The 115,343-nt window shown below is 70.9% G+C and carries 92 protein-coding genes, 2 tRNA genes and 4 pseudogenes (1 of these 98 running past the window's edge); 57 read left to right on the top strand and 41 right to left on the bottom strand.

Features of this window, described 5'->3' with window-relative positions; genetic code table 11:
* Window positions 1–235: 235 nt before the first annotated feature.
* A complete protein-coding gene (locus tag ABD932_RS20385; RefSeq protein WP_345014768.1) occupies window positions 236–2,158 on the bottom strand; it encodes an NAD-binding protein in 1,923 nt (640 codons plus the stop codon).
* A 182-nt stretch (window positions 2,159–2,340) separates the two neighbouring features.
* On the opposite strand from ABD932_RS20385, the gene ABD932_RS20380 reads away from it, so the two are divergent.
* Both ABD932_RS20380 and ABD932_RS20375 read left to right on the top strand, forming a co-directional pair.
* Window positions 2,341–3,399, top strand: a complete 1,059-nt coding sequence (locus ABD932_RS20380) for a permease (RefSeq protein WP_345014766.1) — start codon at window positions 2,341–2,343, stop codon at window positions 3,397–3,399.
* A complete protein-coding gene (locus ABD932_RS20375) occupies window positions 3,396–4,139 on the top strand; it encodes a TIGR03943 family putative permease subunit (protein ID WP_345015391.1) in 744 nt (247 codons plus the stop codon). Before ABD932_RS20380 ends, ABD932_RS20375 begins: the two co-directional genes overlap by 4 nt.
* Here the strand turns inward: ABD932_RS20375 and ABD932_RS20370 are convergent, their stop codons facing one another.
* Window positions 4,140–4,232, bottom strand: coding sequence for a WD40 repeat domain-containing protein (locus tag ABD932_RS20370; RefSeq protein ID WP_345015390.1), 93 nt, complete (start codon window positions 4,230–4,232; stop codon window positions 4,140–4,142).
* Between ABD932_RS20370 and ABD932_RS20365 the strand changes: the two genes are divergently transcribed.
* The 3 genes from ABD932_RS20365 (at window position 4,227) to ABD932_RS20355 (ending at window position 6,071) form a co-directional block, all read left to right on the top strand.
* On the top strand, window positions 4,227–4,445 hold the full coding sequence (locus ABD932_RS20365) for a hypothetical protein (RefSeq protein WP_345015413.1): 219 nt from the start codon (window positions 4,227–4,229) through the stop codon (window positions 4,443–4,445). The genes ABD932_RS20370 and ABD932_RS20365 overlap by 6 nt on opposite strands.
* 126 nt (window positions 4,446–4,571) lie before the next feature.
* Entirely contained in the window at window positions 4,572–5,786 is a 1,215-nt protein-coding gene (locus ABD932_RS20360) for an amidohydrolase family protein (protein WP_345014764.1), read from the top strand.
* 96 nt (window positions 5,787–5,882) lie between these two features.
* Entirely contained in the window at window positions 5,883–6,071 is a 189-nt protein-coding gene (locus ABD932_RS20355; protein ID WP_345014762.1) for a ferredoxin, read from the top strand.
* Window positions 6,072–6,099: 28 nt separating this feature from the next.
* Here ABD932_RS20355 and ABD932_RS20350 read toward each other — a convergent pair whose 3' ends face one another.
* From ABD932_RS20350 to ABD932_RS44185, 6 genes are all read right to left on the bottom strand, one after another.
* Complete coding sequence (locus ABD932_RS20350) at window positions 6,100–6,858, bottom strand: glycosyltransferase family 2 protein (RefSeq protein WP_345014760.1); 759 nt, start codon at window positions 6,856–6,858, stop codon at window positions 6,100–6,102.
* A 271-nt stretch (window positions 6,859–7,129) separates the two neighbouring features.
* Window positions 7,130–11,254, bottom strand: a complete 4,125-nt coding sequence (locus ABD932_RS20345; protein WP_345014758.1) for an nSTAND1 domain-containing NTPase — start codon at window positions 11,252–11,254, stop codon at window positions 7,130–7,132.
* A 570-nt stretch (window positions 11,255–11,824) separates the two neighbouring features.
* Window positions 11,825–13,270 carry an FG-GAP-like repeat-containing protein gene (locus ABD932_RS20340; protein ID WP_345014756.1) on the bottom strand — a complete coding sequence of 482 codons (1,446 nt, stop codon included), beginning with the start codon at window positions 13,268–13,270 and terminating at the stop codon, window positions 11,825–11,827.
* Window positions 13,271–13,735: 465 nt separating this feature from the next.
* The gene (locus ABD932_RS20335) at window positions 13,736–14,773 is read right to left on the bottom strand and encodes an exonuclease domain-containing protein (protein ID WP_345014754.1); all 1,038 of its coding nucleotides are present in this window, start codon (window positions 14,771–14,773) and stop codon (window positions 13,736–13,738) included.
* Between the two features lie 507 nt (window positions 14,774–15,280).
* Window positions 15,281–15,433 (bottom strand): hypothetical protein, encoded by a 153-nt coding sequence (locus ABD932_RS20330; protein ID WP_345014752.1) that lies wholly within the window; start codon window positions 15,431–15,433, stop codon window positions 15,281–15,283.
* Window positions 15,434–15,899: 466 nt separating this feature from the next.
* Window positions 15,900–16,196 carry a Sec-independent protein translocase subunit TatA/TatB gene (locus tag ABD932_RS44185; RefSeq protein WP_486389369.1) on the bottom strand — a complete coding sequence of 99 codons (297 nt, stop codon included), beginning with the start codon at window positions 16,194–16,196 and terminating at the stop codon, window positions 15,900–15,902.
* A gap of 83 nt (window positions 16,197–16,279) precedes the next feature.
* Here ABD932_RS44185 and ABD932_RS20325 point away from each other — a divergent pair.
* Window positions 16,280–16,450: pseudogene (locus ABD932_RS20325) on the top strand (CBS domain-containing protein); the annotation flags it as partial.
* A 135-nt stretch (window positions 16,451–16,585) separates the two neighbouring features.
* On the opposite strand, the gene ABD932_RS20320 reads toward ABD932_RS20325, so the two are convergent.
* Window positions 16,586–17,917, bottom strand: coding sequence for a hypothetical protein (locus ABD932_RS20320; RefSeq protein ID WP_345014750.1), 1,332 nt, complete (start codon window positions 17,915–17,917; stop codon window positions 16,586–16,588).
* 114 nt (window positions 17,918–18,031) lie between these two features.
* On the opposite strand from ABD932_RS20320, the gene ABD932_RS20315 reads away from it, so the two are divergent.
* Entirely contained in the window at window positions 18,032–19,273 is a 1,242-nt protein-coding gene (locus ABD932_RS20315; protein ID WP_345014748.1) for a molybdopterin-dependent oxidoreductase, read from the top strand.
* A gap of 316 nt (window positions 19,274–19,589) precedes the next feature.
* On the opposite strand, the gene ABD932_RS20310 is transcribed toward ABD932_RS20315, so the two are convergent.
* The 3 genes from ABD932_RS20310 to ABD932_RS20300 are packed head-to-tail and all read right to left on the bottom strand — an operon-like array spanning window position 19,590 to window position 21,651.
* Complete coding sequence (locus ABD932_RS20310) at window positions 19,590–20,342, bottom strand: class I SAM-dependent methyltransferase (protein ID WP_345014746.1); 753 nt, start codon at window positions 20,340–20,342, stop codon at window positions 19,590–19,592.
* Window positions 20,339–20,956 (bottom strand): TIGR04282 family arsenosugar biosynthesis glycosyltransferase, encoded by a 618-nt coding sequence (locus ABD932_RS20305; RefSeq protein WP_345014744.1) that lies wholly within the window; start codon window positions 20,954–20,956, stop codon window positions 20,339–20,341. Before ABD932_RS20305 ends, ABD932_RS20310 begins: the two co-directional genes overlap by 4 nt.
* Entirely contained in the window at window positions 20,953–21,651 is a 699-nt protein-coding gene (locus tag ABD932_RS20300) for a glycosyltransferase family 2 protein (protein ID WP_345014742.1), read from the bottom strand. The genes ABD932_RS20305 and ABD932_RS20300 overlap by 4 nt, the downstream gene beginning before the upstream one ends.
* A 114-nt stretch (window positions 21,652–21,765) precedes the next feature.
* Between ABD932_RS20300 and ABD932_RS20295 the strand changes: the two genes are divergently transcribed.
* Together ABD932_RS20295 and ABD932_RS20290 are read left to right on the top strand one after the other, a co-directional pair.
* Entirely contained in the window at window positions 21,766–22,491 is a 726-nt protein-coding gene (locus tag ABD932_RS20295) for a response regulator transcription factor (protein WP_345014740.1), read from the top strand.
* A gap of 2 nt (window positions 22,492–22,493) precedes the next feature.
* Window positions 22,494–23,606 carry a sensor histidine kinase gene (locus ABD932_RS20290; protein ID WP_345014738.1) on the top strand — a complete coding sequence of 371 codons (1,113 nt, stop codon included), beginning with the start codon at window positions 22,494–22,496 and terminating at the stop codon, window positions 23,604–23,606.
* Between the two features lie 24 nt (window positions 23,607–23,630).
* Here ABD932_RS20290 and ABD932_RS20285 read toward each other — a convergent pair whose 3' ends face one another.
* Window positions 23,631–24,617 carry an NAD-dependent epimerase/dehydratase family protein gene (locus ABD932_RS20285; protein WP_345014736.1) on the bottom strand — a complete coding sequence of 329 codons (987 nt, stop codon included), beginning with the start codon at window positions 24,615–24,617 and terminating at the stop codon, window positions 23,631–23,633.
* A 159-nt stretch (window positions 24,618–24,776) separates the two neighbouring features.
* Here ABD932_RS20285 and ABD932_RS20280 point away from each other — a divergent pair, with 159 nt between their 5' ends.
* Window positions 24,777–25,514 carry a flavodoxin family protein gene (locus ABD932_RS20280; protein WP_345014734.1) on the top strand — a complete coding sequence of 246 codons (738 nt, stop codon included), beginning with the start codon at window positions 24,777–24,779 and terminating at the stop codon, window positions 25,512–25,514.
* 215 nt (window positions 25,515–25,729) lie between these two features.
* Here the strand turns inward: ABD932_RS20280 and ABD932_RS20275 are convergent.
* The 4 genes and pseudogenes from ABD932_RS20275 to ABD932_RS20260 all read right to left on the bottom strand — a co-directional run bounded on the left by ABD932_RS20275 (window position 25,730) and on the right by ABD932_RS20260 (window position 29,008).
* Window positions 25,730–26,564, bottom strand: a pseudogene (locus tag ABD932_RS20275) (DUF2182 domain-containing protein).
* Between the two features lie 264 nt (window positions 26,565–26,828).
* A tRNA-Pro gene (locus ABD932_RS20270) sits at window positions 26,829–26,902 on the bottom strand.
* Window positions 26,903–26,935: 33 nt separating this feature from the next.
* A complete protein-coding gene (locus tag ABD932_RS20265) occupies window positions 26,936–27,745 on the bottom strand; it encodes a Pr6Pr family membrane protein (protein WP_345014732.1) in 810 nt (269 codons plus the stop codon).
* A gap of 336 nt (window positions 27,746–28,081) precedes the next feature.
* Window positions 28,082–29,008, bottom strand: a complete 927-nt coding sequence (locus ABD932_RS20260) for a metallophosphoesterase (RefSeq protein WP_345014730.1) — start codon at window positions 29,006–29,008, stop codon at window positions 28,082–28,084.
* 203 nt (window positions 29,009–29,211) lie between these two features.
* Between ABD932_RS20260 and ABD932_RS20255 the strand changes: the two genes are divergently transcribed.
* Window positions 29,212–29,676 carry a GatB/YqeY domain-containing protein gene (locus tag ABD932_RS20255; protein ID WP_345014728.1) on the top strand — a complete coding sequence of 155 codons (465 nt, stop codon included), beginning with the start codon at window positions 29,212–29,214 and terminating at the stop codon, window positions 29,674–29,676.
* A gap of 193 nt (window positions 29,677–29,869) precedes the next feature.
* On the opposite strand, the gene ABD932_RS20250 is transcribed toward ABD932_RS20255, so the two are convergent.
* Window positions 29,870–32,146 carry a transglycosylase domain-containing protein gene (locus ABD932_RS20250; RefSeq protein ID WP_345014726.1) on the bottom strand — a complete coding sequence of 759 codons (2,277 nt, stop codon included), beginning with the start codon at window positions 32,144–32,146 and terminating at the stop codon, window positions 29,870–29,872.
* Between the two features lie 500 nt (window positions 32,147–32,646).
* Between ABD932_RS20250 and wblA the strand changes: the two genes are divergently transcribed.
* Complete coding sequence (gene wblA, locus ABD932_RS20245; protein WP_062697668.1) at window positions 32,647–32,985, top strand: transcriptional regulator WblA; 339 nt, start codon at window positions 32,647–32,649, stop codon at window positions 32,983–32,985.
* Window positions 32,986–33,049: 64 nt separating this feature from the next.
* Here the strand turns inward: wblA and bagB are convergent, their stop codons facing one another.
* Both bagB and bagA read right to left on the bottom strand, forming a co-directional pair.
* Window positions 33,050–34,447 (bottom strand): ATPase BagB, encoded by a 1,398-nt coding sequence (gene bagB, locus ABD932_RS20240; protein WP_345014722.1) that lies wholly within the window; start codon window positions 34,445–34,447, stop codon window positions 33,050–33,052.
* 52 nt (window positions 34,448–34,499) lie between these two features.
* Window positions 34,500–35,477, bottom strand: coding sequence for an ATPase BagA (gene bagA, locus ABD932_RS20235; protein ID WP_345014720.1), 978 nt, complete (start codon window positions 35,475–35,477; stop codon window positions 34,500–34,502).
* A gap of 106 nt (window positions 35,478–35,583) precedes the next feature.
* On the opposite strand from bagA, the gene sp36 reads away from it, so the two are divergent.
* The 3 genes from sp36 (at window position 35,584) to ABD932_RS20220 (ending at window position 37,118) form a co-directional block, all read left to right on the top strand.
* The gene (sp36, locus tag ABD932_RS20230) at window positions 35,584–35,745 is read left to right on the top strand and encodes a Sp36 family protein (RefSeq protein WP_003975360.1); all 162 of its coding nucleotides are present in this window, start codon (window positions 35,584–35,586) and stop codon (window positions 35,743–35,745) included.
* On the top strand, window positions 35,742–36,209 hold the full coding sequence (locus ABD932_RS20225; RefSeq protein WP_093908654.1) for a RidA family protein: 468 nt from the start codon (window positions 35,742–35,744) through the stop codon (window positions 36,207–36,209). Before sp36 ends, ABD932_RS20225 begins: the two co-directional genes overlap by 4 nt.
* Before the next feature lie 81 nt (window positions 36,210–36,290).
* The gene (locus ABD932_RS20220; protein ID WP_345014716.1) at window positions 36,291–37,118 is read left to right on the top strand and encodes a nucleotidyltransferase domain-containing protein; all 828 of its coding nucleotides are present in this window, start codon (window positions 36,291–36,293) and stop codon (window positions 37,116–37,118) included.
* Window positions 37,119–37,125: 7 nt separating this feature from the next.
* On the opposite strand, the gene ABD932_RS20215 is transcribed toward ABD932_RS20220, so the two are convergent.
* The 3 genes from ABD932_RS20215 to ABD932_RS20205 all read right to left on the bottom strand — a co-directional run bounded on the left by ABD932_RS20215 (window position 37,126) and on the right by ABD932_RS20205 (window position 39,687).
* Window positions 37,126–37,956: an MBL fold metallo-hydrolase gene (locus ABD932_RS20215; protein ID WP_345014714.1), complete on the bottom strand. Its 831-nt coding sequence runs from the start codon at window positions 37,954–37,956 to the stop codon at window positions 37,126–37,128.
* 49 nt (window positions 37,957–38,005) lie between these two features.
* A complete protein-coding gene (locus ABD932_RS20210; RefSeq protein ID WP_345014712.1) occupies window positions 38,006–38,872 on the bottom strand; it encodes an NUDIX hydrolase in 867 nt (288 codons plus the stop codon).
* A gap of 140 nt (window positions 38,873–39,012) precedes the next feature.
* Window positions 39,013–39,687 carry a Crp/Fnr family transcriptional regulator gene (locus tag ABD932_RS20205; RefSeq protein WP_053750087.1) on the bottom strand — a complete coding sequence of 225 codons (675 nt, stop codon included), beginning with the start codon at window positions 39,685–39,687 and terminating at the stop codon, window positions 39,013–39,015.
* Between the two features lie 252 nt (window positions 39,688–39,939).
* On the opposite strand from ABD932_RS20205, the gene nth reads away from it, so the two are divergent.
* The 3 genes from nth (at window position 39,940) to ABD932_RS20190 (ending at window position 43,132) form a co-directional block, all read left to right on the top strand.
* Window positions 39,940–40,974, top strand: a complete 1,035-nt coding sequence (gene nth / locus ABD932_RS20200) for an endonuclease III (protein ID WP_345014710.1) — start codon at window positions 39,940–39,942, stop codon at window positions 40,972–40,974.
* A gap of 106 nt (window positions 40,975–41,080) precedes the next feature.
* The gene (locus ABD932_RS20195) at window positions 41,081–41,776 is read left to right on the top strand and encodes an NUDIX hydrolase (protein ID WP_126400025.1); all 696 of its coding nucleotides are present in this window, start codon (window positions 41,081–41,083) and stop codon (window positions 41,774–41,776) included.
* A gap of 156 nt (window positions 41,777–41,932) precedes the next feature.
* Window positions 41,933–43,132, top strand: coding sequence for a MarP family serine protease (locus ABD932_RS20190; RefSeq protein ID WP_345014708.1), 1,200 nt, complete (start codon window positions 41,933–41,935; stop codon window positions 43,130–43,132).
* 70 nt (window positions 43,133–43,202) lie between these two features.
* Here the strand turns inward: ABD932_RS20190 and ABD932_RS20185 are convergent, their stop codons facing one another.
* The 6 genes from ABD932_RS20185 to ABD932_RS20160 form a co-directional block, all read right to left on the bottom strand.
* Window positions 43,203–43,385 carry a hypothetical protein gene (locus ABD932_RS20185; RefSeq protein ID WP_345014706.1) on the bottom strand — a complete coding sequence of 61 codons (183 nt, stop codon included), beginning with the start codon at window positions 43,383–43,385 and terminating at the stop codon, window positions 43,203–43,205.
* A 261-nt stretch (window positions 43,386–43,646) separates the two neighbouring features.
* Complete coding sequence (locus tag ABD932_RS20180) at window positions 43,647–44,597, bottom strand: alpha/beta fold hydrolase (protein WP_345014704.1); 951 nt, start codon at window positions 44,595–44,597, stop codon at window positions 43,647–43,649.
* Complete coding sequence (locus ABD932_RS20175; protein ID WP_345014702.1) at window positions 44,594–45,091, bottom strand: phage holin family protein; 498 nt, start codon at window positions 45,089–45,091, stop codon at window positions 44,594–44,596. Before ABD932_RS20175 ends, ABD932_RS20180 begins: the two co-directional genes overlap by 4 nt.
* A 77-nt stretch (window positions 45,092–45,168) precedes the next feature.
* A complete protein-coding gene (nhaA, locus tag ABD932_RS20170; RefSeq protein WP_345014700.1) occupies window positions 45,169–46,608 on the bottom strand; it encodes a Na+/H+ antiporter NhaA in 1,440 nt (479 codons plus the stop codon).
* A gap of 247 nt (window positions 46,609–46,855) precedes the next feature.
* Window positions 46,856–48,814: an acetate--CoA ligase gene (acs, locus tag ABD932_RS20165; protein WP_345014698.1), complete on the bottom strand. Its 1,959-nt coding sequence runs from the start codon at window positions 48,812–48,814 to the stop codon at window positions 46,856–46,858.
* 359 nt (window positions 48,815–49,173) lie between these two features.
* On the bottom strand, window positions 49,174–51,789 hold the full coding sequence (locus ABD932_RS20160) for a bifunctional SulP family inorganic anion transporter/carbonic anhydrase (RefSeq protein ID WP_345014695.1): 2,616 nt from the start codon (window positions 51,787–51,789) through the stop codon (window positions 49,174–49,176).
* Between the two features lie 301 nt (window positions 51,790–52,090).
* Between ABD932_RS20160 and ABD932_RS20155 the strand changes: the two genes are divergently transcribed.
* Window positions 52,091–53,437, top strand: coding sequence for a polysaccharide deacetylase family protein (locus ABD932_RS20155; protein WP_345014693.1), 1,347 nt, complete (start codon window positions 52,091–52,093; stop codon window positions 53,435–53,437).
* Here ABD932_RS20155 and ABD932_RS20150 read toward each other — a convergent pair.
* Window positions 53,427–54,437, bottom strand: a complete 1,011-nt coding sequence (locus ABD932_RS20150; protein ID WP_345014691.1) for an ATP-binding protein — start codon at window positions 54,435–54,437, stop codon at window positions 53,427–53,429. The two genes, ABD932_RS20155 and ABD932_RS20150, sit on opposite strands and share 11 nt — an antisense overlap.
* A 147-nt stretch (window positions 54,438–54,584) precedes the next feature.
* Here ABD932_RS20150 and ABD932_RS20145 point away from each other — a divergent pair, with 147 nt between their 5' ends.
* Entirely contained in the window at window positions 54,585–55,409 is an 825-nt protein-coding gene (locus ABD932_RS20145; RefSeq protein ID WP_345014688.1) for a Fic family protein, read from the top strand.
* 404 nt (window positions 55,410–55,813) lie between these two features.
* Here the strand turns inward: ABD932_RS20145 and ABD932_RS20140 are convergent, their stop codons facing one another.
* The gene (locus ABD932_RS20140) at window positions 55,814–56,647 is read right to left on the bottom strand and encodes an HAD family hydrolase (protein WP_345014686.1); all 834 of its coding nucleotides are present in this window, start codon (window positions 56,645–56,647) and stop codon (window positions 55,814–55,816) included.
* Window positions 56,648–57,220: 573 nt separating this feature from the next.
* Here ABD932_RS20140 and ssd point away from each other — a divergent pair.
* The 7 genes and pseudogenes from ssd to ABD932_RS20105 all read left to right on the top strand — a co-directional run.
* The gene (gene ssd / locus ABD932_RS20135) at window positions 57,221–58,333 is read left to right on the top strand and encodes a septum site-determining protein Ssd (RefSeq protein ID WP_345014684.1); all 1,113 of its coding nucleotides are present in this window, start codon (window positions 57,221–57,223) and stop codon (window positions 58,331–58,333) included.
* A gap of 518 nt (window positions 58,334–58,851) precedes the next feature.
* Window positions 58,852–60,063, top strand: a complete 1,212-nt coding sequence (locus tag ABD932_RS20130; RefSeq protein WP_345014682.1) for a TadA family conjugal transfer-associated ATPase — start codon at window positions 58,852–58,854, stop codon at window positions 60,061–60,063.
* Window positions 60,056–60,916, top strand: coding sequence for a type II secretion system F family protein (locus ABD932_RS20125; protein WP_345014679.1), 861 nt, complete (start codon window positions 60,056–60,058; stop codon window positions 60,914–60,916). The genes ABD932_RS20130 and ABD932_RS20125 overlap by 8 nt, the downstream gene beginning before the upstream one ends.
* A gap of 58 nt (window positions 60,917–60,974) precedes the next feature.
* The gene (locus ABD932_RS20120) at window positions 60,975–61,763 is read left to right on the top strand and encodes a type II secretion system F family protein (RefSeq protein WP_345014677.1); all 789 of its coding nucleotides are present in this window, start codon (window positions 60,975–60,977) and stop codon (window positions 61,761–61,763) included.
* A 161-nt stretch (window positions 61,764–61,924) separates the two neighbouring features.
* A complete protein-coding gene (locus tag ABD932_RS20115) occupies window positions 61,925–62,134 on the top strand; it encodes a DUF4244 domain-containing protein (protein WP_345015389.1) in 210 nt (69 codons plus the stop codon).
* Window positions 62,135–62,243: 109 nt separating this feature from the next.
* Window positions 62,244–62,573, top strand: a complete 330-nt coding sequence (locus tag ABD932_RS20110; RefSeq protein WP_345014675.1) for a TadE family type IV pilus minor pilin — start codon at window positions 62,244–62,246, stop codon at window positions 62,571–62,573.
* 140 nt (window positions 62,574–62,713) lie between these two features.
* Window positions 62,714–63,100 (top strand): annotated as a pseudogene (locus tag ABD932_RS20105) (Rv3654c family TadE-like protein); the annotation flags it as partial.
* On the opposite strand, the gene ABD932_RS20100 reads toward ABD932_RS20105, so the two are convergent.
* The gene (locus tag ABD932_RS20100; protein ID WP_345014673.1) at window positions 63,045–65,681 is read right to left on the bottom strand and encodes a DEAD/DEAH box helicase; all 2,637 of its coding nucleotides are present in this window, start codon (window positions 65,679–65,681) and stop codon (window positions 63,045–63,047) included. The pseudogene ABD932_RS20105 and the gene ABD932_RS20100 sit on opposite strands and share 56 nt — an antisense overlap.
* An 82-nt stretch (window positions 65,682–65,763) precedes the next feature.
* Between ABD932_RS20100 and bldG the strand changes: the two genes are divergently transcribed.
* From bldG to ABD932_RS20020, 16 genes are all read left to right on the top strand, one after another.
* On the top strand, window positions 65,764–66,105 hold the full coding sequence (gene bldG, locus ABD932_RS20095; protein WP_003975386.1) for an anti-sigma factor antagonist BldG: 342 nt from the start codon (window positions 65,764–65,766) through the stop codon (window positions 66,103–66,105).
* A gap of 120 nt (window positions 66,106–66,225) precedes the next feature.
* Window positions 66,226–66,660 (top strand): ATP-binding protein, encoded by a 435-nt coding sequence (locus ABD932_RS20090; protein WP_345014671.1) that lies wholly within the window; start codon window positions 66,226–66,228, stop codon window positions 66,658–66,660.
* A gap of 315 nt (window positions 66,661–66,975) precedes the next feature.
* A complete protein-coding gene (locus ABD932_RS20085; RefSeq protein WP_345014668.1) occupies window positions 66,976–69,381 on the top strand; it encodes a sodium-translocating pyrophosphatase in 2,406 nt (801 codons plus the stop codon).
* A gap of 220 nt (window positions 69,382–69,601) precedes the next feature.
* Window positions 69,602–70,186 (top strand): small secreted protein, encoded by a 585-nt coding sequence (locus tag ABD932_RS20080; protein WP_345015388.1) that lies wholly within the window; start codon window positions 69,602–69,604, stop codon window positions 70,184–70,186.
* A gap of 114 nt (window positions 70,187–70,300) precedes the next feature.
* Entirely contained in the window at window positions 70,301–71,878 is a 1,578-nt protein-coding gene (locus ABD932_RS20075) for a DUF7059 domain-containing protein (protein ID WP_345014667.1), read from the top strand.
* Window positions 71,879–72,003: 125 nt separating this feature from the next.
* Window positions 72,004–73,008: an ArsR/SmtB family transcription factor gene (locus ABD932_RS20070; RefSeq protein WP_345014665.1), complete on the top strand. Its 1,005-nt coding sequence runs from the start codon at window positions 72,004–72,006 to the stop codon at window positions 73,006–73,008.
* 175 nt (window positions 73,009–73,183) lie between these two features.
* Entirely contained in the window at window positions 73,184–74,209 is a 1,026-nt protein-coding gene (locus ABD932_RS20065) for an ABC transporter ATP-binding protein (protein ID WP_345014663.1), read from the top strand.
* Window positions 74,206–75,078, top strand: coding sequence for an ABC transporter permease (locus ABD932_RS20060; RefSeq protein WP_345014660.1), 873 nt, complete (start codon window positions 74,206–74,208; stop codon window positions 75,076–75,078). Before ABD932_RS20065 ends, ABD932_RS20060 begins: the two co-directional genes overlap by 4 nt.
* A 35-nt stretch (window positions 75,079–75,113) precedes the next feature.
* Window positions 75,114–75,905: an ABC transporter permease gene (locus ABD932_RS20055; protein ID WP_345014658.1), complete on the top strand. Its 792-nt coding sequence runs from the start codon at window positions 75,114–75,116 to the stop codon at window positions 75,903–75,905.
* 185 nt (window positions 75,906–76,090) lie between these two features.
* Window positions 76,091–78,655, top strand: coding sequence for a serine/threonine-protein kinase (locus ABD932_RS20050; protein WP_345014656.1), 2,565 nt, complete (start codon window positions 76,091–76,093; stop codon window positions 78,653–78,655).
* A gap of 187 nt (window positions 78,656–78,842) precedes the next feature.
* On the top strand, window positions 78,843–79,040 hold the full coding sequence (locus ABD932_RS20045) for a hypothetical protein (protein WP_126393970.1): 198 nt from the start codon (window positions 78,843–78,845) through the stop codon (window positions 79,038–79,040).
* A gap of 250 nt (window positions 79,041–79,290) precedes the next feature.
* A complete protein-coding gene (gene topA, locus ABD932_RS20040) occupies window positions 79,291–82,113 on the top strand; it encodes a type I DNA topoisomerase (protein ID WP_345014654.1) in 2,823 nt (940 codons plus the stop codon).
* Window positions 82,114–82,344: 231 nt separating this feature from the next.
* The gene (gene tmk / locus ABD932_RS20035; protein ID WP_345014652.1) at window positions 82,345–85,566 is read left to right on the top strand and encodes a dTMP kinase; all 3,222 of its coding nucleotides are present in this window, start codon (window positions 82,345–82,347) and stop codon (window positions 85,564–85,566) included.
* A gap of 183 nt (window positions 85,567–85,749) precedes the next feature.
* Window positions 85,750–86,955: a DNA polymerase III subunit delta' gene (locus tag ABD932_RS20030; protein WP_345014651.1), complete on the top strand. Its 1,206-nt coding sequence runs from the start codon at window positions 85,750–85,752 to the stop codon at window positions 86,953–86,955.
* A 160-nt stretch (window positions 86,956–87,115) separates the two neighbouring features.
* A complete protein-coding gene (locus ABD932_RS20025) occupies window positions 87,116–88,798 on the top strand; it encodes an alpha/beta hydrolase (protein WP_345014649.1) in 1,683 nt (560 codons plus the stop codon).
* A gap of 211 nt (window positions 88,799–89,009) precedes the next feature.
* Window positions 89,010–89,083: transfer RNA gene (locus tag ABD932_RS20020), tRNA-Thr, on the top strand.
* Window positions 89,084–91,137: 2,054 nt separating this feature from the next.
* Here the strand turns inward: ABD932_RS20020 and ABD932_RS20015 are convergent.
* Complete coding sequence (locus ABD932_RS20015) at window positions 91,138–91,530, bottom strand: type II toxin-antitoxin system VapC family toxin (RefSeq protein WP_345014647.1); 393 nt, start codon at window positions 91,528–91,530, stop codon at window positions 91,138–91,140.
* Window positions 91,527–91,805, bottom strand: coding sequence for a hypothetical protein (locus tag ABD932_RS20010; RefSeq protein WP_345014645.1), 279 nt, complete (start codon window positions 91,803–91,805; stop codon window positions 91,527–91,529). The genes ABD932_RS20015 and ABD932_RS20010 overlap by 4 nt, the downstream gene beginning before the upstream one ends.
* 104 nt (window positions 91,806–91,909) lie before the next feature.
* Here ABD932_RS20010 and ABD932_RS20005 point away from each other — a divergent pair.
* A pseudogene (locus ABD932_RS20005) lies at window positions 91,910–92,123 on the top strand (hypothetical protein); the annotation flags it as partial.
* A gap of 499 nt (window positions 92,124–92,622) precedes the next feature.
* Here the strand turns inward: ABD932_RS20005 and ABD932_RS20000 are convergent.
* The gene (locus tag ABD932_RS20000; RefSeq protein WP_345014643.1) at window positions 92,623–93,345 is read right to left on the bottom strand and encodes an AlkZ-related protein; all 723 of its coding nucleotides are present in this window, start codon (window positions 93,343–93,345) and stop codon (window positions 92,623–92,625) included.
* Between the two features lie 181 nt (window positions 93,346–93,526).
* Between ABD932_RS20000 and ABD932_RS19995 the strand changes: the two genes are divergently transcribed.
* From ABD932_RS19995 to ABD932_RS19940, 12 genes are all read left to right on the top strand, one after another.
* Window positions 93,527–94,735: an ATP-grasp domain-containing protein gene (locus ABD932_RS19995; RefSeq protein WP_345014641.1), complete on the top strand. Its 1,209-nt coding sequence runs from the start codon at window positions 93,527–93,529 to the stop codon at window positions 94,733–94,735.
* A 47-nt stretch (window positions 94,736–94,782) separates the two neighbouring features.
* Window positions 94,783–95,955 carry an ATP-grasp domain-containing protein gene (locus ABD932_RS19990; RefSeq protein WP_345014639.1) on the top strand — a complete coding sequence of 391 codons (1,173 nt, stop codon included), beginning with the start codon at window positions 94,783–94,785 and terminating at the stop codon, window positions 95,953–95,955.
* Between the two features lie 8 nt (window positions 95,956–95,963).
* Entirely contained in the window at window positions 95,964–97,385 is a 1,422-nt protein-coding gene (locus ABD932_RS19985; protein ID WP_345014637.1) for a coproporphyrinogen-III oxidase family protein, read from the top strand.
* Complete coding sequence (locus ABD932_RS19980; RefSeq protein ID WP_345014635.1) at window positions 97,382–98,611, top strand: MFS transporter; 1,230 nt, start codon at window positions 97,382–97,384, stop codon at window positions 98,609–98,611. Before ABD932_RS19985 ends, ABD932_RS19980 begins: the two co-directional genes overlap by 4 nt.
* On the top strand, window positions 98,598–99,812 hold the full coding sequence (locus tag ABD932_RS19975) for an ATP-grasp domain-containing protein (protein ID WP_345014633.1): 1,215 nt from the start codon (window positions 98,598–98,600) through the stop codon (window positions 99,810–99,812). Before ABD932_RS19980 ends, ABD932_RS19975 begins: the two co-directional genes overlap by 14 nt.
* Entirely contained in the window at window positions 99,809–100,198 is a 390-nt protein-coding gene (gene speD / locus ABD932_RS19970) for an adenosylmethionine decarboxylase (RefSeq protein ID WP_283968021.1), read from the top strand. Before ABD932_RS19975 ends, speD begins: the two co-directional genes overlap by 4 nt.
* On the top strand, window positions 100,195–101,526 hold the full coding sequence (locus tag ABD932_RS19965; protein ID WP_345014629.1) for a tryptophan 2,3-dioxygenase: 1,332 nt from the start codon (window positions 100,195–100,197) through the stop codon (window positions 101,524–101,526). Before speD ends, ABD932_RS19965 begins: the two co-directional genes overlap by 4 nt.
* Window positions 101,523–102,536: a methyltransferase gene (locus ABD932_RS19960; protein ID WP_345014627.1), complete on the top strand. Its 1,014-nt coding sequence runs from the start codon at window positions 101,523–101,525 to the stop codon at window positions 102,534–102,536. The genes ABD932_RS19965 and ABD932_RS19960 overlap by 4 nt, the downstream gene beginning before the upstream one ends.
* 1 nt (window position 102,537) lies before the next feature.
* A complete protein-coding gene (locus ABD932_RS19955) occupies window positions 102,538–104,187 on the top strand; it encodes an amidohydrolase (RefSeq protein ID WP_345014625.1) in 1,650 nt (549 codons plus the stop codon).
* Between the two features lie 114 nt (window positions 104,188–104,301).
* Window positions 104,302–105,462, top strand: coding sequence for a hypothetical protein (locus ABD932_RS19950; protein ID WP_345014623.1), 1,161 nt, complete (start codon window positions 104,302–104,304; stop codon window positions 105,460–105,462).
* 398 nt (window positions 105,463–105,860) lie between these two features.
* Complete coding sequence (locus ABD932_RS19945) at window positions 105,861–107,270, top strand: Tat pathway signal sequence domain protein (protein WP_345014621.1); 1,410 nt, start codon at window positions 105,861–105,863, stop codon at window positions 107,268–107,270.
* Between the two features lie 140 nt (window positions 107,271–107,410).
* Complete coding sequence (locus ABD932_RS19940) at window positions 107,411–107,686, top strand: class III extradiol ring-cleavage dioxygenase family protein (RefSeq protein ID WP_345014619.1); 276 nt, start codon at window positions 107,411–107,413, stop codon at window positions 107,684–107,686.
* Here the strand turns inward: ABD932_RS19940 and ABD932_RS19935 are convergent.
* From ABD932_RS19935 to ABD932_RS19915, 5 genes are read right to left on the bottom strand one after another with little or no spacing between them, the layout of a single operon-like run.
* On the bottom strand, window positions 107,646–108,488 hold the full coding sequence (locus ABD932_RS19935) for a carbohydrate ABC transporter permease (RefSeq protein ID WP_345014616.1): 843 nt from the start codon (window positions 108,486–108,488) through the stop codon (window positions 107,646–107,648). The genes ABD932_RS19940 and ABD932_RS19935 overlap by 41 nt on opposite strands.
* Window positions 108,485–109,441, bottom strand: coding sequence for a carbohydrate ABC transporter permease (locus ABD932_RS19930; RefSeq protein WP_345014614.1), 957 nt, complete (start codon window positions 109,439–109,441; stop codon window positions 108,485–108,487). The genes ABD932_RS19935 and ABD932_RS19930 overlap by 4 nt, the downstream gene beginning before the upstream one ends.
* The gene (locus ABD932_RS19925) at window positions 109,438–110,511 is read right to left on the bottom strand and encodes a sugar ABC transporter substrate-binding protein (protein WP_345014612.1); all 1,074 of its coding nucleotides are present in this window, start codon (window positions 110,509–110,511) and stop codon (window positions 109,438–109,440) included. The genes ABD932_RS19930 and ABD932_RS19925 overlap by 4 nt, the downstream gene beginning before the upstream one ends.
* Window positions 110,508–111,761, bottom strand: a complete 1,254-nt coding sequence (locus ABD932_RS19920) for a LacI family DNA-binding transcriptional regulator (protein ID WP_345014610.1) — start codon at window positions 111,759–111,761, stop codon at window positions 110,508–110,510. The genes ABD932_RS19925 and ABD932_RS19920 overlap by 4 nt, the downstream gene beginning before the upstream one ends.
* A gap of 2 nt (window positions 111,762–111,763) precedes the next feature.
* Entirely contained in the window at window positions 111,764–114,139 is a 2,376-nt protein-coding gene (locus tag ABD932_RS19915; protein ID WP_345014608.1) for an ATP-binding SpoIIE family protein phosphatase, read from the bottom strand.
* 98 nt (window positions 114,140–114,237) lie between these two features.
* On the opposite strand from ABD932_RS19915, the gene ABD932_RS19910 reads away from it, so the two are divergent.
* The gene (locus tag ABD932_RS19910; protein ID WP_345014606.1) at window positions 114,238–114,639 is read left to right on the top strand and encodes a DUF3052 domain-containing protein; all 402 of its coding nucleotides are present in this window, start codon (window positions 114,238–114,240) and stop codon (window positions 114,637–114,639) included.
* A gap of 115 nt (window positions 114,640–114,754) precedes the next feature.
* Here ABD932_RS19910 and ABD932_RS19905 read toward each other — a convergent pair whose 3' ends face one another.
* Window positions 114,755–115,343, bottom strand: partial view of a hypothetical protein gene (locus ABD932_RS19905; protein ID WP_345014604.1) — the 3' portion only. 476 nt of this gene lie beyond the right edge of the window; 589 of the gene's 1,065 nt are visible here — the last part of the coding sequence; its start codon lies beyond the right edge, outside the window; the stop codon is at window positions 114,755–114,757.

Here is a 115,343-nt window from a genome sequence, read left to right as displayed (position 1 = left end):
CCAGCCCCCACCCACCCGCAGGGGGCGTGATCTGGACGGGGGCCACATCTCGGCGCCGGACCAGGCATTTCAGCCCGTCCGGCGTTTGAGGACGAGGCCCGTTCAGGGCCGAAGCGGGGGTCTGGGGGCGGCAGCCCCCAGAGAGGGCCCCGGGGTCGAAGGGGCGGAGCCCCTGGAGGACGGGACGGGTAGGGGCGGCGGGGGCGAGAGAACCCGGCGTCGCAGGGGCGGAGCCCTACGCCCCCGCCCGCTCCCGCGACCGCCTCCCCAGCAGCTCGGCCAACCCCCTCCGCGTGGCAGCCAGCACCACCCGGTCGTCCTTCTGGAGGACGTAGGAGTCGGGCAGGTCCCACACCCACCCCGACACGTCACCCGCCCGCGCAGCGTCCTCGTACGCCTCCTCGGCCGCCGGTTCCTCCCGGCGATCGTCCCGGCGTTCCTCCCGCGGAGTCCGGTCCAGGGCCAGCACCCGCCAGGCACCCGCCCGGAAGGCCTGGCCGACGGTCTTGTCCTCAAGCTGTGGATGACCGGCCACATCCACCTCCGCGAACAGCAGCACCCGCCGCTCGACAGGAATCGCCCCCAGGATCTGCCGCCCCATCATCGCCCCGGCGAACGCGGGCGCGGCCAGATGGGAAACGCTCCGGCTGCGCGTGGACGCGTGCGGGTGCGCGGCACGCAGGGTGCGGTACACGGCGGTGGCGAAGTCGTCGTCGTACAGGCGCAGGACCACCCGGAGGTCGGGGCGGACGGAGCGGGCGTACAGGGCCGCTTCGAGGTTCGTCGTGTCCGCGCTGGTCACCGCGAGCAGCGCATGCGCCCGATGGATCTTGGCCGCCTCCAGGACGCCCTCCTGGGTGACGTCCCCGAGCACCACCGGCACGCGCAGCCGCCGCGCCGTCGCCATCCCGCGCGCCTCGGGGTCGGCCTCGACGCACACCACGGGAATGTGCAGTTCCCGCAGCCGGGTCAGCACCCGGGTGCCGATCTTGCCCAGCCCGAGCAGCACCACATGGCTGCCCAGCCCACGCGGCGGTTTGCGCAGGGCCGAGGTGGAACGGAACGTGCCCAGCGCCTCCAGCACGGCCGCCAGCAGCACCGGAAGCAACAGCAGTCCCATCAGCCCGGACAGGAGTTGGAGGATCTGGCGGGCCATGGACTGGTGCAGCGCGGGTTCGTTGATGGCGAAGAGGTCGAGGAGGGTCATGTAGGTCGCGTACAGCGGGTGTTCGCCGGTGACCACCGTCAGCGCCACGGCGAGCGCCGCCACACACCCCACCAGTCCCGCCAGCGACCATCTCAACCGCCGCGAGAACAGGGAACCGAACGACGGTACGACCCCTCTGCCGGACGGCAGCGACGGTCCCGCGTACGACACCTGCTCCAGGACGACCCGCCCTCGCCCTGTGGCCTCCTGCACCTGCGCCGCGTCCGGCAGGAGCAGCGGACCGTGCTCCCCGTTACCGTCCGAACCGTCCGCTCCGGCCGGGTCGTTGCTGGACAGCACGGCCAGCGTGGCCAGCCCGGAAGGCGGGGCCTGCCCCGGCGGTAGCGGCGGGCGCTCCACCGCGCGCAGCAGCAGGCCGTTCGTCTGGACGACCTTGGTGGTGCCGGCGACGGCGGTGGCGGCCAGCGCGGGGGCGGCCGTATCGGCGTCGGACAGCACGGTCGTGGAGGCGTCGAGGCCGGCGTCGCCGATGCCCGTGGCCAACGCGGCGGCCTGGTCGAGGAGTTCCTCGATGTGCTGGCCCAACCGGCGGTTGTACAGGCGCAGGACGAGCCGGAGGCGGGGGTTGAGACGGCGGGCGGTGAGGGCGGCGCGGATGTTGGTCTCGTCGTCGTCATAGACGAGGGCGAGCGCGGCGGCCCGTTCCACGCCCGCCTCGGCGAGCTTCTCCTCGGTGGCCTCGGCGGCCTCCACCACCCGGATGCTCCCGGCCGGTTCGCCGCCACCGCCGGCTACGCCGCCCGCCCGGTTGACGGCCGCGTTCACCATCCGGTCGAACAACGCCGCCGACGCGGCCCGGGCCCGGCCCACGACCGGCGGCCGCACCGTCCGTTCGGAGGGCGGCACGACGAGCGTGACCTGTTCGCCGTACACCCCACGCAACTCGGCGGCCAGCCGATGCGCCAGCCCGTCGTCGCCGCACACCACCATGTGCGTGGCGGTGTCACTCGCTAAGCCCTGATTCGGAACGGTCCCCACAAGGGGAAAGAGTGCCTCAATGTTGCGGGTGGTTCCAGAAGCGATCAGTGGAACCCTGAACGCCCGCGCCCCTCCGCCCGTACTGAAGGGGAGGGAAACCAGCGCCCTTCCGCACCACCGGAGGTACCTCGCCCGTGGCGATCACCAAAGCGGTCCCGCAGGGGACCCAGGACCACGACGCCCACGAGGATCGCCACGATCGCGGTGCCCGCCGGACGCCGAGGGAACGGGCGGCAGAGGAAGGCAGGCACCTCAACTCCCCCCTCCTCCTCACCATGCTCATGCTCGTGCTGGTGCTCCTCCAGAGCCCGATCCGCCGCGCCCTCTCCGCACCGGTGATGCAGAGCTGGACGACGGTGTTCGTCGCGGTGATGGTGCAGGCGCTGCCCTTCCTGGTCCTCGGCGTACTGCTCTCGGCGGCCATCGCGGTGTTCGTCCCGCCGTCCTTCTTCGCCCGCGCCCTGCCCCGCCGTCCCGCCCTCGCCGTCCCGGTCGCCGGAGCGGCGGGCGCGGTGCTGCCCGGCTGCGAGTGCGCGTCCGTGCCGGTGGCCGGGGCGCTGGTCCGACGGGGCGTCACCCCGGCCGCGGCCCTCGCCTTCCTGCTGTCCGCCCCGGCGATCAACCCGATCGTGCTGACGGCGACGGCGGTCGCCTTCCCCGGCAACCCGGAGATGGTGGCGGCCCGCCTGGTCGCGAGCCTGATCGTGGCCTGTGCGATGGGCTGGCTGTGGCTGCGTCTGGGCCGTACCGACTGGCTGAAGCCGCCGTCCCGTCCGTCCCACGACGCCCAGAGCAAGGGCGAGGCCTTCTGGGGCTCGGTCCGGCACGACGTGATGCACGCGGGCGGCTTCCTGGTGGTCGGCGCGATGGCGGCGGCGACCCTCAAGGCGGTGGCCCCGGAGAGCTGGCTGCGCGCGGCGGCCGACAACCCGGTGCTGGCGGTCCTCGCCCTCGCGGTCCTCGCCGTGGTGCTGTCGATCTGCTCGGAGGCGGACGCGTTCGTGGCGGCGTCGCTGTCGCAGTTCTCGCTCACGGCCCGGCTCACCTTCCTCGTCGTGGGCCCGATGATCGACCTGAAGCTCTTCGCGATGCAGGCGGGCACTTTCGGCCGCGCCTTCGCCCTGCGCTTCGCACCGGCCACCTTCGCGCTGGCCGTGACCGTGTCGGTGCTGACCGGATGGGTGATCCTGTGAACCGCCAGGCCCAGTCGGCCGTCCTGTTCCTGCTCGGCGCGTCCCTGCTGCACGCGGGCACCACCGACCTCTACCTGCGCTACGTCAAGCAGGGCCTGCGCCCGCTGGTGCTGGTGGCCGGGGCGGTACTGATCGCGGCGGCGGTGGCGACCGTCTGGTACGAGCGCAAGCGGGCCCGGCGACAGAAGCACCACGAGGACGAGGAAACCCGCACGGACGAGCCCCACACTCACCACGAACCCCGCATCTCCTGGCTCCTCGTCCTCCCCCTCCTCGCCCTGATCCTGGTCGCCCCACCCGCCCTCGGCTCCTACAGCGCCACCCGCACCGGCACCGCCCTGCAGGAACCCCTCGCCTACCCCGCCCTCCCGGCCGCCGACCCCCTGCCCCTCAGCGTCGTCGACTACGCGGGCCGCGCCGTCTACGACCACGGCCGCACCCTGCACGACCGCCGCGTCCGGCTCACCGGCTTCCTGGCCCTCGACCCCGACGGCACCCCCTACCTCGTCCGCATGACCCTCAACTGCTGCGCCGCCGACGCCCAGCCGGTCAAGGTCGCCCTGACCGGCCAGGTCCCCCCGGTCCTCCAGCCGGACACCTGGCTCCAGGTCACCGGCACCTACACCCCGCGCCGCACCGAGGACCCGGTCAACGGCGGCCCGATCCCGTACCTCGAGGTCACGGAGGCGACGCCGGTGGCGGCGCCGAAGGATCCGTACGACGAGAGCTGGAACACGTGATCAGGACGGTCGGCCGTCCCAGATGCGTACAGTGCCGTCGGCGCCGCCTGAGGCGAGCCACCTGCCGTCCCGGCTGAAGTCCAGGGAGTGCACGGAGTCGTTGTGGCCGGTGAGGAGGCGCTCCTTCCGCGGACAGCCTGTTCCGCGAGTGCGCCAGAGCCGGACGCCACCGCGGATCAGATCGTCGTGCTCGACGGCACGGCACGGCACGACGACCGGCTGTTCCCGGACCGGATCCAGGAGGAGACGGGCAACCGGACCGGACGGCAGAGCCGGGCCGGCGGTTTCCCAACAGCCCCAGCGTGAACAGGACCGCCACTCGACGGCCACCTGGCCGCTCCGTGACGCCTCCCCTTGTGGCCCGAGGGCATACGCCATAACGTGAATCTGACGACTCGTCAGATTACCCGTGGGGTAGTGAGAGGTGACGGCATGGTCAGCAGGGACGGCGACACGAGAGAACTCCCCAAAGTCATCAGCGTGGACGACCACGTGATCGAGCCCGCCCACCTCTTCGAGACCTGGCTCCCGGCCAAGTACCGGGACCGGGGCCCCAAGCCCCTCACCGCCGGGATCGGCGAGCTCGAGTACATCGGCGGGAAGTACCGGTTCACCACCGACCCGGACGGCCAGATCACCGACTGGTGGGAGTACGAGGGCGACCTCTTCCCGTACAAGCGGATCATCGCGGCCGTCGGCTTCTCCCGGGACGAGATGACCCTCGACGGCATCACGCGCGAGCAGATGCGGCGCGGCTGCTGGGACCCCAAGGCCCGGCTCGCGGACATGGACATCAACCATGTCGAGGCCTCGCTCTGCTTCCCGACCTTCCCGCGGTTCTGCGGCCAGACCTTCGCGGAGGCCAAGGACAAGGAGGTCGGGCTGGCCTGTGTGCGGGCCTACAACGACTGGATGGTGGAGGAGTGGTGCGGCGACAGCGGCGGCCGGCTGATCCCGCTCTGCCTGATCCCGCTGTGGGACATCGACCTCGCCGTCGCGGAGATCCACCGCAACGCGGCACGCGGGGTGCGTGCGGTGACGTTCAGCGAGATCCCGACGTATCTCGGGCTGCCGTCCATCCACTGCGGCTACTGGGACCCGTTCTTCGCGGCCTGCGAGGAGACCGGCACGGTCGTCAACATGCACATCGGCAGCAGCTCCCAGATGCCGGCCGCCTCCCCGGACGCCCCACCCGCCGTCCAGGCGTCCCTGTCCTTCAACAACGCCATGGCGTCGATGATGGACTTCCTCTTCTCCGGGGTCCTGGTGAAGTTCCCGCGGCTCAAACTCGCGTACAGCGAGGGCCAGATGGGCTGGATCCCGTACGCCCTGGAGCGCGCGGACGACGTCTGGGAGGAGCACCGGGCCTGGGGCGGCGTGAAGGACCTGATCCCGGAGCCGCCGTCGACGTACTACTACCGCCAGATCTTCTGCTGCTTCTTCCGGGACAAGCACGGCATCGAGGCGATCGAGACGGTCGGCGTCGACAACGCGACCTTCGAGACGGACTATCCGCACGTCGACTCGACCTGGCCGGAGACGAAGCGGGTGGCCGAGGAGCATGTCGGCGGGCTCCCCGCCGAGGTGGCCTACAAGCTGCTGCGCGGAAACGCGATCCGGATGCTCGAACTCCCCTTTGATCAGTAGGACTTGGCGGAAGGGCGCCGAGGATTAAGGGGGCTCACCGGCTGGGCAGTCCAGTCATGAAGGTTCATGGCGGGAGTGCGTACGACGGGAGCGCGGATGAAGGTCTCCATCGACCCGAACCTCTGTTACGGCTCTGGCGAGTGCGTGCACCGCGCCCCGTCGGTCTTCGAGTTCGTGGACGAGTACGGCGTCGTGCGATCGGGGCGGGCGGACAGCGGGGACGATCCGCGGGTCCAGGAGGCGGCCGAGAAGTGCCCGTCCCAGGCCATCCTCCTCACCGAGTAGCGTCATCGACCGGGCGGGTACCGCCACGTCATCGACCGGTCGGATACCGCCAGCCGAACGTACCCAGCGCCCGCGCCCTGGCCTCCACCACCGCCATGCGCGCCGCCCGCTCCGCCGGGTCCACGTGGGTTGGCTGACCCGTCATCTGGCCGTCCCACTTCCGGTAGAGCAGCCCCACGTCCGCCGAGAACCAGCCCCGGCTCACGGAGTTGAGCGCGAGCAGCAGGCCGGTGTCCTCCGACGCCGGCAGCGCCATCCAGCCGCCGAGGCCGAGCAGCAGGTCGCGGCGTACGCAGAGGGTCGCCGGGTGGACCTGGGCGCGGAAGTCGTGCGCCCTCCAGTAGTCGAGCACGGCGCCCGGCTCGATCGGCCCGTCGTCGGGGTCGTCCGGGAAACCGGCCGTCGAGCCGTCCGGCAGCAGGTCCAGGACGCGCGAGGTCGTCCAGCCGACCGAGCCGTCGGCCTCCAGGGCGGCCACGTCACGGGCCAGCGTCCCCGGCGTCAGCCGGTCGTCGGCGTCCAGGATCTTCACGTACTCGCCCTCGGCGTGCGCGAGTGCGATGGTGCGGGCCACGCCGGGGCCCCCCGGTCGGCCCTGGCGGAAAGTCACGCGGGGGTCGGCGGGGACGTGCCGGCGGACCTCGTCCGTCCTGCCGTCCTCCTGGATCACCCAGTGCCATTCCCAGCCCGCCGGCAGCTCCTGTGCGTCCAGCGAGGCGTGGGCCTGAGGCAGGAACGCCGCCGACGGGCCGTGCACAGCGGTGACGACGATGACGCGTCGGGTCATCGCGGCGCTCACCACCTTTCCGGCTGCGGACATGCAAAGGCCCGATCGCTGGCGACGGGGGATGCACCAGCGATCGGGCTGTCCCCAACAGTAACAAGGCTGCCTGTCCGGCGGGAGTCGACTGATCCGCTACATGGAGGGGTTGTGACGGGGATCACGGAAACCGCTGTCCGGCGAACCCTCGTCATGTCACATGCGTTTCTGCTCCATCACTGAGCGCACGGACGTGCTCCACGCGGCGCACGGACTTGCTCCCACGCGGCGCACGGACCTACTTCGCGCACGGCGGCTCGTACGACAACCGAGGCAGATATTCGTCCCACTTGTCCCGCGTCAGCACGCCCTGCGTGGTCGAGCAGACGCGGCGGATCGCCTGGTCCACGTCCAGGTTCCACAGCCGTACGGTGTCGGTGCCGCTGGAGACGCCGAGCATGTGGCTCGTCGGGCTGAACGACAGGAAGTTGCCCGTCTTGGCGTTGGGGCTCATCGCCTGGCCGATGGCAGAGGCGTCGGACGGCACGGAGACGTTCCACAGCCGGACCGTGTTGTCGTTGCCGCCGCTGGCCAGATAGCGCCCGCCCTTGCTGAACGTCAGGGACACGACCGCCTCGGTGTGGCCGGTGAGGGGCGAGCCCAGCGAGGCCGCCTCGCCCGGGTCGGTGACGTCCCACAGCCGCACGGTGTCGTCGTCGCTGCCGCTGGCCAGCGTATGGCCGTCGGGGCTGTACTCGAGCGCGTTGACCGGCCCGGTGTGCCCGGTGAGCGGCGCGCCGAACAGGCTGGGCCGGCGGGGGTCGGTCACCTTCCACAGACGGATCGTGCTGTCCGCGCTGCCGCTGGCCAGCGTGCGGCCGTCCGGGCTGAAGGCGAGGGAGTTGATGTAGCCGGTGTGTCCGGTGACCGGCGTGCCGAGCGGCACGACATGGCCGGGGTCGCTGACGTCCCACAGCCGGATGGTGCGGTCGTCGTAGGCGGTGGCCAGGATGCGCCCGTCCGGGCTGTACGCCAGCGCGTCGGGGCCCATGAACCGCGTGCGCAGGGTCAGGGGGGACCCCAGGGAGACCGGCCGGGCCGGGTCGCCGACGTCCCACAGATGCACCGCCCGACTGCCGGTCAGCACCGCGAGGGTGCGCCCGTCGGGGGAGAACACCAGGGAGCGCTGGCCGCCGTCGCCGGGCATGAAGGGCTTGTTCAGCAGCACGGGCCGGGCGGGCCGGGCCACGTTCCACAGCCGGACGCTGCCGTCGCGCGCGGCGGTGGCGAGCACCCGCCCGTCCGGCCGGAACGCCCCGCCGCGGCCGATCATGTCCGCCGTCGGGATCGACCACAGGCGGACCTTGCTGTCGCCGCTGCCGGTGGCGAGCGTACGGCCGTCGGGGCTGAACCCGAGCGCGTACATCTCCCCGCTGGCGCCCGCGAGCGGCTCGCCGACCTGGGAGGGATACGCCGGGTCGGTGACGTTCCACAGGCTCGCGGTGCTGTCCGCGCTGGCGGCGGCGAGCATGGTGCCGGCCGGGTTGAAGGCCAGCGACCAGATGGGGCCGGTGTGCCCGGTGAGCGGTGCGCCGAGCTGGGTGCCGTGGCGCGGGTCGGAGACGTCCCAGAGCCGGATGGTGTCGTCCGCGCTGCCGCTGGCCAGGGTGCGGCCGTCCGGGCTGAAAGCGACGGAGTGCACCAGGTCGGTGTGCCCGGTCAGCGTGGAAAGCGCCTTCGGGCGGCCCGGTTCGGCCACGTCCCACAGCCGGATCCGGTCGTCGTCGCCCCCGGCCGCGAGCGTGCGGCCGTCCGGGCTGAACGCCACGGACCGCACGGCGGCGTCGGCACCGGTCAGCGTGGCGAGCGCCGCGGGCCGCGCCGGGTCGGCCACGTCCCACAGCCGTACGGTGCGGTCCTCGCTGACGGAGGCGAGCGTACGGCCGTCCGGGCTGAAGGCGACCAGGTAGATCGTGCCCTCGTGGCCGGTCAGGGGCGCACCGAGCGGACGCGGCCGGCTCGGGTCGCGTACGTCCCACAGCCGGATCGTGCCGTCGTCCGCGGCGCTGGCCAGGGTTCGGCCGTCCGGGCTGAAGACCGCGCTGCTCACCCAGCTCTCGTGCCCGGTCAGGGGCTTGCCCAGGGGCTCGGGCCGGGTCCTGTCGGAGACGTCCCACAGGCGTACCGTCCGGTCGTAGCTGGCCGTGGCCAGGAGCCGTCCGTTCGGGCTGAAGGTGGTGAGGTAGACGGCACCGGTGTGGCCGCGCAGCGGTGTGGCCAGCGGGGCGTTCACGATCGAGATCAGCCGGCTGCTCGTGTCCTCGTCGTCCGGCCGCAGCCGGTGTGCGACCAGATCGAGCTGGGCGGACAGCGACGGGTCCGTGTACTGGAAGCGGTCGGCCTCGGCGAGTACCTGTGCGAACACGGCGTCGTCCCGCTGCTGCCAGGCGACCACCGCCGAGCCGACGGCCAGCATCGCCAGCGCGACCAGCGCCGCGACCGCGCCCCGCATGATCCACACCGTGCGCCTGCGCAGCCGGACCGAGGCGGCCAGGAACTCCACCGCGCTCCGGGTCAGGAAGGTGTCCCCGGCGGACCGGGCCCAGCTGTGGGCCTGCCCCAGCCGGGAGCCCCGGTACAACAGGGAGGAATCCCTGTCGGACTCCTCCCAGGCCCGGCCGTCCTCCTCCAGTCGCTGGCGCAGCAGATTGCCCTGCCGGTCGTCGTCGATCCACTCCCGCAGCCGTGGCCAGGCATGGAGCAGCGCCTCGTGCGTGATCTCCACGGTCTCCGCGTCCAGCGTCACCAGCCGGGCCTGGACCAGCGCCTCCAGCGACTCCTCGGTCTTGCCCGGATCCGTCGACTCCGCCGCCAGCTGCCGCCGGGTCCCGCGCCGCCGGGTCGCCTGGGTGTCCTCGCCGAGCCGGACCAGCCGGAGCAGCAGCAGCCGTGCGGCGGTACGTGCGGCCGGATCGAGGCCGGACCAGGCACGCTCGGCGGTGGCGGCCACGGCACCCTGGATCCCGCCGGCCGCCCGGTACCCGGCCAGCGTCAGCCGCCCCGCCTTGCGCCGCTGCCAGGTGGCGAGCAGCGCGTGCGAGAGCAGCGGCAACACCCCCGCGTGATGCGTCCCACGCGGCCCGTCCGCACTCACCTCCCGCACGATCAGCTCCGCCAGCCCCGGCTCCAACTCCAGCCCCACGGCCTTGGCGGGCCCGGTCACGGCCTCCCGCAACTCCGAGGTCGTGAGCGGTCCGAGCACCATGTGCCGGTGCTGCAGCGCGTCGGCCACCTCGGGGTGGGCCAGGCACTGCTCGTAGAAGTCGGCACGGATGCCGAGGACGACGAGCACGGGGGCAGAGTCGTCCGCTTCGGCGGGCGTACAGGCGGCGTGGAGGACCTGGACGAAGGTACGACGGTCCGCCTCGTCGGGGCAGAGGGTGAAGGTCTCCTCGAACTGGTCGACGATGAGAACGGCAGGAGCAGCCGAGGAGGCCTCGCGCTTGGCCCAGGTGCGCACGGCGGCGCGGGTGGCCTGCACGAAGTCGGCGGAGAGCTCGGTTCCGCCGCCGTCCTCGGCGCCGTCCGGGCGGCCGGGGCCGGCCAGGTCCGCCGAGGGGCGTGCGGCTGAGGGTTGCGCGGCTAAGGGTTGTGTGGCTGAGCAGTGTGCGGAGGAGGGCGCTTCCCCCTGGCCGTCGGGCCGGCGGTCGCGCGCTGCCGAGGAGCCGACGACGTCCGCGAGTTCCGGTATACGGCGGACCAGTTCGGCGAGCGGATCATTGCCCGGCACGAGCTGCACGACGGTGCTCGCCGGGCCGCCCTCACCGCTCAGGGCGCCGTTGCGGAGGGCGGGCACCAGACCGGCGTTCAACAGGGAGGACTTCCCGGCCCCGGAGGCGCCGACGAGCATGACCAGACCGCCGCCGGTCTTCTCCACGGTGCGCAACTGGGCGACCAGGGCGTCCGTACTCCGCTCCCGGCCGAAGAACCAGTCGGCGTCCTGCTGCCGGTACGAGGCCAGTCCCCGATACGGACACACCGCGGCGGAAACGGCAGGGGCCTCGACCGGAGCCTGCTCCTCCTCTTCCCCGGAGGTCGCCCGCTCCCACAGCCGCTGCCACTGGCCCAGGTCGTACAGTCCGGCGGACACGGGGGTGGGGCGGGCGCGCCGCGCCTGGGGAATCAGGACATGGAGTACGGCCACCAGTGCGGCGAACTGCGCGGGCACGTTCTTGGCCCGCCGCCAGTCGCTGATCCGCTGAGCGGACACCCGTACGGGCCGCCCTCGCTCGTCCACCCGCTGCAGCCGGACGACCGCCTCGGCCACACTCTTGAGCGGAGGGTTGCCGGCCTCCTTGTACAGCAGCGCGAGCCGTTCCGCGAAGGCCGTGCGTGCCCCGGAGTCGAAACTCAAAGCCTCCACGCCTCACTTCCGCCGTGCCTGGTCATCCGGACCGGAAAACTCACTTTATACGGCTGACCTGCGGTTAAGACGTCCTCCGGAGACCGGAACCTCCTCCTTGGCACGCTCGAATGGCAGGATCACGACGCAAGTGCACAGCTCTCGCGCGTCGCCCGGACAGGCCACCAGCCCAGAGGCCGGAGAGACCACTCATGGCGCCGCATGTTCTCGGTCACTTTCCACTCGGCCTCGATCGACACCCACTCGGTCCTCACCCACTCGATCCTCACTGACCCGCCACCCGACGCCCACGGCCGGTCACTCTGCGGATCGACACGACTCCGCCGTCCGGCACCGGTCCCCACGAGGGGAGGGACCGGTGTCGGACGACGCGGTTCCGTGAGCGTGGGGCAGGCGCCCACGGGGCAGCCGTGGGATGGGCGCGCACGAGGCAGCCGTGGGACGGGCGCCCACAACGCAGCCGAACGCATCAGGCCCGGTCTCCGTCTCCGAAGACCGGGCCTGATGCGTGGTGACTGCGTGGTGACTGCGTTGTGACCGACTGCCGGGGGTGCGGTGCGGTGCGGGAGCTCAGGAGCCCAGCAGGGTCGTGCCGAACCTCGGGGAGCCCGAGAGGGAGATTCCCACGGACTTGGGGCCGAAGCTCACCGCGCCGGTGGCGCTGACGCCCGTGGACGAGCCGCGCAGCACCCACACGGCGCCGTCGGACGTGTTCTCGCCGCCCGCACCGACGGCCAGGTCGGCTCGGCGGTCCTTGTTGAAATCGGAGATGTGAACGGCGCCGCCGAAGCAGTCCGACGACTCGTTGGAGCCCGGGACGCCGGGGGTGTCCTGGCTGATGGTCTGAGCGCCGGACGTGGTCAGGCCGGAGGCCCCGCCGCGCAGCACCACGACGTTGCCGGTGTGCGTGGCCGAGCCGATGGACTCGAAGACGACGCCGACGGCAAGATCCGGGTAGCCGTCTCCGGTGATGTCGCCGGCGGCCACCGAATCACCGAAGCTGTCGTTCGACTCGTCGGCCCCCGGCACGCCCTCGGTGTCCTGGTGGAACTGGCGGTCACGTGCGGTGTCGATGCCCTGCGCGGCGCCGTAGTGCACGGTGACGTAGCTGTCGGCGGGGGACGGATCGAGGATGTCGGGTTGGTCGTTGCCGACGACAAGGTCGTCGTGGCCGTCGCGGTCGAAGTCGGCCACGGTGGCGGACGTGCCGTCGGCCACCTCGGTCTGCAGCAGCGTGGGGCCGCCGGAAGAGCCCCGGTACACCAGGTTGCCCTGGGCGGACAGCACCACCAGGTCGGACACCTGGTCGTTGTCGAAGTCTCCCGCGGCCAGCTGGTGGGCGCCGTTGGGGTACGTCCCGGACTTGATCCGGGCGTCGAAACGCAGCTTGCCGGCCGCGCCCGAGGACTTGCTGAAGCCACCCTTGAAGATCCACACGTCCGTGCCGGTCGAGCCGACCGCCAGATCGGTCTTTCCGTCGCCGGTGAAGTCGCCGACCGCGAGGGACTGGCCGAAGAGGTCGTGGCCGGAGGCGTTCGGGTCGCTGACCGCGGTGCCGCCGGAGAGGCCGGAGGAACTGCCCCACAGCACGGTCACCGCGCCACCGTCGGCGTCACCACCGACGTCCTCGAAGGGCGTGCCCACGACGAGATCGCCGTAGCCGTCGCCGTTGAGGTCGCCGTACGCCAGCTCGGCGCCGAAGTTGTCGGACGCCTCCGCGTCGCCCGGCACACCGGAGGAGTTCTGGGTGACGGTCTTGTGCCGCGAGCCGCTGATGCCGCTGGACGACCCGTAGTTGACCGCCACGGCACCCGCCTTGGCCGCGCCACCGACGACGGCGTCCGGGGCGACGGTCGCCAGATCACGGTAGCCGTCCCCGTTGAAGTCGTCGGCGAGCCCCGAAGGTGCAGCGCTCGCGCCACCGGGCAGCACGACGAGCAGACCGACGGCCAGCGCGGCCGCACTGGCGGTGGCGCCGAGGACGAGGGGGCGCCGGGAGCGCTTGTGGCGCGACATGGGTTCCTTTCGCCAGAGGTGCGAAGCGGGTGAGCCCGGTCCGGTTCGGCACGCCGGGTGCGCGTGGAATCGGGCTGAGTGGAGACCTCGGGGGGCGTCGAAAGGTTGTACGTAGCGGAGAGGTTTTTGGGGACGTGAATCAGGAGCGCCTCAGCCAGGAGCGCCTCAACCGGAAGTCGTTCCCCAGGAGTTATGACGGCCACGCGTCCGAACGACGCAGCACGCCGGCCGAGGTGGTGCCGGTCCGGGCGTCCCAACCGGATGCAGGTGCGATGGAGAACGAGATCTCAGACGCCGTCGCTACGGCCTCCTGTACCTCGTCCTCCTCGAAGTTACGACCTACATGATGGGCTTCGGAGCGATTGTGGAACTCATCGGCGGCAAGGTGGCGTAGTACCTCCTTCTGCGGGTGGAGCGAACGAGCCGCCACTTGCGACCGCCCACACGGCCAGTAGCGATGACGGATCAGTGCTGCAGCGAGGGATGCGCCTTCTCAAGCGCCCTTCTCTCCAGTACGAGTTGATCGAACTCCGCATCGCTGATCATCGGCGCGTCCTTGACGTAGTAGCGGAACCGGTGTTCATCGATCTCCACGCTGAGGCTTGCGTGCTGGGTGGCTGCCTCCGTGAGAGACAGCGCTTGTGCCTGACGCAGAGCCTCCACGCTCACCGGGGTGGCGGCGGACAGGGAAAGCAGCTCCAGAAATTCGGTCTCGGAAATAACCTCGATCTCATGCCCGGAGTCCAGGAGTTCCTTCGCTTTCCGGTGCTTCCCGCTGAGCGTCATGCCAGGTGCGAAGCGCGTGGGGTCGGCGGTGCCGACGACCAGGATGTCGGTCTTGCGGCTCACCCCGGCTGTCGCTTGCGCGCCGACGTCTGCCAGTTGGTGTTGGGCCTCGGCGCGGGACAGGGAGTTCAACGTGCCGGTGATGCAGACGTGTTGCCCATACAGGGGGCCCTCGGGGTCCGCGTCCGGATTCGCGGTCGGGATGGGCGGGCGCTTCTCCTGGACGCGTCGGCGGCAGTTCGACCACGAAACGGAATCCGAATAAAGCTGGCCGTAACGGATCTGGAGTTTCCCCAGCAGATCGTCGAGTTTGTCTGTCCCATGCACGGCCATGGCGGCGAGCATGACGCGAGCGGCCGTGTCGGCGTCTGCTTGAGCATCGTGATGGGGGCCTGCCATGGATACGCCGGCGGCCTCGGCCACGAACGGAAGGCGATAGGCGAGCAGCCTCCAGGTCTGACGAGCGACAACCAGTGAGCAGGCGTACCGGACCTCCGGCCATTCCACCGCCGTCTCCGTGCAGGCTTCGCGCAATGCTCTGAAGTCAAAGGCAGCGTTGTGCGCGACCAGTGGGCGGCCGTCGGCGAAGTTGAGGATCTGCTCCAGAACCGCTGGCCAGGCAGGCGCACCATCGACCATCTGTGCGGTGATGCCGTGGATCGAGGTGTTGTACGCCGCGAAGCCGCCGTCACCGCGGCTGGAAGCGGTTATGCGCACGCGGCCAGGACGCTTGCGTCATCCTCGGCCGTTGGTCATGCGGCCTCCGCCTCTGCTTCGGCGTCAGAGAGGGGCGGAGAGGGATGCGTGTGGAGGACTTGGTCGGCGAGGCCGCACGCTTGGGCTGCACGTACCACCCGGACTTGATCGCTTTCCTGGTCTTCTCTGAGACCCAGGTGCATTGGTCCGCTGCCCGGTCGCTTGTGTAGACCAGCGCCAGGTGCTCCATCAGGTTCTCGGCCTTGTTGACGTACCTGTCGGGTTGCTCGGAGATGTGGGCCGCGCCGCGAAATGCTTCCTGGGAATCCACGTCCTTGGAAGGGCACTCTGAACCGAGGGCGCCGGCGATCTGCGCGGTGGCCCACCGAGTGATGTACAGGTCGACATCGGAGACCGGAAGGCCGAGCCACCGTGCCACGGTCGGCCGCTCGACTTCGCAACTCATTGCGTATGTCGTCAGAAGCGCGCGCAGGGTCTCGATCGAGAAGTGAAGGCTGTCGAGCCTGCTCAGAAGGATGCGTACCCACTCGCCGCTGTGAGCGCCGGTCTGTCCGCGGGCGTCAAAGCGCTGGAGAGGCCACCCCCGAGCCCGTCCAGCTCGACGCAGATGAGTGCCTCGATGCCGGGGTGGATGCGTGAGGCGTCGTCGTCTTGAGACATGACCCGCCCTGTTCTTTCGGCGTGCTGGTGTTGGAGCCTGTCCAACGGCATCAGCTCTTGGTGGCTTCGGGGGACTTGCCTCATTCCGCCAAACGGGTGGCCGCGTCTTGTGGCGTGACATGTTTCGGGCGGGGGGGAGAGAGGGGGCTCCGGGGCGGACGGCAGTGTGGCACCGCTCCGCCGTTGCCCTCGCTCCAGATTCGGGAACGCGCAGCACAGGGCAGTCGACAGTGACGTGTCGCGCGCGGCAGTGACCGACTCCGCTTGGGAGAAGCCGACCAAGATCTTCTCCAGGATTTCTCCCAAACGATCTCCAGAAACCCGTCAGGGGCCCGATCCGCTAAGCGGATCAGGCCCCTGACCTGGTACTTCACTGTCGGGGTGGCGGGATTTGAACCCACGACCTCGTCGTCCCGAACGAAGGGCACACACAGGCTGTAGCTGCCAGGATCGGCGTCTGTACAGGTCAGGGGAGTGGTCTCCGTTGGTGTGGGATGGTCTTCGAGGGGCTCTGGGAGAAGATCTTCTCCCAGATTTCTCCCGCGGGCACCGGCATGCCGCAATGGCAGCACCAGACACGCCGCCTTGCTTGGGCGAATTTGCGGTCTGCTCCAAGTCGTCCTGGCGGGGGCGCACCACATCGAGGGCGTACCGGTTTGCCGATGGGGCGAGTGGCGGAACGGACCAGGTCAGGAAGTCTCTTGGCCCCGAGGAGGAGTATGGCGCCGATGAGGGTGATCGCGAGTTCCCTCAGTCCGAACATGGGGATCATGTACCTCCTTGACCCGGGCTGGGCGCGGCCGAATGTATCGGTGCGACGGGGACAGCGATATCGCCGTCTCGGTCCCGGTCACCCAGGTCCGCATCGACACCCCGCTGGACGGCACCCTCACCGCCCTCCGTGCCGACGGCAGCCACCTGGCCGCCGTCATGGGCGGGACGGGCGCCGTTCTCGGATTCGTGACCATGGAAGACGTCCTGTCCGAACTGGTCGGCCCGGCTCCGGCCACCGCCTGACGACTTCCCGATTGCGTGTGCCGGCTACGTGGGTCGTGTCCGGGCGTACGCTGCCGGCCAGGCCCCGCCGCAATCCCCCATGCGGCAGGGCCGTCCGCTCCGCGGCCGTGGTCAGACCGGACTCCCTCCCGAGCGTCACCATCCGGTGCGCAGCAGATGGTTGAGAAGCAGCGCGAGTACCGCCTGGGCGGCAAGCCAGGCGCGGGGTCGGGTGAGGAACGCGCAGGCCGGCAGTAGCCACACCGCGAAGGGGAGCCAGATGCGTTCGGTCTCGGCTTTGCTCATGCCGGACAGGTCGGCGGCCAGGAGGGCGAGGAGGGCCGCGGACACGAGAAGGGCGAGGCGGACGTGCCCGGGGGGTTCGGTGCGCCGCCGGAGCAGCACGGCACCCGTCCGCCGTAGCCCCGGTGCCGTCGCCAGGCCCGTGATCAGGACCGCGCAGGCAAGGTTCGCCCATACCCAGTAGCCGTACGGGCGGATGCCACCCACGCCCTGGTAGTAGCGCGTGACCAGGAGGCGGTACGCCTCCCACCAGTCGAACCCGGCGAGGGTGAAGGCCGTTGGCACGACGGCCAGACCGGCGAGCAGCGCCGCGAGCAGCATGGGCCGCTCCCGGACGTGCCGTCGGCCGAGCAGCAGCACCGCCGCGCCGATGAGGGCGACGAGTGTGAGGCCGTACGAGAGGTAGCAGGTGAGCCCGAAGAGGAGTCCGGCTGCTGCCGCCCACCACAACGACCGACCGGTGACCGCGAGTGCCAGCAGCGCCACGGCCCATGCCGCGACCGCCGCGAAGTACGCGTCGGCCGAGGTGCCCATCCACACCGCGGCCGGGGCCAGGACCAGGAAGGGCGCCGCTCGTCGCGCGAGGTTCTCACCGGCCAGTGCCCGTACCGCGATCAGTACGGCGACGCATGCCGTGGCGCCGACGGCGATGCACCACACCCCGGCCCAGCCGCCGCCCCGCAGGCCGATCCGGTCGAGGAGGACGAAGGTGAGCGTTGCCGCCGGGGGGTGCCCGGCGACATGGGCGGGCCAGTTGTCGGGGGACTCCAGAAGGATGTGGTGGGTGAAGTCCCGCAGGGTGGCCGGGATGTCGTCGAAGCGGTCGATGACCTGGAGGTATTCGTGGGGGGTGGTGAGCCGGCCCGCGATGCCGCGCTGCCAGCCGTCGATCAGGGCGAGGGAGGCGATCCAGGCCGTTGCCGTCGCCCAGGCCGTCACGAGCAAGGCCCGCCAGGGCAGTCGGGCGGCGAGGGCGGGGCCGTATGCGACCACGGCCGCCGCCACGAGGAGGGCGGCCGGGGCGCCGGGTCCGACGTGTGGGTCCCAAGCGGCGAGCAACGGTGGCCAGTTGACGAACAGGGTGTGGTGGGAGTGCTGGATGTGCCGTCCGACCAGTACGGCCGCCGTGACGAGGAGGGCGGCGGCCAGGGCGGCGTACAGATCGCGGAGGAGGGGGCGGGTCACATCCGCACGCTAGGCCGGGCGATGGGTTGAAGTACCTCCGTCCGGGCCGGACGTCAGCGTTTCGTCATGGGTCGCGGAGCCGTTCCGGGGGTGTGTCGGACCTACGGTCGAGCCATGACACGGTCTCCTTCCTCGCCGGGTTTCTGGCGCAGCCCCCTGCGCGGCCCGTGGCTGACCTCGGTGCTGGGCGTCGTCCTGCTCGGCGGGATCACGGTGCTGTTCGTGACGGGGCTGGTGTCCTACGCCGCCTACAACCCGAACCTGGCTCCGGTGAACGACAAGACCCCGGACAAGGGGATCCTCGGCTTCTACCTCTTCTCCTGGCCCACCGACCCGCACTGGCTGTACCGGCTCAACCAGGGCGTCCACGTCACGCTCGGCGTCACCCTGATCCCGGTGCTGCTGGCCAAGCTGTGGTCGGTGATCCCGAGGCTGTTCGCGCTGCCGCCGGCCCGCTCGCTCGCGCACGCGCTGGAGCGGATCTCGCTGCTGTTGCTGGTCGGCGGCGCGCTGTTCGAATTCGTGACGGGCGTGCTCAACATCCAGCTGGACTACATCTTCCCGGGCTCCTTCTACACCCTGCACTTCTACGGGGCCTGGGTGTTCTTCGCCGCGTTCGTCGCCCACGCCGTTCTGAAGACCCCCGCGGTTCTACGGAACCTGCGCCGGCTCGGGGAGGACGACTCATCCGATCCGGTCCCGTCCGATCTGGTCTCCCCGCGCCCGGGTCCGCCGACCGTCTCCCGGCGTGGTGCCTTGTGGTTCGTCGGGGGCGGCTCGCTGCTGCTGTTCGCGACCACGGTCGGGCAGAGCTTCGACGGGCTGCTGCGGCGCACCGCCCTGCTGGCCCCGCACGGCGGAGCCGAACCGGGCAGCGGCCCGAACGGCTTCCAGATCAACAAGACGGCCCGGTACGCAGGAATCGACGCGGCGGAGACGAACGAGGACGCCTGGCACCTCGTCGTGACCGGACGTACCGGCACCGTCCGCCTGAGCCGTGCCGAGCTGGCCCGACTTCCCCTGCACAGTGCGGCGTTGCCCATTGCCTGTGTCGAGGGCTGGTCGACGTCCGACCAGTGGTGGCGCGGGGTGCGGCTGCGTGATCTCGCCGCGCTCGTCGGGTACGACGACGATCCGCCGGACGTGCTCGTCGAGTCCCTCCAGCGGCGCGGCGCCTTCCGCCGCGCCGCGCTGCGAGCCAATCAGGTCGCCGACCCGCGCTCCCTGCTCGCGCTGTACGTCAACGGCGAGGACCTGTCCCCCGACCATGGCTTCCCGGCGCGGATCATCGTGCCCGCGGCGCCCGGCGTGCTGAACACCAAGTGGGTGGCCCGTATGACCTTCGGAGACCTCTGATGCGCCGACCGCTGATCCCTGTCGGAAGTCCGTTCCAGCTTCTGCTGCTCGCCGCCTCGTTCGCACTCGCTGGCTACGCCGGGGTTCGCCTCCTCGCCGACGACTGGTTCGCGGTGGCGGTGTGGTTCGTGGGGGCGGCGCTGCTGCACGACCTCGTCCTGCTGCCGCTGTACGCGGTGGCGGACCGGGCCGTCGTACGGGGGCTCGATGCGGCAGGACGACGGGAGTGGGCGATGTACGTCCGTGTCCCGGCAGCGCTGTCCGGCCTGCTCCTGCTTGTGTGGTTCCCGCTGATCAGCGGGAGGGTGGACCGCCGTTACCGCCTGGGCACCGGCCTGTCTCCGGACGGCTTCCTCGCCCGTTGGCTACTGATCACCGCCGTGCTCTTCGGCGCCTCGGCGTTGCTGCTGGCGCTGCGGTTGCGCAGGGCGACGAAGCAGCGCTCCCCGGCCGTCCACTGACCGACAGCCCTCCACCCGGCCCTGCGGGCGTGCCGCAGCAGGGCCGGGGTGCCTAGCCGCGCCCAGGGGAACGCACCGTCCGGTCCACAGTTGTGGATGACGTCGACGACCTGCACCTCGACGCGCTCGTCGATGTCCACCGGCGCGGTCTCTGCGATCAACAGACCGCCGGGGGAGAGGAGTCCGGCCACCCGGTCCAGCAGGGCGCGCGGATCGCCGCCGATGCCGACGTTGCCGTCCATGAGCAGGACGGTGCCCCAGCGGCCCTCGCCGGGCAGGGAGTCGAAGACCGAGCGCCGCAGTGCCTGGCCACCTAGCCGTACGGCGTGGTGGACGGCGGTCTCGCTGACGTCGATGCCGAGGACGGTCCGGCCACGGGCGGCGAGTTCCGCGACCAGCCGCCCGGGGCCGCAGCCGACGTCCAGCACGGCGCCCTCGCACCGGTCCAGTACGTCGAGGTCGACCGGGTCGGCGTGCGTGCACCAGCGTTCGACGTCGAGCGGCAGCAGCCAGCCGTCGGCGCGGCGCAGGAAGAGCGGGCCACGACCGGCGTCCAGGGCGGTGGCGTAGGGGTCGGCGGCGGCCCAGGCGGCAGGCGTCGTGGTCATGGGCGCGTCGCCGCCCGGCACCGGGCCAGCCGTGCAGCGAACTTCCCGCGCGGGGCGATCGCGGCGACGGCGTGGGCATCTGCGGCAGTGTCGACGTCCCGCAACCGGGGCAGGTCCCGCACGCGCAGCCCCGCGCGCACGAGCCGCTCCCGTTGTACGGCGCCGGTGACCGGCGTCGACATGGGCACGCCCCGGAGCAGGGTGGGGTCGGGCTCGGCCAGCCCGAGGGCCCAGAAGCCACCGTCCTCGGCCGGACCGAAGTACGCGTCGCAGTCCGCGAAGTCGACGGTGAGCAACTCCGGCGTCACCTGCGGGGTGTCCATGCCGATCAGCAGCGCGGGGCCGTCGCACCCGGCGAAAGCGGCCGCGAGCCGTTCGTCGAGACCGCCCGCGCACTGCCGTACGACATCGAAGCCGGGCGGGAGCCAGGGACCGGCAGTGCCGTCCAGCACGAGGACGCGGCGGGCGGCGGGCGTGGCGGCCACGGCCCGCAGAGTGTCGGCGAGCGCGGCCTCCGCGAGCGCCGCCGCCTCCGACGGCGTGAACGGCGGGGTGAGCCGAGTCTTGACCCGGCCCGGCACAGGCTCCTTGGCGATGACGAGGAGGGTGGTCACCGGGCCGTCCCCTCGCGTACGGGTGCTTCGTTCAGCACGCGGCTCATGTCCCGCACCGCCTGCCAGGTGCCGCGCCAGGTGCCCGTCACCTTCGAGGTGCCGGCGCGGGTCAGGTAGGGCACGTCGTGCTCGGCGATGCGCCAGCCCGCGTCGGCGGCGCGCACCACCATCTGGAGCGGGTAGCCGCTGCGCCGGTCGGTGAGGTCGAGGGCGAGCAGGGGCTCGCGGCGGGCGGCGCGCAGGGGGCCGAGGTCGTGCAGGCGCAGACCGGTGCGGCGGCGCAGCAGCCGGGCGAGCGCGAGGTTGCCGGCTCTCGCGTGCGCCGGCCATGCGCCGCGCCCCTGCGGTCGCCTGCGGCCGAGCACCAGGTCGGCCGCGCCGGAGCGGACCTCACGAACGAAGGGTTCCAGCTGGGCCGGGTCGAGGGAGGCGTCGCAGTCACAGAAGCACACGAACTCGGCGGTGGCCGCGGTCAGGCCCGCGTGGCAGGCCGCGCCGAAACCCCGCCGGGGCTCGTGCACGACGGTCGCCCCGAGCGATCGGGCGACATCCGCCGATCCGTCCGTGGAGCCGTTGTCCACGACCAGGGCCCGCCAGCCGGCCGGAACCCGGGCCAGGACCCAGGGAAGGGCCTCGGCCTCATTCAGGCAGGGGAGCACGACATCTACATCCGCGTCGGTGGTCACGGCTCTCACCCTACGAACGGGATTCGGACATATCGGTCCTTCGCTCCTTACGAAACGCGGACGTCGGAGCCCCGGGAGCCGACCGAAGCCGCACAGAGGCGGGCCCGGTGCGAGGCTGGGGGCATGCAGCAGTCGTACGAGGTGGACGGAGCGGACGCCCGCGCCCGGGTCCTGGTCGTCGACGACGACCCCACGGTCGCGGAGGTCGTCGCCGGTTACCTGGACCGGGCCGGGTACGTCGTCGACCGGGCCGACGACGGTCCGGCGGCCCTGACCCGGGCCGCCGCCCACTGGCCGGACCTGGTGGTGTTGGACCTGATGCTGCCGGGCATGGACGGGCTGGAGGTCTGCCGCCGGATGCGCGGCCACGGGCCCGTACCGGTCATCATGCTCACCGCGCGCGGTGACGAGGACGACCGCATCCTCGGTCTGGAGGTCGGCGCCGACGACTACGTCACCAAGCCGTTCAGCCCCCGCGAACTCGTCCTCAGGGTGGAGTCGGTGCTGCGCCGCGCACGGCCCGGCGCGGGGACGCGTGTGCTGAGCGCGGCCGGCCTGACCGTCGACCCGGCCGCCCGCCGCGCCACCAAGAACGGCACCGAACTCGCCCTCACCCTCCGGGAGTTCGACCTCCTCGCCTTCTTCCTGCGCAATCAGGGACGGGCGTACGGCCGCGAGGACCTGATGCGCGAGGTGTGGGGCTGGGACTTCGGCGACCTGTCCACGGTCACCGTCCACGTCCGCCGGCTGCGCGGCAAGGTCGAGGACGACCCGGCCCGGCCCCGGCTCATCCAGACGGTGTGGGGCGTGGGCTACCGCTTCGAACCCGGCGGCAGGGACGAGGACTGACCGTGCGCGACACCCTCCTCATCGCCCTGTACGCCTTCGCCGGCGCCGCCGTCACCGGCCTGGCCGGAGCCGGTGCGCTGCGCCTGCTGCGCCGCCGCTCGCTCACCGCGTCGCTCACCGTGGTCGCCGCGGTCGGAGTGGTCGCCATGCTCGCGGGCACGCTCGCCGTCGCCTGGGCGATGTTCCTGTCGCCGCACGACCTCACCGTGGTGACGACCGTGGTCGCGATGGCGGCCGTGGTCTCACTCGCCACCGCGCTGCTTCTGGGCCGCTGGGTCGTCGCCCGCAGTCGCGAACTCGCCCTCGCCGCCCGCTCGTTCGGCGACGGCGGCGACTTCTCCGCGCCCGACGGCCCGGCCACCGCCGAACTGGAGTCACTCAGCCGGGAGCTGGCGGCCACCAGCGCGAAGCTCGCCGAATCCCGCGACCGTGAACGCGCGCTGGAGACCTCCCGACGCGAACTGGTCGCCTGGATCTCCCACGACCTGCGCACCCCGCTGGCCGGCCTGCGTGCCATGTCCGAGGCGCTGGAGGACGGAGTCGCCGCCGACCCCGACCGCTACCTGAGGCAGATCCGCACCGAGGTCGAACGCCTCAACGGCATGGTCGGCGACCTCTTCGAACTCTCCCGCATCCACGCCGGAACCCTGCCCCTGAACCCCGCCAGGATCTCCCTGTACGACCTGATCGGCGACGCCCTCGCGGGCGCGGACCCGCTCGCCCGCGAACACGGCGTAAAGCTGGTCGGCGACGACGTGGACGCCGTCCCGGTCGAGGTCGACGGCAAGGAGATGAGCCGCGTCCTGGGCAACCTCCTGGTCAACGCCATTCGCCGCACCCCCGCCGACGGCACGGTCGCGGTCGCCGCCGAGCGCTCGCACGACGGTGTGGTCGTGTCCGTCACGGACGGCTGCGGGGGCATCCCCGAGGAGGACCTGCCCCGGGTCTTCGACACCGGCTGGCGCGGCACGCACGCCCGGACCCCACCGGCAGGCGCGGGGCTGGGTCTGGCCATCGTCCGCGGGATCGTGGAGGCCCACCACGGGCGGGCCACCGTACGCAACATCCCCGGCGGCTGCCGCTTCGAGGTGACGCTGCCAGCGGCCCACGGGTGAGGTCGGTCCGGGGCACAGGTGGGGTCACTCGCGGGCGAACTCTCGCATGCCCTCCGCGAACCCGACCTGCGGCTTCCAGCCCAGCTCGGCCCGCAGCCGTGCGGAGTCCGCGGTGATGTGCCGGACGTCTCCCAGCCGGTACTCGCCGGTCACGACGGGCTCGGGTCCCCCGCACGCCGAGGCCAGCGCATGGGCCATCTCGCCCACGGTGTGCGGCTCACCGCTGCCGGTGTTGTACGCAGTCAGGACACCGTCCGGTGCCTCTGCCTCCAGCGCGGCCACGTTGGCGGCGGCCACGTCCCGCACATGCACGAAGTCCCGTCGCTGACGGCCGTCCTCGAAGACCCGCGGCGCCTCGCCCCGGGCGAGTGCGGACCGGAAGAAGGAGGCGACCCCGGCGTACGGGGTGTCGCGGGGCATCCGGGGCCCGTACACGTTGTGGTAGCGCAGCGACACCGCCGAGCAGCCCCTCGACCGGGCCCACGCGGCGGCCAGGTGCTCCTGCGCGAGCTTGGTCGTGGCGTACACGTTCCGAGGATCGACCGGCGCGTCCTCCCCGACCAGCCCAGGAGCCAGTGCCTCCCCGCACACCGGGCACGGCGGCTCGAACCGCCCCACGTCCAGATCGGCGACGTCCCGCGGCCCCGGCCGCACCACCCCGTGCCGCAGGCACTCGTAGCGCCCCTCCCCGTACACGACCATCGACCCGGCCAGCACGAGACGCCGTACCGCCGCGTCGGCCATCGCGGCGAGCAGCACGGCGGTGCCCAGGTCGTTGCGCGAGACGTACTCCGCCGCGTCGGCGACCCCGTTGCCGAGCCCGACCATCGCCGCCTGATGGCAGACGGCGTCGACACCGGCCAGCGCGCGGGCGACCGCCGCCGGGTCCCGCACATCGGCGCCGGGATCCGCCCGGACGTCGTACACGACCGGCTCGTGCCCGTGGGCCGTGAGCGCCTCGACGACATGGGACCCGATGAACCCGGCACCGCCGGTGACCAGTACTCGCATACGGCCACGCTAGGTCCGTGTCGGTGCCGCGCCCCCGTGACGGGCCCGGCACGTCATCACTCCGTAAGACGTCCAAGGCGCGTCGGAAGGGAACAAAACGGTACCTCCGCGAGACGCTGCCGTACGCGCCCCCCCCACTCGCCGCCCAGGGAGACCGCCATGGCAACGTCGCCTTCCCCGTCCGCGAACGACTCCTACCGCTTCGACGACCTCACCGCCCTGTTCATCAACTGCACGCTCAAGCCGTCCCCGCAGCTCAGCCACACCCAGGGACTGATCGACAAGAGCGCGGCGGTCATGATGGAGCGCGGGGTCACCACATCCGAGATCCGGGCCGTCGATCACGACATCGCCCCCGGCGTATATCCGGACATGACCGAGCACGGCTTCGCGGTCGACGAGTGGCCCGCACTGTACGAGCAGGTGATGGCCGCCGACATCCTGGTGCTCGCCGGCCCGATCTGGCTCGGCGACAACAGCTCCGTCACCAAGAAGGTCATCGAGCGGCTCTACGCCTGCTCCTCACTGCTCAACTCCCAGGGCCAGTACGCCTACTACGGCCGCGTCGGAGGCTGTCTGATCACCGGAAACGAGGACGGCGTCAAGCACTGCGCGATGAACGTCCTCTACAGCCTCCAGCACCTCGGCTACACGATCCCGCCCCAGGCCGACGCCGGCTGGATCGGCGCGGCCGGCCCCGGACCGTCGTACCTCGACCCGGACTCGGGCGGCCCGGACAACGACTTCACCAACCGCAACACCGCCTTCATGACCTGGAACCTCATGCACCTGGCAGCCCTGCTCAAGCGCGCGGGCGGCGTCCCCGCCCACGGCAACCAGCGCTCCGAATGGGACGCCGGCTGCCGCGCCGACGCGGCCAACCCCGAACACCGCTGAGGCGCTCACGCCCGAGGCGTACGACTTGCGTCATCCGTCCCGCGCAGGTTGTGCGGCCTCCCCTCAAGCTTCCACCTCACGTCCCGGTCGGGAAACCGGCCCACGTCGGCAATCGCCCCTGTGGCGGGCAGCGGCGGCGAGCCGCTCATCGAGCGGACCCACAGCTGACGAGTCGGCGGGAGCGCCAGGGAGTGACCTGGCACATATGGGGGTGATCACATGCCGTCCATTGACGGCATCGAGCCCTGCAGCCCCGGCAGCAGCCAGTCCTGAAACGGGACGAGCAGGGCCAGGACGAGGAAGCGACGCCCACGACGCTGGTGAGGAGCAAGCCCCAGGACCACAGCTTCTCCATGAAGATCACCAAGGCCAGTCCGGTCATCGCCGCCACGTTCATCACGCCGACCGGAATGAGGACGGCCATCGGTCCGGCGCAGCAGCCGACACAGTAGGCGCCGTGGTGGACGCCCACCCGCAGGTCGCGGGCCGGTCGCCGGAAGCCGGCGTAGCGCACCAGATGGCTCAGCGGGTCGCGGCAGTGCCGTAGGCAGACGTGCTTGAGGGGACCGAGTTGGTACAGGCCGGCCAGCAGGAAGGCGATCGAGCCGATCCAGCGTCCGGCGGTCGGATGGCCGTCCACCAAGCCGCCAGTGAAGGCCAGGGCCGCGTAGGCGAGCAGCCCGAAGGCCGTCCACACCAACAGATATCCACCCACGAACTCGATGGATCGGGCGGCCCGGGTCCAGCCCGAGGACTGCCGTCCGATGCCCGCACCCAGGTGAGGGCCACCGGTGCCATGGACGGCAGCATCATGGCCGCCATCATCGTCACCCAGAGCAGCAGGAACAGGGGCAGCGCCATCCCCATGGTGCCGGGCTCGACCCCCATGTCCCGGGCCTGTCCGATCGTCAGAGCCCAGGCGGGCACCGCGATCAGGACGACGAGGATCCAGGCGGCCGCGAGATCCCGCGTGGGCAGCAACCCCCCGCCCGCTCCGGTGGGGGCGGGCGACCGGGTGGGTACGAAGGCGGAAGTCCGGCTGCGACGCATCGGTGTTGCCTCCTGCGGCTGCTTCCAGAACAGCACACGTGCACCTGCGACGCGACCTGGCCCAGGCGGTCCTTACGGCCAGTCAGATTCGCGAACGCGCAGGCCCGAGCCACTTGAGTCGACCTGCCTCGGTCGGCTCAGGCAGTGACCCCTTGGGAGAAGCCGACCAAGATCTTCTCCCAGATTTCTCCCAAACGATCTCCAGAGACGCAGGAAGGGCCTGATCCTCAGCGAGGATCAGGCCCTTGACCTGGTGTTTCTCTGTCGGGGTGGCGGGATTTGAACCCACGACCTCTTCGTCCCGAACGAAGCGCGCTGCCAAGCTGCGCTACACCCCGATGTCGCTGCTTGTCGCGGCGACGACGTTTACTTTAGCCCACTGGTGGCTGGAGACGAAATCCGGTTTTGGCGCGGTGATGGACGCGGCGGCGGATCGGGTTGGGGCGGGTGTGGTCGAGGGCCACGAGGACGATGGCCAGGGCGTACATGGCCAGGCCGAGGAGGAGGGCGTTGCCGAGAACGCTCTTGTAGCCGTGCCGGTCCACGTCGAGGAAGGGATAGAGGTAGCGGCCGGGGGCGCCGGGGGCCAGGAGCCCGCCTCGGACGAGGGCGAACGCCAGGTACGTGAGGGGGTAGAGCATCCAGGTCGCTGCCCGGCGTAGGCGTAGTTGGCCGGGGGCCGTCAGGAGCAGCCAGTCCAGTACGGCCGCGATCGGCGTCGCCGTGTGCAGGACCTGGTTGGTGATCGCGTGCCAGCCCGTCGGGGCGGTGGCCGTGCCCGTGAGGACGCCGGGAAATACGTAGGCGCTCGCCTCGCTCGCCAGCAGCAGGTGGTAGACGAGGCCCGTGACCACGGCGTACAGCAGTGTGGCGCCTGTCAGGGCCGACGGCAGAGGGCGGCGGGCGGTCCAGGCGCGGCGGGCCGCGAGGGCGAAGACCAAGGCCAGCAGAATGTTGCTCTGGATCGCGAAGTGGCTCAGGGAGCGTAGGGGGCTGCCGAGGGTCATCTCGACGGCCACCGCCGCGGCTGCGGCCAGTGCGACCAACAGGCGGTACGCGGCGGCCAGGGGCCGGCAGGCGGGGGTCATCACCGCCGTGGCGGGCACATGGGAAGGCATGAGCACGGGGATGCCCGGTATCGGGGGGAGATCCGGTATGTCCCTGGGTATCGGGGCGGTCATGCCCTCACGCTAAGCAGGGTGGGCGAATCGGGCGATTCGGGTAATCCGTGCGGGTTACCCGACCAGCCTCTTTGTTCCGGCTCCTCTGTTGCCTGCTCCGGCCTCGTTTACTACTCCGGCACTACTCCGGGCGGCTGCCCCGGCTGGGTTTCCCGGCCGCTGTCCCGGCCCGCTCCGGCCGGTCTACCCCCGGCCTGCGCTCCCGGCCCTGCCTCGACCTCCGGCCCTGCACCGGCCCTAGCCGGACCAGCCAACCCGGCCCCCCGGGTCCTACCCCGACCAGCCAACCCGGCCCCCGGCCCAGCCAAGCCCCGGCCCAGCCCCGAGCCATCCCCGCTACTCCCGCCCCACCAACGTCAGCAACGTAGCCTCCGGCGGGCAAGCGAAGCGGAACGGTGTGTAGCGGTTCGTGCCGCAGCCCGCCGAGACGTGGAGGTAGGACGTACGGCCCTCCGCCGTGTGCGTGGACAGGCCCTTCGCGCGGTCCGTGTCCAGGTCGCAGTTGGTGACCAGGGCGCCGTAGAAGGGGACGCGGAGCTGGCCGCCGTGGGTGTGGCCGGCCAGGATCAGGGGGTAGTCGTCGGCCGTGTACGCGTCCAGGACGCGCAGGTACGGCGCGTGCACCACGCCCATCGCGAAGTCGGCGGCGCCCGACGGACCGCCGGCCACCTGCGCGTAGCGGTCCCTCTTGATGTGCGGGTCGTCCAGGCCGGTGAGCTCCACCGACACGCCCTCGATCTTCAGCGTCCCCCGCGTGTTCGTGAGGTTGAGCCAGCCCGCGGCGTCGAAGCCGGCGCGCAGGTCCTCCCAGGGGTTGTGGATCACGCCGACGGCGGGGGCGTTGCCGTTCAGGCCGTGCCGGCCCTGGGCCTTCTCCAGCAGGTAGAGGGCGGGGTTGCGCAGCTTCGGGCCGTAGTAGTCGTTCGAGCCGAAGACGTACGCGCCCGGGAACTCCATCAGCGGACCCAGCGAGTCCAGTACCTCCGGCACGCCCTCCGTGTCGGAGAGGTTGTCGCCGGTGTTGATCACGAAGTCGGGGCGCAGGCCCGCCAGCGACTGCAGCCAGCGCTGCTTCTTGCGCTGGCCGCTCACCATGTGGATGTCGGAGACCTGGAGCACCCGCAGCGGGCGCATGCCGGCGGGCAGGACGGGAATCGTCACCCTTCGCAGACGGAAGGAACGGGCCTCGAAACCCGCCGAATACAGCAGACCGGCGGCCCCAACCGCCGTGATGCCCAGGGGTACTCGGTATCGCGCGTGCATACAACCCATCGTGTCAGACCGCGAAAGTGCCCCGCGCATCGTGTCAGACCGCGAAATGGCCCCTCGCCCGGCCGCTCTCGGCTGCCTCTGGTCGCCCCTGGCTGTCCCTGGCCGTCCGCCGCCTTTGCCGGTACGGCGCCCCTCGCGCGGGTCCCTTGAAATCTACGGGCGTTCCGCTCCCCACACCTGCGACAATCGACCCCATGACCACGCTCAAGTCGAAGCTGCAGGAAGACCTCAACGCCGCGATCAAGGAGCGCGACGAGCTCCGCTCCTCGACGCTCCGGCTGACGCTCGCCGCGATCACCAAGGAGGAGGTCGCGGGCAAGGAGAAGCGCGAGCTCTCCGACGACGAGGTGCAGAAGGTGATCACCCGCGAGGCGAAGAAGCGTCGCGAGGCGGCCGATGCCTTCGCGCAGGGTGGTCGGGCCGAGCAGGCGGAGCGGGAGAAGGCCGAGGGCGTGGTCCTCGCCGCGTACCTGCCGAAGCAGCTCAGCGACGACGAGCTGAACCAGATCGTCGCCCAGGCCGTCGAGGAGGCCAAGGCGGCCGGTGCCGAGGGCCCGCGCGCCATGGGTGCCGTCATGAAGATCGTGAACCCGAAGGTGGCCGGCCAGGCGGAGGGCGGCCGGGTCGCGGCCGCGGTGAAGAAGCTGCTCGCCGGCTGAGACCGCCGGTGCAGGCGGGCCCACAGGCCCCGTCGCCTGATCAAGTCCTGTTACACCGCACGATTGAGGGGCCCGGCTTCTGCCGGGCCCCTCAATCACTGCACGATCACTACCCGTGCTCTGCACGGATGACTACACGCGCCCCGCACCATCACGGTCATCTCCATCGGCCCGAGTCACGCGATCAGGCGCCTCAGTCACGGCCCCCGTTGCCGTTCCCGTTGGAAGTGCCCTGCCACCAGCCCTCCGGGATCGAGAAGGACGGTGTCGGGAAGGTGCCGCCGTCCGAGCCGCCGGTGTTGCCGCCGCCGACGAGGTTGTCGCCGTTGTCCCCGTCGTTGCCGCCGTTCTGGTTCCCGTTCTCGTCGCCCTCGTCGTCCTCGTCCCGGTCGCGTTCCTTGGCCTTCGGGATGTCGACGAGGTTGAAGTTCTCGACGGGCCGGTTCGCCAGGGCGCCGGTCATGGCGTCCTTCCAGATCGGGCCGGGGACCTCACCACCGAAGACCAGCGGGTGGTACCGGCCGCCGATGGTGATGTTGCGCATCTTGACCTCCTGGGTGGCGCTGCCGACCCAGACGGCACCCGAGAGGTTCGGCGTGTAGCCGACGAACCAGGCGTTGCGGCGTTCGTCCGTCGTACCCGTCTTACCGGCGCTCTCGCGATCGCCGAGACCGGCCTGCCTACCCGTACCGGAGTCGACCACACCGCGCAGCAGGGTGTTGATGGTGTCCGCGGTCTTCTCGGACATCGCCCGGGAGCACGTCGACTTCGGCACCTCCAGCGACTTCTGCTGTCCGCCCGCCTTCTGCGTGATCGACTCGATGGCGATCGGCGTGCAGTACATGCCGCGGGCCGCGAAGCCGGCGTACGCGCTCGCCATGGTGAGCGGGGAGATACCGGTCGAGCCGAGCGTCATCGACGACGGCACCTCGGGGATGCTCTTGCCGTTGCCCTGGCGCACATGCAGCTTGTCGGTCATGTTGACGACCGGGCACATGCCGATGTCCTCGATCATCTGCACGAAGTAGGTGTTGACCGACTTGGCCATGGCGTCCTCGAGCCGGTAGGGGCCGACCTCGGACTCGTTCTCGTTCTCCAGCTTGTAGTTGCCGTCGTTGACCCACGGCTTCTCGCAGCCGCGCACCGTCTGCGGGTACGGCATCTGGTACGGAGCGGGGTACGCCTGCGTCGCGGGCCGTCCCTCCTCCAGCGCGGCCGCCGCCACGAACGGCTTGAACGTCGAACCGGTCGGGAAGCCGAAGTTGGAGCCGCCGTAGGCCGCGTCGACCGAGTAGTTGAGCTCGGTCTCGTTCTTGCCGGAGCCGTACGGCTTCGACTGGCCCATGCCGAGGATCTTGCCGGTGCCGGGTTCGACCAGGGTGGTCGCGGCCTCGACCTTGTCCTTCTGGTAGACGTGCTCCTTGAGCGAGTCCTGGACCGAGTCCTGGGCCTGCGGGTCGAGGGTCGTCGTGATGGTCAGTCCGCCCTGGTTCCAGATCTTGGCGCGGGCCTCGCGGTCCTTGCCGAAGACCGGGTCGCTGAGGATGATCTTCTCGACGTACTTGCAGAAGAAACTGGCGCCCTTGACCGCGGTGATGCAGCCGTTCTTGGGCTTGCTGACCTTCAGGCCCAGCGGCGTGTCCTTGGCCTTGTCGGCGTCCGCCTGGGAGATGTCGCCGACGTCGGCCATGCGCTGCAGGACGATGTTGCGCCGCTTGGTGGCCTCGGCCTCGTCGTTGATCGGGTCGTACCGGCTGGGCGACTGGACGATGCCGGCGAGCAGGGCCGCTTCCTGGACCTTGAGGTTCTTGGCGGACTTGGAGAAGTAGCGCTCGGCGGCGGCCTCGACGCCGTACGCCTGCTGACCGAAGAACGTGATGTTCAGGTAGTTCTCGAGGATCTTCTTCTTGCCGAGCTCCTCCTCCACCTGGATCGCGTACTTCAGCTCCTTGATCTTGCGGCCGATGGTCTGCTGGGTGGCCTGCGCGACCTTCGTCGGGTCGTCACCGGCCTCCTCGACGAAGACGTTCTTGACGTACTGCTGCGTGAGCGTGGACGCGCCCTCGCTGACGCCGCCGCTCTGGGCGTTGCGGTTGAGGGCACGCAGGACGCCCTTCAGGTCGACCGCGCCGTGCTGGTAGAAGCGGGCGTCCTCGATCGCGACGATCGCCTTCTGCATGTACGGCGAGATGTCCTTGAGGTCGACCACCGTGCGGTCACGCGAGTAGACCGTGGCGATCTGACCGCCCTTGGCGTCCAGGATCGTGGTGCGCTGGCTCAGCGGCGGGGTCTTGAGGTTGGCCGGGAGTTCGTCGAAACTCTCGACCGAACCCTTGGCCGCGAGTCCCAGCGCGCCGACGGCCGGCAGGGCGATACCCGCCAGCACGGCTCCCGCGAGCACACTGACACCGAGGAACTTGGCGGCCTGCTGCGTTGGCGACAGACCTCCGCCCGAGCGCTTCTTTGGCATGAGCGAAGCCTAAACCGTAGACATGAGCGAACCGAGGGCCGACCGGTGCGTGAGCACGGTCGGGCGAGGTGACGTCTGCCATGGCACGGCAAAGTCAGCCGTTGCCTTCTCATTTCCCGGACAGGCGCACAGGCCTTGGCCTAAGCTGCTCCCAACTGTCACAGCAGTGCGGCCACGTATCAATACGTCCGGCGACCCCGAATCGTTCCGGAGGTTCCCCAACTTTTTTGTTGGGCGCGTGTCCGAATCCGCCTTGTGTGTCACCCGGCGTCCGTTGTGACTCAACAGAACTGCCCCGGTTTGCCGGGAAGGTCACGCATGTCGCCAGCTCACTCCCCCGGGTGATCTGCCGCTTACGCATAGTCCGTTCGGGCCATTCAAGATTGGGCCCGAAGGGGGTGTTGCGCTGTGCCCACCTTCCGTAACGTCCTCAACTGGCGGCGGTGAATATGCCGCTGCCGCCGTGGGGGAGCCTCGATTCGGGAGAGGACGGCGCCGGTATGGGCTGGGTAGTCGACTGGAGTGCGCAGGCGGCCTGCCGCACTACCGATCCGGATGAACTGTTCGTTCAGGGAGCAGCGCAGAACAGGGCCAAGGCGGTGTGCACCGGATGCCCGGTGCGCACGGAGTGCCTGGCCGACGCGCTCGACAATCGCGTCGAGTTCGGCGTGTGGGGAGGAATGACGGAGCGGGAGCGCCGCGCACTGCTGCGCAGGCGGCCCACCGTGACTTCTTGGCGCCGGCTCCTGGAGACCGCGCGTACGGAGTACGAGCGAGGGGCGGGCATCCTGCCGCTCGACGACGACGAGGTGTACGAGAACTACGCGGCGGTGAGCTGAGGGGACCAAGGGGTCTCCACCAAGGCGGATCCAAGGGCCCTTTCACGTGGGCCCACGGAACCCCTCAGGCGTCGACCGCGGGATCAGGCAGCTCCGGCCGATGGGCCGCGAGCCGGTTTCCGATGTCCCGCAGTCCAGCGAGGTCATGCACATCGCCGGGCAGCGCGGCGACTTCGGCCACCGCCACCTCGGGGTGGAGCGCGGTGAAGCGATCACGCGTGCGCTGCTCGCGGGAGAGCAGCTGCATACGCTCGGAGTGCAGCCTCAGCAGGCCTGCGGTGAGCTGGTCGACGGACCGCTCCACATGAGGGTCTGCGGACCGAGGTTCGTCCGTGGTCGCGGTTCGCTCCGTGTCCGTGGCGGCGGGGGAGCCTTCGTCAGGAGCCGGAGCTTCGGAGGCAGGCAAGTCTGAACTGTCGTACGTGTCGGGGGAGTTACGAAGTCCAGCTTTCCCGCCCTCCTGATCCACAATGCGGGGCTCTTCAAGATTTTCCGCGGCGGCGAGCGCCCGCTCGGCCGACAGCCGGTCGGCGCCGCTGCCGTGGACCCGGTTGAGCACCAGACCGGCGAACGGCATGTCCTCGGCGGCCAGCCGCTCCACGAAGTACGCGGCCTCCCGCAGCGCGTCCCGCTCCGGCGCCGCCACCACCAGGAACGCCGTCCCGGGCGCCTGGAGCAGCTTGTACGTCGCGTCCGCGCGCGTGCGGAAGCCGCCGAACATCGAGTCCATCGCGGCCACGAACGTCTGCACGTCCTTCAGCAGCTGTCCGCCGAGCAGCTTGCCCAGCGCGCCCGTCATCATCGACATGCCGACGTTCAGGAACTTCATCCCCGCGCGTCCGCCGACCTTCGCCGGGGCCAGCAGTACGCGGATCAGCTTGCCGTCCAGGAACGAGCCGAGCCGCTTGGGCGCGTCCAGGAAGTCCAGCGCCGAACGGGACGGGGGCGTGTCGACGACGATGAGGTCCCACTCGTCCTTGGCCCGCAGCTGGCCCAGCTTCTCCATCGCCATGTACTCCTGCGTGCCCGCGAAGCCCGCCGAGAGCGACTGGTAGAAGGGATTGCCCAGGATCGCGGCCGCCCGCTCGGGGTCCGCGTGCGCCTCGACGATCTCGTCGAAGGTGCGCTTCATGTCCAGCATCATCGCGTGCAGCTCGCCGTCACCCTCGACGCCCTTCACCCGGCGCGGGGTGTTGTCGAGGGAGTCGATGCCCATGGACTGGGCGAGTCGGCGGGCCGGGTCGATGGTGAGCACGACCACTTTCCGGCCCCGCTCGGCGGCCCGCAGCCCGAGTGCCGCCGCGGTGGTGGTCTTGCCGACGCCGCCCGAGCCGCAGCACACCACGATGCGGGTCTTCGGGTCGTCGAGCAGCGGGTCGAGGTCGAGCACGCGCGTGGGGGTGAGATGCGGGGGATGGTGGCGTGCGGCGTCGTGTGCGTGGGTCGGTTCCGGACGACTCATGACATCCCCTGCTTCCGACGTACCGCGTACGGCTCCCGACTTGTGAACGAACTCACGACAGAACCTGTTCCCGAAGCTCGCCGGCGAGCTCGTACAGCCCCGCCAGGTCCATGCCCTCGGCCAGCAGGGGCAGTTCGTGCACCGGCAGCCCCAGCCCGCCGAGGACCGCCCGCTGCTCTTGCTCCAGCGCGTGCCGCTCGGCGTACTCGTCGGCCTGCGCCAGCAGCGGGTCCACCAGCCGCTCGGCGTTCCCGCCGCGTCGTGCCCCGCCGAGCCCGGCCGAGGACAGCGCCTTGGCCACGGCGGCGCGCGGAACGCTCCGTACGAGTTCCAGGTCGGCCGCGTCCAACACCTCGGGCCGCACCATGTTCACGATGATCCGCCCCACCGGCAGCCGTGCCGCGCGCAGCTCGGCGATGCCGTCCACGGTCTCCTGGACGGGCATCTCCTCCAGCAGCGACACCAGATGCACGGCCGTCTCCGCCGACTTCAGCACCCGCATCACGGCCTGCGCCTGGTTGTGTATCGGCCCGATCCTGGCGAGCCCCGCCACCTCGTCGTTGACGTTCAGGAAGCGGGTGATGCGCCCGGTGGGGGGTGCGTCCATCACCACGTAGTCGTAGGCGAACCGCCCGCTCTTGTCCTTGCGCCGCACGGCCTCGCACGCCTTGCCGGTCAGCAGGACGTCTCTGAGACCGGGTGCGACGGTGGTGGCGAAGTCGATGGCGCCGAGCTTCTTCAGGGCCCGGCCGGCGCCGCCCATCTTGTAGAACATCTGGAGGTAGTCCAGAAGGGCCAGTTCGGGGTCGATGGCGAGGGCGTACACCTCCCCGCCCCCTGGAGCGACGGCGATCTTCCGCTCCTCGTAGGGCAGCGCCTCTGTCTCGAAGAGCTGCGCGATGCCCTGCCTGCCCTCGACCTCGACGAGAAGCGTCCGCTTCCCCTCGGTGGCGAGAGCGAGCGCGAGCGCGGCGGCGACCGTGGTCTTTCCGGTCCCGCCCTTGCCGCTGACGACCTGGAGCCTGCTCACGCCTTCGAGCCTAACCAGTCCGTCCGCCGACTACGCGACAGCCTGTGGACAACGTGACCGCGGTCGGCCGCTCGGCCCCCGCCGGGCAACGGATAAAGTCGGCCACATGACCAAGTGGGAATACGCAACCGTGCCGCTGCTCGTCCACGCCACGAAGCAGATTCTGGACACCTGGGGCGAGGACGGCTGGGAGCTCGTCCAGGTCGTGCCCGGGCCGAACAACCCCGAGCAGCTCGTCGCCTATCTGAAGCGGGAGAAGCAGGCATGAGCGCCGTCGAGGCGAAGCTCGCCGAGCTGGGCCTGACGCTTCCGGAGGTCGTGCCTCCGCTCGCCGCGTACCAGCCGGCGGTCCAGTCGGGCGTGTACGTCTACACCGCGGGCCAGCTCCCCATGGTGGAGGGCAAGCTCCCGGTCACCGGCAAGGTGGGCGCGGAGGTCACCCCCGAGGAGGCCAAGGAACTCGCCCGCACCTGCGCCCTGAACGCCCTCGCGGCCGTCAAGTCGGTGGCGGGCGACCTGGACCGCATCGCGCGCGTGGTGAAGGTCGTCGGCTTCGTGGCCTCGGCCTCGGACTTCACCGGCCAGCCCGCCGTCCTCAACGGCGCGAGCGAACTCCTGGGACAGGTTCTCGGCGACAAGGGCGTCCATGCGCGCAGCGCGGTCGGCGTGGCCGTGCTTCCGCTGGACGCGCCGGTCGAGGTCGAGGTCCAGGTGGAGCTGACGGGGGCGTAGGCCTTCGGTGGTGGGGGCGGCGTATGACGGCCGCAAAAAAATGGGCCGCCCCCCAACCGCCCTGCAGGGCACAGTGTCCCCATGGCCGAAACCGCTCGCCGCAGGGGGCTCGACGCTCAGGGGTACATCGCGCGCGAAGGCTCCCTCGCGCGCGTTCCCGACGCCTTCCGGCCGGTCGTCGCCGCCGCGCGCGACCGTCTGCCGGCCGTGTTCGGGGCACGGATGCACAGCGCCTACCTCTACGGGTCGATTCCGCGCGGCACCGCGCGCGTGGGGCGCAGCGACCTCGATCTGCTGGTCGCCCTGCACGAGGAGCCGACCGAGACGGACCGGACGGACGCGCGCGTGCTCGACGAGGCGCTGGACAAGGAGTTCGCGCAGATCGACGGGGCCGGGACGCTGCTGGACAGCCGCAGGCGGCTGCTGAGCGACCTGGAGACGCACGACCTCGGGTGGTTCGTCGCCTGCCTCTGTACGCCGCTGCTGGGGGAGGACCTCGCCGAGCATCTGCCGCGCTACCGCCCCGACACGCTGCTCGCGCGCGAGACCAACGGCGATCTCGGCCTCCTGCTGCCCCGGTGGCGGGAGCGGATCGCCGGCGCCGACGACAGCGCGGACGCGCGGCGGCCGCTCGTGCGGTTCATGTCGCGGCGTCTCGTGCGGACCGGGTTCACGCTGGTCATGCCCCGCTGGGGCGGGTGGACCAGCGATCTGGGGGAGATGGCGGAAGCCTTCGCGGCGTACTACCCGGCGCGGGCCGAGCAGATGAGGGTGGCGGCCGCGCTCGGGTACGAGCCGACGGGCGACGCGGGCGTCCTCCGGTCGTACGTGGAGGACCTCGGGCCGTGGCTCGTGGACGAGTACGCGCGCGTGCACGGGGTCAAAGCGCCGCGGCCCCAGGAGGCGTAGGCAGGGCCTAGATGAGGCCGTGCTCCTCCAGGTAGTCCAACTGCGCCCGCACCGACAGCTCGGCCGCCGGCCACAGGGAGCGGTCCACGTCCGCGTACACATGGGCGACGACCTCGGCCGGGGTGCCGTAGCCGTCCTCGACGGCCGTCTCGACCTGGGCGAGGCGGTGGGCGCGGTGGGCGAGGTAGAACTCGACGGCGCCCTGGGCGTCCTCCAGGACGGGGCCGTGGCCGGGGAGGACGGTGTGCACGCCGTCGTCGACCGTGAGGGACCTGAGCCGACGCAGCGAGTCCAGGTAGTCGCCGAGCCGGCCGTCGGGGTGCGCCACCACGGTCGTGCCGCGGCCCAGGATCGTGTCACCGGTCAGGACGGCGCGGTCGGCCGGGAGGTGGAAGGAGAGGGAGTCGGCGGTGTGCCCGGGCGTCGGTACGACGCGCAACTCCAGTCCGCCGACGGTGACCACGTTCCCCGCCCCGAGCCCCTCGTCGCCGAGCCGCAACGCCGGGTCGAGGGCACGCACGCGCGTGCCGGTCAGCTCGGCGAAGCGTGCGGCGCCCTCGGCGTGGTCCGGGTGGCCGTGCGTGAGGAGGGTCAGGGCGATGCGCTTGCCGGACTTCTCGGCCATGGCGACGACGTTGCGCAGGTGACCGTCGTCCAGCGGGCCCGGGTCGACGACGACGGCCAGGTCCGAGTCCGGCTCGGCGAGGATCCAGGTGTTGGTGCCGTCCAGGGTCATCGCGGAGGGGTTGGGCGCGAGGACGTTGACGGCGCGGGGGGTGGCGGGGCCGGTGAGGACCCCGCCTCGCGGCTGGCCGGGGAGGGCTGCTGCGTCCGTCATACGAGGGGGCCTTCCAGGGCTGCGGGCACTGCGGGCATGGGCGGCACGGTCATGCGGGGGCTCCGCCCGTCGGGATGTGCTTGGTGAACTCGTCGTGGCCGGGCCAGGAGAGCACGATCTCGCCGTCGTCGAGCCGGGCCTGCGCGAGGACGGCGGTGAGGTCGCGGCCGGGGGCGGCGGCGAGGGCCTCGGCGGCGCTGCCGTGGCCGGTCAGCTGGCGCAGGGTCGCGATCGTGGGCGGCATCATCAGCAGCTCGCCCTTGTCGTACGAGGCGGCCGCGTCCACGGGCCGGATCCACACCGTACGGTCCGCCTCCGTGGAGGCGTTGCGGGTGCGCTGGCCCTGCGGGAGGGCGGCGACGAAGAACCACGTGTCGTAGCGGCGGGGTTCGAACTCCGGGGTGATCCAGCGGGTCCAGGCGCCCAGGAGATCCGAACGCAGGGCCAGTCCCCGGCGGTCCAGGAACTCGGCGAACGACAGGTCCCGGGCGACCAGGGCCGCGCGGTCGGCCTCCCAGTCCTCGCCGGTCGTATCCCCCACGACGGAGTCGTCGGTGGGCCCGGCGAGCAGGACACCCGCCTCCTCGTACGTCTCCCGTACGGCCGCGCAGACGATGGCCTGTGCCGCCGCCTCGTCGACCCCGAGCCTTCGCGCCCACCACGCGCGCGTGGGGCCCGCCCAGCGCACCGGATGCTCGTCGCGCGGATCGACGCCGCCGCCCGGATAGGCGTACGCCCCACCGGCGAAGGCCATGGAGGCACGGCGCCGCAGCATGTGCACGGCGGGCCCGGCCTCGGTGTCCCTGAGCAACATGACGGTGGCCGCCCGCTTCGGAGCGACGGGGGTCAGGCTTCCGTCCGCGAGCGCACGGATACGTTCCGGCCACTCCGGTGGGTACCACTGCCCGTTTGCCATGGGCGGAGGCTATCTCTTGGTGCGCGGATGTTCGAGGGGGGCCAACGGCGACGGGGTTCGAGGGGTGGCCGACGACGTCGGGGCCCCGCCTCACAGTGAGACAGGACCCCGGCGTCGTACGACTTGGCGTGTGTACCGCTCTACCGCGACCGCTTGGCCAGTCGCTCCACGTCGAGCAGGATCACCGCACGCGCCTCCAGGCGCAGCCACCCGCGCCCCGCGAAGTCGGCCAGCGCCTTGTTGACCGTCTCGCGCGACGCGCCGACGAGCTGTGCGAGCTCCTCCTGCGTCAGATCGTGGACGACGTGGATGCCCTCTTCGGACTGCACGCCGAACCGGCGGGAGAGGTCGAGGAGCGCGCGGGCGACACGGCCCGGGACGTCCGAGAAGACCAGGTCGGACATCGCGTCGTTGGTGCGGCGCAGCCGGCGGGCGACGGCGCGCAGCAGCGCGGTGGCCACCTCGGGGCGGGCGTTCAGCCAGGGCTGGAGGTCGCCGTGGCCCAGGCCCAGCAGCTTGACCTCGGTCAGCGCGGTGGCGGTCGCCGTGCGCGGGCCCGGGTCGAAGAGGGACAGCTCGCCGATGAGCTCGCCGGGGCCGACGACGGCGAGCATGTTCTCGCGGCCGTCGGGCGAGGTGCGGTGGAGCTTGACCTTGCCCTCGGTGACTACGTACAGCCGGTCACCGGGGTCGCCCTCGTGGAACAGGGAGTCACCGCGTGCGAGGGTCACCTCACTCATGGAGGCGCGGAGCTCCGCGGACTGCTCGTCATCGAGCGCCGCGAAGAGCGGGTTGCGCCGCAGAACGTCGTCCACGAGTTCTCTCCTTGTCGACCTGCTCAGGGGATCTTGCTCCCCCTTGGTACCAGGGGACCGTGCTCCCCATTTTGCCGGACGGTCCAAACAGTGTGATCTGTCACAAGGATGCCGCACAGGTGTGCCGAGGTAAGCGGCAGGGGTCCAATTGGGGGCCGATCTTCGAGGTCCGGGGCGGATGTCGGTGCCGGGCTTTAGGCTGGCCGGGTGTCCAAATCGCCGGTGAGAGCACAGGCCAAGGGGGCTGGGCGGGTGGTTGTACGTCGCGATTCCGCTGTGGGCGAACAGGACCCTGGTGGCGGAAGGAAAACGGCAAAGGCGACGAATGGTGCGCCGAGTGAGGCGGCTGTGGTTGGCGGGAAGGCAGCGGTGAAGACGTCGGCGGCGGCCGGGAAGAAAGCCGCGCCTGCGAAGAAACCGGCGCCTGCGAGGAATGCGGCGCCTGCCAAGGAGTCCGCGCCGGCCAAGAAGACCACGTCGGCCACCAAGACGGCACCGGCCAAGAAGGCTCCCGCCGAATCCCGCACCGCCCTCGTCCGCCGAGCCCGCCGTATCAACCGCGAGCTCGCCGAGGTCTACCCGTACGCCCACCCCGAGCTGGACTTCGACAACCCCTTCCAGCTCGTGGTCGCCACCGTGCTGTCCGCCCAGACCACCGACCTGCGCGTCAACCAGACGACCCCCGCCCTCTTCGCCAAGTACCCGACCCCCGACGACCTGGCAGCCGCCAACCCGGAGGAGGTCGAGGAGATCCTCCGCCCGTGCGGGTTCTTCCGGGCCAAGACCAAGTCGGTCATGGGCCTGTCCAAGGCGCTGGTGGAGAACCACGGCGGCGAGGTCCCGGGCCGGCTCGAGGACCTGGTCAAGCTCCCCGGCGTCGGTCGCAAGACGGCCTTCGTCGTGCTCGGCAACGCCTTCGGCCGCCCCGGCATCACCGTGGACACGCACTTCCAGCGGCTGGTGCGGCGCTGGCAGTGGACCGAGCAGACCGACCCCGACAAGATCGAGGCCGAGATCGGCGCGCTGTTCCCCAAGAGCGACTGGACCGACCTCTCGCATCACGTGATCTGGCACGGCCGCCGTATCTGCCACGCCCGCAAGCCCGCGTGCGGGGCCTGTCCCGTGGCGCCGCTCTGCCCGGCGTACGGCGAGGGCGAGACGGATCCGGAGAAGGCGAAGAAGCTCCTCAAGTACGAGAAGGGCGGCTTCCCGGGACAGCGGCTCAATCCGCCGCAGGCCTATCTGGACGCGGGCGGCAAGGCTGCCCCGCCGCTGGGGGCCGGATGACGGGGCGAGCCGGACGGAGCCGGGCACTGTCCCGCCTCTCTGCCGTCGGACCGGAACGATCTAGGTGCCCTCGGGCGTTGGACTGGGCAGGACGACGGGGGTGGCGATGACTCGGGCGAGCGGTACGCAGGACGGTCCGGTGGTGCTCAGCAAGGAGGGACTGCCCGCCTGGCTGGATCCGGTGGTGCGGGTGGTGGAGACGGTCGAGCCGCTGCAGCTGAGCCGGTTCCTGCCACCGGAGAACGGTGCGGGGCGCCAGTCCGCCGTACTGATCCTCTTCGGTGAAGGCGAGCGAGGGCCCGAGCTGCTGCTCATGGAGCGGGCCAGTTCCCTGCGGTCGCACGCCGGACAGCCGTCCTTCCCCGGTGGCGCCCTCGACCCCGAGGACGGCGACCCGCAGGCCGACGGGCCGCTGCGGGCCGCTCTCCGCGAGGCCGAGGAGGAGACCGGGCTCGATCCGGGCGGCGTCCAGCTCTTCGGTGTGCTGCCCAAGCTGTACATCCCGGTCAGTGGCTTCGTGGTCACGTCGGTGCTGGGCTGGTGGCGCGAGCCGAGCCCGGTCGACGTCGTCGATCCGAACGAGACGGCCCGCGTCTTCACCGTCCCCGTGGCGGATCTCACGAACCCGGACAACCGCGCCACGACCGTTCACCCCAGCGGCCACCGAGGTCCGGCATTTCTGGTCGAATCGGCTCTGGTCTGGGGTTTCACGGCCGGAATCATCGACCGCCTGCTGCATTTCTCGGGCTGGGAGCAGCCCTGGGACCGGGGCAAGCAGGTCCCGCTCGACTGGCGGTCATGACAGGGTGTCTGCCGTGCTGTGTCATCCCGGGGGCCGCTGTGTCCGAATTTCGCTGAGCGGCGGGTTTCTGCTGTGCGGCGGGTTTCCGCCGCCCGGCGGGCCGGGCTCGCGGCCGACCCGTGGTGAGCGAAAAGTGATGAGGCGAGGCTAGAACCGGTGAACGTGCTGGACATCCTGCTGCTGGTCGCCGCCGTGTGGTTCGCGATCGTGGGCTACCGCCAGGGCTTCGTGGTCGGCATCCTGTCGGTGATCGGCTTCCTCGGCGGCGGTCTCGTGGCCGTGTACCTGCTCCCGGTCATCTGGGACGCGCTGACCGACAACGCCGAGGTGAGCACGACCGCCGCCGTCGTCGCCGTCGTCGTCGTGATCGTCTGCGCCTCCGTCGGTCAGGCCCTGACCACCCACCTCGGCAACAAGCTGCGCCGTTACATCACCTGGTCCCCGGCCCGCGCCCTCGACGCGACCGGCGGCGCCCTCGTCAACGTCGTCGCGATGCTGCTCGTCGCCTGGTTGATCGGTTCCGCCCTCGCCGGGACGACGCTGCCGACGCTCGGCAAGGAGGTCCGTAACTCCAAGGTGCTGCTCGGGGTGGCACGGGCGCTGCCCGACCAGGCGGACACCTGGTTCGCGGACTTCTCCTCCGTCCTCGCGCAGAACGGCTTCCCACAGGTCTTCAGCCCGTTCGCGAACGAGCCGATCAACGACGTCCGGCCGCCCGACCCGGCCCTCGCCAACAGCCCGGTGGCCGCCCGCGCACAGCGCTCCATCGTCAAGGTCATGGGCACGGCGACGAGTTGCGGCAAGGTCCTGGAGGGCACCGGCTTCGTCTTCGCCGACCGCCGCGTCATGACCAACGCGCATGTCGTCGGAGGCGTCGACGAACCCACCGTCCAGATAGGCGGAGAGGGCAGGAAGTACGACGCGACGGTCGTCCTCTACGACTGGGAGCGCGACATCGCCGTACTCGACGTGCCGGACATGAAGGCGCCCGTGCTGCAGTTCTCCACCACCGACGCCCAGAGCGGCGACGGCGCGATCATCGCGGGCTTCCCGGAGAACGGCGCGTACGACGTGCGTGCCGCACGCGTGCGTGGGCGCCTCCCGGCCAACGGCCCGGACATCTACCATCGCGGCACCGTGCGCCGTGACGTCTACTCGCTGTTCGCGACCGTCCGCCAGGGCAACTCCGGCGGCCCGCTGCTCACGCCCGAAGGCAAGGTGTACGGCGTGGTCTTCGCGAAGTCCCTCGACGACGCCAACACCGGCTACGCGCTCACCGTGGACGAGATCCAGGAGGACATCGTCAAGGGCCGTACCGCCAACCAGCAGGTGGACAGCGACAGCTGCGCGCTGTAGGTCCGTGGGTCCGGTCGGGGCGGTGCCCGTCGGGTGAGGGCTGAGCCCGGTCGTGGAAGGGCGCGGCCGGTCAGCCGCGCGGGTGGCGCAGGCGTACCGAGACCCAGCGGGCCCGGCGGCGCAGAATGCGCGGAATGCCCACCCGGAGGTCGGAACCCGGCATCTGCGGGGCGCCGCCTCGTTGGTGGGAGCTCAGCCCACCGGCCGAGCGGCGAGTGCGTGCTGCGTCACTGTAGTCGTGCGTCCAGCCCATACCCCGACGTCTGCCCCTGCCCCAAGGTCGATAACCGCCTCCGGGGCCCCCAATTGGCCTATGCGCCAGGCAATTGGCTGTTCGTAGGACAGGTGTTCAGTTCCGGATACCGGGCGCATCGGCGCGGTCACCGATCGGGTTCGGGGTCTTTCAGCCAGTTGATCAGTTCGGCCGAGAACGCGACGGGGTCCTCCTCGTGCGGGCTGCGCTTTCCCGGGGGGCGACCCCCGGACCCCCAGCAGGAGCCGGAGCAGCGGTGACTCACCGGTCGGGTTCCGGATCCTTGAGCCAGTTGATGAGCTCTGCGGAGAACGCGACCGGGTCCTCCTCGTGCGGGAAGTGCCCCAGCCCGTCGAACAGCCGCCAGCGGTACGGTGCTTCGACGTACTCGCCCGAGCCGGCCGCACTGCGCGTGCGCATCACGGGGTCGAGGGAGCCGTGCAGATGCAGCGTCGGCACACGGACCGGCCGCTTCATGCGGCGGTTGAACTGGATGCCGTCGGGGCGGGCCAGCGAGCGCACCATCCAGCGGTACGGCTCGATGGAGCAGTGCGCCGTCGACGGGATGCAGATCGCGCGGCGGTACGTCTCCACCGCGTCGTCGTCCGGCAGGCGCGGCCCCGACCAGTCCCGGATCAGCCGGGCGACCAGTGCCCCGTCGTCGGCCGTCAGCTGACGCTCGGGGATCCAGGGCCGCTGAAACCCCCAGATGTAGGAACTCGCACTCGTCTGCTTGACGTCCGAGAGCATGGCCGAGCGCCAGCGCCGGGGGTGCGGCATGGACGCGACCGCGAGCCGTCGTACGAGCTTGGGGCGCATCACGGCCGCCGTCCACGCCAGATAGCCGCCCAGGTCGTGCCCGACCAGCGCGGCGTCCGGCTCGCCGAGGGAGCGGATCACGCCGGTGACGTCGAGGGCGAGGTTGGCCGGGTCGTAACCGCGCGGCGTACGGTCGCTGCCGCCGACGCCCCTGAGGTCCATCGCCACCGCCCTGAAACCCGCGTCGGCGAGGGCGACCAGCTGGTGCCGCCAGGTCCACCAGAACTGCGGGAAGCCGTGCAGCAGCAGCACCAGTGGGCCGTCGCCCATCTCCGCGATATGGAAACGCGCACCATTGGCGGCTACGTCCCGGTGTGTCACCTCTTTCCCGCCGGGGACGTCCAGTCGTACGACCGAGGCAGGTTGAGCCGAAGGGGTGGCGGGATCCGTCATGACGACGAGCGTGCCACAGCCTCGATGGCCGCCGGCGCCCGGTCCTCCAGCTCCGGCGCGGGGGCGGGACGTGGATGCGGCTTGGCCTTCTGCAGGACGCCCGCCGTCTCCTTCACCGAGGCGGCGACCTTCTGCGGGCCCTTGCTCTTCTTGGCCTTCTTCGCGAACACGACGCCGATCAGGACGAGGACGAGCGCGACGACGACGTTCGCCGCGAACGACAGCAGGAAGCAGATCGCGAGGTTCCAGTCGGTCCAGGTCCGAATCCCGTACGCGAGGGCGAAGTTCAGCATCGGCAGGGAGAACACCAGCACCGCGCCGGCCAGCGAGAACGCGCCGCCGCTCGTCGCGCCGCGCTTGACGTCCTGCTTCAGCTGCGCCTTGGCCAGCGCGATCTCGTCGTGCACCAGCGCCGACATTTCGGTCGTCGCCGAGGCGAACAGCTGGCCGATGCTGCGTTCGGCGCCGACCGGGCTGCCGTCGGGTGCGCTCATCGCGGTCTCCCTCGTGGTTACGGTTCCGTCTTCTGCCTGACTGAGTACGGTTCCGTCTTTTGTACCGTCCCGTCAGATCATGCCCGACGCTGCTCCTCCTCGCCTGCCCCGCCCGCCACTTCGGCAAGCGCGTGGCGTGCGGCGGCCTTCTCCAGAGCGATACGGCGGTGCTCGGCGGCCTTGCGCTCGTAGAGGGCGGCCAGCCGCAGGTGGTACTCCGGCTCGTCCTCCTCGTAGATGTCCGGAATGCCGTCCGCGTCCTCGTCGCGCTCCTCGTGCTCGACCATGCGGCGGTACTTGGCGTTACGTATCTTCAGCAGCACGGTCGCCAGCGTCGCCGCGGCGAGGGACCCGAGCAGTACGGCGGCCTTGACCTCGTCGGTCAACTCGGCGTCACCCGCGAAGGCGAGTTCGCCGATGAGCAGGGAGACGGTGAAGCCGATGCCGGCGAGGGTGGCCACCGCGAACACGTCGGCCCACTCCAGGTCGTCGCTGAGCGTGGCCCTGGTGAATCGTGCCGTCAGCCAGGTCCCGCCGAAGATGCCGAGCGTCTTGCCGATGACCAGGCCGAGAACGACCCCGAGCGTCTCCGGCTGGGTGAACACATCGCCGAGCGCGCTTCCGGAGATGGCCACACCGGCGCTGAACAGCGCGAACAGCGGGACGGCGAGGCCCGCCGACAGGGGGCGCACGAGATGCTCGATGTGCTCGCCGGGGGAGTGCGCCTCGCCGTCACGCCTCGTGCAGCGCAGCATCAGACCCATCGCGACGCCCGCGATGGTGGCGTGGATGCCGCTGTTGTACATCAGCCCCCAGATGACGAGGGCCAGCGGGACATGGACGTACCACCCGCGTACTCCCTTCCTCAGCAGCAGCCAGAAGACGACCAGTCCGACGACGGCACCCGCGAGCGCGGCGAAGTTGATCCGGTCGGTGAAGAAGATCGCGATGATCAGGATCGCGAAGAGGTCGTCGACGACGGCGAGTGTGAGCAGGAAGGCGCGCAGGGCGCTCGGCAGGGAGGTGCCGATGACGGCGAGCACGGCGAGCGCGAAGGCGATGTCCGTGGCGGTCGGGACCGCCCAGCCCGCCATCGAGCCGCCCCCGGTGGCATTGGTGAGCGTGTAGACGAGCGCGGGCACCGCCATTCCGCACAGCGCGGCGACGACCGGCAGTACGGCCGCTTTGGGGTTCCTGAGGTCGCCGGCCACCAGTTCGCGCTTGAGCTCGATCCCGGCGACGAAGAAGAAGATCGCGAGAAGCCCGTCGGCGGCCCAGTGCTCGACGGACAGGTTCAGCCCGAGGGCCTCGGGGCCGAAGTGGAGGTGGCCGACAGCCTCGTAGCTGTCGTGCAGTGCGGGCACGTTCGCCCAGATCAGTGCGGTGATAGCGGCGATGAGCAGCAGCACCCCACCGACGGTCTCGGTGCGCAGCGCGTCCGCGACGAACGTTCGCTCGGGGAGCGACAGCCGTCCGAGGATCTTGCGGACGGGGGCGGTGGTGCGGGGCGCGGGCACGGGGGAGACCTCCGGTCGGTGGGCAGGGCTGAGCGCATGCCGACCAGACTTCCCGGCGCACCTGAGGCTGACGTTTTTTTATTAGCTTACCTAAGGTGCCTTTGTTTAGTTTGCCTAAGGGGCGGCGGGAGGTGTCCGGTACGTCTCACGTTAGGCAGAAAAGGGCCGCCCGGCGCGCGATGCGCGAGGCGGCCCTTCAGGGTTTTGCGGAGATCAGCCGTTCGCGGAGATCAGGGGGCGCGGAGACTCAGTCCTCGCTCGGCGCCGCCGGGAGCTTCGCCTGGATGAGATCCATGACGGTCGAGTCGGTCAGCGTCGTCACATCGCCGAGCTGACGGTTCTCGGCGACGTCCCGCAGCAGCCGGCGCATGATCTTGCCGGAACGGGTCTTCGGCAGCTCGGCAACCGGCAGGATCCGCTTGGGCTTGGCGATCGGGCCGAGGGTGGCGCCGACGTGGTTGCGCAGATCGTTGACGAGACTCTCGTCCTCGGCGTTCGCCGTGCCGCGCAGGATCACGAAGGCGACGATGGCCTGCCCGGTGGTCTCGTCGGCGGCACCGACGACGGCCGCCTCGGCGACGGACGGGTGGGAGACCAGGGCCGACTCGACCTCCGTGGTGGAGATGTTGTGCCCCGACACCAGCATGACGTCGTCGACGCGCCCGAGGAGCCAGATGTCCCCGTCGTCGTCCTTCTTCGCCCCGTCACCGGCGAAGTACTTGCCCTCGAACCGCGACCAGTACGTGTCGAGGAACCGCTGGTCGTCGCCCCAGATGGTGCGCAGCATCGACGGCCACGGCTCGGTCAGCACCAGGTAGCCGCCACCGCCGTTGGGCACCTCGTTCGCCTCGTCGTCGACGACGGTCGCGGAGATGCCGGGCAGCGGCGTCTGCGCCGAACCGGGCTTGGTCTCGGTGACGCCCGGCAGCGGCGAGATCATCATCGCGCCCGTCTCGGTCTGCCACCAGGTGTCCACGATCGGCGTCCGGTCGCCACCGATGTGCTTGCGGTACCAGATCCACGCCTCGGGGTTGATCGGCTCACCCACGGAACCCAGCACCCGCAGGCTGCTGAGGTCGAACTTCGCGGGGATGTCGTCGCCCCACTTCATGAACGTACGGATGGCGGTGGGCGCCGTGTACAGGATGGTCACCCCGTACTTCTGCACGATCTCCCAGAAGCGGCCCTGGTGCGGGGTGTCCGGCGTGCCCTCGTACATCACCTGCGTCACGCCGTTCGCCAGCGGCCCGTACACGATGTACGAGTGCCCGGTGACCCAGCCGACGTCGGCGGTGCACCAGTACACGTCCGTCTCCGGCTTGAGGTCGAAGACGGCGTGGTGGGTGTACGACGCCTGGGTGAGGTAGCCGCCGGAGGTGTGCAGGATGCCCTTCGGCTTACCCGTCGTACCGGACGTGTACAGGATGAACAGCGGGTGCTCCGCCTCGAACGCCTCCGGCGTGTGCTCGGCGCTCTGCCGCTCGACGATCTCGTGCCACCACACGTCGCGGCTGTCGTCCCAGGCGACGTCCTGGCCGGTACGGCGGACCACGAGGACGTGCTCGACGTTGTCGACCTTGGAGATCGCCTCGTCCACGGCCGGCTTGAGCGCGGACGGCTTCCCGCGCCGGTAACCGCCGTCGGAGGTGATGACCACCTTGGCGTCCGCGTCCTGGATACGAGTGGCCAGCGCGTCCGCCGAGAAGCCGCCGAAGACCACGGAGTGTGCGGCGCCGATCCGGGCGCAGGCCAGCATCGCGACCGCCGTCTCCGGGATCATCGGCATGTAGACCGCGACCCGGTCGCCCTTCTGGACGCCGAGTTCCAGCAGGGCGTTGGCGGCCTTGGAGACCTCGTCCTTGAGCTCGGCGTAGGTGATGGCGCGGCTGTCGCCGGGCTCGCCCTCGAAGTGGATGGCGACCCGGTCGCCGTGCCCGGCCTCGACATGCCGGTCCACGCAGTTGTACGCGACGTTGAGCTCGCCGTCCTTGAACCACTTCGCGAACGGCGGGTTCGACCAGTCCAGCGTCTCCGTCGGCTCCTTGGCCCAGGTCAGCCGACGGGCCTGCTCGGCCCAGAAGCCGAGCCTGTCAGCCTTGGCCTGTTCATACGCCTCCGCCGTGACATTGGCGTTGGCGGCCAGGTCGGCGGGGGGTGCGAACCTGCGCTCTTCCTTGAGCAGGTTGGCCAGGCTTTCGTTGCTCACGACATCTCCCTTTCCCAGGGTGTCCGTTGTGTCCCAGGCCACAGCTCATCAGACCCGAGGGGCCGATGACAAGGGTCGACGGAAAATTGGTTTAGACCTGTCGGCGTGGGTGGGTACGGAGGCGCTTTTCCACGCCGGGGTCATCCGTTCCCACGGACGCCGGACGGACCCGGTTCAGGTCTGTAATCCCTTTCACATTCCGCCCCTGCGCAGGTGAGACACCACCCTCAGGCGAAGCGTCGCCACCCGGGTGGCAGCGTCACGCCGCATCGCGCCCGCATGTGATGCGCGGCCCCGCGCCGACCGGGGCCGCACACACTCCCCGCCCCGCGCCGAGGGGCCGCGCGTTCCTCCCTGCCTCACGCCGACAGATCCGCCACCCCCACGTCGTCGAACACCTCGTCCCCGTCCCCCTCGGTGAGCAGGTACGCCTGCGCCTCGCCCACGTGGAAGTACATCCCGTGCAGTTCCAGCGCCCCGGCCCGCAGCGCCCGGGCCACCGACTCGTGCGCCCGTAGGTGCTCCAACTGCTGGACCACGTTGGTCAGACAGAGCTGCTCCACCGTGTCGGCCGGTGCCCGCCCGGCGAGCCTGGCCCACGGCCGGCTCTCGTCGGACACCCGCTCCAGGCTCGGCAGTCCGTGCCGCAGCCACCGCCTGAGCGGGGTCTGCGGACCGCCGGGCTCGGAATTGAGCAGCGCTTGCATGGCCCCGCACCCGGAGTGCCCGCACACCGTGATCGACCGCACCTGCAGCACGTCCACGGCGTACTCGATCGCCGCCGCCACCGAGTCGTCCCCGCTCTCCTGGCCGGGCAGCGGAACGAGGTTGCCCACGTTGCGCACCACGAACAGGTCGCCGGGACCACTGGAGGTGATCATCGACGTGACCAGCCGCGAGTCCGCGCAGGTGAGGAACAGCTGCGAGGGCTGCTGCCCCTCTCGCGCCAGCCGCGCCAGCTCGCCCCGCACCAGGGGTGCGGTGTTGCGCTGGAACGCGCTGATGCCACGGGCCAGTTGATGCGTGTTCGGTCGGCTTCCGTCAGCTCCGCCGGACCCGTCTGCCCGGCTCGCACCGGGGCGTGCGGATCCGGTGGGTCCGTCGGCATCGCCGGGCCCGGCTACGGCGCCGCTCGCCCCCGACCCGTCGGCCGTACCGGACTCGCCCAGGGTGTTGGCGGCGTCGGTGGTGAGGGGGGTGCCAGACGCGTCGGTGTCGCCCGTCCGGCGTCCGGACGACCTCGCCGCCCCCGCGGCTGCCTGCGCTTCCTCGGTGCGCCCGTCGCGTCCGCTGTGGGACGGGACGGACTCCGGGATCTCGCACTGGTGGTTGCGCCAGGGCGTCCAGGGGTGGCAACGGCAGTCGGCCGACTCGGCCGCGGCCTGCCCGGCGTCGAGATGGAGACCGACCGGTGTCGTCGGTTCACCGATCCGGACCCCGGCTCTGCGGCCGACCAGCTCGACGGAGCCGCCGTGCGCGGAGTGGGTGTTCTGCCAGTCCTGCAGTGACTCGTACGCCGCGTGGTCCATGAACGACCCGTCCAACTCCACGACGGCGTGGGCGCCTTGGGGTACGAGATGCAGGGCCCGGCTGAGCCGTGGCACCGCGAGGAACGTCAACTGGCCTCGTACGTGTACGTGATGGACTCCTTCCTTCTCGTCATGCGTGATCCGGGTACGGGTGAGGCGGTGCAGGGCGACGGCGACGGCCATGGCGATCCCCAGGGTGACGCCCTCCAGGACGCCGAAGCACACCACGCCGAGGGTGGTGACGGCGTACACCAGCACCTCTCGGTGGCGGGTCACCGTGCGGATGTGGTGCAGGGACACCATCTGGATGCCGACGGCCATCACCAGGGCGGCGAGCGAGGCGAGCGGGATGAGCTCCAGGATCGGGACCATCAGCAGCGCGGCAACTACTACGAGAACGCCGTGCAGCATCGTGGAGTTCCGGCTGACGGCACCGGCTTGCACGTTCGCCGAACTCCGCACGGCCACGCCGGCGACGGGCAGCCCGCCGAGGGTGCCGGAGACGATGTTGGCGGCGCCCTGTCCGAGCAGTTCACGGTCCAGGTGGGAGCGTCCGACGCGGGCGGGCAGGCCGGGACGTGAGGCCACCATCTTGTCCACGGCGACCGCGCCGAGCAGCGACTGCACGCTGCACACCAGCGTGGTGGTCAGCACTGCCGCGATCAGGCCCAGCACCGGGCCCTCCGGCAGCCCGGCCAGGGCGTGGCTGCTCCAGGACGGCAGGTCGACCTTGGGCAGGACCAGGCCGGCGAGCGAGGCGGCCGAGGTGGCACCGGCGACAGCCACGAGCGCGGCCGGGATCTTGCGCAGGAGACGTCCGGGCCGGCCCGGGATCCGGGGCCAGAGCAGCAGCAGGGCCAGGGTCAGCACGCTCACCGACACGGCGGCGGGCCGCAGCTCGGCCAACTGGGCGGGCAGCGCGCGGAGGTTGTCGAGGACGGAGCTCTGTGGGGTGCCGCCGACGACGATGTGCAGCTGGGCGACGGCGATGGTGACGCCGATGCCGGCGAGCATGCCGTGCACGATGGCGGGGCTCACGGCGAGCGCGCCGCGCGCCACGCGCACGGAGCCCAGGCCCAGTTGGGCGATCCCGGCGAGGACGGTGATGGCACAGGTCGTCCGCCAGCCGTACTGATGGATGAGGTCGGCGGTGACCACGGTGAGGCCGGCGGCGGGGCCGCTGACCTGGAGCGGGGAACCGCCGAGCCATCCGGCGACGAGTCCTCCTACGGCGGCGGCCACGAGGCCTGCCTGGAGGGGTGCGCCAGTGGCGAGGGCGATGCCCAGGGACAGGGGGAGTGCGATCAGGAAGACCGCGATCGATGCCGACAGATCGGCGCCCGCGATGCGATGGCGGCGAGGGCCGGTCGGCGGTGGGCTGTGGGGCTCGTGGGTGCGTTCCGCTCGACTCGGGTCGTCGGCGCGGGTGGGGACGCAGGCGGACATGTTTCCCGTCTTCCTCCGGGGCAGCGCGGTCGCGGATCTGGTGGTCCCCCGCTCATGGGCGAGGGGTCGGGTCGCGGCCGTGTGGTCACGGCGTGCAGCGGCGGGATCAAACAACAGTCGGTAAACGGATCGTAATGCAGAGTAAAGGGCTGGAATAGCTTTTCCGAGCAAATGGACTAATAAATCCCCCTGAAGGATGAAGTGGCTAATTAATCGGCTTGTCGTACTAATTCCTTCTCGGTCCCGTGCGACTTTGGCGGCGCCGTCGGCCCCCCGAGAGAAGGAAGAAGGTGGACGGAACATGGCCGCCACCCGCAGGATTGCTGCCTCCCGCAGGACTGCAGCCCCCCGCAGGACTGCCGCGACGCACAGGGTCGTCGGGACGCACAGGATCACGGCGGGCACCGCGATCGCCGCGGTCTGCGCCGCGTCACTCGCCGGTTGCGCGACCGGCGCCGGCACGACCCGGCAGGGAGTGCCCGGACCCGAGAAGGCGAAGCCGGCGGCACCCGCTCCCAAGAGCGTGGTCCGTCTGATCGGTGACGGGTCCACCGCGTACACCGGCGCCCAGCCGCACCTGCTCAGACCCGAGCGGCTCAAGCCCGGTCAGAAGCCCCCGCAGTTCGTGGTGTTCTCCTGGGACGGCGCCGGTGAGGACAGCCAGAAGCTGTTCTCCCACTTCCGCAAGGTCGCCAGGGCGAACAACACCACGATGACGTACTTCCTCAGCGGCGTGTACATGCTGCCGGACCACAAACGCGACCTGTACCGCCCGCCGCAGCACTCCCCGGGCCGCTCCGACATCGGCTTCAACGACGAGGAGGGCATCGCCGCCACCGCGAGGCAACTGCGCCTGGCCTGGCTGGAGGGCAACGAGATCGGCACCCATTTCAACGGCCACTTCTGCGGCAGCAGCGGCGGAGTCGGCGAATGGTCGGTGGAGGATTGGAAGGACGAGATCGTCCAGGCGAAGAGGTTCGTGAAGTCCTGGAAGACCAACGCGGGCATGGCGACCGCGGCGCCCCTGCCCTTCGACTACGACAAGGAGCTCATCGGCGCCCGCACGCCCTGCCTGGAGGGCCGGAAGAACTTCGTCAGGGCCGCCCGTGAGATGGGCTTCCGTTACGACTCCAGCGGCGTCAACAACCAGATCTGGCCCGAGAAGAAGGGGGGCCTGTGGGACCTGTCGATGCAACTCGTGCCGTTCCCCGGGCACTCCTACGAGCAGCTCACCATGGACTACAACTTCATGGTCAACCAGTCGGGCACCACGAGCCAGGGCGACCCCGCCAAGCACGACTTCTGGGGCGACCAGATGCGGGACGGCCTGCTCAAGGGCTTCCATCGGGCCTACTTCGGCAACCGCGCGCCCCTGATCATCGGCAACCACTTCGAGTCCTGGAACGGCGGCACCTACATGCGCGCCGTCGAGGAGGTCATCGAGGCGGTCTGCAACAAGCCCGACGTGCGCTGCGTCTCCTTCCGGCAGCTCGCCGACTGGCTGGACGCCCAGGACTCGGCGACCCTGAAGAAGCTGCGCACGCTCGGGGTCGGCGAAGCCCCGAAGCAGGGCTGGGCGTCCTTCCTTTCGGGGCGTCCGGCCCCGGCCCCGAAGGGGGTGCCCGGGGCGCCGGCGGTCAAACAGTAGGCGTCAGCCGGAAGTTGCTTGCCGCCAGTGCGGTGAGGCTCTCGCCGAGTACGAATCCGGGGTCGATCTGCGCCGCCAGGTCGGCCCCGGTGCGCTCGTTCCCCCAGGACTGGGCGTTCTTCAGATGGAAGTGCACCATCTGGCGCGTGTAGCGCTCCCAGTCCCGCAGCTCGTACGTCGCGTCCGCGGCGGTGTGCAGCCGGCGCAGGGCGAGACGGTTGACGTCCTCCAGGAGTTCGAACCGGGGCGGTCGGCCCTTCTCCATGGAGCGCACCCAGTCCGAGTGCCCGACGGTCACCAGCAGGTCGTCCCCGACCTCGGCGCGGAGGAAGTCGAGGTCGTCCTGGCCCTGCACCTTGTTGCCGACGACCTTCAGGACGACTCCGAAGTCGTGGGCGTACTCCTTGTACTGGCGATAGACGGAGACCCCCTTCCGGGTCGGCTCGGCGACGAGGAACGTGATGTCGAATCGGGTGAACATGCCGGAGGCGAAGGAGTCCGAGCCCGCTGTCATGTCGACCACGACGTACTCGCTGGGGCCGTCCACCAGGTGGTTCAGGAACAGCTCCACCGCCCCTGTCTTGGAGTGGTAGCAGGCGACCCCCAGATCGGAGTCCGTGAAGGGGCCGGTGACCATCAAACGGACGGCGCCGCCGTCGAGTTCCACCGGGCGGGCGCAGGCGTCGTACACCGGATTGTGCTCGGACACCCGCAGCAGCCGTGAACCCTCGCCGGGCGGCGTCGTCTTGATCATCGTCTCGACAGAGGCGATCCGCGGATTGGAACCGCGTAGATAGTCCTTGATCAGCGGCAACCGCTCGCCCATCGCGGGCAGTGCGGCGGAGTCCGCCTCGTCGAGGCCGAGCGCGGCTCCCAGGTGCTGGTTGATGTCGGCGTCCACGGCGACGACCGGCGCTCCGGTCGCGGCGAGCTGGCGGATGAACAGGGAGGACAGGGTCGTCTTGCCGCTGCCGCCCTTCCCGACGAAAGCAATTTTCATGTTCACGAAGAGTAGTGGTGCGGTAGCTGTATGTGGCAGGCGTGTGCGGAGAAGGCCACTCGATCGTGGGGTGCGGGGCGTCGGCGAGGGTGAGGCCCGATGGGGGTCGCGATGTCGGGTGGCGGGTGGGCGCGTAGTGTCGTACTCATGAGTACGACAGGCGCGACCGCCGATCCGCTCGCGACCCTCGGGTCACTGCCCGGCGTGCCCGAGTCCGTGGAGGCCGTACGCAAGGCCGTTGACCGGGTCTACGGGCACCGCATCATGCGGCGTCGCAGCAACGAGATCACCTCCGAGGCGGCCCTGCGTGGAGCCCGTGGCTCCGCCGCGCTGTCCGGTGCCGACTGGGCGCTCGAAGAGGTCCGCCGGCGTACCGACTTCAGTGGCGACGACGAGGCTCGCGTCGTGGGCGGGGCCCTGCGGCTGACCGCCGAGGCGGGCCAACTGCTGTCCATCTGGAGGCAGTCGCCGCTGCGGGTACTGGCCCGGCTGCACCTGGTGGCGGCGGCGAGCAACGACGACACGGTCGGGCGCCCGCGCCAGGAGGGCGAGCCGGTCGACGAGCCGCTGATCGAGCTGCCGCCGCCGAGTGCGGCAGAGGTGCATGGTCGCCTGGAAGGCCTGTCCGAGCTGATCATTGCCGGGGGCTCGGCGCCCGCCCTGGTGACGGCTGCCGTCGTGCACGGCGAGCTGCTCGCGCTGCGGCCCTTCACCTCCCACAACGGCCTGGTCGCGCGGGCGGCCGAGCGCATCGTCCTCGTCGGCAGCGGCCTCGACCCGAAGTCCGTCTGCCCGGCCGAGGTCGGCCACGCCGAACTGGGCCGCGCGGCCTATCTGGCAGCCCTCGACGGCTACGTCTCCGGTACGCCCGAGGGTATGGCCGCCTGGATCGCCCACTGTGGCAAGGCGATCGAGCTCGGCGCACGTGAGTCGACGGCGGTGTGCGAGGCGCTGCAGCGCGGGGCGGCGTAGGGCACGCGCGCGTGGGGCGTGAAGAAAGCCCCGCGCGGGGGCCCATGAGAGTTGCGGCGGTACGAGAACTCGTACCGCCGCTGGCATGTTCACCGGGTTACCAAGCGTCCTCGATATGTTGCCCATCAGGTCGGGAACTTTGCCCGTCACCTGGTGCGGCTGGCCCGTAATCGACGGGTCGACGTCGCGTGGGTGCCCAATGTTCATGCTCGGTCCGTGGGGCCAAATGCGTATTAAAGGTGATCCTCTCGGATGTCCTTGGTCTCGCGGGCCGTTGAGTCCTTTGTACTCCAGGACCCAACCAAGCGGAAGTCCTGGCTGCAGTTCTTTACTTTTGCTCCCAAAGCTGCGTCAAACGGGCGTCGATACGCCGAACAGGGCACCCGGGACCCGGGATGTGCAGGTCAGGCGAGCGCCGTGCGGCGTCGACTCGTGTACCAGACCAGGCCCGCGGTGGCCGCGGCGGCCCCTACGGCGGCGACCGCGAGAAGGGCCGGACGCGGCGGCACCGAGAAGGAGGGAATGCGCTGCTTGAGCCGAACGGGGCGGTGGAAGTCGAGAATCGGCCACCCGCGCGCGAGTGCCTCGCGACGCAGCGCGCGGTCGGGGTTCACGGCATGCGGATGGCCGACGCACTGAAGCATCGGCAGATCGGTGGCCGAGTCGCTGTATGCGTAGCAGCGGGAGAGGTCGTAGCCCTCGGACTCGGCCAGCTCCTTGATCGCCTCGGCCTTCGTCGGGCCGTATGCGTAGTACTTCACCTCCCCGGTGAAGCAGCCGTCGTCGCCCACCACCATGCGCGTGGCCACCACGCGGTCCGCGCCGAGCAACTCGCCGATCGGCTCGACCACCTCGGCGCCCGACGTGGACACGATCACCACGTCGCGGCCGGCCGTGTGGTGCTCCTCGATGAGGGAGGCGGCCTCGTCGTAGATGATCGGGTCGATCAGGTCGTGCAGCGTCTCGGCGACGATCTCCTTGACCTGCTGGACGTTCCAGCCGCGGACGAGCGCGGAGAGGTACTCGCGCGTGCGCTCCATCTGGTCATGGTCCATACCGCCGACGCGGAAGACGAACTGGGCATATGCGGTCCGCAAGGCGGCCCTGCGGTTGATCAGGCCGCCTTGGTAGAACGACTTGCTGAACGTGAGCGTGCTCGACTTCGCAATGACCGTCTTGTCCAGGTCAAAGAAGGCGGCTGTGCGGGGCAAGGAGTGGTTTTCCACGACCCTGAGCATAGGCGCAGCCCATTCGGCGTAAGGTGGGCGCGTGGGTTTGCCTGAGAGGGCTCTCGGGTACACCATGGAAGTCACGGATCGTTCGCGACCGTGCTAACCCGGTCCGACTCCTCCCCCCCCGAGTCGGCCGTGGAGACGACCCCCGCTCTCCCCCCCGGCGGGGGTCGTCGCATGTCCGGGTGGGTTTTTCATTTTTGAGTGCGGCCGAGGGGCCGTGTCGAGGCGGCTGCGGCCGCCTCATCGGCGTGCCCATGATCCGTGACCCTGTGTAGTCGTCGTGCTGCTCTGCGGAAGTCGCACAGGGGTCGGTCCGAGGGTCACCGGTATGGGTGACGGCGATATTCACAACCGCCGAGTTGTCCACAGTTATCGACCAAGATCCACACGATTTCCGGGATCGCTGCACCGTGATTCCAGCGCGCCCCGCTCGGACCGACTTCATGGCTGGTTCCGGTTAGTCGGGCGTGTTTGGCCGGTTCGTATCGGCCGTTCATATGGAGGCCGCTTGCCGGTTCTTCACATGTTTGGGATTCGCGGGGCCGCAGGGCTGCGCGAGTGATGCAGCGAAGGGGGATGGAAATCGTGGCCGCAGCCGTCACACACGATCCGCCGCCCACCGCCTCCGGGCGGCCGGGCAAGCCGTTGATCGTCACGGAAGACGACGAACTGCTCGACGACCTGCTGCGCCTGTGCGCGGCAGCCGGCGCCACACCCGAGGTCCACTACGGGGTGCCCGAGCCGAGAGGCAGCTGGGAGGCCGCACCGCTCGTCCTGGTCGGCGACGACGCCGCACGCCGCGTGCGCGGGGCGGGACGCCGACGCGGAGTGGTCCTGGTCGGCCGGGACCAGGACGACTCCGGGGTCTGGCGTAGGGCCGTGGAGATCGGCGCCGATCACGTCCTGATGCTGCCGGACGGCGAGCAGTGGCTGGTCGACCGCATCGCCGACGTCGCCGAGGGCGTCGGCCGGCCCGCCCTCACCGTCGGGGTCATCGGCGGGCGCGGAGGGGCCGGAGCGTCCACACTCGCGTGCGCCCTCGCCGTCACCGCCGCGAGTGAGGGGCTACGCACCCTGCTCGTCGACGCCGATCCGCTGGGTGGCGGACTCGACGTCCTGCTCGGCGGCGAGGCGACCGAGGGCCTGCGCTGGCCCGCGTTCGCCGGCTCACGCGGGAGGCTCGGCAGCGGGGCGCTGGAGGAGTCCCTGCCGAAACTCCATTCCCTGCGGGTCCTGAGCTGGGATCGCGGCGACTGCCTCGCGGTGCCTTCGCAGGCGATGCGCGCGGTGCTCGCCGCGGCCCGGCGCCGGGGCGGCGCGGTCGTCGTCGATCTGCCCCGTCGTATCGACGACGGGGTCGCGGAGGCCCTCGCCCAACTCGACGTCGGGATCCTCGTGGTCCCCGCCGAACTGCGCGCCGTCGCCGCGGCCCGGCAGGTGGCCGCCGCGGTCGGGATGGTCCTGCGGGATCTGCGGGTGGCCGTACGTGGGCCGTACGCGCCCGGGCTGGACGACCGCGAGGTGGCCCGCCTGCTGGAACTCCCCCTGGTGGGCGAGGTGCCCATCGAGTCGGGCCTGCTGCGCCCGCATGAGAGCAAGGCACCGCCGGGCGCGGTGGGGCGGGGGCCGCTGGCACGGTTCTGCCGGGAGTTCTGGGAGCGGGCGTTGCTGGAGGCGAGGGCGGCATGAGTGCGAAGCGCGGCACTGGAGTGGGTGGCGGCACGCGTGTGGATGGCGGCACGCGTGTGGATTCGGGGCTCGAATGGGTGAACGGCAGCGCGGGCGGTTCGGTGCGGGCGGCTCCTGAGCGGTGGCGGTCGGGCAGGACGATGGCGGGCAGGGGGCGTAGGGCCACGCCGCGGTGGGCGTTGGACGGTGGGGCGAGTGACGCCGTCGCGCGGCGGGTGCCGGACCGCGTGGCCGGTACGGATGGTGTGGGGCGGGAGTCTGGCCGTGCGGTGGGTGCGGCCACTGTGTGGTCGGAGACCGACCGCTCGGTGAGTGCGGCTTCTGTGCGGCAGGAATCTGGTCGCTCGGTGGGTGCGGACGCTGGGCGGCGGGCGTCGGTGGATCGGGCTGGTTCGTCGGTTGCGCGGTGGGCGTCGGTGGGTCGGGCTGGTTCGTCGGCTGTGCAGCGGGGCTCTGCCGATGGGGCTGGTCTGTCGGCTGCTCGGCGGGCGTCGGGCGGGACGGCAGCCGGGGCGGAGATGCCGGCGGGGTTGCTCGACGGTGTGCGGCAGTGGCTGGCCGAGAGTGGGGCCGAGCCGACGCCCGCGCGCGTGGCGCAGGCACTCCGGGAGCAGGGCAGGGTGCTGGGGGACGCCGAAGTCCTCGGGGCGGCCGAGCAGTTGCGGTCCGAGCTGGTCGGGAGCGGGCCGCTGGAGCCACTGCTCGCCGATCCGTCGGTGACGGACGTGCTGGTGTCGGCGCCGGACCGGGTCTGGGTGGACCGGGGTGGCGGCCTGGAGCTGACCTCGGTGTCCTTCCCCGACGCGGCCGCCGTACGACGTCTGGCGCAACGTCTGGCCGCGGTGGCCGGGCGGCGGCTGGACGACGCGCGGCCCTGGGTGGACGCCCGGCTGCCCGACGGGACTCGGCTGCACGCGGTGCTGCCACCGGTCGCCGTCGGCTGCGCCTGCCTGGCGCTGCGGGTCGTACGGCCCCGGGCCTTCACGCTCGAGGAGTTGGTCGCGGCGGGCACGGTGCCGCCGGGCGGGGACCGGGTGCTGCGGGCGCTGGTCGACGCGCGGCTGTCCTTCGTCGTCAGCGGTGGAACCGGCAGCGGCAAGACGACTCTGCTGAGCGCGTTGCTCGGGCTGGTCGGGCCGGGTGAGCGGATCGTGCTCGCGGAGGACTCGGCGGAGCTCAGGCCGGAACATCCGCATGTCGTACGGCTGGAGAGCAGACCCGCCAACCAGGAGGGCGCCGGGCTCGTGACCCTCGAGGACCTGGTGCGGCAGGCGCTGCGGATGCGGCCGGACCGGCTGGTCGTGGGCGAGGTGCGCGGTCCCGAAGTGGTCCATCTGCTGGCCGCGTTGAACACCGGCCACGAGGGAGGCTGCGGGACCGTCCACGCGAATGCGGCGGCCGACGTGCCGGCCCGGCTGGAGGCGCTCGGTACGGCGGCCGGGCTCGACAGGGCCGCGTTGCACAGCCAGTTGGCGGCCGCGCTGTCGGTCGTACTCCACCTGGTGCGTGATCGGACGGGTCGGCGGCGGATCGCCGAGGTCCATGTGCTGGAGCGGGATCCGTCGGGGCTGGTGCGGACGGTGCCGGCGCTGCGGTGGGGCACTGAGGCGTTCGCGTACGAGCGGGGCTGGGAGCGGCTGCGAGGGCTGCTTCGGGGTGAGAGCGGTGAGGGGGAGGGCGGCGTGGCGGGACGCGCTGATCTCGAGGGGTTCGGTGGGCTGCATGGGTGAGATGTCGCTGGGCGCGGCCGTGGTGTGTCTCGGGGCCGCGGTTTGGATGCTGGGCGGCCCGAACTCCGGGGTGCGACGCGCGCAGTTGCTGCTTGCGGGCGGTGGGGTGGCGGGAGCCGGGCCTCCGAACTGGCGGCAGTTGGCCGGGGAACTGCGGCGGCTGCGAGGGCGGTTGCGGGCCGAGTGGTGGGCGCCGGTCGTCGGGCTGGTGCTGGGCGTGCTGGGGTCGTCGGTGCTGCCGGTCGTCGCGGGGGCGGCCGGGGTGCCGTTGCTGAGGAAGGCGCGGCTGGCCCGGGAGGCGCGGCGGGCACGGGAGCGTCGCGGGGACGCGGTGATCGCGCTGTGCGCGTCGATTGCCGGGGAGGTACGGGCCGGACGGCAGCCGGGTGAGGCGTTGCTGCGTGCGGCGTGGGATTCCGGTGGGCTGGGGGAAGCACAGGCCGCGGTACTGGCGGCGGCGCGGTTCGGCGGGGATGTGCCGGGCGCGCTCGCCTCCGCGGCACGGCAGCCGGGTGCCGAGGGCCTGTCGGGGTTGGCGGCGTGCTGGCGGGTGGCCGTGGATCAGGGCGCCGGGCTCGCGGCCGGACTCGAACGACTGGAAGGGGCGTTGCGGGCCCAGCGGGATCAACGCGCCGATCTGCGCGCCCAGTTGGCGGGAGCTCGGTCGACGGTGGTGATGCTCGCCGGGTTGCCGGTCCTGGGGCTGCTGCTCGGTGCCGTCATGGGGGCCGATCCGCTGCATGTGCTGCTGCATACCGGGGCGGGCCTCGCCTGCCTGGTGGTCGGCGGGGTGTTGGAGGGGCTGGGGATGTGGTGGGCGCTGTGGATCGTGCGGCGGGCGGAGGCGGTGTGAGCACTCGTGCGGGTCGGGGTCCGGGGCTGGGTCGGGGGCGCGAGACGGAGGTGATGGTGTGAGTGCGGAACTTTTCCACAGGCTGGGGGTGGCCGTGGGGACCGCGCTGGTCGTCGGGTGGCTTTTGGGGTGGCCTGTGGCGGTGCGGCAGGAGAGGAGGGTCCGGCGCCGGCTGGCCGCGTTGATGACGGCCACCGACCTGGCGTCGAAACGTCGACGGTTCGACGCCCGGCAGGGCCTGCGGCAAGGGCTGCCCATGGCGGCGGTCATGGGCGCCGGTTGGGTCCTGGTCGGTGGGGTCGCCGGGTTCGCGGCGGGCTTGGTCCTCGCGGCCGGGATGGGGCTGTGGCGGCGTCGGCAGGGAGCCGTCGGTGCCGAGGAAGAGATCGATGCCTCCGAGGTGGCCCGGCAACTTCCGCTTGCTGCCGATCTGTTGGCGGCCTGTGTCGCCGCGGGAGCCGGTCCGGTGATCGCGGCGCAGGCCGTGGGGGAGGCCCTGGGCGGCCCTGTCGGGGACGGGCTGACACGGGGCGCCGCGGAGGTGCGGCTCGGTGGGGAACCGGGCGCGGCGTGGCAGCGGCTGGCCTCGCTGCCGAGGGCCGGCAAGTTGGCACGGTTGCTGGAGCGGGCCGATGTGTCGGGGCTGCCGGCGGCCGGACCGGTCGCGCGACTCGCCGCGGAGGCTCGCGCCGACGGGGCGCGCACCGCGACGGAACGGGCCAGGCGGGCGGCCGTCATGGTCTCCGCGCCGGTGGGGCTGTGCTTTCTGCCCGCGTTCATCGCGGTCGGCGTCGCGCCGGTGGTGATCGGGCTTGCGGGTGGGGTGCTGGGAGGGGGTGGCGGATGACGGGGTGAGGGGCGGTGACGGCGACCACCGACGTTCAGCAGCAGTCGGTCGACCACCGACGTTCAGCAGCAGTCGGTCGACCACCGACGTTCAACAGCAGTCGGTCGACCACCGACGTTCAACAGATGGTTTCAACAGGACTGAGCCTTACGGGGGTTGAGATGTACAAGGCGGTACGGGCGCGGATGCGCGGGCTGGTGTGCAGGATGCGCGGGGCGCGGAGTGACGCGGGGATGGTCACGTCCGAGTACGCGATGGGGATCGTCGCGGCGGTGGCGTTCGCCGTGGTGCTCTACAAGGTTGTGACCAGCGGGCAGGTCAGCGAGGAACTGCAGGCCATCGTGAAGCAGGCGCTCGATGCGCGGATGTGAGCGGGAGAGGGAGGGGGAGCGAGGGCAGGGCCAGGGGCCTGGCCCGTGGGGCCAGGGATCTGGCCGGGGGCCGGATCGGGCTAAGGCCTGGGCGTCGGACCAGGGGTTCGTGACGGCGGAGTCGGCTGTCGTCCTGCCCGTGCTGGTGATGTTCGCGATGGCGTTGGTGTGGGGGCTGCTCGTGGTGGCCGCGCAGATCCAGTGCGTGGACGCGGCCCGGACGGGCGCCCGCGCGGCAGCCCGGCAGGATCCGGCCGACGCGGTCATCGAGGTGACCCGCGAGGCGGCACCGCGCGGCGCGACGGTCACGGTCGGCCGGAAGGGGGACGAGGTCCGCGTGGTCGTCGTGGCCAAGCCTCCGTTGCTGCGCGGGCTCCCCTTCGAGGTGCGGGAGGAGGCCGTGGCGTTGGCGGAGGAGACGGTGGGGGTGGGGACATGAGAGGGGTTTGCGCAATGGGTCGTGGGTCTGTCCAAGGGCTTCTCACCGGCCGACGCTCTGGCCGAAGGCCCGTCAACCGCGGCGCAGGAGGCGGACGAACCGTCACCGACCGGCCTACGGTCCGGGGATCCGCCCACGACCTGCCCGTAGTCCGGAAGCTCGCCGCCGACCTGCGCTCCGACCGCGGTTCCGCCACCGTCTGGAGCGTCGGTGCCATCGCTGTGCTCTGCGTTGTCTTCGGCGTCGTACTCGCCCTGGGCCAGGCCGTCGTGTCCCGGCACCAAGCGGCAGGCGGCGCGGATCTGGCGGCGCTGGCGGCGGCGGACCATTGGGCGGAGGGCGGTACGGCGGCCTGTGCCCGTGCGGAGCGGGTGGCTCGGGCGCAGGGCGTGCGGCTCGTGCGGTGCGAGGTGGTGGGCGAGGTCTCGGACGTGACGGCGGCGTCGGGCCGGGGGCCGTTCGCCGCGGAGGTCAGGGCGCGGGCGGGACCTGCGAACCCGTCCCCGCTGACGGAACCGCCCCCTCCGAGGGGCCAGTCGCTGCCGACGGAGCCTTCGGCCCTGCCTCCGCCCTTGCCTCCGCCGTCCGGCCCTGCGGCGAGGGACCGGCCGACTCCAGCGCCCTGACCGACTCCCCACCCGGCCCAGCCTCTCCCTTCTCCTCCGGCGCCCCCCGCAACAGCACGGTCAGCAACCGCACCGCCCCCCTCTTGTGCAGCGGATCGTTCCCGTTGCCGCACTTGGGGGACTGGATGCAGGACGGGCAGCCGGCGTCGCACTCGCAGGAGGCGATGGCCTGGCGGGTGGCGGTGAGCCAGGAGCGGGCCGTGTGGAAGGCGCGCTCGGCGAAGCCCGCGCCGCCGGGGTGGCCGTCGTAGACGAAGACCGTGGGGAGGAGCGTGTCGGGGTGGAGCGGGATCGAGACGCCGCCGATGTCCCAGCGGTCGCAGGTCGCGAAGAGGGGGAGCAGGCCGATCGAGGCGTGCTCGGCGGCGTGCAGGGCGCCGCCGAGGATCTCCGGGTTGATCCGGGCCTCGTCCAACTGGTCCTCGGTGACCGTCCACCACACCGCGCGCGTGCGCAGCGTACGAGGAGGGAGGTCGAGTTTCGTCTCGCCCAGTACTTCGCCGGTGATCAGCCGGCGGCGCAGGAAGGAGACCACCTGGTTGGTGACCTCGACGGAGCCGTAGCACAGGCGGCCGTCGCCCCAGGGGACCTCGACGTCCGTCTCCAGCACGGAGATCGACGTGGTGTCGCGGGCGACCGTCGAATACGGCGGGGAGGCCTCCTCGACCAGGGCGACCGAGTCCTCCAGGTCGAGGGTGCGGACGAGATACGTGCGGCCCTGGTGCAGGTGGACCGCGCCCTCGTGCACCGTCGTGTGCGCGGCGCCCGCGTCGACCGTGCCGAGCAGCCGTCCTGTCCCGGCCTCGACGATCTGGATGGGGCGCCCGCCCCCGCCGCGGATGTCGGTGAGGTCGGCGGCCCGCTCCCGGCGCGTCCAGTGCCAGGCCTTCGTACGGCGGCGCAGCAGTTTCGCGGCCTCCAGTTGCGGCAGCAGCCCCTCGGTCTCCGGGCCGAACAGCGCCAGGTCCTCGTCGGTGAGCGGGATCTCCGCGGCGGCCGCGCACAGGTGCGGGGCCAGGACGTACGGGTTGTCGGGGTCGAGGACGGTCGACTCCACCGGCCGGTCGAAGAGGGCCTCGGGGTGGTGGACGAGGAAGGTGTCCAGCGGGTCGTCGCGGGCGACCAGGACGGCCAGCGCGCCCTGCCCGGAGCGGCCTGCCCGTCCCGCCTGCTGCCACAGGGAGGCACGCGTGCCCGGGTAGCCGGCGATCAGAACGGCGTCCAGGCCGGAGACGTCGATGCCGAGTTCGAGGGCGGTGGTGGCGGCGAGGCCGAGGAGTTCGCCGGAGTGGAGGGCCTGTTCCAGGGCGCGCCGCTCCTCGGGGAGGTAGCCGCCGCGATACGCCGCGACACGCCGGGCGAGGGAGCGGTCCACCTCGGCGAGGCGTTCCTGGGCGATGACCGAGATCAGCTCGGCGCCGCGCCGGGAGCGTACGAAGGCGACCGAGCGCACGCCCTGTACGGCGAGGTCGGTCAGGAGGTCGGCCGTCTCGGCGGTGGCCGTACGGCGGACCGGGGCGCCCTTCTCGCCCTGCATCTCGGTGAGCGGGGGCTCCCACAGGGCGAAGACGAGCTCGCCGCGAGGGGAGGCGTCGTCGGCGACCTCCACGACCGGCAGGCCGGTCAGGCGTCCGGCTGCGACCGCGGGCTCGGCGGCGGTGGCGGAGGCCAGCAGGAAGACGGGAGAGGCGCCGTAGCGGGCGCACAGGCGGCGCAGTCGGCGCAGGACCTGGGCGACGTGGGAGCCGAAAACGCCGCGGTAGGTGTGGCACTCGTCGATGACGACGTACTTCAGCGACTTGAGGAAGGAGGACCAGCGGGGGTGGGACGGGAGTATGCCGCGATGCAGCATGTCGGGGTTGGTCAGGACGTAGTTGGCGTACTGGCGGATCCACTCGCGTTCCTCGAACGGAGTATCGCCGTCATACACAGCTGGGCGGACGGAATTGCCCAGCGGATGTGAAAGTTCCTTCACCGAGCGGCACTGATCCGCCGCAAGGGCCTTGGTGGGAGCCAGGTAGAGCGCGGTGGCGCCGCGGCCGTTCGGGGCCTCGGAGCCGTCCAGGAGCGTCGACAGGACCGGCACGAGGTAGGCCAGGGACTTGCCGGACGCCGTGCCCGTGGCGACGACGACGGAGTCGCCGTCCAGGGCGTGCTCGGCGGCTCGTGCCTGGTGAGCCCAGGGATGTTCGATTCCCGCGGTCTGCACCGCGGCGATGACTTCCGCGCGGATCCGGTCCGGCCAGACGGCATGGCGACCCTCGCGCGGGGGCACATGCTCCGTATGAGTGATGCGCGAAGCCCGACTCGGCCCCGAGGCGAGTCGGCCCAGCACCGTGCCCGGGTCCACCCGGGAAGCGGGGCCCGTCGGGGATCGATCGGATCGGTGATTCTTGGCCATCGGCACCGAGTGTGTCACTGGCGTGACGGACAATGGGACCAAGGCGTCGTGCACGCCTGCCGGTAAGTGATTGAATGCCATCGCGGCTGGCGAACCGTCCTGGGGGCTTCAAGCCGAGGTGTCCCGAGGGACGACCGCTCGATAGCAAGGTGCTGGAGGATCCGTGGACCTGTCCCTGTCGACCCGTACCGTCGGCGATCGTACGGTCGTCGAGGTCGGTGGCGAAATCGACGTATATACCGCGCCAAAGTTGCGCGAGCAGTTGGTCGAGCTGGTGAACGACGGGAGTTTCCACCTCGTCGTCGACATGGAGGGCGTGGACTTCCTCGACTCCACCGGGCTCGGCGTACTGGTCGGCGGCCTGAAGCGCGTGCGTGCCCATGAGGGCTCCCTGCGCCTGGTCTGCAACCAGGAGCGCATTCTCAAGATCTTCCGCATCACCGGCCTCACCAAGGTGTTCCCGATCCACACCTCGGTCGAGGAAGCGGTGGCGGCGACCGACTGATCACCGACCAGGGCTCGCCCGAGTGCGGGTCCGGGACGGCAGAAGTTGAAAGAGAAGGGGGACCGGGCTTTCGGCGGCCCGGTCCTCCGGACAGCACGCCCGTAGTTCGGAGGGGGATGCATGGCCACCGTTGAACTCCGCTTCAGCGCGCTGCCCGAGCACGTCAGGACCGCCCGACTGGTGGCGGCAGCGGTGGCGCGCAGGGCCGGAGTGGACGAGGCCGTCCTGGACGAGGTGAGACTCGCCGTCGGCGAGGCCTGCACCCGTGCCGTCGGACTGCACCAGAGCGTCGGCATCACGGCGCCGGTGAAGGTGGCGCTGATCGAGGAGGAGAAACAGTTCTCCATCGAGGTCGGCGACGAGGCGCCGCGCGCTGTCCCCGGCGAGCGGGCATCCGCCGCGGGCGGCGACGGCGAGGTGGATGCCGAGGAGGACGAGATGGGCCTCGCGGTCATCAGCGGCCTCGTTGACGACGTGGAGGTCTCCGCCGATGAGCATGGCGGGCTGATCCGCATGACCTGGCCGACCACACCGCCTGCCACGGTGCTCTCCTGAACGACCCGCCGTACCGTCCTCATCCCGAAGGGGCCCTGCTGAGCAGGGCCCCTTCGTGTTTTCGTCGACGTATCACGGAATTCGTGAAGGAATTCACGATCAATGAACCGATAATTCGATCAAGTGGCAATGCGTCCGCCTGCGCCTGTCAACGGGTTTAGGGCATTAGCGCTTTCGGGTTCAGTGGCGTGACGTCGATCATTTGCTGAACGGCATGTGAAGGCTAATTCCGTTTGCCGCGCTCTGTTTTGATCAGGTTCCGGTACCTAGAATCCGTCCACATCTTGAGCTCAGCCCAAGCGTCAAGGAGGACGAATGGCGGGGCTTTCTACCCCTCATCAGCTTGACCACCCCACAACCCTCGCAGCCGCAGTGCTCACCGACGACAACCGGATCATCATCACGGTCATCGGCGTTGTGGCGCTCGCAGCGCTCGTGGTCGCCGGCGCTCTCGTGCGCCAGGTGCTCGCGGCGGGCGAGGGCACCGACAGCATGAAGAAGATCGCGACGGCGATCCAGGAAGGCGCCAACGCCTATCTGGCCCGGCAGTTGCGCACGCTCGGCGTATTCGCCGTCGTCGTGTTCTTCCTGCTCATGCTGCTGCCCGCGGACGACTGGAATCAGCGCATCGGCCGATCGGTGTTCTTCTTGATCGGCGCCGCGTTCTCGGCGGCCACCGGCTATATCGGCATGTGGCTGGCCGTGCGCAGCAATGTGCGCGTCGCCGCGGCCGCACGGGAAGCGACTCCGGCGCCGGGAGAGCCGGAAAAGGATCTCACCGCCGTCTCGCACAAAGCCATGAAGATCGCTTTCCGCACGGGCGGCGTCGTCGGCATGTTCACGGTGGGGCTCGGTCTGCTGGGCGCCTCCTGTGTGGTGCTGGTCTACGCGGCCGACGCGCCGAAGGTGCTCGAAGGATTCGGTCTCGGTGCCGCGCTGATCGCGATGTTCATGCGTGTCGGCGGCGGCATCTTCACCAAGGCCGCCGACGTCGGCGCCGACCTGGTCGGAAAGGTCGAGCAGGGCATTCCGGAGGACGATCCGCGCAATGCCGCGACCATCGCCGACAACGTGGGCGACAACGTCGGCGACTGCGCGGGCATGGCGGCCGACCTCTTCGAGTCGTACGCCGTGACCCTGGTCGCCGCGCTGATCCTCGGATCGGCGGCGTTCGGTGACGCCGGGCTCGCCTTCCCGCTGATCGTGCCCGCGATCGGCGTGATCACCGCGATGATCGGCATCTTCGCGGTGGCCCCGCGCCGGTCCGACCGCAGCGGAATGACGGCGATCAACCGCGGGTTCTTCATCTCCGCGGTGATCTCGATCGTGCTGGTCGCGATCGCCGTGTTCGTGTACCTGCCGTCGTCGTACGCCGACCTCGACGGCGTCACCGACGCGGCGATCGCGGCCAAGGACGGCGACCCGCGCGTCCTCGCGCTCGTCGCGGTGGGCATCGGCATCCTGCTGGCCGCCGTCATCCAGCAGCTGACCGGCTACTTCACCGAGACGAACCGGCGTCCTGTCATGGACATCGGCAAGACCTCGCTCACCGGTCCCGCGACCGTCGTCCTCGCCGGTATCTCCGTCGGTCTGGAGTCGGCCGTCTACACCGCCCTGCTGATCGGCCTCGGCGTGTACGGGGCGTTCCTGCTCGGCGGTACGTCGATCATGCTGGCGCTGTTCGCGGTGGCGCTGGCCGGCACCGGCCTGCTCACCACGGTCGGCGTGATCGTCGCCATGGACACCTTCGGTCCGGTCTCCGACAACGCGCAGGGCATCGCCGAGATGTCCGGCGACGTCGAGGGCGCGGGCGCCCAGGTGCTCACCAACCTGGACGCGGTCGGCAACACCACCAAGGCCATCACCAAGGGCATCGCCATCGCCACCGCCGTCCTGGCGGCAGCGGCGCTCTTCGGGTCGTACCGCGACGCCATCACCACCGGCGCGCGGGACGTGGGCGAGAAACTCAGCGGCGAAGGCGCGCCGATGAACCTGATGATGGACATCTCGCAGCCCAACAACCTCGTCGGCCTCATCGCGGGCGCGGCGGTCGTCTTCCTCTTCTCGGGGCTCGCCATCAACGCCGTGTCGCGGTCGGCGGGTTCCGTGGTCTACGAGGTGCGGCGGCAGTTCCGCGAGCGGCCCGGGATCATGGACTACACGGAGAAGCCGGAGTACGGCAAGGTCGTCGACATCTGCACCCGGGATGCCCTGCGCGAGCTCGCCACCCCCGGTCTGCTCGCCGTGCTGGCGCCCATCTTCATCGGGTTCACGCTCGGGGTCGGAGCCCTGGGCGCGTTCCTGGCGGGCGCGATCGGCGCAGGCACGCTGATGGCGGTGTTCCTCGCCAACTCCGGCGGCGCCTGGGACAACGCCAAGAAGCTCGTCGAGGACGGCCACCACGGCGGCAAGGGCAGTGAGGCCCACGCCGCCACGGTGATCGGCGACACGGTCGGCGACCCCTTCAAGGACACCGCCGGTCCCGCGATCAACCCGCTGCTGAAGGTGATGAACCTGGTCGCGCTGCTCATCGCGCCCGCGGTCATCCAGTTCAGCTACGGCGAGGACAAGAACGTCGGCGTACGGGTCACGATCGCCGTGCTGTCGCTCCTCGTGATCGTCGGCGCGGTCTACGTCTCCAAGCGGCGCGGTATCGCCATGGGTGACGAAGGCGACGCCGACAGGGTGGCCAAACCGGTCGATCCCGCGGTGGTGTCGTAGGCGGTCCTACGACGGCCCAGTTCAAGGGGCGGGCGGGTGGCGCGTGTTGACGCGCCGCCCGCCCGCCTCGTGCTTGTTCACGCCCTTGCCGTGACGCTTCTCTCACATGGTGCAAAGATTCGGAAAGTATTACAGAAGGGGCATGTGGCGCAGTGCTGTCTCGCGCCTGCCGTGTAGGGTCCGTGGGCCGAGAGCCACGGAAGGGACCAAACCGGTGAACATGAAGCTCGCGGCCGCACTGTCCGGCGGTGCGGTGTTGGCACTGGCACTGACGGGATGCACGAGCGACGAGGGCAACCCGGAGCTGGACGCCTGGGCCAAGAAGATATGCGACACGGCGCCTGCGCAGAACGCGAAGATCGCGGCGGCCGACGCCGCGATCACGAAGGCCGCCAAGGACAGCCCGCCCAAGGAGCTCCAGAAGGTCGACGCCCAGGCGTTCCAGGACCTCGCCGACGGCTTCAAGGCACGCGCGACCCTCCTCCAGCAGGCCGGGCCGCCCCCGGGCGTCGAGGACGGTGCGAAGAAGCAGCAGGACGCCATCAAGAAGCTCACCGCGGTCTCCACGAGCTACGCCGAGCTGAAGAAGCAGACGGACGAGCTGAACACGAAGGACCAGGCGAAGTTCGCGTCCGGGCTGCGCAAGGTCGGCGAAGAGATGCGGGACGTGGTCAGCCAGCGCAAGAGCGCCCTCGACGCTCTGAAGAAGCTGGAATCGGGCGGCGACACCAAGAACGCGCTGCTCAAGCAGGAGGGCTGCAAGGAGGCGGCTGCTGCGGCGTCCGCGGAGGTCGCCGGCAACTGAGGCCTGATGGGGCGGTCGGCCGAGGTCTGACCTTGCGCGCGGCCGATACCTCATGGGGCGCGCGGCCGAAACGTCACGGGGCGGGCCGGGCCGCGCGCGGGTCACAATGAGGGCGTGAGTGACTCCAGTCTGTCCGCCCTGCCCGCCTCCGATCGCCCCGACGTCGCCGCCCGGCTGCGGGATGCCCTGCTCGGGGCCTCCTTCACCGCCGACGGGCTGCTCGAACTGCTCGGCGCGCCCGCGTACGCGGCGCTCGCGCGGAGCGAGACCGTGCCCGCGCTCCGGGCGACCCGCGGAGACACGCCGCTGGAGGCCCTCGTACGGCTGTTCCTGTTGCAGCAACCTGTGCCGCACGCGCGCGTGGCGGGCGTTCTGCCCGTCGACGCATGCCTGGAGAGCGGGTGGCTGGTACGGGTCGGCGGGGACTCCGGCGCATCCGGTGCATCCGGCGAGTTCGACGGCTCCGGCGACGACCTCGCCGCGACCGTGGACGTACGCCCTTACGGCGGGCCCGGTGGCGAGGACTGGTTCATCGTGTCCGACCTGGGGTGTGCGGTCGGCGGGGCGGGCGGCATCGGGAACAAGGACGAGGGGGTCGTCCTCGGCGTCGGCGGCGCCTCCACGACGCTCGCCGGCATCACGGTCCGTACGCCCGTCGCCGCCGCTCTGGACCTCGGCACCGGCTCCGGCGTCCAGGCGCTGCACGCCGCGCAGCACGCCACGCGCGTGACGGCGACCGACCTCAACCCGCGCGCCCTGCACATCACCGCGCTGACGCTCGCGTTGTCCGGCGCGCCGGCCGCGGACCTGCGGGAGGGCTCGCTGTTCGAGCCGCTCAAGAACGGCGAGACGTACGACCTCATCGTGTCGAACCCGCCCTTCGTGATCTCGCCGGGCGCGCGGCTGACCTACCGCGACGGCGGGATGGGCGGGGACGATCTGTGCCGCTCGATCGTTCAGGGGGCGGGGGAGCGGCTGAACGAGGGCGGTTTCGCGCAGTTCCTCGCCAACTGGCAGCACGTGGAAGGGGAGGACTGGCAGGACCGGCTGCGGTCATGGGTGCCGCGCGGATGCGACGCCTGGATCGTGCAGCGCGAGGTCCAGGACGTCACTCAGTACGCCGAGCTGTGGCTCAGGGACGCTGGTGACCACCGGGGTGACACGGCCGAGTACCAGGCGCGGTACGACGCGTGGCTGGACGAGTTCGAGGCGCGCAAGGTGAAGGCCGTGGGGTTCGGGTGGATCACCCTGCGGAAGGCGTCGGCCGCCGTGCCCTCGATCACGGTGGAGGAGTGGCCGCATCCGGTCGAGCAGCCGCTCGGTGACACGGTCCGGGCGCACTTCGGGCGACTCGACTACCTGCGCGCGCATGATGACGCGGCCTTGCTGGAGGACCACTTCAGGCTCGTCACCGAGGTCGTGCAGGAGCAGGTCGGGCTGCCCGGCGCCGAGGACCCGGAGCACGTCGTGCTGCGCCAGCACCGCGGCATGCGCCGGGCCACCCGGGTGGACACGGTCGGCGCGGGTTTCGCGGGCGTGTGTGACGGTTCGCTGAGCGCGGGCCGGATTCTGGACGCGATCGCCCAACTGATGGGCGAGGACCCGGTGTCGCTGCGCGACCGCACGCCCGCGCAGATCCGGCTGCTGGTGGAGCAGGGGTTCCTGGAGCCGGCCGGTGAGGGCGCACGCTGATGTGAGGGCTGGGGAGGGGGCCTGCGGTGACGGTGACGGCTGGGGAGGGGGGCCTGCGGTGACGGTGATTGCCAGGGCAGGTGGAGGGGCGCGGTGGCGGGTGTGAGCGGGGAGAGCCGTTTCCGGTGATCCGCATCGAGCTCGACGAGGCCGCGCTCGGGGCGACCCGTATCGCCGTCAGCCCGCTGTGGGACGCGTTCTGCAGCCTGCACCTGGCGATGCCGCACCGGAACCCCTCCTGGCCGTACCAGAAGTGGGTCGTGCGCGCGCGTGAGGTGATCCGGGAGGACGACCGGATCGCCCCGCTGCGCGCGCTCTTGGCCGGTCCGCTGCAGTTCCCCGACTTCATGCTCCCGCAGCCGATCGGTACGACCTCGATCGAGCAGGAGCTGGAGATCGTGCGCCGTACACCGCCGGACGTGGTGCGGGCCCAGCTGGCCGAGCACTACCCCGGCATGGACGACCATCCCCTCGTACGGCCCTACCTGGAGGACCCGCGGGCTGCCTGCGCCGCCCTCGCCGACGCGTACGCCGCGTACTGGGAGGGCGCCCTCGCCGACCTGTGGCCGGTCATGCGGCGGCTCGTCGAGGACGAAGTCCTGGTCCGGGCGCGGACCTTCGCCACCGAGGGCGTGGACGCGCTCTTCGCCGGCCTGGAGGCACGCGCGAAGTGGACACCGCCCGTGCTGGAGCTGACCAAGCGCATCGACGCCGAGTACCACGCGGGTGAACGCCGGCTGCTGCTCGTGCCGCTGGTCTTCGCCGAGGGATGCCGGCTGTACTCGACGGACCACCCCGAGGTGCTCACCGTCTCCTTCCAGGCGCGGGGTGCGGCCGTACTGCGGGAACGGCAGGAGGAACCGGCGGCCGGGGACCGGCTCGGGCTGCTGCTGGGGCGTGGGCGGGCGGCGGTCCTGCGCGAGCTCGGCGGGCCGCTCACCACCGCGGGCATCGCGGACCGGCTCGGCCTGGCTCCCAGCACCGTGTCCGAGCATCTGTCGGTGCTCGCCGAGTCCGGGGTGGTCACCCGGCACCGGGTCGGCCGGAGCGTGTATTACCAGCTCACCGACACGGGGCGCGCCCTGCTGGCGCTGCTGTCCGGGGAGGACGTGCTGCGGGCGGTGGTCTGAGAGTCGCGGGCCGTGGGGTGAGCGTGCGTGGGCGCAGGAAAGTGCACGCACGCGTGGACGCCGGAGGCCCGTACGCACGCGTGGACGCCGGAAGCCCGCACGCACGCGTGGGCGACGATTCGGTAGCCGCCGAATTCGTCGACCGCTGCCGAGCGGCCCGCCTACCGTCCGGCGCATGCTTGCCATCGAGGCGCACGGACTGCGCCGCACCTACACGTCGCGTACCGGCTGGCTGCGGCCCCGGCGCACCACCACCGAAGCTGTACGAGGGGTCAGCTTCGAGGTGGCGTCGGGCGAGCTGTTCGGGCTGCTCGGACCCAACGGGGCCGGCAAGACGACCACCATCAAGATGCTCAACACCCTGCTGCTGCCGACATCGGGCACGGCCAGGGTGTTCGGGCACGACGTGGTCCGCGACCCGGTGGCCGTACGACGACGGATCGGCTACGTCTTCGGCGGCGACCGGGGCCTGTACGAGCGGCTCTCCGCCCTCGACAACCTGCGCTACTTCGCCGAGCTGTACGAGGTCGAGCCGCGCGCGCAGCGGCGCCGGATCGCCGAACTGCTGGAGCTCGTCGGTCTTGACGGGCGGGAGCGGGAGCGCGTCGAGGGCTATTCACGCGGCATGCGGCAGCGGCTGCACATCGCGCGCGGCCTGCTCCACCGGCCCGACGTGCTCTTCCTGGACGAGCCGTCGATCGGCGTCGACCCGGTCGCCGCACGGGATCTGCGCCGCACCGTCGCCGACCTGTCGGACGCCGGGACGACGGTGGTGCTCACCACGCACTACATGGCCGAGGCCGATGAACTGTGCGACCGCATCGCCGTCATCGCGGGCGGGGAGATACGGGCCCTCGGCACGCCCGGGGCCCTCAAGGCCCGCGTCCAGGAACGCGACGTCCTCGAAGTCGAGGCCCACGGCGTCTCGGAGACGGAGCTGGACCGAGTGCGCGCGCTGCCGGGTGTCCGGGACGCGGCGGTCGACGACCGCGGTTCCGTACAGCTCCTGACCGTCCAGAGCGACCGCGGAACCGAGCTCCACGCGCGCGTGCTCGCCGCGCTGGACGGCGTGCGCCTGGGGCGCGTCGCCACGCGCGAGCCGACGCTCGAGGACGCCTACGTCGCGATCGTCGCGGAAGCGGAACGCGCCACCGCGGGGTCGATCGGGGCGGCGGCCGAATCGGCGGAGGTCCTGGCATGAGCGGCCCCGAGCCGGGCGGCCCCGAGTTGGGCGGCCCCGGGGCGAGGGCGGCCAAGCCGAGCGCCCCCGGGCCGAGGGCGGCGCAACCGCGCGCCGTGAAGCGCTGGCCGCGGCTCGTCGCCGTAGGGGTGCGCACGCACGTCATCTACATGTCGCGCTCGCCCCTGGAGATCACCTTCGCGGTGCTGGTGCCGCTCGTCTACGCGACCCTCGCCGTCTACCTCTTCCGCGCCGCCGGCGACCCGGACCGGCTGCTCACCGCGTCGGTGGGCGCGGGCCTGATGGGCATCTGGTCGTCGGTGCTGTTCGGGTCGGGCGGGGCGGTGCAGAACCAGCGCTGGCTCGGCACCCTGGAGTGCCTCGTCGTCGCGCCGACGCGGCTGCCGCTGGTACTGCTGCCGATCACACTGGCCACGTCCGTCGTAGGGACGTACTCGATGGTCGCGACCGTCGCCTGGGGATGGCTGCTGTTCGGCGTGCCGCTGCACTTCGCGCACCCGGTGCTCTTCCTGCTGGCGGTCCCGGGCTGTGTCCTCGCCCTCGGTGCCATGGGTCTGCTGCTGGCCGCCACGTTCGTCCTGATGCGCAACGCCAACGCACTGGCCAACGCGCTGGACGCGCCGGTGTGGCTGCTGTCCGGGATGCTCGTCCCGGTCACCGTGCTGCCCGCGTGGACCCACCCGCTGTCCTGGGCGCTGCCCACCACCTGGGGCGCCCGCGCCGTGCACGCCGCGGCCTCCGGCGGGCCCGTGGTCGCTCCCCTGGGGCTCGCGCTCGGCCTCGGCGCGCTCTACGCGCTGCTGGCCGTCGCCGTGCTCGGCCGGGTGGAGGCACGCGCGCGTGCCGCCGCCACCCTCGCCCTCACCTGACCGCCCACCGCCTCACCCGGCCCCGAGGACTCCCCATGCGTCAACTCGTCCGTACCGCGCGCCTCGTCGTCATCGGCGGTGGCATCTCCTACCGGGCGCTGTTCAACTGGACCACGCCCTCCATGTTCATCGGCACCCTGCTGGTGGGCCCCGTCCTCCAGCTCCTCTTCTTCGTCCACCTCGGCCGTCAACTCCACGTCGCCGACGACCGCTTCTACCTGCTGGGCAACGCCGTCCTCGCCTCCTCCACGGCCTGCGTGTACGGCGGCACCATGGCCGTCGCCAACGAGCGGCGCTACGGCACGCTCGGCGCGGTGCTGCTCAGCCCCCGCCGCCGGGCGCCGCTGTGGTTCGGGCGGGCCCTGCCGTATGTCCTGAACGGCCTGCTCGTCAGCGGGTTCACGCTCGCCGTGGCCGCCCTGGTGCTGGGCCTGCCGGTGCCGGCGGACAGCGTGCCCCAGATCGCCGCCGTCCTGGTCGCCGCCGCGGCCGCCTGCTCCGCGTTCGGGCTCGCGCTCGGAGCGCTCGGGCTCCGCTTCCGGGACGTGTTCCTGGTGTCGAACGTGGCCGCTTCGGTGCTGCTCCTGCTGACCGGCGCGAACGTGCCGCGCGCGACCCTGCCGCCCTGGATGTGGACCGCCGGCGAGGCCCTTCCCCTCACGCACGCGGCCGCCGCGGCCCGGCAAGCGGCAGCCGGGCAGGGACTGGACACGGGCCTGCTGGGCGCCGAACTCGCGGTCGGTGCCGGGTACTTGCTCCTCGCCGTGCTGCTGCTGAGCCTCTTCGAGCGCGGCAGCAGGCGGCGCGCGACCCTCGACGTGCTGTAGCCGCGCCGTAGGCGCTGGGACGGAGCGGCACGCGCGGGTCAGGAGTGTCCGGTCCGGTCTGATTGGCTACGAAAAGATACAGAAAGGCCTCCTGTCAGTGGCAGGTGCGAAGCTACCTTCGAGAGACAGACTCGACGCGCCCTCGGGGGAGGCGCGCTGTCTCTCGGGTCCCGGGGGGAGGCGTGATGGCGGGGGAGACGCCGGAACAGGGCGAAGGCAGGGTCATCAACGGGCGGTACCGGCTGCTGCGAACGCTCGGCGCGGGCGGCATGGGCCGCGTGTGGCTCGCGTACGACGAGGAGTTGGCCTGCGACGTCGCGATGAAGGAGATCGCGCTCCCGGATGTGCCGATGGACGTGAGCGAGACCGCGCAGCGCATTGCCCGCGCCCGCAGCGAGGCCCGGCACGCGGCGCGGCTGCGGGGGCATCCGCATGTGGCGACGGTGCACGACGTGGTGGTGCACGAGGGGCTGCCGTGGATCGTCATGGAGTACGTGCCGGACGCGGTCGACCTCCAGGCGGTCGTACGGAGTTCGGGGCCGCTGACGCCCGTTCAGGCGGTCCGCGTCGGACTCGCCGTGCTCGACGCACTGACCGCCGGACACCGGATCGGCATCCTCCACAGGGATGTGAAACCGGCCAACATCCTTCTGGCACCGGGCGCCTCGGGCGACCCCTACGCGCGCGTGCTGCTCACCGACTACGGCATCGCCCTCCAGCCCGAGTCCCGCGAGCCCAGGCTCACGGCCACCGCGGGCATCCTCGGCACACCCGGCTACCTCGCCCCGGAACGCGCGCGCGGCGAGCCGCCCACCCCGGCCGCCGACCTGTTCTCCCTCGGCGCCACGCTGTACGCGGCCGTGGAGGGCCGCGGCCCCTTCGACCGCCACGGCGACTACGCGACGCTGACGGCCCTGCTGGGCGATGACCCGACGCCGCCGGTCCGGGCGGGGGAACTGGTGCCCGTGCTGCAGGGGTTGCTGGTCAAGGACCCCGTGCGGCGGTCGGCGCCGGAGGTGGTGGCGCGGGGGCTGGAGCGGGTGGTGCAGGGGGCGGTGGGTGCGGCGGGGGCGTCGGGTGGGGAGCTCGGGGTGCCGCCGGGGAGTGGTGGGGTGTCCGGGGCGGGCGCCGGGCTTGGAGTGTTCGGTCCGCCGCCAGGAGGCTTCGGGCCGGTGCCGGGTGCTCCGCGGACGCCGGGTGGTGTCGGATCGGCTTCCGGATTCCCGCAGATGCCGGGTGGTGTCGGATCGGCTTCCGGTACCCCGCAGACGCCGGGTGCGGCGCCGACTCCGAACACCCCGCAGACACCGCACACTCCGGCGGGTGCGACCGGTGGTCCTGCGGCCAGTGGTCTTGCGGCCGATGGACCTGGCGCTGACGGTTCCGTCCCGCCCGGGCAGACGCCCGGATCGGCGCCGTACGACGTCTGGCGGCAGCCCGCCCCGCCGCCGTTCGACCCCGCGAACCCTTATGCGCAGGGTGCGGGAACCACGTCTGCGGACGGCGGTGGGCAGGTGCCCCGTCCCGGGAGCGGCGGGCCGACGTCGTATGAGGGTGGGGCCGCGCAGTCGCCGTATGCGGGAAGCTCCACGCCACCGCCGTACGCCGGAAGCCCCACGCCACCGCCGTATGCGGGAGGCTCACCCCCACCGCCGTACGTCGCAAGCCCTCCACCGCCGCCCTACGCCGGAACCTCGACCCCACCGCACTACGCCGGAGGCGCCACCCCGTCGCCGTACGCGGGCGGCACCCCTGGTGGCCCCGGTGGCCCCGGCAGTCCCTGGAGCAGCGGTGCGCCCACCCTCGCCGGAGCGGGTGTGGGCGGCCAAGGGCCGGGCCCGGGTTCCGGCGTCAGGAAGCGCACCGCGCTCGTCGCGCTCGTCGTCGGCGTCCTGCTCGTCGTCGCCGGCGGGACGTGGGCCGCTGTGTCGCTGACCAGCGGTGACGACGGGGACAAGAAGAACTCCGCGACGAAGAGCTCGCCCTCGGCGGGCGGGTCGCAGGGCTCGCCGTCGCCGACCGGGCCGGTGTATCCGTACGGCGATGTCGTGGGGCTGACCGAGCCGCTGGAGACAGGGGACTGCGTGCAGGCGGTGTGGTCCGGGACGCCGTTCAAGTCGATGCCGAACCTCGGTGTCGTGGACTGCGACGACGACTGGCCGGACGGCCAGGTCGTGGCGGTCGACACGGCCACCGACTTCGCCGACGCCAGCGCGCAGGGTGCGCGGCGCTGCGCGAACCAGAGCAGGGCGATCGCCGCAGCGCTGCCGGACGCGGCAGGCTACGCCGTCGTACCGACGAAGAACGGGTTCACCGCGGCCAACAGCGGTACGGCATGTCTCGTACTCGGGCGGCATGCCGCGATAGGCGGCGAGGTGGGCCGGTTCCGCGACGACGGCGAGAACCTGTGGGTCGGGCAGATGAGCGTCGGCGACTGCTGGGTCTACGAGGAAGAGGCCGAGGGATACAACGCCCCGTTGATCGACTGCGCCAAACCGCACACCGACCAGGTCATAGGCACTGTTCGGGCGCCCGGTGAAATGAGCCACAAGAACGGCTCCGACAACGCCACCAAGCTGTGCGGCAACAAATTCGAGTCGGTCTGGGCGCCGGGTCCGGAGCGGACCGTCTATGGCTGGATCGCGGACGAGGAGGACTGGGAAGAGGGCTTCAACAAGGTCGTGTGCACCGTCAGCAGGTCCGACGACAAGAAGACGACCGGAAAGATACCCGCGCCCGGTGAGGTCTGAGGCGGGTGTGGCCCATGACTGGGACGGGGCTGGTGGGGCTGCGGTGGTCGGCCGGGCCTGCGGGGCGCTGAGAGTCCACAGCCGCGTCGGCCCCGCGTTCACCTGAGGTTCGCCTGTGCGCCGCCCGCGCGTGTCAACCTCGCCGGGCTGGGCAGTCGTGGACGGGAGAAAAGGGGCAAGCGGAACCATGGAGAGGGGACCGGCGATCTTCGCTGGGGTGGTGTTCGCCCTGTTCGGAAGTGGGCTGCTGGTGTGGACGGCGGTCCGGGTACGACAGCGCCAACCTGTCGCCCAGGGTGTGAGCCCCGTCGCATCGGTGGCGCTGGCCGGCCTTGTCTCGGTGATCGCCCTGACCCTCGGAACGTGGTGCTTCTCCCGCCTCTGAGAACGGCCCATGAGCTGGGCGGCCGATAATTGGGAGGCCGACTTCCGGAAAGGCTCGAAAAGGCCGGTGGGCACTCCGGGCGGCAGGAATGGCGGAAGTCGGGTTACCGTTCGAGTGGCCGTTGCGGGCTTTTCCCGTTTGACAACCGGGCGGGATGTACCGTCACACTCCGCAGCGTCACCACCACCCGACCCCGGGACCTGAGCGACCCTGGGAAGGCCCCCAGCGTCGACCGGAGAGAAGAGCGAAGTTGTCCCCGACCAGCGAGACCGCACAGGGCGGCCGCCGACTCGTCATCGTCGAGTCGCCTGCCAAGGCGAAGACGATCAAGGGCTACCTGGGCCCCGGCTACGTAGTCGAAGCGAGCGTCGGGCACATCCGCGACCTCCCCAACGGCGCCGCGGAGGTGCCGGAGAAGTACACCGGTGAGGTCCGCCGCCTCGGTGTGGACGTCGAGCACGACTTCGAGCCGATCTATGTGGTCAACGCCGACAAGAGGGCCCAGGTCAAGAAGCTCAAGGACCTGCTGAAGGAGTCCGACGAGCTCTTCCTCGCCACCGATGAGGACCGCGAGGGCGAGGCCATCGCGTGGCACCTCCAGGAGGTGCTCAAGCCCAAGGTCCCGGTCAAGCGGATGGTCTTCCACGAGATCACCAAGGCCGCGATCCAGGCCGCCGTCGCCAACCCGCGCGAGCTGAACCAGAAGCTGGTCGACGCCCAGGAGACCCGCCGCATCCTCGACCGCCTCTACGGCTACGAGGTCTCGCCGGTCCTGTGGAAGAAGGTCATGCCGCGTCTGTCGGCGGGCCGTGTCCAGTCCGTCGCCACCCGCCTCGTCGTGGAGCGGGAACGCGAGCGCATCGCGTTTCGTTCTGCCGAGTACTGGGACCTGACGGGCACCTTCGCGACCGGCCGCGCCGGGGATTCGTCGGACCCGTCGTCGCTGGTCGCCCGCCTGCAGACCGTCGACGGCAGGCGGGTCGCGCAGGGCCGCGACTTCGACTCCCTGGGACAACTCAAGAGCGCGAACACCCTCCACCTCGACGAGGCGAACGCCCGCGCCCTCGCCGCCGCCCTGGAGAACACGCAGTTCGCGGTGCGGTCCGTCGAGTCCAAGCCGTACCGCCGCTCGCCGTACGCCCCGTTCCGTACGACGACGCTGCAGCAGGAGGCGAGCCGCAAGCTCGGCTTCGGCGCGAAGGCCACGATGCAGGTCGCGCAGAAGCTGTACGAGAACGGCTACATCACTTACATGCGTACGGACTCCACGACGCTGAGCGACACCGCCGTAGCGGCCGCCCGCGCCCAGGTCACGCACCTGTACGGCGCCGACTACCTGCCGCCCCAGCCGCGGACGTACGCCGGCAAGGTCAAGAACGCGCAGGAGGCGCACGAGGCGATCCGCCCCTCGGGCGACCGCTTCCGCACGCCTGCCGAGACCGGGCTGACCGGCGACCAGTTCAAGCTCTACGAGCTGATCTGGAAGCGGACGGTCGCCTCCCAGATGAAGGACGCGACCGGTAACTCGGTCACGGTCAAGATCGGCGGCGCGGCGGCCGACGGGCGGGACGTCGAGTTCACCGCCTCCGGAAAGACGATCACCTTCCACGGCTTCCTGAAGGCTTACGTCGAGGGCGCCGACGACCCGAACGCCGAGCTGGACGACCGCGAGCGCCGGCTGCCGCAGGTCAACGAGGGCGACCCGCTGAGCGCCCAGGAGATCACGGTCGACGGGCACGCCACCAAGCCCCCGGCGCGCTACACCGAGGCCTCGCTGGTCAAGGAGCTGGAAGAGCGCGAGATCGGCCGCCCGTCGACGTACGCGTCGATCATCGGCACGATCCTCGACCGCGGCTATGTCTTCAAGAAGGGCACGGCACTCGTCCCGTCCTTCCTGTCCTTCGCCGTGGTCAACCTCCTGGAGAAGCACTTCGGGCGGCTCGTCGACTACGACTTCACCGCCAAGATGGAGGACGACCTCGACCGCATCGCGCGCGGCGAGGCGCAGGCCGTGCCGTGGCTGAAGCGGTTCTACTTCGGCGAGGGCACTGGTGAGGGCGGTGCCGCGGACGCCGGCAACGGCGACGGGGACCACCTCGGCGGCCTCAAGGAGCTGGTGACCGACCTGGGCGCGATCGACGCGCGCGAGGTGTCGTCGTTCCCGGTGGGCAGCGACATCGTGCTGCGGGTCGGCCGCTACGGCCCGTACATCGAGCGCGGCGAGAAGGACTCCGAGGGCCACCAGCGCGCGGACATCCCCGAGGACCTGGCGCCGGACGAGCTGTCCGTCGAGCTCGCCGAGGAGCTGCTCGCCAAGCCGAGCGGCGACTTCGAGCTGGGTGCCGACCCGGTCACCGGCCACCAGATCGTCGCAAAGGACGGCCGCTACGGCCCGTATGTCACCGAGGTGCTCCCCGAGGGCACCCCGAAGACCGGCAAGAACGCCGTGAAGCCGCGTACGGCCTCGCTGTTCAAGTCGATGTCGCTGGACACGGTGACGCTGGACGACGCGCTGAAGCTGATGTCGCTGCCGCGTGTCGTCGGCGCCGACGCCGAGGGCCAGGAGATCACCGCGCAGAACGGCCGCTACGGGCCGTATCTGAAGAAGGGCACGGACTCGCGTTCGCTGCAGTCCGAGGAGCAGCTCTTCACGATCACCCTCGAAGAGGCGCTGGCGATCTACGCCCAGCCCAAGCAGCGGGGCCGCGCGGCCGCCAAGCCGCCGCTGAAGGAGCTGGGAACGGACCCCGTCAGCGAGAAGCCGGTTGTCGTCAAGGACGGTCGCTTCGGGCCGTACGTCACCGACGGGGAGACCAACGCGACCCTGCGCTCCGGCGACAGCGTCGAGACGATCACCCCGGAGCGCGGCTTCGAGCTGCTCGCCGAGAAGCGCGCGAAGGGGCCCGCCAAGAAGACGGCGAAGAAGGCCCCCGCGAAGAAGGCGACCGCCAAGAAGGCCGCCCCGGCCAAGAAGACGGCCGCCAAGAAGACCGCGGCGAAGAAGACCACGACGGCCGCCAAGAAGACGACGGCCAAGAAGACGGCGGCTTCCAAGACGGCGACGGACGACTGACCCGCCCTCGTCGAACGCCCGAACCGCCCCTTCGAGACGACTGAACCGCTCTCTCGAGAGGGCCGACCGGTCTCCGTGAGGACCAAACTGGTTCCCGCGGAGGCCGGTTGACGGTCCGGTTCTTCACGTCCGGTTCGCAAAACGAACGCCTCGGCATCAGTTTGGTGTCGGGTCGGGCGTGCGTTCGGGCGTGCGCGTCGGGCTGTCAGTGCGTCCCGATAGGCTGAAAGCATGACGCCAGCCGAGCAGCCAACGGCCCTCCACACGGCCCCCGACGACACCCTGGTCGCGGACTCCCGCGAGCGTGCCGTCCGTGCCCTGCTGCGCCGACCGCAGCTCAAGCGACTGTGGAGCGCGCAGTTGGTGGGCGGTGTCGGCGACATCCTCGCGCTCCTGGTGCTGGTGCTGCTGGCCCTTCAAGCGGCGATCGCCGAGGGGGCGTTCGGCGGTGGCTACCGGGGCGTGGCGTTCGCAGTGGCGACCGTCTTCGGCGTACGCATCCTGGCGACGCTGCTCTTCGGCGCCGTACTCCTCGGCCCGCTGACGTCCCTCACCTCCCAGGAGGGCCCGCTCGACCGGCGCTGGACCATGGTCGGCTCGGACGGTCTGCGGGCCGCCCTGCTGATCGTCGCGCCCCTGTGGATCGACTGGACGCCGGACAACGCGCTTGCACTCCTGCTGGTCACCGTCTTCGTGACCGGCGTCGCCGAGCGCTTCTGGACGGTGTGCCGGGAGAGCGCGGCGCCCGCGCTGCTGCCGCCCCCGCCGCCGGAGGGCGCGACGGTACGCCCGCTGCCGGACCACATGGACGCCCTGCGCCGCCTGTCGCTGCGTACGGGCTTCGTGGCGATCCCGCTGGCCGCCGCCGCCCTCGTCGTCGCCGCCCTGCTCAACAACCTGCTCGGTGCCGGACTCGACTGGTTCGAGCAGCACCAGGCGGCCCTCGCGTCGTATGTCGCGGCCGGTCTGTTCGCCGCGTCCCTGTCCGTGCTGACCTTCCTGGAACTGCCCGACACGCGCACCCCGCGCGCGCGGTCGCCGCTCGAGGGGCTGCGTCGGCCGAAGACCGGCTCGGGCGTCGACAAGGGCCGTACCGGCGCGATCCCGCTGCTGGTGACGGCTTGCGCGGCCGTCGCAGGGGCGGTGTCCGCCGCGGTCGCCGTGGCCGTGCTGCACGCCAAGGACCTGGGCGGCGGGCCGGTGCTGTACGGCCTGCTGGTGCTCGCGCTGACCGGCGGCGTGGTCGTCGGCATCCGCACGGCGCCCTCCGTGCTGCCCGCCCTGTCGCGGCGCCGGCTGCTGGCACTGGTGATCGCCTTCACCGGCATCGCGCTGCTGGCCGCGGGACTCGTCCCGGACGTCACCACCGTGCTGCTGATCGCCGCACTGGCCGGGATCGGCGCGGGCGTGGCCGCCAACACCGGGCACACCCTGCTCGACCAGGAGGCAGAGGAATTCCGGCGGCCGCGGACGACGGAGCATCTGCACGCGGTCGCACGGGTCTGCGTCGCGCTCGGCGCGGTGATCGCGCCGCTGGTGGCCGCGCTCATCGGGCCGCACCGGCTGGAGAGCGGCAAGTTCGTCTTCGCGCACGGCGGTGCGGCGTTCACGCTGATGCTGGTCGGGGCGCTGCTGCTGCCCGTGGCCGCGCTCGTGCTGGCCAAGGTCGACGACCGCTCCGGCGTGCCGCTGCGGCAGGACCTGCGCGACGCCGTCCTCGGCGGGGACGACCCGGAGCAGGTGCCCGCGACGTCCGGTTTCTTCATCGCCCTGGAGGGCGGCGACGGCGCCGGGAAGTCCACGCAGGCCGAGGCGCTCGCCGAGTGGATCAGGGGCAAGGGCCACGAGGTCGTGGTCACGCGCGAGCCGGGGGCGACGCCGGTCGGCAAGCGGCTGCGGTCCATCCTGCTGGACGTGTCGAGCGCGGGGCTGTCGCACCGGGCGGAGGCGCTGCTGTACGCGGCGGACCGCGCGGAGCACGTCGACACGGTGGTCCGGCCCGCGCTGGAGCGCGGCGCGGTCGTGATCTCGGACCGTTACGTCGACTCCTCGGTCGCCTACCAGGGGGCGGGCCGTGACCTGTCCCCGACGGAGATCGCCCGCATCAACCGCTGGGCGACGAACGGGCTCGCTCCGCATCTGACGGTGCTGCTGGACGTCGCGCCGGAGGTGGCCCGCGAGCGGTTCACCGAGGCGCCGGACCGGCTGGAGTCGGAGCCCGCCGAGTTCCACGCGCGCGTGCGCTCCGGATTCCTGACGCTGGCCGCGGCCGACCCCGGCCGGTACCTGGTGGTGGACGCGGGTCAGGAGCCGGAAGCCGTGACGACGGTCATCCGGCACCGGCTCGACCAGATGCTGCCGCTGTCCGAGGCCGAGATCCAGGCGCAGGAGGAAGCGCGCCGCAAGGCCGAGGAGGAGGCCCGCCGCAAGGCCGAGGAAGAGGCCGCCCGCAAGGCCGAGGAGGAGCGCCTGGAGCGCGAGCGCCAGGAGCAGCTCGCCCGGCTGCGCGCCGAGGAGGAGGAGCGCAAGCGGCGCGAGCTGGAGGAGGCGCAGCGGCGCGAGGCCGAACGGCAGGCGGAGGAGGCCCGGCAGCGGGCCGAGGAAGCACGTCGGCGTGCCGAGGAGGAGCGCCAGCGGCTCCTCGCGGAGGAGAAGGCGCGCGCCGAGGAGGAAGCGCGCCGCAAGGCCGAGGAGGAACGGCGCCGCAAGCAGGCCGAGGAAGAGGCCCGCATCCATGCCGAGGCCGAGGCACGGCGCCTGGAGAAGCAGCGCAAGGCCGAGGAGGCTCTGCTGCGGGCCGAGGAGGCACGGCGACTGGCGGAGCAGGCCGCGGCCGCGGCGGAGGCGGGTCCGAGGCCGACGGGACCCGGTGCCGGGGCTGCCGCCGGTGATGCGATGACCGTGCCTACGCCGGTGGTGAAGCCGGGGTCGGTACCGGGCGGGGCGTCGGACGAGACGACCGTGCTGCGGCCGGTGCGGGACGAGGAGCCGGGCGGTACGGGTGGTGCGCGGGCGTCTGCCGGTGACCGGTCGCCCGGCCGGGGCGCCGGGCAGTCCGAATCCGAGGTGACGGCGAAGCTGCCGCAGCCGCCGGTGCCTTCGGGGGCGGCGGACGAGACGGCCGTGCTGCCGCCGGTGGTGCCGGGTGCGGCTGATGAGACGGCTGTGCTGCCGGCGGTGCCGCCGGGTGCCGCCGACGAGACGGCCGTACTGCCTCCCGTGCCGGGCGAGGAGTCCGGGGATCGGGTTCCGCCCGGGTACTTCCGGGACGAGGAACGCACGCGTGAGCTGCCTCAGGTCGACGAGGCGGGGGCGCCGCGGCGGAGGGCTCGGTCCGACTGGGCCGAGGAGACGCCGCTGGACGATCTGCCGACGTTGGCGGACGAGTTGCTGGGGCCGCGTGAGGACGAGTACGACGACGAGGGCGGCCGGGGGCGGGGCCGGCGGCGCTGAAGAGCGTGACCGGACCCACCTGAGGGCCGGCGGGGGCTGCGCGACCAGCCCTGCCGGCCCGCAGTCGCACGGCGGCCGTCGCCGGTCCCGCTCTCCAGGACCGCACTACCCGGCCCCCGTTGTCAGTGCCGCCCCGCACAATGGATCGCGCAAGACGAAGCGTGACGAAAGGCGGCGTGACCCATGACCGTATGGGACGACCTGGTGGGGCAGGAGCGGGTGAGCGAGCAGCTGGGCGCTGCCGCTCGGGACGCCGACGCTCTCGTCACCGCCGTCGCTGCCGAGGCCCCGCTCCCCGAGGCATCCAAGATGACGCACGCCTGGTTGTTCACGGGACCTCCCGGCGCGGGCCGGAACCAGGCGGCGCGGGCTTTCGCCGCCGCGTTGCAGTGCGTCAGCCCGGACCGGGCCCTTGGTGGTGCTCCCGGATGCGGTTTCTGCGACGGGTGTCATACGGCGCTCGTCGGCACGCACGCCGACGTCACCACCGTCGCCGCGGTCGGCACCCAGATCCTCGCCGACGACATGCGGGACACCGTCCGCAAGTCGTTCACCTCGCCGGCGAACGGCCGCTGGCAGATCATCCTCGTCGAGGACGCCGAGCGGCTGAACGAGAAGTCGGCCAACGCCGTGCTGAAGGCCGTCGAGGAGCCCGCCCCCCGCACGGTCTGGCTGCTCTGCGCCCCCTCCATCGAGGACGTCCTGCCCACCATCCGCTCGCGCTGCCGTCACCTGAACCTGAGCACGCCCTCGGTCGACGCCGTCGCCGACATGCTCGTACGGCGGGAGGGCATCGAGCCCGATGTCGCCGCCGCGGCGGCCCGCGCCACCCAGGGCCACGTCGACCGGGCCCGCCGTCTGGCCACCGATCCGTCCGCCCGCGAGCGCCGGGCCTCCGTCCTCAAGCTGCCTCTCCGGCTCGGCGAGGTCGGCGGCTGTCTCAAGGCCGCCCAGGAACTCGTCGACGCCGCCGCCGAGGACGCCAAGCAGCTTGCCGAGGAGCTCGACACCAAGGAGACGGAGGAGCTGAAGGCTGCGCTGGGGGCGGCCCAGGGCGGCAGGATGCCGCGCGGTACGGCGGGCGTGATGAAGGAGCTGGAGGACAAGCAGAAGCGGCGCCGTACGCGGACGCAGCGCGACAGCCTCGACCTCGCGCTGACCGACCTGACCGCTTTCTACCGCGACGTCCTCGCCCTCCAGCTGGGCTCCCGTGTCGCCCTCGCCAACACCGACGCCGAGGACGCCCTGGAGCGTCTCGCCCGCGACAGCGCCCCGGAGGCGACCCTTCGCCGCATCGAGGCGATCGCCGCCTGCCGCGACGCCCTCGACCGCAATGTGGCGCCGCTGCTGGCGGTGGAGGCGATGACGATGGCACTCAGAGCGGGCTGAGGTATTCACAGCGGGCTGAGGCACTCGGAGCGGGCTGAAGCGCCGCCGTCACCGCCGTCCCGCCGCCCAAGTGATCAACAAGAAATTGACCATGTAACTCGTACGAGCCGCGATGCGCACACAGGGCATCCAATCCACTGCGCAGAGTTACTCTCGCCTGATGTACACCAGGCGCAGCTCTCCAGTAAGTCCGGACCCGAGCCCGGCCGGGCTCGGCCGCCAACGCAGCGACCGCAGCGACCGCAGCCATCGCGGCGACTGGGGCGACAGGGGTGGCCGGGGCGACCGCTCAAGTCCCCGGCGGACCCGCGCCTTCGGCGCCCTCTTCGCCGCGGCCACGCTGCTCGCCTCCGCCTGCACCTCCGGCGGGTCGACGAACTCGGGACGCCCGGCGGCCGAGGCGGCCCTGGCCGCGCTGCCGCGATCGACGCCGGCCGCGCTCGCTCCGTACTACGGGCAGAGGCTGACCTGGCGCGACTGCGGGGCGCCCGGCTTCCAGTGCGCCACGATGAGGGCACCGCTCGACTACACGAAGCCGGACGACGGGAGCATCCGGCTCGCCGTGGCCCGCAAGAAGGCGACGGGACCGGGCGAGCGGCTCGGCTCGCTGCTCGTGAACCCGGGCGGCCCGGGCGGCTCGGCGATCGGCTACCTCCAGCAGTACGCGGGGATCGGCTACCCGTCCGACGTGCGCGCTCGCTACGACATCGTCGCGGTCGACCCGCGTGGAGTCGCCCGCAGCGAGCCCGTCGAATGCCTCGACGGGCGGGCGATGGACAGGTACACGCAGTCGGACTTCACACCCGACGACGAGAAGGAGACCGAGGAGCTGGTCGGCGCGTACAAGAGGTTCGCGGAGGGGTGCGGGGCGGACTCGCCGGATGTGCTGCGCCATCTCTCCACCGCCGAGGCGGCCCGGGACATGGACATCCTGCGGGCGACGCTGGGGGACCCGAAGCTGACGTACGTGGGGGCGTCGTACGGCACCTTCCTCGGGGCGACGTATGCCGGGCTCTTCCCGAACCGGGTGGGCAGGCTGGTCCTGGACGGTGCGATGGACCCCTCCCTGCCCGCTCGCCGGATGAACCTCGACCAGACGGCGGGCTTCGAGACGGCGTTCCAGGCGTTCGCGCGGGACTGCGTGCGGCAGCGGGAATGCCCGCTGGGCACGAAGGCCGGCGAGGTCGGCAAGAACCTCAAGTCCTTCTTCCGGAAGCTCGACGCGAAGCCCATCCCCACCGGCGATCCGGACGGCCGTCGGCTCGGTGAATCCCTCGCCACCACCGGTGTGATCGCGGCGATGTACGACGAGGGGGCCTGGGGCCACCTGCGTAACGCCCTGTCCGCGGCGATGGAGGAGAACGACGGCGCGGGCCTCCTCGGCCTCTCCGACAGCTACTACGAGCGCGACGCCGACGGCGGCTACAGCAACCTGATGTTCGCCAACGCGGCCGTGAACTGCCTGGATCTCCCGTCGGCCTTCGCCACCCCCGACGAGGTCCGTGCATCCCTCCCCGCCTTCGAGAAGGCGTCCCCCGTCTTCGGCGAAGGCCTCGCCTGGGCCACCCTGAACTGCGCGTACTGGCCGGTGGCCCCGACCGGCGAGCCGCACCGCATCGAGGCGAAGGGGGCGGCCCCGATCGTCGTGGTCGGCACCACCCGCGACCCGGCGACCCCGTACCGCTGGGCCCAGGCACTCTCCCACCAGCTCTCCTCGGCCCGCCTCCTCACCTACGAAGGGGACGGCCACACGGCGTACGGGCGGGGCAGCAAGTGCGTCGACAACACGATCAACGCGTATCTCCTCCGAGGGACGCCGCCCAGTCGGGAGAAGCACTGCTGACGGGCGGTGCGGAGGACGGCCCCGGAGGGTGGGATTCCGGGGCCGGGGCGGAGCCGAGGCGAGGGCTGGAGGGGTCGGCGGAAGGCCTGCGCAGGGTCCGCGCAGGGCCTCCGTAGAGCCCCCGGAGGGCCGGTCAGGCGTTGGTACGGAGCACTCCAGAAACTGTGTAGACTTACCGACGTTGCTGATCGCACCATAGTGCGGACGGCGCGCCGCCTTAGCTCAGATGGCCAGAGCAACGCACTCGTAATGCGTAGGTCTCGGGTTCGAATCCCGAAGGCGGCTCTTTTAAACCCCAGGTCATGCTTCTGACCTGGGGTTTCTTGTTGCTCGTACTGTGTCTTCCGCGCGGGAGTGTGCTCGTTGATCTGCGCAGACGGAATGCGTAGGTCCGGGGTTTGCCGGTGGAGAAGGTCCACGGGGATGGGCGTGTGGACATGCACTGAAGTGCTGTTTCATGGACGGTTGATGCCTGGTCAGTCCCGGTTGCCGATCATGGGGCACAAGGGGAGCGCATTGGCGCGTCGGTAGTGCGGCGGACGGTGTGTATGGCGGCGGGCCGGTGGCGGTTGCTGAGCGTGCAGAGGTTGTCGATGCCGGACAGCGAGAGGCACGGTCGGCCTCTGCGGCGTCGTTGACCCGAGAGACCGGGAAGTGCTGGCGGGCGTTCACCGAGGAGCTGCAGCCCGGGCCCCCGGCCGAGGAGGCGGACGATGTCGAGCGATGACTGTACGTTGGGGCTCTGGGCTCCCGGGTCGGCTACCGGGACATGGAACTGTTCATCGACGGGCTCGGCGACGCCGCCCTTGCCGACCCACCGGCTGCGGATCGCCCATGGCGGGTGGGGCGCCTTCCGGTGCTTCAAGGACGCCTCCGCCCGTGACGAGCGCTCGTGGCGTCCGTTCCACAGGTTCTGCGATGAGCGACAGCATGGTCGGGCCCGCGCCCGGCTGGCCGAGGAGGGCCATTGTCCGCGGGGCCCCGTACCGCAGACGAGGAGTACGCCGCGACCATGCGAGACCTGGGTACTGCCGTCCTGGCCTTCGGCCGCGAAGGTGGCGGCCTGAGCGCGGAGGAAGTGGCGGCCCGCGAGCAGGCGGCCGCTGAACGGATCAACCAACTGGTGGCCGCTTCCCGACCACTGGCAGCGCATGGCAGTTGCGCCTCCTGTGGTGAACCGTGCGGCCCCCTGGTACACACGTTGCGATGCCTGCCACTCCGCTCCCTTCTCCTACTATGACGCCGACTGGCCTGACTGGTAAGAGTGGGTCGGCTCTGGCCGCGTCTGCTTCTCCCACACCGCCGCAAGCGCCAACCGTCAAGGCTGGGGGTCAGTTGGGAAATGTTAATGAGTGTGAGATCAAGCGGCTTCCCACTTATCCGAAGTTCCGCGCCGAGGCGATCGCGGCGGGAGTCCGGTCAGCTCCGAGTTCCCGTCTGTGGGAGTCCATGACTGCCATGGGGAGGTTGCGTGACCTGGATGGTGACGACACGTGGCGGTTGGTCATCCTCGACTGCATCGTTCCCCGTTTCCGTTCACTGTCCACGAGGATCTCCCGTGATTTCCGAGTCGAGCGCGAAGAAATCCGGTCGGCCATGGTGGCAACGGCATTGGAGGTATGGGCAGACACGAAACGCCGGTCTCCGGTCGGGGACGGTCAGTCAGGCAGTGAAGACCTCGGGGCTGCCCCGATCCCTGATTTCCAACCCGAACCTCTACTACTATGCATCAGACCTCTACCCCTCGTTCATCGGGCTCCGAGAAGCCGCAGGCGTGATGGGGATCGCCGAATCTGCCGCACACCGACTCATCAGGGCAGGGCAGTTCCCTTTCCCTGCAGCGAGGGCGGGACGAAGCTACAAGGTCTCCGTCAGGGCCCTCATGCACTTCAAAGATATTCCGGACGCCATCGTCCATGTCGACGACATTGAGAACGGCGCCCTGCACGCGAGCGGCGGTGTACGGTGAGCCATGATGCCGTCAGCCGAATGCTTTGCCCTTCCTGATCTGCGGAGAGCCTAGGAATCCAAGCCTCCAGCATCGGTCGAGGGGCGCGAGGTCATCGGTGCTCAAGATCACGAGGGAAACCGCTTGGCGAGCGTCGCGCTCGACCTGCCTCACGGCCTGGTTGAGCGCCGTCCTCGGCTCCCTGCTGACCACCGCCGCGGTAGCGCTCTTCCTGCCACGACAGCAACCACAGCCCACGCCCGCTGCGCCGTAGCACCCGTCCGGGCAGCGCTCCACCACGTGAGCCGGAGCCCCCAAGCTGCCCCGGTCAGGATTCCCCCGCTTGGCCGGGTCTGTTCTTGCCCGCAGGGTCATCCCGCCTCGCACCGTGTCAGATCTTGATGACGTGGACCTCCGGGCCGCACAGAACGTGGAGGTCCTCGGGGTCGGACGTCAGGACGGTCACGGGGGTGGGTGAGGCGAGTGCGGTGGCGGCGACGATGGCGTCGAGGGCGTATTTGTGGCCGTGTAGGCCGGCTGCGGCGAGGAGTTTGCTGGCGTGGCGGGCGATGGCTTCGGTGGGCGGGATGATGTTCACGCGGGAGACGGCGTAGTCGAAGCGGGCTTGGTTGGTTTTGGGGTCGCGGGCTTCGACGAGGGTGACGGAGCTGGTGATGACGCGGATGTCCTCGGCCTCGGCGGCAGCCAGCCATTCGGTGAGCTCGGGGGTGCGTCGTACGAGTTTGGAAAGGCCTTCGCAGTCCAGGACGAGGGTGCCGCTCATCCCGCGTCAGCCGAGCCGGCTGCGTCGCTGCGCAGGAGCGCCCGCTTGGCCCCGACCGCTGCCTGATCCACCGGCCCGTGCTCGGTCTCCGCGTCTTCGATGAGTTCGCGCAGCCGGTCGCGTTCCAGTTGGCGCTGGATGAGGGCTTCGACGTAGGCGGACATGCCGCGCTTGCCGGTGCGTGCCTTGAGGGCGGCGATGGTGCCTTCGTGGAGGGAGACGGAGACCGGGCGGACGGGCCCTTCGCCAGGGGCGGGGTCGGAGGTGGTGGCCATGGAGCCATATTAACAAAACTCTTGTTATTAGGTGGGGTGATCCTGCGGCGTTGCGGCTTGACCGGAGGCACGTGGCGGATTGCCTCGCGGGGTACAGATCCTCTGTGATCACCAAGCGCGACGATGCGACCTGTGGGCTGACGCGCGAGGAACTGCTTGCACTGCCCGCGGCCGTGGACCTGGAGACGGCGAACCGCGCGCTGTCCCTCAGCCGCACCACCGGGTACCACCTAGCCAAGCGCGGCCGGTACCCGTGCACGGGTCCTGCGTCTGGGCAACGCCTACCGGGTCGTCACCGCCGACTTGTTCAAACTTCTCCACATCGACGTACCCGAGCGCACAGGCATCGGAGAGGAGGCGGCTGCGACAGTCGAGGCGGAAGTGGGCGCCTTCTCGTTGAGCTGGACCCCAAGGTCATGGTCACGGCCCCATGGCCGTGACCTTGGGGTCGGTGATGCCGGCTTGGAGGCGTCCGGTCGCGGTGCCGCCGGGGATGTGTCGAGGTCCAACTTCGGACCCGGCCGTCGGGCCGGCTCGGACGCCAGTACGTTTCCGGCCCCGTCGGCTGTCTGGAGTGCCAGGCCTCCGTTCTGACCCGCTGTCGGCTGGACGATCAGCCGGATGTCGGCGGTCGGCCTGCGCGGATGTCGATGTCACCGGGTGTCCCGTACAGGCTGACGCCGATACTGGAGTCCGGGCCGGTCACGCAGGCGCCGGGCCGGTCGAGGGTCCCGGAGCCGCCCTAGCCGCCCTTCTCGGACACGTTGCTCACGGCGGGCAGCCCGCTCTTGCGCAACGTGCGAGGTCGTCCCGCGCCTCAGGACTCCAGGGCCGCAACCGCCCTCTCCCGAGACCAGCCGAAGGCGCGGCACAGAGCAGCGGGCTTCGCCTCGACCATCGTGTCCACGAAACGGGCCGCCGCTCGCACATCGCGCTCGGCGCGGCTGCCGTGCGACGGCACGGAAAAGACCCGAGCGGTCAGCTCGATGACGCAGCTTGCCCAGCCGGGGCCCTCCTCGACACCGTAGTTGGTGATCAGCAGGCGACGGCCCAACTCGGTCAGCACCTGGTCGAACCTCTTGCCCGTCACTCCGACGGCATCGCGCAGCGCGCGGGTTGCCATCGGTCCCTCGTCCAGGAGGAGGTTCGCCAGTCGGCCGGCTTCCGCGGAGAGGCCGGTGGCCGAGAGAACGTCGTCCTCCTTGCCATCGAACTCGTAGAGGTCCGCGAGCAGTTGGCTGGAGAGAAGGGTCTGCTTGCCGGACAGGTAGCGGCCCAGCCAGGCGCGACCCTGGACGGGGATCGTGTCCTTCCAGGTCCACATCGCCTCCAGATCGTCTCCCCATCCGGAGGGGAGGCGGGGAAGGGATTCGTCGCGTGAGGCCTCGCGGAGCGACGGGTAGCGAGCGGCAGCTCCGCCGAAGAGCAGCGAGATGCCGACATCCTCGATGTATTCCCCCGCCTCCTCCAGGGAACGCAGCGGGGGACCGCCCTGCCACCAGCGTTCCCGGCGTGCCTCGGCGAGGGTGCCGCCTGCCACTCGTGATTCCCCCTTATGCGGTACATACCGGTCTTCGCGGGCCCGCCTGCGTCCACGATTTGGACACTTTCGGCTTCAACCTACGCGCCACACCGAGGCGAAACAAGCCTTGCTTGTTGGCTCGGAGTTGATGAATGATCGGGCCGCCGCGGTCCACAGGACCCGACAACTGGGGGATTTCATGGGGAAGTTACTGATGGTTGGGTGCGGCTGGATGGGCCGCCCCTATCTGGGTCGGGCCCATGCGCGTGGCCTGGACGTGTCGGTTCTGGACACCTCCGCCGCACTGGGGTGGGAGGAGACCAAGGCCGCTCTGGGCCCGGGCGACCGGGGGTACTCGGTGACGGCCACGGACGACGAGGGCTGGCTGGCCGCGGCCACCGCCGCCCTGGCCGATGGGCCGGTGGCCGGCGTGCTGGGCTTCTCGGAGCCGCACATCGTCGCGGCCGCGATGCTGGCCGAGGAGTTGGGTCTGCCGGGACCCGGGGTGCGGGCCGCGGTCATTTCCCGCAACAAGCTGATGCAGCGCGAGGTGTTCGGTCGGGCCGGCCTCAACCAGCCCGAGTACATGCACGCTCGGGACGTTCGGGCGGCCGAGTCGTTCGCGGTCGGCCGCTACCCGGTGGTGCTGAAACCTTTGTCCAGCATGGGCAGTCTGGGCGTGCGGATCGCCGCCGATCAGCACGAACTGCGAGCCTGGGTCAACGAGCAGCCCGCAGGGGCCTCGTTCCTGGTCGAGGAGTACCTCGACGGTCCGGAGTTCAGCGTCGAGGCCCTGATCGTCGACGGCGCACCCGTCTTCGAGAGCGTCACCGCGAAGACCACCACTGTGGCGCCCTACCGGGTCGAGCTGGCCCACCACGTACCCGCGGGACTCGACGCGGGGGACCGGCAGGCGATCTCGACACTGCTGCGACAGGTGATCGGGGCGCTGGGCATGCGTACCGGCGTCGTTCACTTCGAGCTCATCCTGTGCTCCGGCAGCCCGCACATCGTGGAGATCGCCACCCGCACGCCCGGCGACTACCTGATGGACGTCATCCAGGCCGCCACCGACGTAGACCTCTACGACGCCGCGGTCGCGGCGGCCTGCGGCCTCCCGCTCAACCTGCCGCTCGGCGCAACTGGGATCCCGCCGAGGGTGGCCTCGGTCTGGTTCCCGACGCCTCCGGCCGGCACGGTGAGCGCCGTCGAGGGCGTGGAGCGGGTGGAGAAGCTCCCTGGCGTGGTGAAGATCGAGATCGATGTGGCGCCCGGCGACGAGGTCCACGAGCTGCGATCCTCGATGGACCGGGTCGGCATGGTGGTCTACCAGGCCCCCGACCGGCAGGAACTCGATGCGGTGCTGGCCCGCGTGCGTGACGAGCTGCGCATCGCGGTGACGGCGTGAGCCGGTCCCCGGCTCACGGGGGAAGTGTCGTCCTGGTGGACCCGGCCATGACCGGGCACCCGTTCAAGGACGCCTGCCACCGTCGGGCTCTGCCGACCATCTCGCTGTACACCCTGGACGAGACGCTGCTCGCGTCCTACGACCCCGACTACCAGCGTGACGACGAGCAGGTCGTGCACGCTGCCGACGCGGGTGAGGCCGCCGGTCGGCTGGCGGGGCCGATCCGCGCGGTTGTCCCGACCACCGAGCCTTCGGTGGAGATCGGGGACCGGCTGAGCGAGCTGCTCGGGGTGCCGGGGAATCCGGCGGTCACCGCGTCGGCCCGGCGCTCCAAGGCGGCGATGCGATTACACGCCCTGGAATCGGGCATCCGTGTTCCGGCCTTCGAGGTCGTCTCCCGTGACCAGGTCGCCGCGGCGGCGGCGCGGATCGGCTCACCGGCCATCGCCAAGCCGCAGCGTGGTGCAGGCTCGCACGGGGTGACCGTTCTCCCGGATCCGGCAGACGTGGGGGACCTTCCGGCCCACGACCTGTTCGGCGGCGAGAACGAGGAATGGCTGGTCGAGGAGTACGTGCGCGGCCGGGAGATTGCCGTCAACTGCTTCAGCCAGGACGGCCGCCACCGGGTGCTGGACATGTGGGAGTACCGGCAGCCCGGCAGCGGCGACTACGACCAGCCGTACTGGGACCTGGTACAGCTCCGTCCGGACGATCCGGACTGGCCGGCCGCGGAACGCTTCGTCCTGGAGGCGCTGGACGCCTACCAGGTGAGGCTGGGGCCCAGCCATACCGAGATCAAGACGGATGCCGCCGGACCCTGCCTGGTGGAGCTGGCCAGCCGCCTTCCCGGCGCGCACATGACCGACCACTGGCGCCTGCACAGCACCATCCGTCCCTACGACGACACTCTCGCCGCGTACCTGGGCGAGGACACGGGGCTGCTCTCCCGCGACCTCGGATTCGACGCGGCGCTGGGCATCTGCTGCCTGCGCAACGACGACCGGCCCGGAGTGCTCACGGAGTTGGCCGGCCTGGACGAAGTCCGGCTGACCGCCGGGGTTGACGCCGTCTATCCCTGCGTCGCTCCCGGCGACTTCGTGCCTCTCACCCGCGATCTGGGATCCCTCATCGCTTTCGTGCTCGTCCACGGCCGGGACGCGGCCGAGGTCGACGCCCTGCTGCGCACTGTCCGTCAAAGCGTGCGATTGGAACTCAAATGATCAACCTCATGCCCGGCAAGACCCTGATGAAGTTCGACCGTCAGCTCCCCTTCTACAACTGGCTCTACCCGATGAAGGGCCAGGAGCTGGACACGGTCACGCACGACGAATTCCACTCCGGGATGCGAACGGAGGGGGTGCGGTCTCGCGCGCTCTACTTCCACATACCGTTCTGCGACACGATATGTACCTTCTGTACCCTCAACCGGGGCCTGGGGAGCACCGGGGACGAGCAGATCGAGACGTACGTTCAGGCCCTGCTCAAGGAGATCGCGCTCAAGGGCCGTTACGCCGAGGCCACTTCGATACCGATCCGGGCGATCTTCTTCGGTGGCGGCACTCCGACCACGCTGACCGCCGGCCAGATCACCCGTATCGGCCAGGCCGTGCGTGACCACTTCGACCTCTCGCAGCTCCAGGAGTTCACGTTCGAGGCAGAGGTCAAGAGCGTGACCGAGGAGAAGTGCGCGGCGATGCGGGACATCGGCGTGGACAAGGTCCGGTTCGGCCTGCAGAGCTTCGACCCGCTGTATCGCGAGCTGTTCAACATCACCGCGACGATCGAGCAGGAGTACGCCGCGGTCGAGCTCTTCAAGCGGTACTTCGAGCACACGAGCTTCGACATGATCTACGGGATGCACGGACAGACGTTCGAGCAGTTCTCTCGTGACATCGAATACGCCACGAGTCTGGGCACCCCGACGATGGAGCTGTATCCCATCAGCAACGTCGTCACCCAGGCGCCGCTCCACCGCTCGTATGAAGCGCGCGGCCTCAAGCCGCTGAGCTTCATCGACAAGATGGCCATGACCATCTACCTGAATCAGTACATGCGTGCCTCGGGGTTCCAGCAGCACAACGGACATGGCTATGTCCGCCTGCCGCAGGGGCAACGGCCGACGACGCCCTTCATCTCCCGCGACTACCTCAACCTGTACAACACCCACACCTGGTCGTATCACGACGACGAACTGATCGGTCTGGGCAACAGCGCCATCTCGCAGGTCGCCAACTACACCGTGATGAATGACGAGAACCGCGTCACGTACGTCAAGAACCTGCTGGAGAACGACGATGTGAAGATCAACATCACCGTAGGCGACGGCATCCCCTACGAGCGGGGAGTCATCCTGCATCTGCCCTACTTCGGCTGGCTCGACAAGAGCCGCATCGCCTGGGAGCACATCCCCGGCGAACTCACCGACAAGCTCGCCCTGTTGGTCTCCGAGGGAATGCTGGAGGAGGACGAGAAGGAGTTCCGGATCACCGAACTGGGCTGGGTCTGGTACGCCAACATGATGTACTACCTTTCGCCGGCCTCGGACCAGAAGGTGCTCGACGAGTTCACCGCTCTGAAGCGCAGGACCAAGGGCCTCACCGACGGCGACGACCGCATGCTTCCCCTGCTCCCGATGGCGTCGGCCCGGTGAACGAGCCCGCCGGAGGGAAAACTCCCCCACTGTGGCGGCTCGACGGTCTGCAGGCGCTGCTCGCGGCCGGCTCGCTGCTCAACGCCATCGCGTTCTTCGCGGCCATGCCCTTCGCGTCGATCTATCTGGCCTCCCACACCTCGCTGTCCGAGGTGGCCATCGGGGCCGTCGTCGGATCGATCGCTCTCATCGCCTCGGTCGGCGGCGTGGTGGGCGGGATGCTCGTCGACCGCTTCGGCACCGTGCCCATGATGGTCCTGGGGCTCTCCGCGTACGTGGGCATCTACGTGGGACTCACCGTGGTGGACGGGGCGCCCGCGATCGTCTCCCTGCTCCTGGGGCTGGGCGTGGCCCGCCTCTTCGTCGAGCCGGGCGGCAAGAAGCTGATGTCGCTCGCGGCCGACGAGGACGGCCGTATCTTCCGCGTGCGCTACATGGTGCTGTGCTTCGGCGGCATCGTAGGTCCGGCGATCGGCGGAGTCCTCTACAGCATCAGCGCCGTCGCGTTCTTCGCCGTTCCGGCCCTGTTCTACACGGGCTACCTGCTGCTGATCCTGGCCCGCCGCAAGCGGCTCGCGGCGCTGGAGGGCGGCGCCGAGGACGCAGGCCCGCGCTTCCCGCTCCGTGCCGCTCTGCGCGACCGGCTGCTGCTCGCCGCGACGGCCGCCGGGCTGGTCATCTTCTTCGTGTTCTCCCAGTTCGAGTCGATGATTCCGCTGTACATCGCGGGCGAGTGGGGCGAGGATGCCGTGCGCTACTTCGCAGGCCTCTTCATCGCCAACGCCGTCCTGGCGTTGCTGCTCCAGATGCCCATCGTGTGGCTGTCCCGGAAGGTGCGGCCGAACCTCATGGTCGTCATCGGCTGCGTCGGATTCGCGCTGTCGTTCGCGTGCTTCGCCGCAGCCGCTACCGAGGGCCTGTTCATGCTCTACCTGGGCATCGTCTTCTGGACCGTCGGTGAGGGCGTGCTGTTGCCGCTGCCCGACATCGCCGTCCACGAGATCGCGAGCGACGACCGCAAGGGCACCTACTTCGGCGTCGCCGAAATCCGCTACCTCGGGTTCTTCGCCGGCCCCTTCGTCGGCGGACTCCTGCTGGGCAGCGACGCCGTCTACTTCGTGGTGATGGCCCTGTCGATATTCGTGTGCGCGCCGCTGCTGATGTCCAGACGCAAGACCGCGGCGAGCAACGGACGAACGGAGGTGACCGTCGGTGCGGACGCATGACGACGGCCTGATCCTGCTGGCGCACCGGATTCCAGCCCAGGTCACGCCTGTGAGTGAGTGGCTGGCCGAGGTGGCGGACCGGGTCGTGCTCATCACCAGCGAGGAGGCCGGGCCGGGATACGCCGGCCAGTTCGGCGAGGTGATACCGGTCGCCGACTACTCCGGTTCCGATACCGTGATCGCCCATGTCGATCGGCTGTGCGCCGAGCGCACGGTGTCCGCCGTCGTCCACGGGACCGAGGACGACATCCTGCGGCTCGCCCGGGCACGCGACCGGCACGGGATCGCCGGACTCTCCGGTGCGGACGCGCTGGTCTTCCGGGACAAGCACGCCATGAAGGCCGCCGTGGCCGCGGCCGTGCCGACGCCCCGGTTCCTCGCCCCCGCCGGGCGCGCCGACGCCGAGGAGTTCGCAGAGCGGGTCGGCTGGCCAGTGGTCGTCAAGCCGCGGCTGGGCTACGGATCGCGTGGCGTTGCCGTGGTCCACGACGTCGGCGAGCTGACGGCCCAGCTGGCCGGCCATGATCCGGACGATGTCCTGATCGAGGCCTACCTGCCGGGTGCCGTCCACCATGTCGACGGCTTCATGCGGGAGGGCGAGGTGCTCTTCGCTCTTCCCTCACGCTATGTCAACTCGTGTCTGTCCTTCGCGGACGGAGAGAGCCTGGGCAGCGCCCAGCTCGACGAGCACGACCCGCTCGCAGAGCGCCTCGTCGCCTTCGCCGAGAGAGCCGTCGCCGCTCTGCCCCCGACCGGGTTCACCCCCTTCCACCTCGAGGTGTTCCTCCATGAAGACACGCAGGAGCTGTACTTCTGCGAGATCGGGGCGCGCCTGGGCGGCGGGCACGTGTACGAGACGCTCACCCTCAGCACCGGAGTCAACCCTGTTGAGCTCTGGTTCCGGGACCAGGCCGGAGTGAGCTGCGGCGAACTCCCCGTCTCCCGTGGTACCGAGTGCTATGGCTGGCTCCTCGTGCCCCCACGACGTGGCACTTTGGAGGAGATCACGGACATTCCCCTGCCGGATTCGGTGGTTCAGTGCCACCTGCCCGACGAGGTCCCCGCCGCCCACACTGCGGCCACGGCGTCGACGGACGCGGTCGTGTCGTTCGTCGTACGCGGCACCGACAACGCGGCGGTGGAAGCCGCTCTGCATGCGTGTGCGCGATGGGCCTCGGATGCTCTGAGGTGGTCGGTATGAGTGTGTTCGCCTTCTCCGGGACTCATGTGCTGTGCGACATCGTGGGCATCGCCGCCGAGCGGATCAACGACAACGAGCTGATTCTCGAGGCCATCAAGAAGGGCATCGAGGCCAGTGGGGCAGAACTGTGCGGGATGCAGACCAAGGAGTTCGAGCCCGTCGGCGTCACGGCGGTGTACGTCCTGGCCGAGTCGCACGTGTCGGTGCACACCTATCCCGAGCAGGGGTCGCTGTTCCTGGACGCCTTCACCTGCGGCACGCGCTGCGATCCGCGGCGCATCGTGGACGTGGTCCTCGAAGCGCTCGGGCCGTGCGAGCATCGCACCAGCGTGATGAGTCGCGGGGAACCGGTCCGCGTCCTGGCTTCCGCCGGGTACGCCGCATGATCGGCGAGGAGGTCCGGACGGCTCACGAGGAACTCGTCCGGCGCGGCACGGGTCTGGGGGCGGCCTGTGTGGCCGCCGCCGAGGCCACCGGCCGTCAGCGGGCCGGCTCGGACGCGCATGCGGCCATGGACGACTGGGAGAATCGATTCCTCTCCTTATTCCCCTACACGGAAGTGGTCACGCACTTCCAGGCGGTGGGGCGCACCCAGGCGGATCCGGCCCTGGTCCGGCGTCTTTCCGCGGTTCCCGCAGACCGGCATGACGCTTTCCTGGCGGCTTGGCTCCCGATGACCTGCGACCAGGAGACCGGAGGGTACGTCACCTACGCGGGCCTGCGTCCGCACCTGCTGGCGGCAGAAGCCGATCTCGACGAGGATGCCGATCTCGACGAGGATGCCGATCCCGCCCCGCCGCACGGCGGCGGGCGGGACCGGCTCCGTTCCCGCCTGGACGAACTCACCGTGGCGGTCCTGGGCGACCTCCTGCGCACGGAGGCAGCGACAGCCGGTCTGGGGGCGACGACGCCCGCGGTCCGCACTCGTCTCCGGGCGACGGCGCGACTGCTTGTCCTGTGCGGCGAACTCGCCCCCAGCCACCCGATCGACCCGTCCGTCACCGCCGACGTGGCCGCGGCCTTGGCGCGGACGCAGGAACCTCTGGAGCCGCTGGCCGAGGCATCGGTACGCGCCGCGAAGACCGTTCTGGAGCTGGTGTCCCCCTCGCTGGCGCGGACCGTCGCCCGCTCCTTGCTTCCGGTCACCTGCCTGCACGACGAGATCATGTTCATCCGCTCCATCCAGGTGTTCGAGGCGCTGTACGAGCAGATCGGACTCGCCGTCACCGAATCGCGCGACGCCCTCCTCGAAGAGCGGCTCGACGAAGCGGCCGACGCCCTGGCCGCGGTCACCGACCGGATGACCGTGCTCCCGGCACTCTTCCGGCTCCTGGGCACCATGCCGGTCGAGGTGTTCGCGGTGATCCGCGGGTACACCAGCGGCCGCAGCGCGGTCCAGTCCCGCTCCTACCGGCGTATCGAAGCCGCGTGCGCGCCCCACCCGCCGTCCGGTGTCGCGGACTCCCTGTGGACGGGACCGACCCTCCAGGAGGTCTGGACCGACGTCCGCACCCGCCCCGGCGCGGACCGGCTCACCGAGCAACTGAGGCGTCTGGACAGCTCGTGGCGCGGGATGAAGCGCAGCCACTGGGGCATCACGCTGCGCATCATCGGCGAGGTCCCCGGCACCGGCGGCACCGCCGGGGCCTCCTACTTGAAGACCACCTCCGAGACACCGCTGTTCCCGGCGTTGACGGGGAAGGGAGAACGTTGACAACGGACGAGGCAACCGCGGCCCGGCACAACGAGCTGGTCCGCCGCAAGATCATGGGATACCTGGTGTCGCGGTCCGTCTCCGCCGTCTGTGAAATCGGCGTCCCCGACCGCCTCGCGGACGGACCGATGCCGGTGGCCGAACTCGCACAGGCGGTGGGGGCGCATCCCGGAGCACTCGGTCGGTTCCTCCGGGTACTCGCCGGAGAGGACCTGTTCGACGAGGTGGCGCCGGACGTCTTCGGTCTCACCCCGCTCGGCACCCTGCTGTGCGCAGACACCCCGGGCTCGCTTCGCCAGTTGGTGGAACTGATGGGCGGCGAGGCCTACCGGGTCTGGGAGGCCGCGGACCACTCGCTGCGCACCGGGGACGCCGCGTTCCCCCATGTCTTCGGGCAGCCCTACTTCGAGTGGCTCACCGAACACCCCGACGCCGCCAAGCGCTTCGACGAGGGGCAGGCCGGACTCGTCGAGCTGCGGCTGCTGCCGCTGCTGGGCCTCGACTGGTCGGGCGTCGGTACCGTCGTGGACATCGGCGGGGGAACCGGCGCTCTGCTGAGCCGGCTGCTGACCCGCAACGTCCATCTTCGCGGGACGGTGTTCGACCTGCCGCATGTGGTGGCCGCCGCGGCCCCGGTGCTGGCCGACGCCGAAGTCGCCGACCGGGCGACCGTCGCCGAGGGCGACTTCTTCGAGCGGATCCCGCAGGGCGCCGACGTCTATGTCCTGTCGCAGATCCTGCACGACTGGGCGGACCGTGATGCCGTGCGCATCCTGCAGAGGTGCCGCGAGGCCATGGACGCCGACTCCCGCCTGCTGATCGTCGAGCATGTGCTCCCGGAGAACGTCGGGGCCGGCGCCGCGGGGTTGCTCGATCTGCACATGCTGGTGCTGCTCGGCGGCCAGGAGCGGACTCGGCCCCAGTGGGAGAGCCTGCTGGCCCGGGCCGGATTCCGCCTCGCGTCCGTCACCGAGGGACCGCGGTCCTCGGTACTGGAAGCCCGGGCATGACGTGACGGACATCGTTCTCACGGGCGGCCGGGTGATGGGTCATGAGTACGCGGACACCATCGTCCTGCGCGGGGACCGCGTACTCGCGACCGGCTCTGCGCCGGACCTGCTCACCATGGTGGGCGAGGACGCCCAAGTGGTGCGCACCGAGGGCCGGTTGGTCATGCCCGGCTTCCAGGATGCCCATGTGCATCCGATGGCGGCCGGACTGCTTGAGTCCTGGTGCGATCTGAGCGACGCCGCCGACCTCGGCGATGCGCTGATGCGCGTGGGTGCGTACGCCCGGCGGCACCCGGATCTGCCGTGGATCGTGGGGGGCGGCCTCACCTCGGCGTTCCTGCCCCATGGCACACCGGTTGCCGAACTGCTCGACGCGGTTGTGCCGGACCGGCCCGTCCATCTCCTGGGCTCGGACCTGCACGACGCGTGCGTGAACAGCGCGGCACTGGCTCGGGCCGGTGTCGGCGCGCACACGCCGGACCCGCCGTTCGGCACCATCGGCAGGGACCTCGGCGGTCGGCCGACGGGTCAGCTGCACGAGGCGGCGGCCGACCTGGTGGGGCGGCACGTCCCTCCGCCGGACCGGGCGGCACAGGAGAACGCGCTGCTCACGACCCAGCGTCTGCTGCACCGGAACGGCATCACCGCATGGCAGGACGCTCTGGTCGGCCCCTACCTGGGCCTGCCCGACCCGCTCCCCGCCTACCTTGAGCTGGCCCGCCGGGGCGAGGTGAGCGGCTTCGTGTCGCTGGCCCTGTGGTGGGACCCGTGCCGCGGGCCGGAACAGATCGAGGACCTGCGTGAGCGACGTGCACAGGCCCGCGCCGTGGGGCTTCCCGCCGACCACGTGAAGATCATGCAGGACGGCATCTGCGAGAACGGCTGGGCGGCCCTGCTCTCGCCGTATCTCGACAGGTCTGTCACCCCGCCTGGCCGGCTGAGTGCCACGGACCTGTGCGAGGCCGTGACCGTGCTGGTCCGGGCTGGGTTCTCCGTGCACTTCCACGCCGTGGGAGACAGGGCGGTGCGCGAGTGCCTCGACGCCGTCGAGGCGGCCGGCCCCTCTTCAGGACAGCGGCACCACATCGCCCATGTGCAACTCGTCGCCGACGCCGACCTGCCCAGGTTCGCCGCACTCGACGTGACGGCGAACGTGCAGCCGCTGTGGGCGGCGGAGATCCCGCACATGCGGAAGACCTACGAGCCGATGCTCGGCCCGCGCCGCGTGGACCGGCAGTACCCCTTCGCCGGTCTGACTCGGGCCGGCGCCCGGCTGGCGGCCGGCAGCGACTGGCCCGTCAGTAGCCCGAACCCGCTCTGGGGCGCCTACGTCGCGGCCACCCGGCTGCCGGCTCTGGCCAGCGCCCCCTGGATGGGACCGGACTACCGGCCGGCCCCGTTCAACCCGCAGGAACGAATCGGCGTACCGGAGATCCTCCGGGCGTACACGGCCGGCTCGGGCCACCTGCACCGGCGTCCGGCCACCCTGGAGCCGGGCTCCCCTGCCGACGTCGTGGTCCTCGACGTCGATGTGTTGCGGGAGGGACCGGACGCCCTGTGCGAGGCACAGGTGGACCTCACGATCGTCGGTGGCCGACCGGTCCACGACCGGCTGGCGGGGCAGGTCCCCCGGGCGTGCGGGGCCGCCTGACAGTCGAACAGCACGAAGAAATCCATCACTTGACCGCGATGAGTTCCGTCCTGCCGGGCGCCGCTCGCTCCGAGCGCTGCTCTGCGGGTCGTACATCTGGAGAGGAAAGCAGCCATGGCGACGACCCAGTTGAGTGTTGTGCAGTCCCCCACGACCGGCGCCAGTACCCGGGTCGAGGGGTGGGAATGCGGGCAGGTCACCCCTGAAATCGTCTGGAAGGGAGTGGTCGGCGCCGTGCGCGCTGTCATAGCGGGCGACGACCAGCGCGAGCTGATAAAGATCACCGTGGGCGGCGACGTGCTCTCCGACCATGCCGTGATGCCGGCTCCGGACGGCAGCGAGTCGCCGGACGAGTGGTTGACCAGGATGCAGCAGAAGTTCGGCGCGGAAACCCCGATTCTGCTCTACGCCCGTGAACTTCCCTCGCACGAGAGGAGTCTGTTCGACCTGCTGGTTTCCGCCCTCGGCCGCCCGGTTTTCGAGGAGCACGGGCTGGTCCGCGGAAACATAGACATCGAGGTGTTTCTGGGCGAGTACCGTGCCACCCCCGGCGGCATTCACCGCGAGCAGTGCGGCAACAGCCACTTCGTGCTCCAGGGACGCAAGTACATGCATTTCTGGCACGGCGAGGACTGGATCCCCAAGACCGCCGGCTGGCGGGCGGCGGAAGGCGACAACGCCATCGACCCGGAGGAGTACCTGCCCTCCCTGCAGGTGCCCGAGGTGGTCGACCGCGGCACCTCGCTGATCGCTTCGGCCGGTGAGTTCTTCACCTGGGACCCGGGCACCTGGCATGTGGCCGAGACGGTCGGTCCGGCCTTCGCCGTCAACATCGCCCGCTACACCAGGTCTTTCGTTCCCGGGGAGGGGACCTATCCCTTCGCTGCGGAGCCCGACGGCCGGGTGAGCATCGAGTGGCTCGAGGGGTACCGCGACTTCCTCGGTGGCGGGGCCGACCTGGCCTCGGCCCTGGCCAGTGCCTCCGCCTACGGGCTTGTCGGGGCGGATCCGGAGCACAAGGAGACCGCCGATCTGCGCCGGGTGGCGGTCTCCAGCCATGCGCGCCGCCTATGGCACAAGTCGGGGGGATCCGTACACGTGGCCGCCCACGGGAGGAGCGGCGTCTTCTCCGCCTCCGTACTGCCCTGGCTGGTCGGTCTCGCCGACCTGCAGTACGGAGAGGAGTGCGAAGTGCCCGTCGACCCGGACACTCGGGCTCTCGCCCGGTTCCTGGTGGAGAACAACTCCTTGCGAGCCGTCCAGGGCTTGGCATGAGGCCGGGCTCCGGCCAGGGGAATGTCGGGCGGCTCCGATCAGACCTTCACGCAGCTGCGGCCGTTCAGCTCGAAGCCGCACGCCGGTGAGTTCGTGTCCTGCCGGGACGCGAGGAAGCCGAAGGTACTTGTAAAGGATCTACAGCGACTTTCGCTCGATCGCTCATGGTCACGTAATGCGTAGGTCTCGGGTACGAATCCCGAAGGCGGCTCCGTCAAACCCCAGGTCAGATAGTCGCTGACCTGGGGTTTTCTTGTGTCATGAGGTTGTTCCCTCCAGGGTCGGCGGGAGAAGGACTCGCCAATTGCTCCTCTCCCCAAGGGCGTTGACCCTTCCCACCCGTACCAGCAGAATGAGCGCGCATCCGTGAGAGCGCTCTCAAGACCGAGGGAGACCCCATGACCGGCACAACCGACAGGCACGGCCAGGTGCCCACCCGTCGCACGCTCATCGGTGCCGGTCTCGGGCTCGGAGTCGGGCTCGGTGCCGCGGTCTTCACGGCGGCCGGATCCGGTGTTGCTCACGCCGCTGTGGACGGCGGCCGCGCCACCCCCGCGCCCCACCGCGCCCAAGCCTTCCTGGCCGCCGCCATGGACGCCTACCCCGACCACGGCACCGTCCGCCTCGCCCAGAGCTACAGCGACCAGGCCGGGCTCTTCAGTACCGCCTTCACCTACGACAACGCACTCGCGGTCCTCGCTCACCTCGCCGCCCGTACCGAGGACGGGCGGGAGCGGGCCGTCGTGCTCGGGGACGCGCTGCTGTACGCGCAGCAGCACGACCCGGTTCATGCCGACGGGCGGCTTCGGCAGGCCTACAACGTCGGGCCGTACACGTTCTACGACGGCTCGCTGCAGCCGGACGGGTTCGTGCGGGCGGACGGGAGCGTCAATGTCGGGACGCAGTTCGGGTTCACGGGTACGGCTGTGGGGGACATGGCGTGGGCCGGGATCGCGCTGAGTGCGCTGGCCCGGCGGACGGGGGAGCGGCGGTTCCTCGACGGTGCCGTGCGGATCGGGGAGTGGATCGAGCGGAACGGGCGGACGGACGAGCCTCTCGGCGGATACAAGTTCGGCGTCAACGGGGCCAACGAGAAGCTGCCCTTCACCTCCACCGAGCACAACACCGACCTTGTCTGTCTGTTCGGGCGGCTTGCCCGGCTCACGAAGGACGGCGTGTGGCTGGAACGGCGTGACCGTGCGCTGGACTTCGTCCGGACGATGTGGGAGGCGGACGGCGGGTTCTTCTATACCGGGACCAATGACGGGGTCGTCATCAACACCTCCCCGGTTCCCGAGGACACCCAGACCTGGACCCACCTCGCCCTCGACTCCCGCGCCCACGCCTCGTCGCTGGACTGGGCCGCGCGTGAGCTGGCGGTTCTCGACCACGCCGAACGGCCCAACAGCACGGTGCCGGCGGGGCAGTCGTACGAAGGTGTCACCTTCAGTTCGGCCAGTCTCCTGGCGAACGAGGACGCCCCGATCGCCGACGGTCAGCCCAGGCCGGACCGCAACGGTGTGTGGTTCGAGGGGACCGCTCATCTCGCGCTCGCGCTGCGGGAGCGGCAGGGGCGGGGGGACGCGGCGCGGGCGCGGCGGCTGGTCGCGTCCATCGAGCGGGCCCAGGATCTGCTCGGGGGCGGACAGAGTGTCGGAGGACGGGCGCTGCCCGCGCGGTCCGGGGTCGTGTCGGCCAGCAGTCCGCTCGACACCGCGTTCGGGTTCGGCTACTACCCGTACCGGCACCTCGGTGCGACCGCCTGGTATGTGATGGCGGCCGCGCGCTTCAACCCGCTGCGGGTCTGAACCGGCACGCAAGCCGCTCAGCAAGGACGTGCTGCTGGGCAAGGCACGGCGCGAGGACGTGCTGCTGCGGCCCGAGCAGTGGTACGAGGGGCGGCGCGTCGAGGTCCGGGACGGGGCGTCGGTCCGGGCGATCCGCTTGAGTGAGCCCGATCAACCCGGCCTGGGACAACCGGCTCCTCGACCATCCGGAGAAGGGCGAGTTGGCGGAGTTCGACACCGGGAGCGTCGAGGGGATGGCCCGGGAGGGCGGCGGCTCCGCCCACGAAGTCCGCGCCTGGATCGCGGCGTTCGCCTCACTCGCGGTGGCCTCGGAGTCCGGGGCGTACGGGATGACGTCCCGTTTCTACGTGAGCAGGACGGCTGTGCGGGCGGCGCTCAACCCCGCACGCTCCCGGCCGTCAGCCCGCCCACGATGAAGCGCTGGAAGAGGGCGAACACACAGACCACCGGGACGCTGACGAGCGTGGCGGTGGCCATCAGGGCACCCCAGGCCGTCCCGTGCTGCCCGACGAAGGAGTTGAGCAGGACGGTGACCGGCTGGACGTCCGGCCCGTCGGCCAGTGTGAGGCCGAACAGGAACTCGCCCCAGCCGATCAGGAACGACAGCCCGGCCGTGGCGACCAGGCTCGGCACCATGACGGGCAGCACGACCCGCAGCAGTACGCCGGGCAGCCCGCAGCCGTCGACCAGCGCCGCCTCCTCCAGCTCCGCGGGCACGGCCCGCAGTACCGGGCGCAGCACGATCACCGCGAAGGGCAGCGTCAGCGTGGTGTCGGCGGCGATCAGGCCGAGGTAGGTGTCGTCGAGACCGGCCCGGCGTTCCAGGATGAACAGCGGTGCCGCCAGCACGATGGCGGGCGGGAGTTGGGCCACCAGCAGGGCGAGCACCATCGCGCCCGAACCGCGCATCCGGACGCGGGCGAGCGCGTAGGCGAGCGGGACGCCGAGGAGCAGCGTCAGCGCCACGACCCCGCTGGAGATCACCAAGCTGTTGAGGAGGGCCCGTGGCAGTCCCTCGTAGTCCAGTGCCGTCCGGTAGTTCTCGCCGGTGAGCGGCGCGGGCACCCACTGCGGGGTCGGCGCGAGGATCCGGCCCGGCTCGGTGAGGCTGGTCTTGGCCATCCAGTACACCGGCAGCAGGAAGGCCGCGGTGATCAGCGCGGCGACCGCGGTGCGCAGCCAGGGGTGGCGGCGGGGGCGGTGGCGGGGAGGTTTCACGTGGAACCTCCCGGCGCTTCCTCGCGGCGCAGTCGTCGTACGTAGAAAAGGCCCGTCAGCAGCGGTACGACGAGCAGGAGGATCCCGGCGGCGGCGCCCTCGCCGAACCGGAAGAACTTGAAGAAGACCTCGTAGACGTAGAGGGAGAGCACGCGGGTGGCGTCGACGGGGCCGCCGCCCGTCATCACGAACACGAGGTCGAACACCTTGAAGGTGTAGATCAGGCCGAGCAGGAGGACGGTCACCGAGACCGGCCGCATGAGGGGGAGCGTGATACGGCGGAAGCGCTGCCAGGCGTTCGCGCCGTCGAGGGCGGCGGCCTCGTGGAGTTCGGGGTCGACGGTGTGCAGGCCGACCAGGAGCAGCAGCATGTTGAAGGGCACGCCGACCCAGATGTTGGCGAGGATCACGCCGGCCAGGGACGTGGACGGGTCGGTGAGCCAGTCGTGGGAGAGCGTGTCCAGGCCGACCGCCTTCAGCAGGGCGTTGTAGGCGCCGGAGTCGGCGTCCAGCAGCCAGCGGAAGAGGGTGCCGCTGACCACGGGCGGCAGCAGCCAGGCCACCAGGAGCAGGGAGCGCAGGAGGCCGTTGAGGGGGAAGGGGCGGGCGAACAGCAGGGCCAGGGCGAAGCCGAGGGCGAACTGGAAGAACAGGGACCCCAGGGTGAACACCAGTGACAGGCGTACGGAGTGCCAGAACGCCGGGTCGTCCACCACCGTCCGGTAGTTGTCGAGGCCGCTGAAGCGTTCGGCCCCGCCGAGCAGGCTGCTCAGCCGCACGTCGTGGACGGAGGTCCAGATGTTGTAGATGAGCGGGTAGGCCAGGAAGAGCGCGAGGAAGGCCAGCCCGGGGAGGCAGAAGAGGTAGCCGGCGCGGCGGCGGCGCGCGGAGGGGGAGAGGGGGTTCGTTCGCTGGTGGATCTCCCAGGCGAGGCCCTGACGACCCCGCGTCACCCGCCCAGCGCCTTGTCGATCTTGCCGGCCGCCGTGCGCGCCGCGGCCGTCGGGGACGCCGAGCCGGTCAGCACGGCCTGTTCCGCCTCCGAGACGGCCTGGGAGGCGTCGGCGTAGCGCTCGCCGTACTGGCGTGGACGGGCCTGGGGGAGCTGGCTGAGGAAGAGCCGCAGCGCCGGGTCGGAGGCCCAGGTGCCCCGGTCGGCCAGGTCCTTGCGGGCGGGCAGATTGCCGAAGGAGACCAGGTACGGCACCAGCACCGACGGACGCTGCGTGTACTCCAGCACCTCCCACGCCTTGTCCACCTTCTCGCTGCTCGCCATCAGCACCCAGTTCTCCCCGCCCAGACAGGTGGCCGCCTCCCTGTCGCGGGGCAGGGCGACGACGGACCAGTCGAAGGCGGCCTTCTTCAGGGTGGGGATCTGCCAGGGGCCGTTGATCTGCATCGCGGCGCGCTGGTTGAGGAACCGGGTGTTGACGTCCTGCTGCGTCCAGCCCACGCACTGCTCGGACAGGGAGCCCTTGGCGATCAGGTCGTCGAGGAAGGACAGGGCGGTGGCGCCGTAGTCGGCGAAGGTGTCCAGGTCGCCGCCCGCCTGCCACAGGAACGGCAGGAACTGGAAGACGCCCTCCTCCGTCCTGATCGCGCTCAGCGCCAGCCCGTAGCGGTCCCCGCTGGTCAGCCGCTCGGCGGCGGAGGCCAGCTCGTCCCAGGTGGTGGGGGGTTCGACGCCCGCGTCCTGGAGCATCCGGGTGTTGCAGTACAGGGCCAGGCAGTTGCTGTTGTTGGGGATGCCGAGGGTCTTGCCGCCGACCTGGCAGCCCTCCCAGGGGCCCTTGTAGTACTGGTCGGCCTGGCCCCACTCCTCGACCCGGCCGGTGAGGTCGGCCAGCAGTTCGCTGCCGCCGAGCGAGTTCATGGCGACGTTGTCGACGATCGCGATGTCGGGCAGGTCGCCGGAGATCGCGCCCAGGGTGATCTGCCGTTCGAGCTCGGCGAACGGGAAGGTCCGCCGCTCGATCCGCACGTCCGGCACCCCGGCCTCGATGTCCTCGATCAGACGGGTCATACCGGGCTGGAAGTTGTCCAGGGTGAAGTAGTCCCACCAGCTGAGGGTCGTCGTGCTCGGCTCGTCGGAGCCGCAGGAGGCCAGGGCACCGCCGAGACCGAGGACAGCGGCTCCCGCGCCGGCGGTACGCAGGAAGCCGCGGCGGTCGAGCGGGTACGGCATGCTCCCCTCCCAGGGGATGTGCGGAAAGAGGCGTCGAAGTCGGCGTATCGGAAATCCACGTCGAAATCGGGGAATTCGGGCTCGGGTTCCGAACCGGGTACCGGACGGCACCGCCCCGTGCTGGAGCGCAGGGTGATCAGGGGTTTCAACAGGACGTGCCGGGGCGTCGAGCCGGGGGAGCGCAGGCGTTCCACCATCAGCTCGACGGCGACCCGGCTCATCTCCTTGGCGGGGATCTCGGCGGCCGTGAGCTGCGGGGTCACCTGCTCGGCCCACGGACTCGCCGCCACCCCGACCACCGAGAAGTCGCGCGGCACGGCGCGGCCGTGCCGGGTCAGCCCGCGGTAGACGCCCTCCAGGGCCGCCTCGTTCATGGTGACCAGCGAGGTGGTGGCCGGGTCCTCCGCCAGGATCCGCGCCACGACCTCCTCGCCCGAGGCGAGGTCCTCCCCGCAGAGGTAGGCACGCGGCTCATGGCCCAGGTCCGCCATGGCGGTGACATAGCCCTCGTGGCCGAGCCGGGCGAAGCCGTAGCCGCTGTTGAACAGCTCCTCCGAGCGGTTGACGAAGGCGATCCGGTGATGGCCCAGGTCGGCGAGGTGCCGTACGCAGCCGCTCGCCAGCCCGGCGAAGTCCAGATCGACCCAGCCCGCCTCGTCGGCACGGTGGTTGCGGCCGATGGCGACGAACGGGAAGCCCTGCTCCACCAGATGCTCGACCCTGCCGTCCTCGCGGCGGATCTCCATCACGATCACGCCGTCCACGCGCCGCCCGCCGCCGTCGCCGCGCCGGTCCCCGCCCACCGCCCGCTGCCCGAGCATCCGCCGGAACGAGGGGTCGTCGCCCGTGTCGGCGGGGGAGAGCAGCACGTCGTAGCCGTACGGCGCCGCGGCCTCGGCGACGCCGCCGACGAAGGCGAGCTGCATGGTCGTGTAGTCCCGGGCCCGTCCGGACGGGGGATAGAGCAGCCCGAGGGTGTGCGTCCGGTGGTCCCCTCCGTCGGCCGGTCCTCCGTCGGCCGGTCCTCGGTCGGTCGGTCCTCCGCCGGCCGGCGGTGTCGTCGGGTCGCCGCCCGGACGCCCGGTCATGGTCAGCCGACCGGGAGGGGCTGTTCGGCCCAGATCGTCTTGCCGGTCGGGGTCTGCCGGGTGCCCCAGCCCTGGGTGAGCTGGGCGACCATGTGCAGCCCGCGGCCGCCCTCGTCGTAGGTGCGGGCACGCCGCAGATGGGGCGCCGTGCTGCTGGCGTCGGACACCTCGCAGATCAGGGTGCGGTCCCGGATCAGGCGCAGCCCGATGGGTACGTCGCCGTACCGGATGGCGTTGGTGACCAGCTCGCTCACGACCAGCTCGGTGACGAACGCCGCCTCCTGCAGACCCCACGCCGCGAGCTGTCGGGAGGCCTGCGCGCGGGCGTCGGCCACGATCGCCGGGTCGGACGGCAGGGCCCAGGCGGCGACCTGGTCGGCGTGCAGGGCCCGGGTGCGGGCGAGGAGAAGGGCCACGTCGTCGGCGGGGCTCTCGGGGAGCAGCTCCTTGAGGATGGAGTCGCAGGTCGTCTCCAGCGACGGCACCGGGGAGGCGAGGGCCTCGCAGAGCCGTTCCAGGCCGAGGCCGACGTCGCGTTCGCGGGAGATCAGGCCGTCGGTGCAGAAGGCCAGCAGGCTGCCCTCGGGCAGCTCCAGCTCGGTCGCCTCGAAGGGCAGCCCGCCGACGCCGAGCACGGGACCGGGCGTGAGATGGACGACGCCGACCGTGCCGTCGGGGAGCAGCAGGGCGGGCGGGACATGGCCGGCACTGGCCAGGGTGCAGATCCGGGAGACCGGGTCGTAGACGGCGTACAGGCAGGTCGCGCCGACCCCGCCGTTGTACGGCAGCTCCCGGACGACGCTGTCGTCGTCCGAGGTGAGGTGGGTGACCAGGTCGTCGAGGTGGGTGAGCAGCTCGTCCGGGGGCAGATCCACGTCGGCGAGGGTGCGGACCGCGGTGCGCAGCCGCCCCATGGTGGCGGAGGCGTGGATGCCGTGCCCCACGACATCGCCGACGACCAGCGCGACCCGGGTGCCCGAGAGAGGCACGACATCGAACCAGTCGCCGCCCACACCGGCGCCCGAGCCGGCGGGCAGATAGCGGTACGCCACCTCCACGGCCGCCTGCTTCGGCAGGTCGCGGGGGAGCAGGCTGCGCTGGAGGGTGAGGGCGTTGGTGCGCTCGCGCGTGTACCGCCGGGCGTTGTCCACACCCACGGCGGCCCGCCCCGCGAGCTCCTCGGCGAGGATCAGATCGTCCTGCTGGAAGGGCGGGGACGCCTTGCCGCGGACGAAGACCGCGACGCCGAGGGTGATGCCGCGGGCGCGCAGCGGGGCGGCCATGACCGAGTGGAGGCCGTGCTCCTGGACTACGGCGGCCCGCGTGTCGTGCTCGGTGACCCAGCGGACGAAGTCGGGGTCGTTCGCGCCGCTGAGCACCGGGCGGCCGCTGGTCAGGGAACGGGCGGGGGGCGAGAACGGCGGATACGTGTCGACCCCGCCCAGGTCGACGGCAGCCTCCGGTACGCCCCCGCCCTCGGTGGCCGACTGATGGGCGACCCGGCGCAGCACCACGGCGGCGTCGACCGGCCCCGGCACCGGCTCCTCCCCGCGCATCACCGAGTCGAGCAGGTCCACGCTGGTGAAGTCGGCGAGCCGCGGGACGGCCAGATCGGCCAGCTCCTGGGCGGTGCGGTTCACGTTGAGGGTGGTGCCGATACGGGTGCCCGCCTCGTTCAGCAGGGCCAGCCGCTGCCGGGCGGCGTACTGCTCGCTGCTGTCGAAGGCGGCGGTGCCGACCCCGGCCACCGTGCCGGAGGCGGGGTCCCGGACGGGCCACAGCTCCACGATCCAGGAGCGCTGCCGACCGGCGCCGGCCGGCGGTGCCGGGGCGAATCCCTCGTACCGCATCGGCATGGCCTCCTCGGCGACCCGCCGCACGCACCGGAGGAACCCTTCGTCGGACCGGGCCTCCCCGAGCGGATCGGCCTCCGCGCCCGCGTTCAGCCGCCACGCGCCCGACGCGGAGCTGTAGGTCGACAGGGCGATCGAGGACTGGGCGAAGGCCCACTCCACCATCCGCCGGTCGCGCTCCGAGTCGGCGGTTCCCGTGGTGGCGGTGACGACGAACGCCTGCGTCGCGCCGGCACTGTCCAGCGAGGGATGGGCGTGCAGGGTCAGCTCGACCCGGCGGCCGTCCCGATGCCTGAGCACCGCCGCACCGCTCCACTCCTGGGAGCCGACGGGGGAGAAGCCGGTCGCCTCCCGGTCCACGAGAAGGTCGGCCGCGGCCCGCCCCACCACCTCGGAGGCCCGGTACCCCAGCAGCCGCCGAGCACCCTCGCTCCACCCCGTGACGACGCCCTCCAGGCCGATGGTGGCTGTCGCGGCATCTGTTGACCACCCGCTGTGACCGAAGCCCTGATCAAAAGTGGCCATTACTGCTCAATTCGCGCTGGTGATGTTACTCACGGTTCCAGCGTGCGCGTCGCGGGAGAATCGGACAAGTCGGATTCCTGTGCATGGAGATGGCTGTCATGAGTGACTCCGGTACACCGCTCGCCAAGAAGATCGGCATCAAGCCGGGCCACCGTCTCCGGCTCCGTCACGCACCCGCCCACTGGGAGGTCCCCGGGCTCCCGGAGGGCTGCGACGTGGCCGAGGGAGGCCCAGGAGGCGCGGACGCCACCATCGCCTTCCACCGGTCCTACGGCGATCTCGTCAAGGAAGCCCCTGCCCTGGTCGACGACCTCGCCGACGACGCCATGCTGTGGATCGCCTGGCCCCGCCGCGCGGCGGGCCACGTCAGCGACATCACCGAGAACTCCCTCCGCGACCTCTTCCTCCCGCTCGGCGTGGTCGACGTGAAGGTGGCGGCGCTGGGGGAGGACTGGTCGGGCCTGAAGTTCGTACGGCGGCGGGAGAACCGGCGTACGTGACCCGCCGACCGTCTGCGAAACGGCGACGTGTGCCTTGTCGTCCGATGCGGTCGCCGGCGTTTCCTGTCGGGGTGTTCGTGTCGGCGGCGAGGCTCAGTACCCGGACTCGGGTTCACTAGTCGCCCCCACCGCCACCACCCCCGCCGTCACCGCCCCCGCTGTCGCCCCCACCGCTGTCCCCGCTGCTGCCGCCGTCCGCACCCCAGCCGTCGCCGCCGCCGGGCTCGTTGTCGTCGCTGCCCCGCCCGAGGTTGCTGAACCAGGCACGGTCCCACCATTCGTCGGCAGCGAGGGGTTCACCCTCGTTCACCGGGCGCCGCTGCGACCGGAACCGTGCCAGGCCCGTGGTGTCCCCCAGCCCGAAGGCGACGGCGAAGACCTGCGCCATGACGGCATCCAGCGGGTCCGGGCTCTCGTACCGCACAGGGGACAGCGGCAGCAGGACCGAGCCCTGCTCGAGCACCGGTCGGCGCGGGGGGCGCGTCAGCAGGGCGACACGCTGTTCGTTGCGCAGCAGCCACGAACTCCCCGCTTTCTCCCGCCGCAGCACCCAGTGCTGCCCGGGCAGCCACACCTCCACAGAACTCTTCGACTTGCGCAGCTTCCTCGTGAGGCTGAGCTCCGCCGTGACGTCGCCGACCGTCAGACGCAGGCCCTTGGACGGTTCGGAGGCGTCGGCTCGGAAGCCGCGGGGCGCGCGGATC

It is taken from the genome of Streptomyces shaanxiensis (assembly GCF_039537145.1).
GTDB classification, from domain to species: Bacteria; Actinomycetota; Actinomycetes; order Streptomycetales; family Streptomycetaceae; genus Streptomyces; species Streptomyces shaanxiensis.
Note: the sequence above shows the minus strand (reverse complement) of the source record. Positions and strands in the feature narration are given on the sequence as shown.

Excerpts from the sequence above, each read along its gene's own strand:
- ABD932_RS20250 (WP_345014726.1), bottom strand. The coding sequence starts at position 32,146 with ATGCCAAAGAAGCGCTCGGGCGGAGGTCTGTCGCCAACGCAGCAGGCC.
- ABD932_RS19990 (WP_345014639.1), top strand. The coding sequence starts at position 94,783 with ATGACCGGGCACCCGTTCAAGGACGCCTGCCACCGTCGGGCTCTGCCG.
- ABD932_RS20065 (WP_345014663.1), top strand. The coding sequence starts at position 73,184 with ATGCTTGCCATCGAGGCGCACGGACTGCGCCGCACCTACACGTCGCGT.
- ABD932_RS20010 (WP_345014645.1), bottom strand. The coding sequence starts at position 91,805 with ATGGCCACCACCTCCGACCCCGCCCCTGGCGAAGGGCCCGTCCGCCCG.
- ABD932_RS20050 (WP_345014656.1), top strand. The coding sequence starts at position 76,091 with ATGGCGGGGGAGACGCCGGAACAGGGCGAAGGCAGGGTCATCAACGGG.
- ABD932_RS20350 (WP_345014760.1), bottom strand. The coding sequence starts at position 6,858 with ATGACCCGACGCGTCATCGTCGTCACCGCTGTGCACGGCCCGTCGGCG.
- ABD932_RS20225 (WP_093908654.1), top strand. The coding sequence starts at position 35,742 with ATGAGCGCCGTCGAGGCGAAGCTCGCCGAGCTGGGCCTGACGCTTCCG.
- ABD932_RS19995 (WP_345014641.1), top strand. The coding sequence starts at position 93,527 with ATGGGGAAGTTACTGATGGTTGGGTGCGGCTGGATGGGCCGCCCCTAT.
- speD (WP_283968021.1), top strand. The coding sequence starts at position 99,809 with ATGAGTGTGTTCGCCTTCTCCGGGACTCATGTGCTGTGCGACATCGTG.
- ABD932_RS20085 (WP_345014668.1), top strand. The coding sequence starts at position 66,976 with ATGGCGGGGCTTTCTACCCCTCATCAGCTTGACCACCCCACAACCCTC.
- ABD932_RS20100 (WP_345014673.1), bottom strand. The coding sequence starts at position 65,681 with ATGGCATTCAATCACTTACCGGCAGGCGTGCACGACGCCTTGGTCCCA.
- ABD932_RS20045 (WP_126393970.1), top strand. The coding sequence starts at position 78,843 with ATGGAGAGGGGACCGGCGATCTTCGCTGGGGTGGTGTTCGCCCTGTTC.
- ABD932_RS20295 (WP_345014740.1), top strand. The coding sequence starts at position 21,766 with ATGCAGCAGTCGTACGAGGTGGACGGAGCGGACGCCCGCGCCCGGGTC.
- ABD932_RS20160 (WP_345014695.1), bottom strand. The coding sequence starts at position 51,789 with ATGTCCGCCTGCGTCCCCACCCGCGCCGACGACCCGAGTCGAGCGGAA.
- ABD932_RS19950 (WP_345014623.1), top strand. The coding sequence starts at position 104,302 with ATGGCGACGACCCAGTTGAGTGTTGTGCAGTCCCCCACGACCGGCGCC.
- ABD932_RS20150 (WP_345014691.1), bottom strand. The coding sequence starts at position 54,437 with ATGAAAATTGCTTTCGTCGGGAAGGGCGGCAGCGGCAAGACGACCCTG.
- ABD932_RS20255 (WP_345014728.1), top strand. The coding sequence starts at position 29,212 with ATGACCACGCTCAAGTCGAAGCTGCAGGAAGACCTCAACGCCGCGATC.
- ABD932_RS20215 (WP_345014714.1), bottom strand. The coding sequence starts at position 37,956 with ATGACGGACGCAGCAGCCCTCCCCGGCCAGCCGCGAGGCGGGGTCCTC.
- ABD932_RS20155 (WP_345014693.1), top strand. The coding sequence starts at position 52,091 with ATGGCCGCCACCCGCAGGATTGCTGCCTCCCGCAGGACTGCAGCCCCC.
- bagB (WP_345014722.1), bottom strand. The coding sequence starts at position 34,447 with ATGAGTCGTCCGGAACCGACCCACGCACACGACGCCGCACGCCACCAT.
- ABD932_RS19985 (WP_345014637.1), top strand. The coding sequence starts at position 95,964 with ATGCCCGGCAAGACCCTGATGAAGTTCGACCGTCAGCTCCCCTTCTAC.
- tmk (WP_345014652.1), top strand. The coding sequence starts at position 82,345 with ATGACGCCAGCCGAGCAGCCAACGGCCCTCCACACGGCCCCCGACGAC.
- ABD932_RS19925 (WP_345014612.1), bottom strand. The coding sequence starts at position 110,511 with ATGACCCGTCTGATCGAGGACATCGAGGCCGGGGTGCCGGACGTGCGG.
- ssd (WP_345014684.1), top strand. The coding sequence starts at position 57,221 with ATGGAAATCGTGGCCGCAGCCGTCACACACGATCCGCCGCCCACCGCC.
- ABD932_RS20060 (WP_345014660.1), top strand. The coding sequence starts at position 74,206 with ATGAGCGGCCCCGAGCCGGGCGGCCCCGAGTTGGGCGGCCCCGGGGCG.
- ABD932_RS20280 (WP_345014734.1), top strand. The coding sequence starts at position 24,777 with ATGGCAACGTCGCCTTCCCCGTCCGCGAACGACTCCTACCGCTTCGAC.
- ABD932_RS19945 (WP_345014621.1), top strand. The coding sequence starts at position 105,861 with ATGACCGGCACAACCGACAGGCACGGCCAGGTGCCCACCCGTCGCACG.
- ABD932_RS44185 (WP_486389369.1), bottom strand. The coding sequence starts at position 16,196 with ATGTTCGGACTGAGGGAACTCGCGATCACCCTCATCGGCGCCATACTC.
- ABD932_RS20355 (WP_345014762.1), top strand. The coding sequence starts at position 5,883 with ATGAAGGTCTCCATCGACCCGAACCTCTGTTACGGCTCTGGCGAGTGC.
- ABD932_RS19915 (WP_345014608.1), bottom strand. The coding sequence starts at position 114,139 with ATGGCCACTTTTGATCAGGGCTTCGGTCACAGCGGGTGGTCAACAGAT.
- ABD932_RS20210 (WP_345014712.1), bottom strand. The coding sequence starts at position 38,872 with ATGGCAAACGGGCAGTGGTACCCACCGGAGTGGCCGGAACGTATCCGT.
- ABD932_RS19910 (WP_345014606.1), top strand. The coding sequence starts at position 114,238 with ATGAGTGACTCCGGTACACCGCTCGCCAAGAAGATCGGCATCAAGCCG.
- ABD932_RS20025 (WP_345014649.1), top strand. The coding sequence starts at position 87,116 with ATGTACACCAGGCGCAGCTCTCCAGTAAGTCCGGACCCGAGCCCGGCC.
- ABD932_RS20285 (WP_345014736.1), bottom strand. The coding sequence starts at position 24,617 with ATGCGAGTACTGGTCACCGGCGGTGCCGGGTTCATCGGGTCCCATGTC.
- ABD932_RS20080 (WP_345015388.1), top strand. The coding sequence starts at position 69,602 with ATGAAGCTCGCGGCCGCACTGTCCGGCGGTGCGGTGTTGGCACTGGCA.
- sp36 (WP_003975360.1), top strand. The coding sequence starts at position 35,584 with ATGACCAAGTGGGAATACGCAACCGTGCCGCTGCTCGTCCACGCCACG.
- ABD932_RS19965 (WP_345014629.1), top strand. The coding sequence starts at position 100,195 with ATGATCGGCGAGGAGGTCCGGACGGCTCACGAGGAACTCGTCCGGCGC.
- ABD932_RS20330 (WP_345014752.1), bottom strand. The coding sequence starts at position 15,433 with ATGTCTCAAGACGACGACGCCTCACGCATCCACCCCGGCATCGAGGCA.
- ABD932_RS20090 (WP_345014671.1), top strand. The coding sequence starts at position 66,226 with ATGGCCACCGTTGAACTCCGCTTCAGCGCGCTGCCCGAGCACGTCAGG.
- ABD932_RS20185 (WP_345014706.1), bottom strand. The coding sequence starts at position 43,385 with ATGGGCTGGACGCACGACTACAGTGACGCAGCACGCACTCGCCGCTCG.
- ABD932_RS20265 (WP_345014732.1), bottom strand. The coding sequence starts at position 27,745 with ATGACCGCCCCGATACCCAGGGACATACCGGATCTCCCCCCGATACCG.
- ABD932_RS20220 (WP_345014716.1), top strand. The coding sequence starts at position 36,291 with ATGGCCGAAACCGCTCGCCGCAGGGGGCTCGACGCTCAGGGGTACATC.
- ABD932_RS20340 (WP_345014756.1), bottom strand. The coding sequence starts at position 13,270 with ATGTCGCGCCACAAGCGCTCCCGGCGCCCCCTCGTCCTCGGCGCCACC.
- ABD932_RS20180 (WP_345014704.1), bottom strand. The coding sequence starts at position 44,597 with ATGACGGATCCCGCCACCCCTTCGGCTCAACCTGCCTCGGTCGTACGA.
- ABD932_RS20115 (WP_345015389.1), top strand. The coding sequence starts at position 61,925 with ATGTACAAGGCGGTACGGGCGCGGATGCGCGGGCTGGTGTGCAGGATG.
- ABD932_RS20175 (WP_345014702.1), bottom strand. The coding sequence starts at position 45,091 with ATGAGCGCACCCGACGGCAGCCCGGTCGGCGCCGAACGCAGCATCGGC.
- ABD932_RS20140 (WP_345014686.1), bottom strand. The coding sequence starts at position 56,647 with ATGCTCAGGGTCGTGGAAAACCACTCCTTGCCCCGCACAGCCGCCTTC.
- ABD932_RS20145 (WP_345014688.1), top strand. The coding sequence starts at position 54,585 with ATGAGTACGACAGGCGCGACCGCCGATCCGCTCGCGACCCTCGGGTCA.
- ABD932_RS20310 (WP_345014746.1), bottom strand. The coding sequence starts at position 20,342 with ATGACCACGACGCCTGCCGCCTGGGCCGCCGCCGACCCCTACGCCACC.
- ABD932_RS20360 (WP_345014764.1), top strand. The coding sequence starts at position 4,572 with ATGGTCAGCAGGGACGGCGACACGAGAGAACTCCCCAAAGTCATCAGC.
- ABD932_RS20130 (WP_345014682.1), top strand. The coding sequence starts at position 58,852 with ATGCCGGCGGGGTTGCTCGACGGTGTGCGGCAGTGGCTGGCCGAGAGT.
- ABD932_RS20015 (WP_345014647.1), bottom strand. The coding sequence starts at position 91,530 with ATGAGCGGCACCCTCGTCCTGGACTGCGAAGGCCTTTCCAAACTCGTA.
- ABD932_RS20125 (WP_345014679.1), top strand. The coding sequence starts at position 60,056 with ATGGGTGAGATGTCGCTGGGCGCGGCCGTGGTGTGTCTCGGGGCCGCG.
- ABD932_RS20385 (WP_345014768.1), bottom strand. The coding sequence starts at position 2,158 with ATGGTGGTGTGCGGCGACGACGGGCTGGCGCATCGGCTGGCCGCCGAG.
- ABD932_RS20315 (WP_345014748.1), top strand. The coding sequence starts at position 18,032 with ATGACACGGTCTCCTTCCTCGCCGGGTTTCTGGCGCAGCCCCCTGCGC.
- ABD932_RS20195 (WP_126400025.1), top strand. The coding sequence starts at position 41,081 with ATGACTCGGGCGAGCGGTACGCAGGACGGTCCGGTGGTGCTCAGCAAG.
- ABD932_RS19920 (WP_345014610.1), bottom strand. The coding sequence starts at position 111,761 with ATGACCGGGCGTCCGGGCGGCGACCCGACGACACCGCCGGCCGGCGGA.
- ABD932_RS20030 (WP_345014651.1), top strand. The coding sequence starts at position 85,750 with ATGACCGTATGGGACGACCTGGTGGGGCAGGAGCGGGTGAGCGAGCAG.
- ABD932_RS20055 (WP_345014658.1), top strand. The coding sequence starts at position 75,114 with ATGCGTCAACTCGTCCGTACCGCGCGCCTCGTCGTCATCGGCGGTGGC.
- ABD932_RS20260 (WP_345014730.1), bottom strand. The coding sequence starts at position 29,008 with ATGCACGCGCGATACCGAGTACCCCTGGGCATCACGGCGGTTGGGGCC.
- wblA (WP_062697668.1), top strand. The coding sequence starts at position 32,647 with ATGGGCTGGGTAGTCGACTGGAGTGCGCAGGCGGCCTGCCGCACTACC.